We start from the raw sequence: 98,390 nt of genomic DNA, 5'->3' as shown, positions 1-98,390 counted from the left end.
GTCTACCTTGAGGTCATGGCGCCGATGGTGGCCGACCGGACCGACGCCAAGGCGTTCGCGGACGCGTGCCGCGAGGCCGGGCTGCAGGCGAAGTTCGGCGCGATGGTGGAGATTCCGTCCGCCGCGCTGCGCGCCCGGTCGATCCTGCAGGAGGTCGAGTTCCTCTCGCTGGGCACCAACGACCTGGCGCAGTACACCTTCGCCGCCGACCGTCAGGTCGGTGCGGTGTCGCGGCTGCAGGACCCGTGGCAGCCGGCGCTGCTCGACCTGGTGGCGCTGTCGGCCGAGTCGGCGAAGGCCGAGGGCAAGAGCTGCGGTGTCTGTGGTGAGGCGGCCTCCGATCCGCTGCTGGCGTGTGTGCTGACGGGTCTGGGCGTGACGAGCCTGTCCATGGGCGCGGCGTCGATCCCCTACGTGCGCGCGACGCTGGCGAAGCACACGCTGGCCCAGTGCGAGCGTGCCGCCTCCGCGGCGCGGGCCGCGGACACCGCCGAGGACGCGCGCGCCGCCGCGCAGGCGGTGCTCTCCGGGGAGTGATCCCCGGCGGGGCCCGGTCGGTCCGGGAGTGACCGGGCGGGCCTCGCCGATGAAGCAGTGCAACGCTGGTACGGACGGCCGTCCCGCCCTTGTGGCGGGGCGGCCGTCCGGCGTTTTCGGCCGGGCGGCCGTCCGGCGTTCGAGGCGGGCGGGGCGGGCGCGGCGGCCGCCGTGTCAGTGGTGACTGTGGTCGTGTCCGTCCGTCGGTGGTGGGTCGGGAAGGGCGAGGCCGGCGTGATAGTCGACGCCGGGCTCGGGCGGGACGGGTTCGCCGGTGTCGGCGTCCGTGCAGTAGGCCGTGAAGACCTCGGCGGCGCTGAGCGGGTGCAGCCAGGCGTCGCGCAGGACCCAGCCGCGGACCGTGTCGCGCCCGGCGGTCTCGGCCGTACGGGACACGATGCCGCCGGGGCTGCGCAGGGCGACGCCGGCGGCGAGGACCGTGCAGAAGACGAGCGTCGCGGCTTCGGACAGCTCCAGCCGGCCGTCGTCACGGGAGTCGGCGTGCAGCACGGCGAGGAGCGGGGTCCCGCTCGCGGGGACGCTGCACACCAGGTGGTGGGTGCCGTCGCCGAGGGCGTCCAGCAGACTGGTGACCGCGCGGGAGGCGCGGGCGAAGGCGGCCCGCGCCAAGTCCTCGCCGCAGTCCGCGCAGGCTCCCGTACGGGCGAGGAGGGCCGTGGCGCGGTCCCACATCGCCTGGCGTTCCGCTTCGTCGATGAGGACGGGCAGCAGCCGGGACAGGGATTCGCCGGTGTACGGCAGGGTGGCGCCGGTGCAGGCCACTTCGGCCGTGTAGCGGGAGCGGCTGTCGGGGCGGTCGGGGTCCAGGTCCGTGTCCGTGCAGAAGGTCTCGTACGCGACGGGGTCGAAGAGGGCGACGGTGGTGTGGATGCCCTGGGCGGTCAGTGAGCGCAGCAGGGCCTCCATCTGCTGGAGGTAGGCGGTGTGGTCGTCGAACGGGAAGGTGCGGTAGCGGCGCATGGCCGCGAAGTCCTGGGCGTCCGCCAGGACGGCGGCGGTGCTCGGGATCTCGCGGCGCAGCATGCGGCGGGCGGCGGGGCCGCTCGAAGCGGTAGGTGCGGTGCGTCGGGACGGTGTGGTCATGACTCCCCCTCGGTCGGTGTGTGCTGCTCGCTCGGCGAGCCTCACTTGTGACTGAGAGTAATCGGAGGGTCTGACAACGGCCGCCCGCGACGGCCCGCCCGCTACCGTCCGCGCTCGGTCACGCGCTCTCGGCCGCGGCTCGCTCGGCGGCGATCCGCTCGTAGAACCGCAGGAGTTCGAGGTTGTCGACCGAGCCCGGGTTGACGGCCTTCTCCAGCGGGGTGCCCTGGAGGAGGCGTTTGACGGGGACCTCGATCCGCTTGCCCGTGAGGGTGTGCGGTACGCCGGGGGCCTCGATGATCTCGTCGGGAACGTGGCGCGGGGAGCACTGCGCCCGGATGGTGCGCTTGATGCGGTCGCGCAGGGCGTCGTCGAGCGTGGCGCCGGGCGCGAGGTGGACGAAGAGCGGCATCCAGTAGCCGCCGTCGGGGAGTTCGAGGCCGATGACTAGGGATTCGCGGATCTCGGGGAGGCGTTCGACGGCCTCGTAGATGTCCGCCGAGCCCATCCGTACGCCCTGGCGGTTGAGGGTGGAGTCGGAGCGGCCGTGGATGACGACGGTGCCGCGCGCGGTGCGGGTGATCCAGTCGCCGTGCCGCCAGACGCCGGGGTAGGTGTCGAAGTAGCTCTCGTGGTACCGGGTGCCCTCGGGGTCGTTCCAGAAGTGGATGGGCATGGACGGCATCGGGTTGGTGACGACCAGCTCGCCGACCTCGTCGGTCAGCGGCTTGCCGTGCGGGTCCCAGGCCTGGAGGTCGGTGCCGAGGCAGGGGGCCTGGAGTTCGCCGATGTGGACGGGCAGGGTGGGCGCGGCGCCCGCGAAGCAGCTGCAGACGTCCGTGCCGCCGCTGACGGAGGCGATCCACAGGTCGGCGGCGACCTCGTCGTGCAGCCAGCGGAAGCCGTCGGGCGGCAGCGGGGAGCCGGTGGTGGCGACGCACTTGACGGTGGTCAGGTCGAAGTCGCGGCCGGGGTGCACGCCGGCCTTGCGGCAGGCCATCACGTAGGCGGCGGAGGTGCCGAAGAGGGTGGTGCCGGTGCGTTCGGCGATCCGCCACTGGGCGGCGGTGTCCGGGTGACCCGGGCTGCCGTCGTAAAGCACGATCGTGGAGCCCGCGAGGAGGCCGGCGACGAGGAAGTTCCACATCATCCAGCCGGTGGAGGTGTACCAGAAGAAGCGGTCGTCCGGCCCGAGGTCGCAGTGCAGGCCGGTCTGCTTGAGGTGTTCGAGGAGGATGCCGCCCTGGGACTGGACGATCGCCTTGGGCAGGCCGGTCGTACCGGAGGAGTACAGGACCCACAAAGGGTGGTCGAAGGGGACCTGCTCGAAGACCGGTTCGGTGGCGGCGGAGGTCAGGCCGGACCACTCCAGGGCGCCTTCGGGGGCGGGGGTTCCCAGAAGAGGGATGTGGACGACGGCGCGGAGGGTGGGCAGTTCGCGGCGGAGTTCGGCGACGGTCTCGCGGCGGTCGTGTTCCTTGCCGCCGTAGCGGTAGCCGTCGACCGTGAACAGCACGACGGGCTCGACCTGCTGGAAGCGGTCCAGGACGCTGCGGGCGCCGAAGTCGGGGGCGCAGGAGGTCCAGACGGCGCCGACGGCGGCGGTGGCCAGGAGGGCGACGACGGCCTGCGGGACGTTGGGGACGTAGCCGCTGGCCCGGTCGCCGGGGCGTACGCCGAGGCGGCGCAGCTCGGCGGCCAGGGAGCCGACCTGGGCGCGCAGCTCGGCCCAGGTGACGGGGGCGGGGTCGTGGGTCTCGTCCACGTGCAGCAGGGCGGGCGCGTCGGCGCGGGCCGGGTCCTCGGCGGCGCGCAGCGCGTGCTCCGCGTAGTTGAGGGTGGCGCCGGGGAACCAGCGGGCGCCGGGCATCGCGGGGTCGGCCAGGACGGTCTCGTACGGCGTGCTGAAGCGGACGTCGTACCAGGCGGCGACGGCCTGCCAGAAACGGGGCAGTTCGGTCACGGACCAGTGGTGCAGCGCGGCGTAGTCCGCCACCGGGTCCCCTGCGGTGCGGGCGGGGGCGCCGTGGTGGGCGGCCGCCCAGTCGTGGAACCGGGTGAGCTGGGCGCCGGCGATGCGGTCCGGGCCGGGCTGCCACAGGGGTTCCGGCTGCGGGTCGGACTGCGGTGCGGTGGTCATGATCGGCTCCCGGCTGTACGCGGCGTTGCGTGGACGCGGTGTGGGCGTGCGGTACGCGGTGTGCGTGGTCCCCGTACGGCCGAGGGGGTCGCCCCGGCGCAGCGCGGGGGCGCGTGCGTGTGACACGGCTGGGCAGGACGATGCCACGTGATCGACTTCTGCGCCAGGGTCGGCCGCACATTCGGGACGCGCGGGCGCGCCGGGAACGGCCGCGCGTACCGGGGCGGGGACGGCCTGGCACCCGTGGACGGAAGCGATCACGCACCCGTGGACGGGGACGGCCGGGTACCCGTGGCGCGCACCCGTCGAAAGGAGCGGTCTCCGGCGTGCTCCGGTGGCCGGAACCGGTGGCGTGCGCGCCACCGGTGTGCCGCGTGTGAGGTCCTGGTTGGTCCCAGGTGAACGGGGACTGAACAACGCCCCCGTCGCGGGCCGTCGATGGCAGGCTGAGCAGCATGGACGGGCGTGATCAAGAGCGGTCGGCGCGGTGGCCGCGGTGGGACGGGACGGCCGGTGCGGTCCGGGCCGTCAGGGCACTGGGATCGGTACGGGGGCTGCGGACATGGCGGTCGGCGTGGCGGCGGCGCCGTGCGGACGCGCTGGGGCTGCCGCGGGGCGGCCGGGAGCGGGCGCGGGTGCCGGGGACGGCGGTGGGTGCGGAGCCGCAGCCGGGCGGCGGAGTGGTGCATTTCGCGCGTTCCTCGCTGCGGGTGCGGGTGGCGGCGGGCGGCGCGGTCTTCTGCGGCTGGGACGACGCGGCGCCGGAGCCGTCGTACGCGCTGGCCGGGGCGTGCCCGGAGCCGGACGCGCGGGCGGTGCTGGAGCCCGGTACGGAGGGCGGCTGGCGGGTCGTGTCGGAGCGGGTGACGGTGACGGTGTCGCGGCACGGCGCGGTGGAGGTGCGGACGCCGGGCGGCGTGGTGTTGCGGCGGGAGCTGCCGCCGCGCTGGTGGGACCGGGTGCCCGGGGACGGGAGCGGAGGGGCCGGAAGTGAGGGGCCCGGAAACGGAGGGCTGGGGGCCGGGGCCCCCGGGGGCGGCAGCGGTACGCCCGGCGAGCGGCCCGGTGACTCCCGGTGGGTGCAGCGTTCCGAGGTGGCCGCGGACGCCCGGTTCTTCGGGCTGGGCGGCCGGTCGGCGGGGCCGCGGCTGCGGGCGGGCAGGTACCGGTTGTGGAACACCGACCCGGGCGGCGCGTTCGTACCGGGCGACGATCCGCTGTCCGTGACGATGCCCGTCCAGCTCGTGGTGGCGGACGCCGGCACGCACCTGGTCTTCCACGACAACTCGTGGGACGGCACGGTGACGCTGCGCGAAGGGGCGGAGGGGGCGGGCTCCGGGCACGACCGGCCGGGCTGCTCGGAACTGCGGATGGACGGCGGCCCGTTGCGGTACTGGGTCCTGGCCGGTACACCCGCCCGCGTCCTGCTCGGCTGGACGGCGCTGACCGGGGCGCCCGCGCTGCCGCCCCGCTGGGCGCTGGGTCCGCAGCACGCCCGGTGGGGTTTCGGCAGCCAGGCGGAGGTGCGGCGGGTCGTCACCGGTTACCGGGAGCGCGGGCTGCCGTTGTCCGCCGTGCATCTGGACATCGACCACTACGACGGCCATCGCGTCTTCACCGTCGACCGTACGGCCTTTCCCGATCTGCCCGGTCTCGCGCGGGAGTTGCGCGAGGAGGGGGTGCGGCTGGTGTCGATCGTCGATCCCGGGGTGAAGGCCGAGCCGGGCAACGCGGTGTACGAGGGCGGGGCCGCGGCGGACGCGTACGTACGGGACGCGCGGGGCCGGGAGGTGCGCGGCGTGGTGTGGCCGGGCGAGGCGGTGTTCCCGGACTTCACGGACGCGCGGGTGCGCAAGTGGTGGGGCGGGCTGTACGCGGAGCGGCTGGCCCAGGGCTTCTCCGGGGTGTGGCACGACATGAACGAGCCGGTGTCGTTCGCGGCGTTCGGCGATCCGTCGCTGCCGCGTTCGGCGCGGCACGCGCTGGAGGGCCGGGGCGGTGACCACCGGGAGGCGCACAACGTGTACGGGCTGGCGATGGCGCGCGCCGGGTACGACGGGCTGCTGGAGCTGCGTCCCGACGAGCGTCCCTTCCTGTTCTCGCGCTCGGGCTGGGCGGGGATGCAGCGGTACGGCGGCACCTGGTCGGGGGACGTGGCGACCGGGTGGCCGGGCCTGCGGGCCTCGTTGTCGCTGGTGCTGGGGATGGGGCTGTGCGGGGTGCCGTACAGCGGTCCGGATGTCGGCGGGTTCTCGGGGGTGCCGTCGCCGGAGCTGTATCTGCGGTGGTTCCAGACGGCCGCGTACCTGCCGCTGTTCCGTACCCACTCGGCGATGACCGCCGGGCGGCGGGAGCCGTGGGAGTACGGGCCCGAAGTACTGGAGCACGCGCGGGCGGCGCTGCTGGAGCGGATGCGGCTGCTGCCGTACTTCGTGACGCTCGCGCAGCTCGCGCGCCTCTCCGGAGCGCCGTACGTACGTCCCGTCTGGTGGAACACCCCCCACGACCGGAAGCTGCGCGACTGCGAGGACGCCTTCCTGCTGGGAGACGCGTTGCTGGTGGCGCCCGTGCTGGGGCCCGGGGTGACGCGGCGGGCGGTGCGGCTGCCGCGCGGGCGCTGGTACGACACGGCGGACGGGCAGGCGTACGACGGGCCCGGGCAAGTGCTGGTGGACGCGCCGCTGTCCCGGCTTCCGGTGCTGGCGCGGGCCGGTGCGGTGCTGCCGGTGGCGGGCGCGGACGGTACGACGGAGCTGGAGGTGTGGGCCCCGGAGGAGGGCCGCGAAGGGGGTGGCCTGGTCGTGCCGGACGCCGGTGACGGCTGGCAGCGGCCGGCGGTCGAGCGTTTCACCACGCGCTTGGAGGGCGGGGAGGTGGTCGTCGAGCGCCAGGGCGGTGGCGCGGTCGGGTACCGGGTGCGGGTGCGCGGGTCGGCGGGTGGCCACGGGTAGGCGGCGGGCGGCGGATTGCGTAGGTTGGTCCGTTCGTACAGCGGCAGTGACAGCGCCGGTGAGGCACCGGGCGGACACGACGCGCAGAGAGGACTCCGGAAGTGACGGACGCGAACGGGCGGGGAATCCGGGACATCGCGGACCTGGTGACACCGATGGCGGTACGGACCGTGGCGACGCTACGGGTGGCCGACCATCTCGCGGACGGAGTGCGGACCGCGCGGGAGCTGGCCGCGATCACGAAGGTCGACGCCGGCGTGCTGGACCGGGTGCTGCGGCACCTGGTGACGGTCGAGGTGTTCAGCCGTGACGAGGAGGGCCGCTACGGGCTGCTGCCGCGCGGCGAGGAATTGCGCGACGACCACCCGTCCGGCGCGCGGCGGATGCTGGACGTGGAGAGCGCCATCGGCCGGGCCGACCTGGCGTTCGTGGCACTCCCCCACTCCGTACGGACGGGCGAGGTGGCGTTTTCGCGGCAGTTCGGCCGTTCCTTCTGGGACGACCTGAAGACCGACCCGGAGCGGACCGCCGGTTACGACGCGCAGATGGGTGTCGACGTCACACGGTGGGCCGAGACCGTCGTACCCGCCTTCGACTGGGGTGCGCTGGGGCGGATCGTGGATGTCGGCGGCGGCAACGGCACGTTCCTCGCGGCGCTGCTCGCCGCGCATCCCGGGCTGCGGGGCACCGTGTTCGACCAGCCGGAGACCGTACGGGCGGCGCACGAGACGCTGGCGGCGGCCGGGCTGGACGGTCGCGCGGACGCGGTGGCGGGCGACTTCTTCGAGGCGCTGCCCGCGGGGGCGGGCGGCTATGTCCTCTCCGCGGTCCTGCACGACTGGGACGACGACGCGGCGCGGGCGATCCTGCGCCGGTGTGCCGAGGCTGCGGGGACGCGGGGGCGGGTCCTGGTCGTGGAACGGTTCGGCGTGGACGGCGAGTCGGTGCACACGGGTATGGATCTGCGGGTGTTCGTGTACTTCGGGGCGCGGGAGCGTGGGGTGACGGAGTTGACGGCGCTCGCGGAAGAGGCCGGGCTGCGGGTGGCCAGGGTGCATCCGGCGGGCGATCTGGCGGTGGTGGAGATGACGGCCGCCGGGGAGTGACAACTGCCGGGGAGTGACCCGCCACCGGAGTGTGACGGCGCACGGCGATGTCCCGGGGCCCGGCCCAGGGCACCCCGGACACCGCCGGTGGAAGAATGCGGCGTCCTTCTATTTCTGTTCTGTTGTCGCTCATTTTCCCGGTGCGTTACTTTTGCCGGAGAATCCCTCCGTCAAAACGGACGAGGGTCGACATGAGAAATCCGGCGACGCAGTGGGTGTTGTCCTTCGACGCCTCGTGCGAGCAGTGCAGGAAAGTCTCCGAAGCGGTCGAGCGCGCCTGGGGAGGGAAAGTCGAACCGTTGCGGGTCGAGGACCACCGCGACAGCATCCCGCAGGACTACGACGCGCTGACCGCCCACCCCCTGCCCTGCCGCCAGGCCGTCTGGGCGGCACTGCCGCCCGCGGCCCGCAGCCGGCTCTGGGGGGGAACAACTCGCGCGCTAGCGCCGGACGCATCCCGGCCTTTCCCGGAACAGAGCGACGTACTCGAAAAAGTGCACCACATCGCCGCGCAGGAGAACAGCTTCACTTTCGACCGGGTGGCCGGCCCGGGTCCGACCGGGTGGCCGGCCCGGGTCCGGCCGGGTGGCCGGCCCGGGTCCGGCCGAGCGGGCCCTCCGGGAGTCCGCCGACCGGCATTTCGGGTGCGCGGCGGCGAACCTGCTGTTTGCGACACTCGACCCCGCCGAGACCTCCCGGAAGCGCGCTGCAAGGCTCTGAACTGCAATTGCAGCGTCGAATCCAACTACTGTTCCACCAGCGCCTGCCACGACAACCAGTGCATGAAAAGCCGGTGCGGCTGCCGCGTCTACCAGCGGTCCTGCGGATATCTCTGGCGCTGTCCCTGCGACGGTTACTGCGCCTGCAACTCCTGCCGAGCCACTTTCCCGACAGGCGGTGCCGACTGTCTTCCGTGCGGCGCGGTGCCGGTGGTAGACGGGTGCCATGCCGAGACTCGCTGCCGCGCTGCGCGGCCTCGCCGTGGCCGCCACGGCCTTCGCTCTGACCTTTGCGGCTGTGCCAGGAGGGGCCGCCGCCGAGCCGCGGCCTTCGAGCGACACCGCACCCTCCACGGTTACGGCCGCGCCCAGCGCATTCGTCGCACTGCGCGACGTGGACCCGACGATCCGTCAGGAGATGCGGTACTTCACGCCGCACAACTTCATGGGCGTACCGGTCACCGGCTACCGGCAGCCCCTGTGCATCCTGACCCGGGACGCGGCGCGGGCGCTGCACCGGGCCCAGCGCTCCTTCCTGCGGCGGGGTTACACGCTCAAGGTGTACGACTGCTACCGGCCGCAGCGCGCCGTGAACCACTTCGTGGACTGGGCCGAGGACCTGGGCGACCAGCGGATGAAGGGCGAGTTCTATCCGCGGATCGACAAGTCGACCCTCTTCCGTGACGGCTACATCGCCGAGAAGTCGGGGCACAGCCGGGGCAGCACCGTCGACCTGACGCTGGTCCGGCTGCCCGGCCTGCCCACCCGGCCGTACATCCCCGGCGAGCCCCTGACGGAGTGCTACGCGCCCAAGAAGGCACGGTTTCCCGACAACTCGCTCGACATGGGGACCGGTTTCGACTGCTTCGACACGCTCGCGCACACCCTCGACCCTCGGGTGCGGGGACAGCAGCGCGCGAACCGGCTGCTGCTGAAGCAGGGGCTGGAGAGCGCCGGGTTCCGCAACTACGACAAGGAGTGGTGGCACTACACCTTCACGCCGGAGACGTTCCCGGACACGTATTTCGACTTCCCGGTCTCGCGGCGGTCGCTGAGCGGTCGTCACTGAGCAACCGCCGCCGAGCGGCCGTCAGTGAGCAGCCGTCGGTGATCGGTGTCGGTGACCGGCGGATCACCAGCCGCCGGTCAGCCGTAGCGGCTGGTCGGAGAGCGTGCCCCCGGTGTTGATCCAGAGGTTGAGGTCACCGGACGCGTCGTCCCTGGCGACGAGGTCGGCGATGCCGTCGCCGTTGAAGTCGCCGGCAGTGGTCTCCGTGCAGGTCCAGCCGCTCTTCAGGGCCGTGGACGGGCCGAAGGTGCCGTCCCCGTTCCCGGGCCGGAGAATCAGCCCGTTCGCGGCGTCCCTGGCCACGAGGTCCGTCTTCCCGTCCCCCGTGAAATCGCCCGCCACCGTCTGCGTGAAGTCCCAGCCGCCGATGGCCTTCACCGGGCGCGCGAACGTGCCGCCCTTCTCGCCGGCCCACAGCCGGAGTCCCCCGTCGGCGTCCCGGCCCATGAGGTCCCCGATGCCGTCACCGGTGACATCACCCGCGGTGGTCTGGGTGATCTTCCAGTCACCGGTGAGCCGCGCCGGACGGGCGAACGTGCCGTCGCCCCGCCCCGTCCAGAGCTTCAGAACGTTCCCGGCGTCCGCGGCGACGAGGTCCGCCTTCCCGTCCCCCGTGAAATCCCCCGCCACCGTCTGCGTGAAGTCCCAGTCACCGGTGAGCCGCACAGGACGCGCGAACGTGCCGTCTCCTCGCCCCGGCCGGTCGATGTCCTGGTTTCCGGTCCACAGCATGAGATCCCCGTCGGCGTTACGGGCGACGAGGTCCACGACGCCGTCGCCGGTGAAGTCGGCCGCGGCGGTCTGGGAGAAGTGCGGCGCGGGGCGGGCCGGCGGCGCGGCCAAGACGGTGTTGGCGAGGACGTGGCTGCCGTTGTCGTTGAAGTGCAGCCGGTCGTCACCGCGGTCGTAGTACCCGGCGAAGAGCCGGGTGCCGTCCCGCGGGTCCCGCGTCGCCCGGTCGAAGTCGACGTAGGAGTCCAGGTCCCGGCTGGTGCGGATGTAGCGGTTGACCTCTTGCCGGGTCTGTTCCTTGGCGGGGGTGTACGAGGGGTAGCCCGCGAAGGCCGGGATGGTGGCCGCGGTGAAGGTGAGGCCGGCGGTGTGGGCCCGGCCGGCGAGTTCCCGGATCGCGCTGATGAGGGAGGTGCTGTCGGCGCCGTCCAGCGCGATGTCGTTGATGCCTTCGTAGAGGATGACGGACCGGGCACCGGGCTGTTCGAGGACGTCTCGGGTGAAGCGGTTCAGGGCGCTCGGGCCGTAGGCGGCGCGTGTTCCGGTGGAGTCGGTGAGCAGCCGGTTGCCCGAGATTCCGGCGTTGACGACCCCTGTGTGCCGTCGCGACGCCTGGAGGGCGCGGCCGTAGTGGTCGGGCCAGCGGCGGTTGGTGTCCGGGGTGGTGTGCCCGCCGTCGGTCTGTGAGTCGCCGAGGGCGATGACGGTGCCGTCGCCGCCGGACACCGTGACGTCCACCCCGTTGAGGTAGGCCCAGTGCGTGAAGCGGGCCGGGAAGCGGCTGCCCGCCGTCTCGCCCGCCCGGTCGGTGCCGTCGCCCGGTGCCGAGGCGTAGGAGGTGGTGAGCGTGTAGTCGTGGTATGGCGCTTCCGCCACGGGCTCCGGCAGGTGGACGCTGACCAGCAGGTCTTCGTCGGCCTTGACGGGGAAGGCCGCCTGGTCGCTGCGTACCGTCTCCCCCGGCTCGACGACGGTGCTCCGGCTGCCGCCGAACGTCAGGTTCACCGGTGTGCCGGTGGCGCCGGCTCCGGCGGACCGCCGGGCGATGGTGGCGTGTCCGATGCGGACGGGTGCGGTGGCGAAGGTGTTGGCGAGCTGGATGCGGGCGGTGTCGCCACCGGTGCTGGTGTGGACGACCATGCGCAGCGTCTGGCGGCCGGTCACGCCGGACTTGGCCGCGGGGGCCGCCGTGGCCAGTGAGGTTCCCCAGGTCCGGGTCCAGCCCGGGGCTGCCCCGCTGCTCTGTCCGGCCCGGGGCACGGCCGGTGTCCCCGGGCCGTGGCCCTCGGCAGGCCGGGCCCAGGTGACGTGGGTCAGCGCGGCGACCGTCGCGCAGGTGGTGAGCGCCACAGTGGCCGTTCGCGTGACTCCGCGGAACAGCCGTGCCGTCCTCGTCATAGGGTTTCTTCCTCAACCGTCGTGTCGTGTGGGGGGACGAGTGGTGGTCGGGTGGAGTGCCGCCCGGCACTCCACCCGACCACCACTGATCAGTAGCTGCTGCTGACCGGGACGCGAGCGGCGAAGGTGCCGTTGCCGCGGCCGGCCCAGCGCAGAACGGTGCCGGTGTCGTCGTCACGGGCGATGAGGTCGGCCTTCCCGCTGCCGGTGAAGTCACCGGCAACGGTCTGGGTGTACTTCCAGCCGCCCGTCAACCAGACCTTCTCGGCGAAGGTGCCGCCCTTCTTGCCGGGGAACAGCCAGAGGTTCTTCTTGTCGTCACAGGCGACGAGGTCCGCGATGCCGTCGCCGTTGAAGTCGCCGGCGGTGGTCTGGCTGTAGGTCCAGGGCTTGGTGACCGGCACCGGCGCCGCGAACTTGCCGTCTCCGATGTCCAGCCTGGCAGCGAAGGCGTACGCACCGTCCGGGGCGGGGTCACCTGCGACGGCATGGGCCGGCAGAGCGACGGTCAGGGTGACGGTCGCGGCGGCGACGGCGACCAGGCCGGCCGACCAAGATGTGCGGGGGCGTCCGCTGGGCACGGTGTCGCTCTCCTGTTCCTCACAGCGCGGGCCAGGGAACGGAAGTTCCCCGGGGCTCCGGCCATCGGCCCGCACCGGCACGGCATCGCCGGGCCTTCCCGTGCGTGTGCAGTGCCGTTCTCATGCCCGACGCGCGTCCGGTGGTCCTCGGCCGTCGGAATATAGCAACGGAAGTGGTGCACGCCGGACGGTATGCGCCCAGGAGTTCCGGTAAGCGGAACATAGGGATATTCAGTGATGGGTGACCATGAAGCCGGTATTTCCTGGGGAACGTGCGTCGGCGGGCCGGCATGCGGAACCGGCGGCGGGCCGGCGGCGCCCGCCTGGGCAGGCGGCCTCGCCGTCAAGGCCGGGAGATATTGGCAAGTCGGCCGGGGCGCGGAACCACCCCCGTGGATCCCGCGCCCCGGCCCTGCCTTGGTGGACGCCGTGCGGGGTTATCCGGTTCAGCCGGTTTCCCGAAGAAGAGCATGATCCTTTCGTGCGCCGGGGGCGGTCGCGCGGCGGCGGGGTTCCGTCGGCCGCCGGTCGCGTGCCAGACTCCTGACGGACCGTCAGTTGGTCGAGAAGGGCGGACCGTTGCCGGTGTCGGGAGGTTCCGTGACGCGCGTACGCAGGCCGGTGGTACCGGGGTGGTTCACCGATACGGACACCGGTGCGGGCTTCCGCCTCCTGGGAACCCGGTGCGGTACCTGCGGTGCCGTGTTCTTCCCGCGCGAGGACTTCTTCTGCCGTGCTCCCGGCTGCGACGGGACCGGCCTGACCGAGGTTCCGCTGTCGCCGCGCGGCACGGTCTGGTCGTACACGGACGGCCGCTACCGGCCGCCGCCGCCCTACGTCTCGGACCCCGAGGTGCCGTGGCAGCCGCGTACCCTGATCGCGGTGGAGCTGGCGGCGGAGCGGATGGTGGTGCTGGGACAGGCCGCGCCGGGAGTGTCCGTGGCCGATCTGCGGGTCGGCATGGAGGTCGAGCTGATGCCCGGGGTGCTCGGCGAGGACGCGGAGACCGTGTGGACGACGTGGTGGTGGCGGCCGGTGAAGACGGACGGGACGGACGCGGCGGACGGAGTCGGCGGGGTGTACGGGGCGTACGGGGGTCTCGGGGCGGGAGACGGCCGTGTCCGGTGACATCGCCGTCCTCGGAGCGGGCCTGCACCCCTGGGGCAAGTGGGGCCGCGGCTTCGTCGAGTACGGGACGGTGGCGGCGCGGGCGGCGCTGGCCGACGCGGGGCTGGAGTGGGCCGATGTGCAGTCGGTGGTCGGTGCGGACACCGTGCGCGGCGGCTATCCGGGGTACGTGGCGGGCGCGACGTTCGCGCGGGCGCTGGGCTGGCAGGGCGCGCGGGTGACGAGTGTCTACGCGGCCTGTGCCTCCGGCGCGCAGGCGGTCGCCGCCGCGCGGGCGCAGCTTCTCGCGGGGCTGGCGGACGTGGTGCTGGTGGTGGGCGCGGACGCGGCCCCGAAAGGTTTCTTCGCCCCGGCGGGCGGCGACCGGCCCGACGATCCGGACTGGCTGCGCTTCCGGCTGCTGGGCGCGACGAATCCCGCCTACTTCGGGCTGTACGCCCGGCGCCGGATGGCCCTGTACGGGGACACGGCCGACGACTTCGCGCAGGTGAAGGTGAAGAACGCGGCGGCGGGCGCGCTCAACCCGTACGCGCGCTACCGCAAGCCGGTGACGGCGGCGGAGGTCGCCACGTCGCCCGTGGTCGCCGACCCGCTGCGGCTGCTGGACATCTGCGCCACGTCGGACGGCGCGGCGGCGCTGGTCCTGTGCGGCCTGGACTACGCACGGCGGCGGGGCGTGCCGGACCCCGTCCGTATCCGGGCCGTCGCCACGGCGACGCCTCGTTATCCCCGTACGGAGCTGGACCTGCCGGACATCGCGACCGACTCGGCGGCGTCCGTACCGGAAGCGCCGGCCGCTTTCCGGCCCTCCCTCGCCGAGGCGGCCTACGAGGAGGCGGGGCTCGGGCCGGACGACCTGTCGCTGGCGGAGGTGTACGACCTGTCCACCGCGCTGGAGCTCCAGTGGTACGAGGATCTCGGCCTGTGTGCCGAGGGCGGGGGCACGAAGCTGCTGCGCGACGGGACGACGGCGCTCGGCGGGCGGCTCCCGGTGAACCCCAGTGGCGGTCTGGCGTCGTTCGGGGAGGCGGTGCCCGCGCAGGCGATCGCGCAGGTCTGCGAGCTGACCTGGCAGCTGCGCGGGCGGGCAGGGGCGCGGCAGGTGCCGGGCGCGCGGGCCGGGATCACGGCGAATCAGGGGCTGTTCGGGCACGGTTCGGCGGTGGTCGTGGTGCGGTGAGGCGCCCGGGGCCGCACGGCCCCCGGGCGGCCACGCGGGCCCGGGAGACTCGCGAGCCCCCCGAGGACGCCCGTTCGAGTGCGCCGGAAGGGTGCGTGAACAGTGCGTGAATCACGCACCGTGCACGTCCCCGGTGGGCATTCTGCTGCCGTGCCTGCCTGGACGGACCAGCTCCGATTCGCCTTCCAGCCCGTCGTGAACCTGTCGACCGGTTCCATCGCCGCCCTGGAGATACTCGCCCGCCCCGAACGCGGCGACGTGCTGACGGCGGCGCGGCGCTCCGCCGATCTGGACGCCGAGCTGGCCGGACTCGCCGTACGGTCCGCCGCGCGGCAGGAGACCCTGTTGCCGCTGCACGTCAACGTGTTCGCGGCGACCCTCGCCGAGCTGCCGGGGCTGACCGCGCTGCGCAAGGCGGTGCACGACGTGGGCCGCCGGCCGTGGGAGATCACCATCGACGTCGGCGGGCCGTTCACGCACGTACCGCGGCGGGCGCTGCTGGAGGCGGTGGCGGGGCTGCGGCAGGACGGGTACCGCGTCGGCGCCGACGGGGTCGGCGACGGGGACCTGCCGCTGCGGCTGCTCGGCGATCTCGCCCCCGACCTGGTGAAGCTGGACGCCTCGCTCTGCGCGGAGCTGGACGGCGACCGGGGCGGGCGGGCCGCCGTGGCCGCCATGCGGCAACTGTGCGAGGTGCTGGGCAGTGTGCTGGCGGTGGAGGGGGTGGAGACGGAACGGCAGTACGCGGCGGTGCGCGCGGCGGGCGCGCAGCTCGCGCAGGGGTTCCTGTTCGCGCCGCCCGCCCGGCGTCCGGCGGCCGACGTGTATCTGCCGGAGCCGCGCGACGGGTACGGGCCGGTGGCGACCGGGTACGCCGGGGGCGCCGCGTCCGGCGTGGCCCAAGCGCCTGCCGGGCCGCCGGTGACGCAGTTCCTGCAGCCTGCCGCGCTGCTGCCGATGTCCGCCTCGGCAGGTGCGGTGCGCAGTCATCTGACGGGTTTCCCGGGAGTCTCGGGCGTGCTGCTGGTGGACCCCGACGGCGTACCCGTACGGGCCATCGACCGGGACCGCTTCCTGCTGTCGCTGTCCGGCCGCTACGGGCACGCGCTGTACGCCGACCGCCCGGCGCTGCGGCTGGCCGACCGGCCGCGGACGGTCGGCGCCGACGCCACCGCCTGGGAGGTGCTGGACGTGGCGGCGGACGGCGACCGCGAGCGGGCCGGTGACGACGTGGCGGTGGTGGACGACCAGGGCCGCTGCATGGGCGTGGTCCATCTGGCCGACATCCTGCGGGCGCTCGCGGAGAGCCGGGTGGAGGAGGCGGCGCGGCTCAATCCGCTGACCCGGCTGCCCGGCTCGGACGCGGTGAACGCGGAGGTGGACCGGCGGATCGCGGACGGCCGGGCGTTCGCCCTGAGCTGGCTGGACGTGGACCGGTTCAAGCAGGTCAACGACGGGGCCGGGTTCGCGGCGGGGGACGCGCTGATCCGGGCCGTGGGGCAGGTGCTGGCCCGTACGGCGGCGGAGCTGCCCTCGGCCCGGGTGGGGCACATCGGCGGGGACGACTTCCTGGTGCTGGCCGCGCCGGACGATCTGGAGCCGTTCGCGGCGGCCGTGCTGGACGTGCCGTGGTCGGCGGGCGGGCTGCCGGTGACGCTGTCGCTGGCGACGGTGGTGTGCGCGCCGGGCAGCGTGACGGGTCACGCGCAGTCCGCCGCCGCGCTGGCACCGCTGAAGAAGGCGGCGAAGTCCCTCTCGGGAGTCGGCAGTTGGGTGCTGGGGCGGCCCGGCGCACAGGGGCACGAGGTGCGCCGGGGCCGGCGGCGCGAGGACGGAACGCCGCCCCACCCGGTCCCTTGACGCCCCGTCACCTGCGGTGAACACTGCCGGGTGTCCGTCGGCACCGCCACAGCCGGGTGACCCGGCCGGGTGGCAGCGGTAGGCGCTGCCCGACTCCCCAGGGGCGGTTCCGGCGCACCGGCACGCTCGACGCGGACGCCGCGCGGGGCGCGGCGTCCGAGCGCCCGCCGCCCTCCCCGTGGCCCGGGAAGTACGCACCCTGCACGGAGGACCGGGGCCACGGCCCCGGGCCAGGGACAAGGAGCCGCCATGTATGCCAACGGGGACATTTTCGTCGGTGAGGTCATCGGTACCGCCCTTCTGATCCTCTTCGGTGCCGGCGTGTGCGCCGCCGTCACCCTGCACCGCTCCAAGGCGAAGGCCGCGGGCTGGGTCGCCATCGCGTTCGGCTGGGGTCTCGGCGTGCTCGCCGGGGCCTATACCGCCGCGCCGCTGTCCGGCGGGCACCTGAACCCGGCGGTGACGCTGGGGTCGGCGGTCGCGGGCGGTACGCCGTGGTCCAAGGTGCCGCTGTACATCGCCGCCCAGTTGGTGGGAGCGCTGCTCGGCGCCGTACTGGCCTGGGCGCTGTACTACGCGCAGTTCGCGGCCAACCGGGAGGCGGAGACGGCGCAGCCGACGCTGGGGATCTTCGCCACCGCCCCCGAGGTCCGCCATCCGGCCGCCAACCTCGTCACCGAGATCATCGCGACCGTGGCGCTGGTACTGCCGCTGCTGTTCTTCGGCAAGAACGAGGGCATCGGGATCGGGCAGGTGCCCGGCGCGGACGCCGGTGTCTACGGCTCCGGGATCAACGTCCTGCTCGTCGCCCTGCTGGTCGTCGGCATCGGCCTCTCCCTCGGCGGGCCCACCGGCTACGCCATCAACCCGGCCCGTGACCTGGGGCCGCGGATCGCCCACGCACTGCTCCCCATCCCCAACAAGGGCACCTCGGACTGGTCGTACGCCTGGATTCCGGTGGCCGGCCCGCTGATCGGCGCGGTGCTCTCCGGTCTGGTGTTCACCGCGGTCTTCTGACCGTCCGCGCACGGCGCCCGGCCCGACCCGCTACGAGCAATCAGGAGACGTCATGACGGACGGCATCACGGACAGGTACGTCGCCGCGATCGACCAGGGCACCACCTCCAGCCGCTGCATCATCTTCAACCAGGACGGCGCGACCGTCGCCGTGGACCAGCGCGAGCACCGGCAGATCTTCCCCAAGCCCGGCTGGGTGGAGCACGACGCCGAGGAGATCTGGGCCAAGGTGCAGGCGGTGGTGGCGGGCGCGCTCGCCAAGGCGGGGCTGCGCGCCGATCAGCTCGCCGCGCTGGGCATCACCAACCAGCGCGAGACCACGGTGCTGTGGGACCGCTCCACGGGCAAGCCGGTGCACAACGCGGTCGTGTGGCAGGACACCCGTACGGCACAGCTCTGTCACGAGCTGGGCGGCACGGACGGCCAGGACCGCTTCCGCGAGGCCACCGGGCTGCCGCTGGCCAGCTACTTCTCCGGGCCCAAGGTGGCCTGGCTGCTGGACAACGTGCCGGGACTGCGGGCGCGGGCCGAGGCCGGGGAGATCGCCTTCGGAACGGTCGACTCCTGGCTGATCTGGAAGCTGACGGGCGGTACGGACGGCGGGGTGCACGTCACGGACGTCACCAATGCCGGGCGCACGATGCTGATGAATCTGCACACGCTCCAGTGGGACACCGCGATCCTGTCCGCGATGCGGGTGCCGGAGGCGGTGCTGCCGGAGATCCGGCCGTCGGCGGAGGTGTACGGGACGGCGGTGGGCCAGTTGCGGGGCGTGCCGGTGGCGGCGGCCCTGGGCGACCAGCAGGCGGCGGTGTTCGGGCAGACCTGCTACCGGGTCGGCGAGGCCAAGAACACGTACGGCACGGGCTCGTTCCTGCTGCTGAACACCGGGCAGCGGCCGGTGCCGTCCAAGAGCGGGCTGCTGACGACGCTGGGGTACCAGCTCGGCGGGGAGGCACCGGTCTACTGCCTGGAGGGATCGATCGCGATCACCGGCGCGCTGGTGCAGTGGTTCCGGGACCAGCTGGGGATCATCGACTCGGCCGACGAGATCGAGGACCTGGCGGCGCGGGTGCCGGACAACGGCGGGGCGTACATCGTCCCGGCGTTCTCAGGGCTGTTCGCGCCGTACTGGCGGTCGGACGCGCGCGGTGTGATCACCGGGCTGACGGGTTACGTCACCAAGGCGCACCTGGCGCGTGCGGTGCTGGAGGCCACCAGCTGGCAGACGCGCGAGGTGGTGGACGCCATGTACCAGGACTCCGGCGTGCAGATCACCGCGCTGAAGGTGGACGGCGGCATGACCGTCAACAACCTGCTGATGCAGCACCAGGCGGACGTGCTGGGCGTGCCGGTGATCCGGCCGGTGGTCGCGGAGACGACGTGCCTGGGCGCGGCGTACGCGGCCGGGCTGGCGACGGGGGTGTGGGCGGACCTGGACGAGCTGGCGGCGCACTGGAAGCGGGACACCGAGTGGACGCCGCGGATGGACGGGCCGACGCGGGAGCGTGAGTACGGCAACTGGCGCCGGGCGGTGGAGCGGAGCTTCGGCTGGCACGAGGCGGGCGGCACGGACTCGTAGGTCCTGTCGTCCCGGCCGGCGTACGGCCCGCACCCCGGACGGCGGGGTGCGGGCCGTGCTTGCGGCGCCTTACGGGCGCGGGTCCGGCGCGCCTCAGGGGAGCGCGGGCTCGCGCCGCCGGGCGCTGATGTGCATCGCGTGTTCCACGACCGCGATCAGTACGTCCTTGGCGGAGTCCTTCTCGCGGGCGTCGCAGAGCATGACCGGTACCTCGGGGTCCAGGTCCAGTGCGTCGCGAACCGTTTCCGCGGGGTAGCGTTCCGCGCCGTCGAAGCAGTTGACGGCGACCATGAACGGGATGCCGCGGCGCTCGAAGTAGTCGATGGCGGCGAAGGAGTCCTCCAGGCGCCGGGTGTCGGCCAGCACGACCGAGCCGAGCGCGCCGCGGGCCAGCTCGTCCCACAGGAACCAGAAGCGGTCCTGGCCGGGCGTGCCGAAGAGGTAGAGCACCAGGTCCTCGCGGAGCGTGATGCGCCCGAAGTCCATGGCGACGGTGGTGGTCCGCTTGCCCTCCACCCCGGCGAGGTCGTCGACCGGCCGGCCCGCCTCGGTCAGCCGCTCCTCGGTGCGCAGCGGCTTGATCTCGCTGACCGCGCCCACCAGGGTCGTCTTGCCCACCCCGAAGCCGCCCGCCACCAGGATCTTGAGGGTGACGGGGTCGGGGGCGTCCTGCTTGCGGCGTCGTTCAGAGCGCCCGAAGACCATGGCCGTCTTCTCCCGGTTCGCCGCTGGTGCTGTTCTCTCGCATTCCTCGGTCCTCGCAGTTCGTGGGGGTGCGGCCCGGCGGGGGCGGGGTGCCGGCGGGGTGTCACCGCCGGGCGGCCCCGCGCGCGGTCACAGCGCCCGGAGCCCGTCGATCACCTCGCGGAGGATCTGCTCGTCGGGCAGTTCCGCCGGGGGCACGGGCCGGCTCACATGCACCAGCTCCGCGTCCAGCAGGTCACCGATCAGGACCCGTACGACGCCGAGCGGCAGGTCCAGTTCGGCGGCCAGTTCCGCGACGGACAGCGGCGCGTCGCGGCACAGGCCGACGATGTCCACGTGCTCCGGCGACAGGGTCTGGTCGTCGAACGGTTCGCCCTGCCGGTCCTCGGCGATCACCAGGGCGATCAGGTCGAGCCGCGGTTCGGCCTCGGTGCTGGTGCGGCCGCGGGTCATCGCGTAGGGGCGCACCACGGGGCCCGCCTCGTCGTCGTACCAACTGGCGTCCCCCTGCCCGGGCCTGGCCGTGCCGTCTGTGGTCATGGCGTCACCGTGCCGTCATCCTCCGGTCAGCCGCCGGCGGGCTGCCCGGCCCTGGGCGCGGTGCCCAGGTGGGCGCCCACCCGCTTGACGAGCAGCGTCATCTCGTACGCGACCAGTCCCACGTCGGAGTCGGCGTCGGCGAGGACGGCGAGACAACTGCCGTCGCCCGCGGCGCTGACGAAGAGGAAAGCTTCCTCCAGCTCGACCAGGGTCTGCCGGACCCGGCCCGCCTCGAAGTGCCGGCCGACGCCCTTGGCCAGGCTGTGGAAGCCGGAGGCGACCGCCGCGAGGTGCTCGCTGTCCTCCCGCGTGAGGCCGGCGGACGAGCCGATGGCGAGCCCGTCGCTGGAGAGGATGAGCGCCTTGCGGATGCTGCCCACCCGGTCGACCAGCTCGTCGAGGAGCCAGCTCAGCTCGCCCGACCCCTGCGGGCCCTTCGACTCGGCACTGGCCGCTGCTGCCTTCGGTGCGGTCATCGACCGTCCCCTCCCGATGTGGTTCCTGGTGCTGTGTCCGGGCTGCCGTCCCGCCCGTCGTCCTCGCCGTTGTCCCGGCGGCCGCGCTGCCAGCCGCGCTGGAGCGAGGCCATCCGGGCGCGGACCTCCTCGGCGTCGCGGTCGTCCGCCGCGCCGGCGGGCGCGCCGCCCGGCTCGTCCTGTGCGGCGGGTTCCGCCTTGAGCTGAGGGGCGAGGCTGGCCTGCCGTACGCGGCGGGGCAGCCCTCCTGCCGTCGTGGCGGGCCGGCCGGACGGGGCAGGGCCCGTGTCCGTCGTCGTACCGGTGTCCATGTCCGCATCCGTGTCGCCGTCGGTTTCCGCGTCGGAGCGTACGTCGGCGCGGGCCGCCGCGTCGACCGGCCGGCCGTGGTCGGAGACCAGGACGGGCGGCCGGTGGCGGCGCGGCAGCGGTGCGGAGCCGTCGCCGGCCGGTGCCTGGTCGCGGGTCTGCCGGTGCTGCTCGCCGGCGCCGGCGGGCGGTACGGGGGCGACCGGCGGGGTGCCGTCGCGGCGGGTCCGGGCGCGGTGCAGGGTGCCCGGCTCCCGCTCGGCGCCGCGTGCGGTGTCGCGGAGGGCGCGGTGGGCGGTCCGGCCGCGGAAGAGGCTTCCCTCGTCGTCCGTTTCCGCCCGTTGGGCGAGTTCCGCGCGGGTCAGCGGGGGTTCCAGTTCGACCGGCCCGTCGATGACGTCCGGAGTGCGGTCCGGCTGCTCGGGCAGCGGTACGGGGACCTGGGCCAGGGCGGCCAGTCTGCCGCCGGGCGCCGCCCGCTCCCCGGTCCGCGGGCCCTCGATCCGCCGGCTGCCGGTGTCGTCGTCGCGGCCGGTGTCCTCGGTGAGGAGCACGGCGGGCAGGAAGACGACGGCGGTGGTGCCGCCGTACGGCGACGGCTGGAGCGAGACCCGGACGCCTTGGCGCTGGGCGAGGCGGCTGACCACGAACAGGCCGAGCCGGTCGGTGTCGGACAGCTCGAACTCGGGAGTCTCGGCGAGCCGCAGGTTGGCGTCGAGCAGGACGTCGGGGGCCATGCCCAGGCCCCGGTCGTGGATCTCCAGGGTGAAGCCGTTGGAGACCCGCTCGCCGACCACCTGCACCGCGGTGTGCGGGGGCGAGAAGACGGTGGCGTTCTCCAGGAGTTCGGCGATCAGGTGGGTGAGGTCGGAGACCGCGGGGCCCTGGACGGCCAGCCGCGGCAGCCGGCGCACCTCGATGCGTTCGTAGTCCTCGACCTCGGCGACCGCGGCGCGCACCACGTCCATCAGCTGGATGGGCTTGCGCCACTGCCGGGAGGGGGCCGCGCCGGAGAGGATCACCAGGCCCTCGGCGTGCCGGCGCATGCGGGTGGTGAGGTGGTCCAGGCGGAAGAGGTCGGCGAGTTCGTCGGCGTTCTCGGTGCGCCGTTCCATCGCGTCCAGGAGGGTCAGCTGGCGGTGCAGCAGGACCTGGCTGCGGCGGGCGAGGTTGACGAAGACCTCGGAGACGCCGCGGCGCATGTCGGCCTGTTTGACGGCGGCTTCGACGGCGGCCCGCTGGAGGGTGTTCAGCGCCTGGCCGACCTGCTCGGTCTCGCTCTGGCCGAACTCCAGGCGGGGCGCCTCGGTCTCCACGTCGACCTGCTCGCCCGCGGCCAGCCGCCGCATGACGCTGGGCAGCCGGACGCCGGAGACCTCGTGGGCGTCCTTGCGCAGCCGGATCAGGTCGCGGACGTGCTTGCTGCCGATGCGGACGGAGACGATGACGGAGACCAGCAGGGCGACGAAGCCGAGGACGCCCGCGACGCCGGCCTTGAGGAGGACGGCCATGGCGACCGGCTCGACGCGTTCTTTGTAGCGGTCGCCGGCTTCCCGGCCCATCCGCTGGAGGTCGCCGAGGACCTTTCCGGCGGCGGCGTTCCAGCGTTCGGCGTTGACGGCGCGGGGGGCCGCCGTGGGGCCGCCGTCGATGACGCGGTCCTCGAAGGCGGTCAGTTCGCGGGCGGGTGCGGAACGCCAGTAGTCGGTGAAGACGGCGCGGTCGTCGCCCGGCAGTACGGGCAGGCTGGTGGCGTACAGGACGCGGCGCTCGGCGACGCGGTCGGCGAAGCCGCGCAGGTCGCGCTTGCTCATGGTGCCGGAGACGATCGCCGCGGACATCAGCGCGTCCTCGCGGGAGACGGCCTCGCGGGCGCGGGTGACGTTGACCAGGGCGCGGCCCTGCTTGTCCATCTCGACGTTCTCCAGCGCGTGCAGCGCCGCGAGGAACTCGTAGTTCGGGTCGACGAGGTCGTTGTACGCCTCGAAGGCCGCGTCGCGGGAGATGGTGTTGTCCTCGACCTGGGTGCGCAGCGAGGTCAGCCGGCCGAGGCCCTTGAGGACGTCGTCCATGCGCTCGCCGGCGACGCCGTTGAGGTCGTCGCGCACGGCGGGGTCGGCGGCGTTGTCGCGCAGCTTGTTGACGATCTTGTCGGTCTCGCGGGTGCGGTCGCGCAGCTCGCCCAGCGAGTCGGCGCCGCGCCGGTCGGCCAGGAAGAGCAGGCTCTGCCGCCGTTCCTGCTGGAGCGCCTGGACGGCGTCCTCGGCGGGGTAGCCGAGTTTGGCGACGACGTTGCCGACGCCGAGCAGCTGGTTGGCCTCGCGTCCGGTGATGTAGGTGGCGAACGCCCACATGGCCGTGAGGGACACCAGTGGCACCAGCAGCAGCGCTGCGATCTTCCGAGTGATCGTCTTCCCTCGAAAGCGCATGGCCTCCCCTACGTCGTCCCCGGCGCACGGGGATGGTGTTCCGTCAACAAACGGCGCGAGCCTACTACTGACGAGGGACTTGGCCGAAGCCCCGTCCGAACGCCTGACCCGCAGGTCAGGGGCGGATCGTCCGCAGTTGTCGGCTGATTGCCGGACAACCCGCCCACCCGTGTGGCCTCGAACACCCCTCCCGCGCCCGCCCGTGCGCCGGAACGGCTGGCCGGAAATCACAGCGGCCGGGAACCGGTCGGCGGTCCCGTTCGTGACCATGGTGGGCGGTGGTGTGTCCGGGCCGGGACATGCGACGGGGTGAAGCCGGGCAGGGACCCGGGTGGCGGGGCAGGCGGGTACGTGCGGGTACGGGGAGAGTGACGCCGGAGATGGTTCACGACGACGGTGGCATCGGTCTGAGCGGCGGCAGGCGCGCCTTGTGGCAGGAGGAGCCGGCGGCCAGGCGGCGGATGGCCGATCCGGTGCGGACGGCCGCGGTGCGCGCGGTCATCATCGCGGCGCTGACGCTCGTTCAGGCCATGGTGGCGTTCTTCTGCACGATGGCGGGCGCCTGGTTCGCCTTCCCCGCGGTGCTCAGTACGGTCGCGAGCACGGTGGTCGCGACGTGGGCGGTGCTGGACGTCTGGGTGACGCGCCAGGTGTGGGTGCAGCGCAACGGGGTCCGCTCGCAGCCGAGCAGTACGGCCAGGCGCCTGCGCCGGGAGCGGCGGCAGGCGCGGCGGGAGGCCCGCAAGGCGCGGCGGCGTCCGCCACGAGTCGGCGGCGCAGCCGCATGAACGGCCGGGGCCGGTCGACGGCGAGCGCCGCGGTGATCCGCCCGTCACGTTCGTAGACGGCCAGGAAGCTGCGGTCGCCGGGGTCGCCCTCGACGATGCGTACGGTGTCCTGCGGCCCGCGCCGGCCGGCCAGCTGGATACGCGTTCCGTACTGGTCCGACCAGAAGTAGGGCAGCGCGGTGTGCCGTGCGACGGTGGTGCCGGCGAGCAGGTTGCGCACGGCCGTGCCGGGCTGTTCGGTGGCGCTGGTCCAGTGCTCGGTGCGCACGCCCGCGCAGCGGGCCACGTCGCCCGCCGCGACGACCTGCGGCACGGACGTCACGCCGCCCGCGTCGCACGTCACCCCGTCGTCCAGGTGCAGCCCGGACCCGGTCAGCCAGCCGGTGGCGGGGCGCACCCCGATCCCGACGATCACGAGGTCCGCGTCCAGCAGCCGCCCGTCGGCGAGTTCCACCGCCCGTACCCGGCCCGTCCCGTCGTCGCGCAGCCCGTTCACGCCCGTGCCGCACAGCAGGCGCACCCCGTGATCCGCGTGCAGTTCCGCGCAGATCCGCGCCAGGTCCGGGCCGAGCTGGGGCATCAGCGGCAGCGGCGCGGCCTCCACGACCGTCACCTGAAGTCCGAGTGCGGCACAGGAGGAGGCGGCTTCGGCGCCGATGAAGCCGCCGCCGATGACGACCACGCGGGGTGTCCCGTCGTGGAGGGCGGCCCGCAGCGCGCGGGCGTCGTCGTAGGTGCGCAGGACGTGCACTCCGGCGAGCGGCGGGCCCGGCAGGGTGCGCGGTGCGGCTCCGGTGGCGATGACGAGGCCGTCGGTGCGCAGGCGGCGGGTCGTGCGGCCGTCGTCGAGGGTCACCGTGCGTCCTGCGGTGTCCAGCGCGGTGGCCCGGGTGCCGAGGTGCCACTCGGCGGCCAGCCCGTCCTCTTCTTCCCGGTCGGACAGCCGGAGGTCCGCCAACTCCATCGCACTCGGCGGGCGTTGGGTGAGGAACGTCTTCGACAGTGGCGGCCGGTCGTACGGACGACGGTATTCGGCGCCGACGATCACCAGCCGCCCGTCGAACCCTTCCGCGCGCAGGGCCCGCGCCGCGTACAGTCCTGCCAGTGAGGCACCGACGACGGTGACGGTCCTCATGCGTAGGCGTCTTCCCGTACGGTCGACTCCCTGGCGGCGGGCCGGACATGGATCATGCCGTCCGCCTCGGTGACCTCGTGCGTACGGACGGGACGGCGGGCCGGGAGGCAGCTGGGCACCCCGGTGCGCAGGTCGAACAGCGCGGCGTGCAGCGGGCATTCGACCTGGCAGTCCTCCACCCAGCCCTCGGAGAGCGAGGCGTCCTGGTGGCTGCACCGGTCGTCGAGGGCGTAGAGCGCGCCGTCGCTGCGGAAGACGGCGATGGCGGGTGTGGCGGCGTCGATCTCGATCCGTACGGCCCCGCCTTCGGGCAGGTCCTCGGTGCGGCAGACGGGAATCATCTGGCCCCCTCAGCGCTGATCGGTATCATGGCGTTCTGGATAACGCATCGCGTAGCGCATTGCGCAACAGAATCCAGTCCGGTGAGTGTGCCGTCAAGGGGCTGCCGACGCTTCTTCGCCGGGCCCCTTTCGACGTGCCCCGCCGGGGCCGACGGGTGGTGACGTCAGACCCCATGGCGAAGACGACCGATGCGGCCGGTGACCGGTCCGACGAGAAGCGCGGCGCGGCCGGTTCCGTCCAGTCCGTGGACCGCGCGGTGAGCGTGCTGGAGATCCTGGCCCGGCTGGGCGAGGCCGGGGTCACCGAGATCGCCGAGGAGCTGGGGGTGCACAAGTCCACCGCCTTCCGCATCCTGGGCGTCCTGGAGCACCGCGGCCTCGTGGAGCAGGAGCACGAACGCGGCAAGTACTACCTGGGCGCGGGGGTGCTGCGGCTGGCCGGGGCCGCCGCCATCCGGCTGGACATCTCCCAGGAGGGCCAGCCGGTGTGCCGGGCGCTGGCCGACGAGACCGGGGAGACCGCCAACATCGCCGTGCTGGACGGGGACGCGGCGGTCAACATCATGCAGGCGCGCGGGGCCGCGGCGGTCACCGCGTACAACTGGCTGGGCCGGCGCACGCCCCTGCACGCGACCGCGAGCGGCAAGGTGCTGCTCGCGCATCTGCCCCGGGAGCGGCGTGAGCGCCTGCTGGAACGCAAGCTCGCCCGGTTCACCGCCAACACCCTGACCACGCCCGGCGAGTTGCGGCGGCAGCTGACCGCCGCGGCCGCCGAGGGGTACGCCTGCTCCTGCGAGGAGCTGGAGATCGGGCTGAACGCGGTGGCGGCGCCGGTGCGGGCCCACGACGGTGCCGTGATCGGCGCGATCGGCGTCTCGGGACCGGCGTACCGGATGGCGGAGCCGCTGCTCGCGGAGCTGGCCGGGCAGGCGGCGAAGGCGGCCGCCGGCCTGTCCCGGCGGATGGGTTTCGCGGGCTGACGGACGGCCACCCGGTCACCCCTTGACGGATCGCTCACGGACTTCCAGCATGTCTCTCATGGCGCAACATTGCGCGTCATGGGCAACACAAGGGATTCCACCGGGCGTTGCTCCGTCTCCACGGTTCCCTGCGCCTTCTCCGGTTCCCCCGACACCCGTGCGGTCGCCCGCGTCCCGTGGACCCCGTACGCCCCAGCAACCCCCATAACGGCATCCGTGCCAGCTCCACGCACCCGCCCCTGCCCGCGCAGGCGCTGTTTAGGAGTGAGTCATGCCGCACGAAGCCCGCGCCGTCGTCGCCGTCAAGAAGGGCGCCCCCGTCGAGGTGCTGCCGATCCTCGTCCCCGATCCCGGGCCGGGCGAAGTCCTCGTCGGCGTGCAGGCGTGCGGGGTGTGCCACACCGATCTGCATTACCGCGAGGGCGCGGTCGGCGACGCCTTCCCCTACCTGCTCGGCCACGAGGCCGCCGGTGTCGTCGAGGCCACCGGCCCGGACGTGACCGGACTGGCGCCGGGCGACTACGTGGTGCTCGCCTGGCGCGCTCCCTGCGGGCGGTGCCGCTCCTGCCGCCGCGGCCGCCCCTGGTACTGCTTCGACTCCCGTAACGCCGGCCGGCCGATGACCCTGCTGGACGGCACCCCGCTGACCGCGGCCCTGGGCATCGGCGCCTTCGCCGAGAAGACGCTGGTCGCCGCCGGGCAGGCGGTACGCGCCGACCCGGCGGCCCGTCCCGAGGCCGCGGGGCTCATCGGCTGCGGGGTGATGGCCGGGTACGGGGCCGCGGTGCACACCGGGGGCGTGGGCAGCGGCGACACGGTGGCGGTGATCGGCTGCGGCGGAGTCGGCAACGCCGCCATCGCCGGGGCCTCCCGGGCCGGTGCGCGCCGGGTCATCGCCGTGGACATCGACGACGGCAAGCTGGACGCCGCCGAGCGCTTCGGCGCCACCGACACCGTCAACTCGCGCGGTACCGACCCCGTAGCGGCGGTGCGGGCCCTGACCGGCGGGTACGGCGCCGATGTCGTGATCGACGCGGTGGGCCGCCCCGAGACGTTCCGGCAGGGCTTCTACATGCGGGACCTGGCGGGCACGCTGGTGCAGGTCGGCGTCCCGGAGCCGGACATGCGCATCGAGCTGCCGCTGCTGGACGTGTTCGCGCGCGGCGGCTCCCTGAAGTCCTCCTGGTACGGCGACTGCCTGCCCAGCCGGGACTTCCCGGTCCTGATCGACCTGCATCTGAGCGGCAAGCTGGACCTGGAGGCGTTCGTCTCGGAGACGGTGGGCCTCGCGGACGTGGAGGCGGCCTTCGCGCGGATGCGGCGCGGTGAGGTGCTGCGTTCGGTGGTGGTCCTGTGAACGCCCGGCCCGGTACGGGCGGCGGTCCGGCACCGGCGCGCATCGTGATCATCGGCGCGGGCATCGTCGGCTGCTCGCTCGCCGACGAGCTGACCGCACGCGGCGCGCGCGACGTCACCGTGCTGGAGCAGGGCCCGCTGCACGCGCCCGGCGGCTCCACCTCGCACGCCCCGGGACTCGTCTTCCGTACCAACGTCTCCAAGACGCTGAGCGACTTCGCCAAGTACACCGTCGAGAAGTTCTCCGCCCTGGCCGAGGAGGGGCGGCCGTGCTTCGACGCCGTCGGCGGACTGGAGATCGCCACCACCGAGGAACAGTGGGCCGAACTGCACCGCAAGGCCGGGCTCGCGGCGGCCTGGGGCATCGAGGGCGAGATCGTCGACGCCCGGCGGTGCGCCCGGCTGTGGCCGATGCTGGACGCCGCCAAGGTGGTGGGCGGCTTCCACACGCCCGGCGACGGGCTGGCCAGGGCGCTGCCCGCCGCCCGCGCGCAGACCGCACGGGCGCGGGCCCGGGGTGCCCGCTTCCTGGACCGGCACACCGTCACGGGCATCGAGCGGGACGCGGGCCGGGTCACGGCCGTCGTCACCGACCGGGGCACCTTCCCCGCGGACGCCGTGGTGTCGGCGGCGGGCTTCTGGGGGCCGGTGATCGGGGCCATGGCGGGGGTGTCCGTACCGCTGCTGCCGCTGGCGCACCAGTACGTGAAGACATCGGCGTTCGCCGGGCCGGACGGCCGGCGGCCGGTCCTGCGCTACCAGGAACGGGACCTGTACTTCCGCGAGCACGTGGCGGACCGCGCCGACGGCACGGGCCGCATCGGCATCGGCTCGTACGCCCACCGCCCGATGCCCGTCGACCCGGCCGCCGTGCCCGCCTTCGACGACGCCCCCGTGATGCCCTCCTCGCTCCCCTTCACCGCCGAAGACTTCGCCCCCAGCTGGGACGACAGCCGCTGGCTGCTGCCCGCCCTGGACGACGCCCGGGTCGAGGAAGGCTTCAACGGCGTCTTCTCCTTCACCCCCGACGGCATGCCGCTGCTCGGCGAGACGCCCGGACTGCGCGGCTTCTGGCTGGCCGAGGCGGTGTGGGTGACCCACGCGGCGGGCGTCGCCAAGGCGGTCGCCGAACGGCTCACCGAGGGCCGCCCCGCCACCGACGTGCACGAGTGCGAGATCTCCCGCTTCGAGGAGGCCCAGCTCTCCCCCGCCTACGTGGCCGAGCGCGGCCGTCAGCAGTTCGCCGAGGTCTACGACGTCATCCACCCGCTCCAGCCGCCTCGCCGCCCGCGCCCGCTGCGCGTCAGCCCCTGGTACGAGCGGCAGCGGGAACTCGGCGCGTACTTCCTCGAAGGCACCGGCTGGGAGCGCCCGCACTGGTACGAGGCCAACGCCCCGCTGGCCGACGGCCTCCTGCTACCGGAGCGGGACGCCTGGTCCGCCCGCCACTGGTCGCCGGTCGCCGTGGCCGAGGCGCGCGCCACCCGGGAGCGGGTCGCGCTGTACGACATGACACCGCTCAGGCGCCTGGAGGTCAGCGGGCCGGACGCGCTGGACTTCCTCCAGTACCTGACCACCAACCAACTCGCGAAGAAGCCGGGCACGGTGACGTACACACTGCTGCTGGACGACGCGGGCGGCATCCGCAGCGACCTGACCGTGGCCCGCCTGGCGGCCGACCGCTTCCAGGTCGGCGTCAACAGCGGCATGGACCTCGACCATCTGACGCGGCAGGCCCCCGCCGGCGTGCAGGTCCGCGACATCACGTCCGGCACCTGCTGCGTCGGCGTCTGGGGCCCGCGCGCCCGGGACCTCGTACAGCCGCTGACCCGCACCGACTTCGGGCACCGCGCGTTCGGCTACTTCAAGGCGAAGCGGGCGTACCTCGGCGAGGTGCCGGTGACCGCGCTGCGGCTGTCGTACGTCGGCGAGCTGGGCTGGGAGCTGTACACCAGCGCCGACCTGGGGCTGCGCCTGTGGGACACGCTCTGGGCGGCCGGACAGCGGTACGGCGTGATCGCGGCCGGGCGCAGTGCGTTCACCAGCCTCCGCCTGGAGAAGGGGTACCGCGCCTGGGGGCAGGACATGACCACCGAGCACGACCCGTACGAGGCGGGTCTGGGCTGGGCGGTCCGGATGGACAAGGGCGACTTCGTGGGGCGCGCGGCACTGGAGGGGCGGTCGGCCGGCAGCGTGCGGCGCCAGCTGGTGTGCCTGACGCTCGACGATCCGGTGGCGGTCGTCCTGGGCAAGGAGCCGGTGTACGTGGACGGCGTGCCCGTGGGCCATGTGACCAGCGCGGCGTACGGCTGCTCCGTCGGGCGGACGGTCGCGTACGCGTGGCTGCCGTCGCGTGCCGCGGTGCCCGGGACCGCCGTGCACGTCGAGTACTTCGGGGAGAAGGCCGCGGCGACGGTCGCGGCCGAGCCGCTGTTCGATCCCGCGATGGAACGTATCCGCAGATAGTCCGCGCGGTCTGGGCCCGGCCCCAGACCTGGCAGCCCGCAGCCCGTCGGGTGTCCCCGCCGAACCGGGAGGTCCGCTTGTCCCCCACCCATGACGTGATCGTGATCGGCCTCGGCGGCATGGGCAGCGCCGCGGCCCACCACCTGGCAGCGCGCGGCGCCCGTGTGCTGGGACTGGAGAAGTTCGGCCCGGTGCACCGCCACGGCTCCAGCCACGGCGGATCGCGCGTCACCCGCCAGTCGTACTTCGAGGACCCGGCGTACGTGCCGCTGCTGCTGCGCGCCTACGAGCTGTACGCGGAGCTGGAACGTTCCACCGGGCGGCCGATCGCCACGTTGTGCGGCGGGGTGATGCTCGGCCGGCCGGAGAGCCGTACCGTCGCCGGGTCGCTGCGCTCGGCCCGTACCTGGGACCTGCCCCACGAGATGCTCGACGCGCGGGAGGTCCGCCGTCGCTTCCCGACGCTCGCCCCGGCTGCCGACGAGATCGCCCTGTACGAGGCCAGGGCCGGCTTCCTGCGCCCGGAGAACACCGTCGCCGCGCAGCTCCAGCTCGCCACCCAGGCCGGCGCCGGCCTCCACTTCCAGGAGCCGGTCACCCGCTGGGAAGCGCTGCCCGGCGGCCGAGGCGTGCGGGTACACACACCCGAGGACACCTACACCGCCGGGCAGCTGGTGATCTGCCCCGGCGCGTGGGCACCCGCGCTCCTGTCCGACCTAGGGGTGGCCTTCACCGTCGAGCGCCAGATCATGCACTGGTTCGAGCCCACCGGTGGCACCGGCCCGTACGTCCCGGAGCGGCACCCCGTCTACATCTGGGAGGACACCGGCGGCGTCCAGATCTACGGCTTCCCCGCCATCGACGGACCGGGCGGCGGCGCGAAGGTGGCGTTCTTCCGCCGGGGCACCGTGTGCACGCCGGAGAACGTCGACCGGACCGTGCACGAGGACGAGGTACGGGCCATGGCCGGGCAGGCGGCCCGGCTGCTGCCGTCCCTGCCCGGCCGCCATCTGACGTCCGTCACCTGCATGTACACCAACACCCCCGACGAGCACTTCGTCCTTGCGCGGCATCCGGCGCACCCCGACTCCGTGACCGTGGCCTGCGGGTTCTCCGGGCACGGCTTCAAGTTCGTCCCGGTGGTGGGCGAGATCCTCGCCGACCTGGCGCTGACCGGCCGGACCGCGCATCCCGTGGAGCTGTTCGCGCCCGGACGGCTGCGCACGGCCGCTGGCTCACTCGCCCCGTCCACCCCGTCCGCCCCAGGAGGCGTCCGATGACCCTCGTTCCCGAGACCGCCGGGACCACCACGGGCGCCAGCCTCACCAGCACCCTCCCGGGCTCCCGCTACACCGACCCCGCCGTCTTCCGCCAGGAACAGCGGTACATCTTCGAGTCCATGTGGTGCTGCGCGGTGCGCGCCGCCGACCTGCCGCGGCCGGGCGCCTTCCGTACGGTGCAGATCGGCCGGGAGAGCGTGCTGATCGTCCGCAACCGGCGCGGCGGCTTCGGCGCCTACCTCAACGTGTGCCGCCACCGGGGCGCCCGGCTGTGCACCGACGAGTCGGGCGAGGTGCGGCGCAACCTCCAGTGCCCGTACCACGCCTGGACGTACGACCTGGACGGACGGCTGGTGGCCGCGCCCAACCTCCAGCGGATGCCCGACGTGGACCGCTCCGAGCGCGGGCTGCTGCCGGTCCGGCTGCGCGAGTGGCTGGGCTACGTGTGGGTGTGCCTGGCCGACGAGCCGCCGTCGTTCGAGGAGACGGTGACCGGCACGGTCGCCGAACGGCTGGGCGGCACGGAGGCGATCGAACGGTACGGGATGGCCGGGCTGGACCTCGGGCGGCGCATCACCTACGACGTGCGCGCCAACTGGAAGCTGATCGTCGAGAACTTCATGGAGTGCTACCACTGCGCCACCATCCACCCCGAACTGACCGACGTGCTACCGGAGTTCGCGGAGGGATACGCCGCGCAGTACTACGTCGGGCACGGCGCGGAGTTCGCGGCGGAGGCCGAGGGGTTCACCGTGGACGGCAGCGGCGGCTTCGCGCGGATCGCGGGCATCGAGGAGAGCCAGGACCGCCGCTACTACGCCATCACCGTCCGCCCGCAGGTCTTCCTCAACCTCGTGCCCGACCATGTCATCGTGCACCGGATGTTCCCGCTGGCCGCGGACCGCACCGTGGTGGAGTGCGACTGGCTCTACGCCCCCGAGGTGGTGGCCTCGGGGGCGGACCTGTCACGGTCGGTGGAACTCTTCCACCGGGTCAACGCGCAGGACTTCGCCGCCTGCGAGCGGACCCAGCCCGCGATGGACTCGCGGGCCTACCGGGCCGGCGGGGTGCTCGTCCCCAGCGAGCACCACATCGGCGACTTCCACCGGTGGGTCACTCGGTCGCTGCCGGGGAGCCCTGGAACTCCTGGCCCTCAGGCTCACGAGCCCCAGGCTCCTGCGGCTGGGTCGCCTGAGGCTCCGGCCGCGGCTGCTCGTCCTCCGGACGGCGGTACATCCGCGTCGCCGTGATCTGCCCGTGCACCGGCTCCGACCCGGGGTCCTGCTGCGGCAGGCCGGGCCGCAGGTGCTCCTCGACGCTGATGTACTTCAGCCCGGCCCGCAGGTCCGCGTCGTTGCGCAGGCGGATGACCAGCGGGAACTCGGCCAGCGCCGTGGTGTCGAAGAGACCGGTGGTGTACAGGAGCTGCACGCCCAGCGCGTCGGCGACGGCGCGCTGGAGCTCCAGCAGGTACGTCGCGTTGGCGCGGCCGATGGGGTTGTCCAGGAACAGCGTGCCCGCGTGCCGCTGCTTGTCGCGGCCGCGGTCGTTGCTGCGCAGCGCGGCCATCGTGCAGTACAGGGCGATGGCCGCGGTGAGCAGCTGGCCGCCGGAGAACACGTCGCCCATCTGACCGACCGGGACGCGCTCGGCACGCAGCACCGCGTCCGGCTTGAGGATCTCCACGGCCACGCCGCGCGGCTGGAGCGCCGCGCTGACGCCGCGCAGCAGCAGGGACATGCCGTCCCGCCGCAGGTCGCTGTTCTTCTTGACCGCCGAGCGGGTCGCCTCGTCGATCACCTCGCCCAGCCGCTCGGTGAGCGTGGCCTGGTCCGGATCGTCGAAGCGGATGCGCAGGAACTCCTGGCCCGACCACTCGCCCAGCCCCTCCGGGAGCCGGGACAGCCGCTGGGCGGAGCGCAGCGTGGTCAGCGACGAGTCGACCAGGCCGCGCAGCCGGTCCACGATGCTGTCACGGTTGCGTTCCAGCTGGGCCAGTTCGTCGGTGAGCACCCGCAGCCGGGGCGCGAAGGCGTCGGCCCACTTGGCGGCGTGGTCGGGCAGCGCGGCCGCGGGCAGTTCCCGGATCTGCTGCCGGGCGGGGGTGCGGACCTGCTCGTACTTGGTGGAGTTGGCGTGCCGTACGAGCACGTCGCTGGCCTCGCGGACCGCGGACTCGGCCGCCGAGAGGTCGCTCGCGCAGCCGCGCAGCGAACGGCGGGACTCGGCGGCGGCCTGCCGTGCGTCCTCCAGCCGGCCCGCGTACGCCTCGGGGCGCTCGCCCTCGTCCTCCTGGGTGTCGCGCAGCAGGTCACGCAGCATGGCGGCGGTCTCGTCGAAGCCCGCGGCGGCGTCCTCGGCGGCGCGGTGGGCGCGCAGCAGCTCGGTGTGGGTGGCGCGGGCCGTCTCCAGCTCGTCGTCGGCGGTGGTCAGTTCGGCGTTGGCGGTGCGCAGCAGTTCCTTCGCGCGCTCCGCGTCGGCGGGGATCAGCTCCTCGGGCAGCTCGGTGTGCGCCTCACCGTCGGCCGGGGCGAGCCGTTCGGCCTCGCCGCGCAGCCGGCCGAGCTGCTCGCTGGCGGCGGAGGCGCGCGCCTCCAGCCGGGCGACCAGGGCCTCGGCGCGGGCGGACGCGGCCTGCCGGGACGGGCCGTCGGCGGCGTCGGGGCTGTCCAGGAGCTGTTCGGCGCGGGTGCGGACCTTGTTGGTGAGGCGGTTCAGCTCGGCGAGCGCGGCGCTCTCGTCGCCTTCGGCGCGGGCCTGCTCGGCGCGCAGGTCGGCGCCGACGCCCACCTTCTCGTAGAGCTGGGAGGCGGCGCGGTACGCCTCGCGCAGCGAGGGCAGCGAGCCGGGCGCGGGCTCGTCGCCGTCCTCGCCCATGTCGTCCGGCACGCCCGCGATCTCGGCGCGCTCGGCGCGCAGCGCGTGGGCGGTACGGCGGGCGTCGTCGGCGGCGCGCTGGGCGGTACGGCGGTCCTCGTCGGCGGCGCGCGCACGGTCCACGCACTCCTCGGCGCGGGCCTCCAACTCGGCGCCCTCGTCGGCCAGTTCACGCAGCCGGGCCTGCCAGGAGGCGCGCTCGCGCAGCCGGTGGGCGAGCCCGGCGAGGGCGTCGGCGACCCGGCGGGCGCGCTGCGCGGCCTCCTGCCGTTCGTCGCGCACCCGGGCGGTCTCGGCGGCCTCCTCGTCGGCCTCGGCCCGTACCGTGCGGACCTCGGCCAGTTCCGCGGCGGCGGTGTCGGCGGCCGTACGGGCTTCCTCGGCGGCGGTGGCCAGTTCGGCGAGGCGGCCGGACGGGCAGCCCGTACGCCAGGAGGAGAGGCGGGCGGCCAGCGCGCGGTCGCCGGCCAGCCGGGCCGCCAGCACGCGGATCTCGTCGTCCCGCTCTATGGCACGGGCCCGCAGCGCCTGGCGCTCCTCGTCGGCGGCGGACTCGTCGTGCATGGCCGGGTTCGGCGGGACGAGGAAGACGCCGCTGTCCTGGGCGTCCGGGGCGGGCGTGGGCGCGAGCAGCGCGGCGGCGGTGCCGACGGCGACGGTGGAGCGCGGCAGCAGCGCGGCCTGGGCGAGCACCTCGCGGGCGCGGGCGTGGGTCTCCGGGTCGGTGATGATGACACCGTCGACCAGCTCGGGGCGGGCGGCCAGCACCCGGGTGTGGTCGGCGGGATCGACGGACTGGGCGAGGTAGCGCCAGCCGGGCAGCGCGGGTACGCCGTGCTCGCCCAGGTACTCGACGGCGGCGAGCACGTCGGGGCCCGGCGGCAGCAGACCGCCGTCGCCCAGCGCGCCGAGGATGCGGGCGTCGTCGGCGGCGGCGGTGCGCAGGTCGAAGAGCTGGCGTTCGGCGGAGGCGACGCTCTCGTCGAGGAGTTCTCGGAGGTCGTCCGCGTTGCGGTCGAGTTCTTCGGCGGTCAGGGGGCCTTCGGAGGCGGGGCGCGGGACGCGGCGGGGGCCGTCGCCCTCGTCCGCTGCGTCCCCGGCGCGCTGCCCGGGGACGCCCGCCTTGGGCGCCGCCTGAGGGAGTCCGAGCAGGTCGGCGAGCCGCTGTTCGGCGCCGATCGACTCGGCGGCCTGCCGCTCGGCGTCGTACGCGCGCTCCGCCGCCTGGGCGGCGTCCTCGGCGCGGGCCGCGGCCAGTTCGGCGGCGGCCAGGCGGGTTGCGGCCTCGCGGGCCCGGTCGGCGGAGCGGGAGGCGGCCTCGCGAGCCGCGTCCCAGCCCTCGACGGTGGACTTCTCGGCGTCCGACGCGGCGAGCGCGGCACGGGCCGGGTCGGCGTCCGGCGCGGAGTCGTCGAGCCAGCCGGCCCGTACGGCCTCGGCGGTCTCCTGCTCGACCTCGGCCAGGCGCTGCTTGAGGTGTTCGGCCTCGCTGCGGGCGCGCTGGGCGTGGGTGGCGGCGGCGGTGGCGTCGCGGTGCGCGGTGTCGCTGGTGTCCTGGAGGGCGGCGGAGCGCTCCTCCTGCTCGTTGGCGATGCCCTCGCTGACGTCGGCGGCGCCCTGGAGGGCGCGCACCAGCTCGGTGGCGGCCTTCGTACGGGCGGCGAGCGCGGGTGCGGCGTCCCGTTCGGCCTCGCGGATCGCGGCGGCGACGCGGGTGGCGCGGTCGGCGGCGGCGCGGTGGCGCAGCACGGTCTCGGCGGCCTGCCAGGCGGAGTGCAGGGTACGGGCGTCGTTCAGCTCGCGGCGCTGGGCGGCGGCGCCCTTCTCGGCGGCGGCCAGCGCCAGGGACGCGTGCCGGTAGGAGATCTCGGCGGAGATCAGCGCGCGGCGCTCGCGGACCCGCTCGGCGTCGGTGACCGCGTGCGCGGCGGTGGCGACCTGCTCGGCGAACTCGGCGGCGCGGCCGCGCTCCTCGGTGCCGCGGGCGTGCAGCCGCCGGGCGAGGGTACGGGTGCGGCGTTCGGCGCCGGCGTGCACGTCACGGGCGGTCTCGCGCTGCTCGGCGGCGTCCGCGATGCGCGACAGGAGGTCCAGCGAACCGGCGGTGAAGTCGCGTTCGGCGGTCAGTTCGGCGCGGCGGCCGAGCTTGTGCGCGAAGCCGTGCACGAGGTCGGCGAGGCCGTCGGTGTCGCGGGTGTCGGTGACGGCGCGCAGCAGCAGGTCGGTGAAGTCGGAGTCGTTCTTCACCGCGAAGAGGCCGGCCGCCTCGCCCTCGTCGGCGTTCATCTCCCGCTGGTAGCGGAAGAGTTCGGGGTCCAGGCCCAGTTCGCCGAGGTGCTCGTTCCACCGCTCGTGGATCTCGACCCAGGAGACGTCCAGGTTGGGGTAGTTCTTGCCGGCCTCCACCAGGGCGTCGCGGAAGCCCTTCATCGTACGGCGGCGGCCCTTGGCCCCGGAGAAGCCCTCGGCCGCCTCGCCGCGCGGCCGGACCACGGTGGCCTCGGCGACCGGCAGCGAGTCCAGGCTCATGCCGGGCCCGGGGCGGAAGCTGTACCAGGCCTCGGCGAACTTGCGGGGGTCGTTGGAGACCTGCCGGCCGCGCCACTCGCTGACCTTGCCGACGACGATCGACTCGCCGGTGAGGGTGTGCTGCCACTCCAGGGCGACGTGGCCGCAGTCGTCGGCGAGCAGGAACTTGCGCAGCACGCCGGAGCTGGCGCCGCCCAGGGTGTTGCGGTGACCGGGCAGCATCACCGAGAAGATCAGCTTGAGCAGGACGGACTTGCCGCCGCCGTTCTCCAGGAAGAGAACGCCGGCGGGGGCGGGGCGGCGCGGCGGGCCGACCGGTTCGTCCTCGAAGAAGTCCGCCTGCGCCGGCGCCGGGTCGGGCACGGGCGCGCCGACTCCGCGCAGGTCCAGCACGGTGTCGGCGTAGCGCGCACCGGCGGGCCCGATGGAGTAGAGGCGGACCCGGGACAGCTCGTACATGGCGGCGGACTCTCGTTGTGTGGGCGGTCGGTGGTCGGTGGACCTGCGGTCGGTGGGTCCGGCGCCGGGTGGTGCCCGGCGCCGGACGTCAGGAGGAGTGGAAGGGCAGTCCCGCGTCGGAGACCAGGTCGAGGTCGTCGGTGTCCTCGGCGGGCAGCAGGCTGGCGCTGCCGTCGCCGACCGGGACGACGCCCAGCTCCAGCAGTTCGGCCATGGCGGCGCTGCCCGCCATGTCGCGCACCTGGAGCTGGTAACGGGCGGTGGTGCGGTAGGCGCCGCCGGAGTCGTCGCCGGTGCGCTGGAGGAAGCCGGAGTCGACGAGGAAGGCGACGGCCTTGGCGATGATGCCGGTGGTCGAACCGGCGAGCCGCCGCGCGTCCTTGGTGGCGCCGGTGGCGCTGCGCCGCGCGTAGGTCCGCCAGGCGGCTTCGAGGCCGGGGGCATCGGTGGCGGGGTCGGTGTTCTCGCCCTGCTCCTCGGCGCGCTCCTCCAGGCGGCGGCACGCCTGCCGGACGAACGCGTCGACGCCGTTGACGGTGATGCGGCCGATGTAGCCGTCGTCGGCGAGGTCCTCGGGGCGGGGGAAGGCCATGGCGGCGACGGCGAGGTGGGCGAGGCCGTGCAGGAAGCGGTCGGCGGAGTCGGCCGACGCGCGGCGGGCGTAGTCGCCCATCCGTACGGCGAAGACGGAGTCCTCGTCGGCGGTGACGGCCATGCCGGCGCGCGGCGAGACCTCCAGGACGACCAGGCCGAGGCCGGTGGCGACGGCGTCGGCCAGGCGCGCGAACGCGGGCTCGTCACGGTAGCGGCGGAGCAGTTCGCCGTACTCGGCGTCGCGGGCGGGCAGCAGCTTGGGCTGGAGCCCGAAGGAGACGAGGCGCGCGGCGTCCGCGGCGTCGGCGGGCGTCACGGGCGCGGGGCCCGACGGCGCGGCGGTGGGGCCGGACGCGGACCATCCCGAATGCTCCGTCGCGGCGGTCAGGTCTCCCTGCGCCGGGTCCTCGGCGCCGTCCTCGACGGCGGTTCCGTACTCACTCACGCCCGTACCTCCATGCGAACTTCCTTGTGCCGCCGTGCTGTCGGCGTCCTGCGCGCGCTCTGTCCGGCCGCCGGCATCACGCCACCTCCGAGCGGTCGGCCGCCATGCCCGCCGCGTCCAGCAGGGCCTTGCCGACGATGAGGTCGGCGCCGCCGAACTCCTCGTCCTCCAGCACGGTGCCGTCGTCGACGGCGAAGAGCAGCTGCTGCTCGCCCTGGCGGTAGGCCGTGCCGACCGGCGGGCTGGCCGCGTGCACCGCCAGCAGGGCGACGAGATACGGCAGGTCGGGGTCGCTGCGGCGGGCCTCGGCGAGCAGCCCGGACAGCCGGCGCGGCGCGTCGGCGGGCAGGTCGAGCAGCGACTGGGCGGCTTCCAGCTGCTCCTCGGAGAAGCGGCTGTCGTCCGGGGTGGCGATCAGGTCCGGCTCGGGCATCTCGGCGCCCAGGTGCTCACGCTCGACGGGCGGCTGGAACAGCAGACCGACCAGGTCGCCGAGCCGTACGGACGTGCCCGTACGGAAGCCCGTGCCGCGCGCGAAGAAGGCGTCGGTGACCCGGATCGCCTGCTCCACGGGCAGCGGCAGGACCGGGGCGACGAGCTGGCCGTACAGGTCGAGGCCGGAGCGCCCGGCGGGCGGCGCGAACGCCTGGCGGTCCTGCTCGGCACGGAAGAGGGGGCCCGCCTCCAGCAGCCGGGACTGGAGCTGGGTGTGGCGGCGGATGCAGTCCTTGACGATGTCGACCAGCTCGGCGGCGCGCCGCTTGTGCTCCTGGTCCTCGGTCTCGTCGCGGGCCTTGCGGATGTTGGTGAGGATCGCGTTCTCGTGGCGGTAGCGCTCGGCGACGTGGTCGAGGGCTTCGGCGATCATGTCGGGGACGGCGCGCAGCCAGTCCACCGCGCGGACGTTGCGGCGGGTGGCGTCCAGGGTGCGGCGCAGCGTCTCGGCGTACTGCACGGTGCGGTAGCGGGCCTGCTCGGCGGCGAGCTGGGCGTCCGCCAGCCGGCCGCGGCTGATGAGCACCTCCAGCTTGACCTCGGCGGCGATCTGGGCGCTCGTCACGTCCGTGTCGAGGGCGCCGACCAGGACGTTGACGGCTTCGTCGGTCGTGCGGAGGTAGATGCCGCCGCCCGGCCCCGGGACCTCCTCGATGAGCTTGAAGTCGTAGTCCCGGCGGACGTACTCGCCCTCGGGGCCGAAGGTGCCGTACACGGCGCGGAAGCCGCGGTCGACGCTGCCGACGTTGATCAGGTTCTCCAGCACCCAGCGGGCGACGCGCTCGTGCTCGGCGGCGGGGCGGCGCGGGGTCTGCGCGGCGATCCGCGGGAGCAGCCTGGCCACTATCTCCTCGTGGTCGGCACCGGTGTCGAAGTCCATGTGGAGGGTGACCAGGTCGATGGCGGCGAGCGCCACCTCCGCCATCGCGTACACCCCGTACTCACCGGCGAGGTTGGCCTTGCGCGCGTCCAGGTCGTGCAGCGGCGCGGTGCACGCGAGGGCGCGCAGCCGGCGGGCCAGGCCCTCGTCGGCGGCCGGGCCCGGCGCGGGCCGGGCCGGGCCTTCGGGCCGGGCCACGCCGTTGAGCTGGGACGTCGCGGTCCCCGGGGCAGGAAAAGTCACGTCGCACAGCGTAGGCGGTCGCACTGACAACGGACGAAACGGCACGGGCCCCGAGGTCAGTGCGTGGCGCCTCCGACGGCCTTGATGTCCGTATTTGTACGGGCGGCGGTGGCGGCGATCACACGCAGTCCCTCGGCGACGGCGCTCACCGCGAGTGAGGGCAGCGACCGGCCGGCGACCTGTCCGGGAGCGTACGGCACGTGCACGAAGCCGCCGCGCAGCGCGGGCCGCTCGGTCGCGATCAGGTGCATCAGGTCGTAGAAGACGTGGTTGCAGACGAAGGTGCCCGCGGTGTTGGAGACGGAGGCCGGCACCCCCGCCTCCCGTACGGCGGCCACGCACGCCTTGACGGGCAGCGCGGCGAAGTACGCGGCGGGGCCGCCGGGGACGATCGGCTCGTCGATGGGCTGGGCGCCGGAGACGTCGGGGATGCGGGCGTCGTCGATGTTGACGGCGACCCGCTCCACCGTCAGGTCGGGGCGGCCGCCCGCCTGGCCGACGCAGAGCACGATGTCGGGGTCGTGCGCCGCGACGGCCTCGCGGAGCGCGGTGCGCGAGCGCCCGTAGACGCAGGGCAGTTCCACGGCGGTGATCTCCAGCCCGGCGGGCGGCTCGGCGGCCGCGGCCCGCACCGCCTCCCAGGAGGGGTTGGAGTTCTCGCCGTCGAAGGGCTCGAATCCGGTGAGCAGGATGCGGGTCGTGCGCGTCATGGCGTTCCCTGTGGTTCGTGAGCCGCGCGGTGCCCCCCGGTCCGTTTGCGGTTCGTGTCGTGTCGTGGTGCGTGGCGTGCGGGCCGGGTGGCCGCGGTCAGAAGGCGAACAGGGCCATGACCACGATGTTGCAGCCGAGCAGCACGCCGGCCGTGGGCAGTTGGGCCTTGATCGGCCCGTACTGGTCCTTCAGTTCCAGCAGCGCCGACGGGACGATGTTGAAGTTGGCCGCCATCGGGGTCACCAGCGTCCCGCAGAACCCGGCGAGCATGCCGATGGCCAGGACGGCGGGCGCGTCGCCGTGGAAGTGTTCGATGAGCACCGGCCAGCCGACCGCCGCGGTCATCACGGGGAAGGCGGCGAACGCGTTGCCCATGATCACGGTGAACAGCGCCATGCCGACGCAGTAGACGACGACCGCGACGTACAGGGAGTCCTTCGGCAGGACCGAGGTGGCGAGCTTGCCGACCTGGGTGCCGACGCCGGAGAGCTGGAAGATGGTGCCCAGGGTGGCGAGCAGCTGCGGCAGCAGCATCGCCCAGCCCATCGACTCCAGCATGGAGCGCCCGGCCTGCACGGGGACCGATATCCGCTTCTCGCGCAGCATGATCATGCCGACGACGAGGGCGACGACGGCGCCGATGCCGAGCCCGAGGATGGTCTCGCTGCCCTCCTGGAGGATCGGTTCACCGCCGATCGAGAGCTTCTTGACGAGGACCGCGCACAGCAGCGCGACGACCGGGATGGCCAGCGCGGGCACGAACAGCTTGTTGCCCAGCTTCAGGGCGCTGGCCTCGCGCTGTTCGGGCGTGGTGGTGCGCGGCGTGCCGCGCCCGGTGAAGCCGAAGCCGGCCAGCAGGACCATGACCAGGACGGCCGCGCCCAGCGGTTCGGCCGGGGCCTTCTTCTCGACGACCCAGCTGCTGTAGATGAAGCCGACGCCGAGCAGGCCCCAGAAGGCGGTGGTGCCGAAGCGCTTGGGGTTGCTGCGGTCGGTGAGCATCTGGGAGGCCATCACCAGGAAGCTCAGGCCGACGAGCCAGTAGAACCACTCTGCTTTGATCACTTGGCTGCTCCCTCGGCGACGGGCTCGATGTTGGCGGCGACCAGTTCGCGTTCCAGGTACCGGTCCAGGCGCAGCAGCCGCCAGCCGTGCACGGCGAAGGCGCACAGCGCGGAGGGGATCGCCCACAGCGCCAGGTGCAGCGGCTCCAGGTGGGTGTTGTACGTGGTGTTGACGAAGCTGGTGATCAGCAGGATCGAGCCGACCGCGAGGAAGACGTCCTCACCGAAGAACAGCCCCACGTTGTCGGCGCTCGCGGAGAACGAGCGGACCTTCTCCCGGCTCTTCTCGGTCAGCCGCCCGTGCTTGCGCTCGGCGGCGCCCTCGGCCATCGGCACGGCCAGCGGGCGCACGGTCTGCGCGTGCCCGAAGACGTGCGTCAGCCCGACGGCCGCGCCGATCTGCCGCATGCCCAGGTAGAGAGCGAGGAAGCGGCCGGTGGTCAGTTTGGCGAAGCGGGCGATCAGCCGGCGGGCCTGCTCCTGGAGGCCGTAGCGCTCCAGCAGACCGATCACCGGGAGGGTGATCGCGAAGATCGTCACCGCCCGGCTGCTCGCGAAGCCGGTGCCGAAGGCCGCCAGGACCTCCTGCGGCGACAGGCCGCCGAGCAGGCCGGTGACGATGCCCGCAACGCCCACGACCAGCAGGGCATTGCGTTTGGTGGCGAAGCCGACCACGACCACGAGCACGCCGAGAAGCACGATCATGGGTCCGCCTTCCGCATACGGGACCCCACGCGGACCGTGAGGAGGATGCGAGGAGGTTAGGCGATTGTTCAACGATCCGACAAGGGGTTGACGGAAGCGAAACGTGCGTGCTCCTACACGCCCTCCTGCGCCGCTATGCGCTGGGCGTACGCCCCGGAAAGCTGCACCCTGGAATCCTCCAGATAGGCCTCCAGCAGCAGCTCCGCGGCGGCCCCGTTCCCGGCCTGGAGCTCCTCCAGGATCTGCCGGTTACGGGTCAGGTACGGCGCGTGGAACCGGCGCGGATCGTCCATCACGTGAAAGACCAGCCGCAGCTCCGCGAGCACCCCGCGCATCAGCTCGTCGGTGCGCGGACTGCCCGCCAGCCCCACCACCGCCTGGTGGAACCGGAGGTTCGCGGTGCCCAGGTCCCGCCAGGCACGCTCCTCGAAGGCGGTCTCGCCGGCCGTCACGGCCGCCTCCATCGCCCCCACCGGGTGCGGCGGCTCGCCCAGACTGCGTACCGCCGCGCACTCCACGAGCGTACGGACCCGGTAGATGTCGTCCAGGTCCGCCACCGTCACGATGCGCACGAAAACCCCGCGGTTGAGCTGGTGCACCAGCAGGCGCTCGTGCGTGAGCAGGCGGAACGCCTCCCGCAGGGTGTTGCGGGAGACCCCCAGGGCCCCGCCGATGCTCTCCTCGGACAGCCGCGCGCCCGGCGGGAAGTAGCCCTCGGTGATGCGGTCCCGGAGAATGTCGGCCACCCGCTCCGCGGTGCTGGAGCGCCCCAGCAGCACCCGGTCGCCCGCCAGCTCCGAGACCTCGGCGAGCCTGTGCCGGTCGCCCCGTGTCATCCCGCCCGCCATCGTCGTCCCCGCTCTCGCCCCGTACGTGCACCCCTTGTGCTGTGAGCGGCAGTCAATCTCAGATGGCAGAACGAGACAACACACCTCTTGTCGGATCGTTGAACGATCGCTTACGTTGGCCTGACCACCGGCCGGCCCGAGTGCCCTCAGGGGGAGAGCCACTACGGATACGGGCCGGCCGGTCCCCCGACCTCTGCGGCCTGTGCGCCCGCCCGCGTGGCGGCCACCTCCGGAACGGACTTGCGACTTCTATGAGCGACCCGGTGACCACCCCCCTCGTCGACCTCAACGCCGACCTCGGGGAAGGCTTCGGACGCTGGGAGCTCACCGACGACGAGGCCCTGCTCTCCGTCGTCACCAGCGCCAACGTGGCCTGCGGTTTCCATGCCGGGGACCCCAGCACCATGCGCCGGGTGTGCGAGCTGGCCGCCGAGCGCGGCGTGGTCGTCGGCGCCCAGGTCTCCTACCGCGACCTCGCGGGCTTCGGGCGCCGCGCCATGGACGTACCGCCGCGCGAGCTGGCCGACGAGATCGCGTACCAGATCGGCGCGTTGGAGGTCTTCGCCCGCGCCGCCGGCACCCGGGTCGGCTACGTCAAGCCGCACGGCGCGCTCTACAACCGCTGTGTCCACGACGAGGCCCAGTCCGCCGCCGTCCTGGAGGGCGTACGGACCGCCGGCACCCCGCTGCCCGTCCTCGGCCTGCCCGGCTCCCAGCTCCACGAGGCGGCCCGCCGCGTCGGCCTGCCCGTCGTCGGCGAGGCCTTCGCCGACCGCGCCTACACCCCCGAAGGCACCCTGGTCTCCCGCCGCGAGCCGGGCGCCGTCGTCCACGACCCGGACGAGGTCGTCAAGCGCGCGCTGGGCATGGCGACGGAAGGCACCGTCACCGCCGTCGACGGCAGCACCGTGAAGATCGAAGCGCGCTCGCTGTGCCTGCACGGCGACACCCCCGGCGCCGCGGACCTGGCACGGCGGGTACGCGACGAGCTGACCGCGGCCGGCGTGCGGATCGGCAGCTTCGCGTGAGCACCCGCGCCCCCGGCGGCCGCACCTCGGCCGGCCGGTCCCGGCTGCCCCTTCGCCCCCTGCCGGTCGGCGATCACGGGCTGCTCGTCGAGCTGGACGACGACACGGCCGTCGAGGCGTTCCACGCCGAGCTGCTGCGCCGCGCCGCCGCCGGCACCCTGCCCGCGGTCCGCGAGATCGTTCCGGCCGCCCGTACGGTCCTGCTCGACGGGCTGGCCGACCCGGGACGGCTGGCCGCCGAACTGCCCGGCTGGGACATTCCCCCGGCCACCGCCGGTGACCGGCCCGCCGTCGAGATCCCGGTGCGCTACGACGGCCCCGACCTCGCGGATGTGGCCGCCCTGTGGGACACCACGCCCGAGGACGTGGTCCGTATCCACTCCGGCACCGAGTTCCACGTCGCGTTCTGCGGCTTCGCACCCGGCTTCGGCTACCTGACGGGCCTCCCGGAACGCCACCACGTGCCGCGCCGCGCCACGCCCCGCACCAAGGTCCCGGTCGGCTCGGTCGCCCTGGCTGGCCCGTACACCGGCGTCTATCCACGCTCGTCGCCCGGCGGCTGGCAGCTCATCGGCACCAGCGACGTCGACCTGTGGGACCCGGACCGTGAGCCGGCGGCCCTGTTCTCCCCCGGCACCCGCGTCCGCTTCATCCCGGTTTCGACGGAATCCTAGGAGGCATGATGACCGACCGCGCCTTCTGTGTCGTCCGCGCCGGAGCCCTGACCACCGTCCAGGACCTCGGCCGCGCGGGCCACGCCCACCTCGGCGTGCCGCGCGCGGGCGCCCTGGACGAGCCCGCCCACCGGCTCGCCAACCGCCTCGTGGGCAATCCGGAGACGTCCGCCACCCTGGAGACGACCCTCACCGGCTGCGCCGTACAGGTCCGCACGGACACCGTGGCCGCGGTGACCGGCGCGCCCTGCCCGGTCATGGTGGACGGCCGCCCCGCACCCTGGGGAGCGCCGGTACGCGTCCCGGCGGGCGCGGTGCTGGACGCCGGACCGGCCACCGCCGGACTCCGCTCGTACCTCGCCTTCGCCGGCGGCGTCGACGCGGAGCCGGTGCTCGGCAGCCGCGCCGCCGACCTGCTCTCCGGCCTCGGGCCCGCGCCGCTGTCCGACGGCGGCGTGCTGCCGCTCGGCGCCCCGTACGGCCCGCCCGCCTCCGTGGACGCCGTCCCGCGCTCGGGGCTGCCGGTCGCGGAACTGGTGCTGCCCTGCGTACTGGGGCCGCGCGACGACTGGTTCACCGAAGCGGGCCTGCGCACGCTCGCCACCGGCCGCTTCCGCGTCTCCTCGGCGAGCAACCGCATCGGCCTGCGCACCGAAGGACCGGCCCTGGAACGCCGCAAGGACGGCGAACTGCCCAGCGAGGGCATGCCACTGGGAGCGCTCCAGGTGCCCCCGAACGGCCTGCCCGTGCTCTTCCTCAACGACCATCCGACGACGGGCGGTTATCCGGTCGTCGGTGTCGTCCCGGAGCGGTTCCTCGCCGCGGCGGCCCAGGCCGCACCGGGCACACCCGTCCGTTTCGTCCCCCGGCGCTCACGCGCCTCCGGCTGACCCGTCCGGTTTCCCGTAGCCGCCGCCCCCCGGCGTACGGATCACCAGCACGTCCCCCGCGCCGATCTCCGCCACGTCGCAGCCCGCCAGGACTTCCTCCGTGCCGTCCGCGCGGTGGACCAGGTTGGCGCCCGTCGCGCCGGGCCCTCCGCCCGCCATCCCGTAGGGCGGCACCCGGCGGTGTCCGGTGAGCAGCGCCACCGTCACCGGCTCCAGGAAGCGCAGGCGGCGTTCGGCGCCCCGGCCGCCCCGCCACCGGCCGTCGCCGCCGCTGTCCTCCCGTACGGAGAAGCTCTCCACCCGTACGGGATAGCGCCACTCCAGGACCTCGGGGTCGGTCAGCCGGGAGTTGGTCATGTGGGTCTGCACGGCGTCCGCGCCGTCGAAGCCGTCGCCCGCGCCCGAGCCGCCGGCGACCGTCTCGTAGTACTGCACCCGGTCGTTGCCGAAGGTGAGGTTGTTCATCGTGCCCGAGCCCTCGGCCTGCACACCGAGCGCCGCGTAGAGCGCACCGGTGACCGCCTGAGAGGTCTCCACGTTGCCCGCGACCGTGGCGGCGGGGAATTCCGGCGCGAGCATCGAGCCGGGCGGGATGCGCACCTCGACCGGCTTGAGGCAGCCGCTGTTGAGGGGGATGTCCTCGGCGACGAGCGTGCGGAAGACGTAGAGCACCGCCGCCATCACCACCGAGCTGGGCGCGTTGGCGTTGCCGGGCAGCTGCTCCGAGGTCCCGGCGAAGTCCAGTACGGCGCTGCGGGCCGCGCGGTCCACGGTCAGCGCGACCTGGATCACCGCGCCGCCGTCGGTCTCGTAGCGGTACGAGCCGTCCGCCAGGTCCGCGATGATCCGGCGTACCGATTCCTCGGCGTTGTCCTGCACGTGCCCCATGTAGGCGCGCACCACCTCCAGGCCGAACTGCTCGATCACCTTGCGCAGTTCGCGGATGCCCTTCTCGTTGGCGGCGATCTGGGCCCGCAGGTCCGCGATGTTGGCGTCCGGCGCCCGCGACGGGTACGGCCCGGCGGCGAGCAGGGCACGCGTCTCGTCCTCGCGCAGCCTGCCGTCCCGTACCAGCAGCCAGTTGTCGAAGAGGACACCCTCCTCCTGGATGGTGCGGCTGAAGGCGGGCATCGAGCCCGGGGTGATGCCGCCGATCTCGGCGTGGTGGCCGCGCGAGGCCACCAGGAACAGCAGTTCCTCGCCGGCGTCGTCGAAGACGGGGGTGACGACGGTGACGTCCGGCAGATGCGTACCCCCGTGGTATGGGTCGTTGACCGCGTACACATCGCCCGGCCGCAGCTCTCCGTCCGTGCAGCGCCGCCGCCGGAGCACCTCCTTGATGGACTCCCCCATCGACCCGAGATGCACGGGAATGTGCGGGGCGTTGGCGATGAGGTTGCCTTCGTGATCGAAGAGAGCACAGGAAAAGTCCAGCCGCTCCTTGATGTTGACCGAGTGGGCGGTGTTCTCCAGACGGACGCCCATCTGCTCGGCGATCGCCATGAAGAGGCTGTTGAACACCTCCAGCATCACCGGATCGGCGTCCGTGCCGACCGCGGGACCGCCCGCGCGGGGCCGCGCCCGGGTCAGCAGCAGATGGCCGCGCTCCCCCGCGCGGGCCTGCCAGCCCGGGTCCAGGACCGTCGTCGCGTCGTCCTCGGCGACGATCGCGGGACCGGTGAGGGTGTCGCCGGGGCGCAGGTCGGCGCGGGCGAACAGGTCCGTGTCCTGCCAGCGCCCCTGCGCGAACATCCGTACCGTCGCGACCGGCCGCAGTGTCCCCGCCCGCTCCCCCGTCGGCACCTCGTGCCCGGCAGAGCCGCCCGCCGCGCCCACCGCCTCCACCGACACGGCCTCGGCGATCAGGGGCTTTTCCATCGTGAACCCGTACCGCGCGCGGTGCGCCCGGACGAACGCGGCGGCCATCTCCCGCGGCGTGTCCAGCGCCACCCCGATCGCGGAGTCCGTCCCGGCGTAACGCAGCATCACGCGCGCCCGGGTGGTGACGCTCTCCTTCGGGACGCCGTCGTCGAGCAGTTCGCGGCGGGTACGGGCGGCCAGCCGGTCGCAGACACCGTGCACCCCGTCGAGGTCCGTCGCGTCCGACTCCGGGTCGATCTCCACCTCGACGGCCTGTTCCCGCATCGCCGTCGCGTCGGCGACCCCGATGCCGTAGGCGGACAGCACCCCGGCCAGCGGCGGTACGACGACCGTGCCGATGCCCAGCGCGTCGGCGACCGCGCAGGCGTGCTGGCCGCCCGCGCCGCCGAAGCTGGTGAGCGCGTAGCGCGTGACGTCGTAACCGCGCTGGACGGAGATCTTCTTGACCGCGTTGGCCATGTTCAGCACGGCGATGTCCAGGAACCCGGCGGCGACCTCCTCGGGGCCGCGCCGGTCGCCGGTGGCCTCGGCCGCCTCCTCGGCCAGCCGGACGAAACGCTCCCGTACCGTCGCGTCGTCCAGCGGCTGGTCGCCGTCGGGTCCGAAGACCGCCGGGAAGTGCGCCGGCTGGACGCGCCCGAGCATCACGTTGGCGTCCGTGACGGTCAGCGGGCCGCCGCGCCGGTAGCAGGCCGGGCCGGGGACGGCACCGGCCGAGTCGGGGCCGACGCGGTAGCGCCGCCCGTCGAAGTGCAGCACCGAGCCGCCGCCCGCCGCCACGGTGTGGATGTTCATCATGGGCGCCCGCATCCGTACGCCCGCGACCTCGTTGCCGAAGATCCGCTCGAAGGAGCCCGCGTAGTGCGACACGTCGGTGGAAGTGCCGCCCATGTCGAAGCCGATCACCCGGTCGTACCCGTCGCCCGCCTCGGCCGAGGAGCGGGCCGTCCCGACGACGCCGCCCGCCGGCCCGGAGAGCACCGCGTCCTTGCCGCGGAAGTGCGCGGCCTCCCGCAGCCCGCCGTTGGACTGCATGAACATCAGCCGTACGCCCGGCAGTTGCCGGGCCACCTCGGACACGTACCGGCCGAGGATCGGCGACAGGTAGGCGTCCACGACGGTGGTGTCGCCGCGCGGCACCAGCTTCATCAGCGGGCTGACCTCGTGCGAGCAGCTGACCTGGGTGAACCCGGCCTCCTGCGCCAGGGCGGCGACGGCCTTCTCGTGGTCCGCGTAGCGGTAGCCGTGCAGCAGCACCACCGCCGCGCTGCGCAGTCCGTCCGCGTACGCCCGCGCCAGCTCCGCCCGCACCGCGTCCGTCTCCAACGGACGCACGACCGTGCCGCGCGCGTCCACCCGCTCCGGAACCTCGATCACCCGCTCGTACAGCGCCTCGGGCAGCACGATCCGCCGGTCGAAGATCCGCGGCCGGTTCTGGTAGGCGATGCGCAGCGCGTCCCGGAAACCCTCGGTGGTGACCAGGACGGTCGGCTCGCCCGTGCGCTCCAGCAGGGCGTTGGTGGCCACGGTCGTGCCCATCTTGACGACGGCGATCCGCTCGGCGGGCACCGGTGCGCCGGGGGCGAGCCCCAGCATCGCCCGGATGCCGGCGACGGCGGCGTCCTCGGTGCTCCCGGGGCGGTGCGAGAGCAGCTTGCCGGTGACCAGCCGCCCGTCCGGCCGCCGTCCCACCACGTCCGTGAACGTGCCGCCCCGGTCGATCCAGAACTCCCAGCGTCCCGTCATGCCGCCATTGTGGCAGCGGGCCCGGCGGCACCGGTGTCTTCGGCCCCGGTCCGCCCGGACGGCCGCCGCGGGCCGCCTGGAAACGCCGGGGCGGACTCCGGCGCATTTCAGCTCATCGCCATTACGCCCCGCGATCCCCCCGCGGAAACGTCACTTCCGCGATATGACCATCAGCCCGTACTAATTCCCGAACATCCCCTGTGGCCTGCGGCGTTTCCTCATACGGGTGTTGCTTCCCGGAATCCTTTTACTAGCTCTTGGTTTCCTGGGACCGTCGGGTCAAGAACACCCCAAGGACCCGCGACCGGCGGGTCCGGGAGGCAGGAGAAACATGCAGTACGGCAGCGCCCTGCGCGAGGCGGTCCGGTCGCCCCGCACCACACCGCTCATCGGTATCTACGACATGTATTCGGCTTCCATCGCGGCCCAGCACTACGACGGCATGTTCGTCTCCGGATTCGGCTTCGCGGCATCCTATTACGGCCTGCCCGACATCGGCTTCATCGCCTGGCCGGACATGGTGCAGTTCACCGAACGGCTGCGGCTGGCCTTTCCGTCCCACCACCTGCTGGTGGACATCGACGACGGCTACGTGGACCCCGAGGTCGCCTGCCACGTCGTCCAGAGCCTGGAGCGCGCCGGGGCCTCCGGCGTGATCCTGGAGGACCAGAAGAGACCCCGCCGGTGCGGTCACGCGGACGGCAAGCTGATCCTCCCGCTGGAGGAGTACCTGGACAAGCTCAACCTGGTGCTCAGCAGCCGCAAGGACCTGGTCGTGGTGGCCCGTACGGACGCCACGGAGGAGGCGGAGATCGTCCGGCGGGCGGCGGCGCTCGCCGAGACTGACGCGGACGTCGTCCTCGTGGACGGGGTGCGCAGTGTGGAGTGGATCGAACGCATCCGGTCCGTCGTGGGCGGCAAGCCGCTGCTGTTCAACCAGATCGCGGGCGGCAAGTCGCCCCGCCTGTCACTGACCGAACTCACCGACCTCGGTGTGGACGTGGCGATCTACAGCACCCCCTGCCTGTTCGCCGCGCACGGCGCCATCGACGGAGCGCTGGCCGACCTGAAGAACGCCGACGGCCGGCTGCCCGTCACGGGCCAGACCGGCAGCGTCGAACTGCGGTGCGCCACCGAGCTGTTGGAGAAGAACATCAGCAGGCACCACGCGCACCGCGCACCGGCTCCCGTCTGAGAAGAGGCTGACCGTATGGCACCGAACCCCTTCCGGGGCGGCGCCGGGCGGCTCCGGGACCGCGGCACGCGGTCCCGGGCCGTGCGCCCGTCCACGCTGTCCCTCGCCGTCGCGACGGTGCTGGGCGTGCTGTGGGGCGGCGGCGCCGCCCAGGCCGCCGCACCGGGGCCGACGGTCCCGCCGCCGCCCCCGCCGTGCGACTCCCAGGACGACGAGGACGAGACCCCGCCGCAGCCCCGCGCGAAAACGGCCGTCGGCCTGCTGGTCGTCGACAACTCCTCGGCGGACTCCTGGCTGGAGGTCGACCGGACCCTCAACACCCTGCTCGCCGGCAAGGGGACGGCGGGCAGCGACCACGACGGAGGCGGCGGCGCCATCGACGTACGGACCCGGGACGCCAACGGCCCCGGCGCCGACCCGTCCCGCGTCGGCCACCCGCCCTGGCAGACCGGCGACGATGAGTGAGCCGGCACCGGCCGCGCGTACGGCGCGCCGCTTGGCACGGGCCGTCGACCCCTATGTGGCGGCGCTCCTCGGCACCGTCCTGTTCGCCACCGTGCTCCCCGCGACCGGAGCGGGTGCCGTGGCCGCGGACACCGCCGCCGACCTCGCCATCGGCCTGCTCTTCTTCCTCTACGGAGCGCGGCTGTCCACCCGCGAGGCACTGCACGGGCTACGGCAGTGGAAGCTCCACCTGCTGACCGGGGCCGGCACCTTCGTCCTGTTCCCGCTGCTCGGCCTGGCGGCCGGCGGCCTCGTCCCGTTCCTGCTCTCCGACCGGCTCTACACGGGGCTGCTGTTCCTGTGTGTCGTCCCCTCGACCGTCCAGTCCTCGATCGCCCTGACCTCCACGGCCCGCGGCAACGTCCCGGCCGCCATCTGCGCCGGCACGTACTCCAGCCTGTTCGGCATGGCCGCCACCCCGCTGCTCGCGGCCTGGCTGATCGGCTCCGCCCTCAGTTTCTCGGCGGCGGGCCTGCTCTCCATCGCCACCCATCTGCTGCTGCCCTTCCTCGCCGGGCAGGTGCTGCGCCGCTGGCTCGGCGGCCTCCTCACCCGGCACAGGAAACCCCTCGGCCTCCTGGACCGCTGCTCGATCCTCCTCGTCGTCTACACCGCCTTCAGCAAGGGCATGGAGCAGGGGATCTGGCACCAGATCACCCCCGTCCGGCTGCTCGCCCTGCTGCTCCTGGCCGCCGGCCTGCTGGCCACCGCCCTGGTCACGACCTCGCTGGCCGCCCGGCGGCTGGGCTTCTGCCGGGCGGACCGCATCACCATCGTGTTCTGCGGTTCGAACAAGAGCCTCGCCACCGGGCTGCCGATGGCGGCGGTGCTCTTCGGCGGCGCGGCCGGCCTGGTCATCCTGCCGCTGATGCTCTACCACCAGCTCCAGCTGATGGTCTGCGCGGTCGTCGCCGCCCGCTGGGCCCGTGAGCCGGAGGACATCCCGGCCACGCCGGAGCCGTCGCTGCGGGTGGGCCCCAGGACGGTCGAGGGGGAACCGTCGGCCTGACCCCCGTAGTACGGGCGGCACGGTGGCGTCACAGCGGCGGCACGGCAGCGTCGTGGGCCGCCAGGAAGGCCGCCACGGCGGTCTGCCAGCCGTAGCCCTCCGCGCGCTGCCGGGCCGCCGCACGGCGCTGCGCCTCGGGGCGCCCGAGGACCCGCAGGACCGCGTCCGCGAAGGAGGGACCGTCGTCGAGGGCGGTGTCACCGCCGGGGCCGACCAGACCGGCGAGGGCCGACGCCGCGCTCGCCACGACCGGCGTACCGCAGGCCAGTGCCTCCATGGCCGCCAGCCCGAACGTCTCCGCCGGGCCCGGCGCCAGGGCCACGTCCGCACCCGCCTGGAGGGCGGCCAGCTCGCCCGGGTCGGCGACATGCCCGAGGAACGCCACGGGCAGCCGCTCGGTACGGGCGCGAGCCGTCAGGCGGGCCCGCAGCGGCCCCTCCCCCGCGACCACCAGAGCCGCGTCGACGCCGCGCCACCGCAGCTCCGCCAGCGCGTCCAGCGCGCGCCCCGGCCGCTTCTCCACCGACAGCCGCGAGCACAGGAGCAGGAGCACGTCGGCGCCGCCCGCGCACCGGCGCCGCAGTACCGGGCTGTGCAGGGCGGGGTGCCGGCCCGTCAGGTCGACGCCCAGCGGCGCCCGGACGACGTTGCGCGCGCCGACCCGGGTGAACTCCGCCGCCGCCCATTCCGTCGTGCACACCACCCGGCTGTAGGCGTGCGCGGTCCGGGCGTTGATCCGGTCGGCGGTGGCGCGCGCCGGTCCGCGCGGCACTCCCCAGGCGCGGAGCACGCCGTCCACACTCTCGTGCGACACCGCCACCGCCGGGACGCGGGCCCGCCGCGCCCATTCGCCGGTCCACCGCAGGGTCGTCCGGTCGGAGACCTCCAGGCGGTCGGGGGCCAGCTCCTCCAGGACACGCCGGACCCGGTGCCGGTCGGCCAGTACCCGGTAGCCGCCCGTGCCGGGCAGGACCGGGCCGGGCAGAGTGATCACCCGTCCCTGGCCGGTGTCCTCGTCGCCGGCGGCCGGTCCGGGCACGATCAGGACCGGGTCGTGCCCGGCGGCGCGGTAGCCGGCGCCCAGGGCCTGCAGGACGGTACGCAGACCGCCCGACTCGGGCGTCACGAAGTTCGCGAGGCGTACGATGCGCAGCCCGGCTCCGAGGTACCGGGTCTCGTCGAGGACGAACCGCGCGGCCGTGCCCGTCCGCGCCGTCATGCGGCCACCGCCGTCCGGTCGGCGAGCACGTCCTCGTAATGGCCCAGCAGTGCGTCGCCGACCACCTCCCAGGTGCGGTGCTCGACCGCCGCGCGGCCCGCGGCGCCCAGCCGTGCGCGCGCGGCCGGGTCGCCGGCCAGGAGCCGGACCGCATCGCGCAGCGCTTCCCCGTCGCCCGGCGGCACCAGCAGTCCCGTACGGCCGTGCTCCACAAGGTCCAGCGGGCCGCCCGCGGCAGGCGCGACCACGGGTACGCCGCCCGCCATCGCTTCCTGGACGGTCTGGCAGAAGGTGTCGTAGCGGCCGGTGTGCACGAAGACGTCCATGGAGGCGACGAGCCGCGCCAGTTCGTCGCCCGTACGGCGGCCCAGGAAGCGCACCCCGGGCAGGGCGGCGCGCAGCCCGGAGGCGCTCGGCCCGTCCCCGATCACCACGGTCCGCACGCCGGGCAGCCGCGAGACCCGGGCCAGCAGCCGTACCTCCTTCTCGGGCGCGAGCCGCCCCACGTACCCGACCAGCAGGTCCCGGCCCGCGGCGAGCGAGCTGCGCAGTACGCCGTCGCGACGGGCGGGGTGGAACCGCGCGGAATCCACGCCGCGCGGCCACAGCCGCAGCCGGGGCACGCCGTGCGCGGCCAGGTCGTGCAGGGCGGAGGCGGACGGCGCGAGCGTCCGGTCGGCCGCCGCGTGCACCGTCCGCAGGCGCCGCCAGGCCGCGGCGCTCCCGGTGTGCAGGTAGGCACGGGCATAGCGGCCCAGGTCGGTCTGGTAGACGGCGACGGCGGGCACACCTCGCCGCGCGGCGACGGCCATCGCGCGGGCACCCAGGACGAAAGGGCCGGCCAGATGCACCACGTCCGGCTGGTGCCCGTCCAGCGCGGCGGCCAGCCGGCGGCCGGGCAGCGCCAGCCGGACCTGCGGGTAGCCCGGGAGCGGCACCGAGGGCACCCGGACGACGGGGCAGGGGGCGCCCGGTCCGCCGTCCGGTGTCCCGTCGGCGCCCGTCGGGGCGACGACGAGCACGTCGTGCCCGCGCCGGACCAGATGCCGGGCGGTTTCGAGGGCGCAGTGGGCGACGCCGTTGACGTCGGGCGGGAAGGACTCGGTGACGATGACAACACGCATACGGCTGTTGTCGGCCCACCGGGCGTGGCCCCGGCCACGTGGATCTTTCCAGCCGGGGAACGTCCCATGAGCGTTGACGCATGCGCCGGGACACGGGCGCCCGGCGCGGACGGCCCGCGCGCCCCGCGGCCCCGCGCTCCCCCGTGCTTCAGAGCGCCGGCGCGTCCGGCCCGAACCTGCTGCGTACCGCCGTCTGCACCTCGGCCTCCTCGGCCGGATCGGCGGCCAGCCTGCGCAGCTGCTCCACGACCCGGTCGTCACCGGTCGCCGCGTGCCGGGCGGCCAGCTCGCGGGTGCTCTCCTCGCAGTCCCACAGGCACTCGACGGCGAAGCCTGCCGGGAACCCTGGGTCGGTGACGGCCAGTGCACCCGCGGCGCGGCCTCTGAGATGGGAGGAGGAGGTCTCGCGGTAGATGTGGCGCAGCACCGGCGCCGCGCAGGCCACCCCCAGGCGGCCCGCCCCGTCGACCAGCTCCCACAGTCCGCCCGCGTCCGGCCCCTCGGTCCGCACCGTACGGCGCAGGGCCGCCAGCACCAGGTCGGCGTCGCCGCGGCTGCCCCGGCGGGCCAGCATCGTGGCGCCGGCCGCGCCGAGCGCGTCGGGGCGCGGGGCCCACCGGCGGGCCCGTTCGACGGCGGCCACGGCGCGCATCCGCTCGAAGGCGGCGAGCGCGGCCTCGGCGAGCGGACGGCTGGAGAAGGGGTCGGCGGCCGCGGCCTCGATGAGGTCGAGGGCCTCGGGGTCGCCGCGCTCGGCGAGGTGGCGCAGGGCGGCGGCGCGGGCGGCGTCCGGACCGGTGCGCGCGGCGCGCAGCAGTTCGGGGCGGTCCTCGGGGCCCGCGACAGCGGCCAGGCAGCGCGCGGCCGGGACCTGGCGCCACTCCTCGGGGTGCAGCTCCAGGCCCTGCTGGGCCCAGTCCAGTACTTCGGTGACGCTCCAGCCGGGGCGGGGGCCGCTGGGCCGCAGCTGGCGCTGCCAGCGGTCGAAACAGCCCTGTTCCTGGGCGGCGCGGATGCGTTCGCCGTAGCGGGGGTCCTCGGCCCACAGCCGCCACGGGCGGGGCTCGAAGGCGTCGCGGACGGCGGCGGCCAGCTCGGCGTCGCCCTCGGCGGTGTGCGGGAAGCGGGCGAGGGCCGCGGGGGCGAGGGTCGCCAGTCCCGCGTCGTCGTCCCGCAGCGCGAGCTCGTCCAGGGCCCAGCGCCAGTTCGTGCCGGCGGCGGCGTAGCTGCGCAGCAGGAGGAGGGCGGCGTCCCGGCCGTACGCGGCGAGGTGGCCGAGGACGGCGAGGGCGAGGCCGGTGCGCTCCTCGCCGGGGTCGGTGAGGTCGTCGGGGTGGAAAAGATGCCGTTCGATCTCTTCGAGTCCGCCGTCGAGCTGCATGTAGAGGCGCGCGTAGTACAGGGAGCGGTTCTCTACCTGCCAGTCGCGGCGGGGGTCGCGCAGCACGCTGTCGTTCAGTGCCGCGAGCGCCTCGGCCCGCGGCGCCGCGAGGGCGTGCAGGGTCCCGTCGCCGCGGCCTCGCTGCAGGAGGCCGAGCAGGGTGCCACTGGGCGCTATGTCTGGATCGAACATGAGGTCAGCATCCGGTGCGGGGGGCAGGCTGGCAACGGGATTTCCGCTGACCGGCATTCTTGCCGGTGACCACGGGTCGTATGCGTCGTTCCCACCATGGATCGGTGGGAGCGAGCGCGCTACGGCGGCCGAAGCCTAGCCTGGAACGCTCCGTTCCGCTGATTCGGCCGGAGGTCACCCCTGGGAGGCCAGGGGCATATGCCAAATGCACCACCGTATCGGGTAATGCCAAATCCCTTACGGGCGGTCGCAGCCTGTGCAACAGTCGTTACCGGCCCTTCCGTCAGACCAGGCCCTGGCGCCGCCTGATATCGGAGAACGTCATGCCGTCCCATCTGTTCGCGGACCGACCAGCCGCCCAGCCGCCCGAGCGCGACGTGGTCGAGGCCCTGATCACCCAGGCACGCCGGTTGCGGGGCGGCCTGGACGCCGTACGCCGGGAGACCTCGGCGGCCGGTGACGAGCCCGACGACCCCCGGTTGCGCTGGCAGCGGGCGCTGTGCGACCTCGCCGTCCACCACCTCGACGATCTCGGCGGACACCTGGACCAGCTTCGGGAGGGCCTGCCCGCCGACCCCGAGGCGGCCCCGGACACGGCGGACGCCGCGGACGACGACCGGCTGCCGGTGGCGCCGCCGGAGCCCGCTGGGCATCCGCGCGGCTCGCTGCTCAGCCGGGTCGGCAGCGCCGAGTGGAACCTCCTCACCGACGAGGTGAGCTGGTCCGAGGAACTGTTCGGAATCTTCGGCCGGGACCCGGCCGAAGGGCCCCTGACCCTGGACGAGCTGCCCTCCCTGGTCTTCTGCGAGGACCAGCAGCTGCTGACCACGATGGTCACCGACTGCCTGGTGGACGGCCGCCCGATCGACGACGAGTTCCGCATCGTACGCAGCGACCAGAGCGTCCGTACGGTGCACATGGTGGGCGAGCCGGTGCTCGAAGCCGACGGCAGTACGGCGTGCATGTGGGCCGTGCTGCGCGACGTCAGCGAGCTGCGTCGCAGCCAGCGGGCGGTGCGCGAGACCCGTGACTCGCTGCAGCGTCAACGGCACATGGCGCAGACCGAGCACCGGCTTGCGGTCGAGCTGCAGGAAGCCGTGCTGCCGCCGTGGCGCGGCTCCCTGCGGTTCCCGCAGGGCGGGCCCGTCGCACTCGACCTCGCCGCCCGCTACCTCCCTTCCGGCACCAGCGCCCTGATCGGCGGCGACTGGTACGACGCGTTGCAGCTCCCGGACGGCCGGACGCTGCTGAGCGTCGGCGACCTGACCGGCCACGGCGCCAGCGCCACCTCCGGCATGGCCATGGTGCTCGGCGCGCTGCGCGGCATGGCGGTGTCCGGTCAGGAACCGGGCCCGCTGATGGGCTATCTGAACCAGCTGCTCGACACCTCCGCGCAGCCCGCCCTCGGCAGCGCGGTCTGCTGCCGCTTCGATCCCGTCTCCCGTCAGCTCGTCTGGTCCCAGGCCGGCCACCCCGCCCCGCTGCTGTTCCGCGACGGCACGGGCAGCCCGCTGAGCCCCCCGGAGGGCGTCCTGCTCGGTGCCACCACCGGAGCCGCCTACACCCAGCGGTGCGAGCAGCTGGAGCCCGGCGACCTGCTGGTGCTGCACACGGACGGCCTGGTGCCGCGCCGGGCGCACGGCGCGCTCGCGCCCCACGAGGGGGCCGCGCGCCTCCTGTCGCTGGCACCGCGGTTCGCCGCGGCGCGCAACGCGCAGGACTGTGTCCGCGTCATCGCCGAGGAGTTCGGCAGTGCCGAGCGCGAGGACGACGCGTGTGTGCTGATCGCCAGGGTGAGCGGGTAGCGGAAACCCCTGCGCGGTGTCCGTACGACTGCGCGGTGCCCGTACGGCGCGGTGTCTGTACGGCCAGGACCGGGGTCACGGGTCTTGGCGCGCCTTGCTCCTGTCCGGTTCGGGTCCCGCCGGCAACCGTCGGCGTCAGACCCGCAGGTTGCTGCCCACCGGGCCGATCCCCGGCCCCAGCCCCTTGTTCTTGGCCTTCGGCATGACCCGCTGGATCTCCTCCCGCAGGTCCTGGATCGTGGCGTAGTTCGCGTACCGGCCGGTGAGCCGGTACATCTCCCGCAGCCGGTCCCAGGTGCGGTGGGAGGAGTTCTCCTTGATGGACACCAGGGCCAGCCGGGCGTAGCGGTCGGCCTGTTCGGGGTCGTTGCCGATGAAGCAGGCGGAGGCCAGCGAGAGGTAGTCGAAGATCTGCGACCGCTGCCGCCCGTTGTCGCGCAGCCGCAGCGCCTGCTTGGCGTGCGCCTGGGCGATCTTCGCCGCCCGCGGGTCGTGCTCGGCCAGCGTACGGAAGGCCAGCGCCTGCATACCGTGCAGGTCCGCCGCGTCGAACATCTGCATCCAGCTCGGCGGCGGCACGTCACCCCGGTCGGCGACGAACAGTTCCTCCGCCTCGCCCAGGGTGCGCCGCATGGCCTGGCCCTGTCCCTTGCTCGCCTGGGCCCACGCCTCGATGGTGCAGAGCATCGCGCGGGTCCGCGGCAGGGTCTCGGCGCCGGAGCCGGACTTGGCCAGTTTCATCAGGTCCAGGGCGTCGTCGGGACGGCCCAGGTGCACCATCTGGCGGGCCGCCCGGGAGAGCGCCTCGCCGGCGCGCGGCCGGTCGCCGCCCTCGCGCGCCGCGTGGGCGGCGATGACGAAGTACTTCTGGGCGGTGGGCTCCAGCCCCACGTCGTGGGACATCCAGCCCGCCAGGACGGCGAGGTTGGCCGCCACCCCCCACAGCCTGCGCTGCAGATGCTCGGGGTGGCGGTAGGCGAGCATCCCGCCCACCTCGTTGAGCTGGCCCACCACGGCCTTGCGCTGCAGCCCGCCGCCGCGGGCCGCGTCCCAGGCGCGGAAGACCTCGACCGAGCGCTCCAGGGCGTCGATCTCCTGCGACCCCACGGGGGCCGCCTCGTAACGGTCGTAGCCGATCTGGTCGATGGAGTTGTAGTCGAACGGGTCGTCGAATCGGGGGGCGTCGGCTGCCAGCGCCGGGTCGGTGTGCAGCCAGTCGTGCATGGCGCTGCTGAGTGCGGAGCCCGCGGCGAGCGCCGCGCCCGCGCCCACCAAGCCGCGTCGGTTGAGCATGAGGTCCATTCCCGTGAATTCCGTGAGGACCGCCGCCGTTCGCTCGGGCGGCCACGGGAGACCGTCCGTGGCCTGTTTCCTCCCCGCGCGCCCGGAACGACCGAACCCGAGGTCCTCGATGGTTACGACACGGCCGAGACGCTCGGTGAACAGGGCGGCGAGCACCTTCGGCACCGGGTCGCGCGGGGTCTCCCCCGTGTCGATCCAGCGCCGTACCCGCGAGGTGTCGGTCGCCAGCTGCGGATGCCCCATGGCGGCCGCCTGCCGGTTGACCAGTCTCGCCAGTTCGCCCTTGGACCAGCCGGCCAGGCCGAAAAGGTCCGCGAGACGGGTGTTCGGCTCCCTGTCCACGTCAAGCCCCCAGGTTCCTCGACTGACTTGACAGTAACGGCCCTCCGAGGACGCCCGCGAGCATTCGCCAGGGTTCGCCAGGGTCCGCCAGATGGTCTGCCACCCGCGCCCGCGTGTTCTGTAGAAGTGCAGCCCCCGGCCCGGTGTCGGTACCGCATTCCCCAGGGTGCGGACACCGGATCCGGGGCCTTCGGGCCCCGGGTCGCCGGGCCGGGAGCCGCACCGCAACTCGTCGGCGCACGAAGGGATCTGTCTCACCCATGTACGCAGCATCGTCCGCCGTGAGCGCCCCGAACCGGCCGTACCGTCCGCAGCCTCCGGGAAGCGGGCCGTATCTCGACCCCTCCCAGTCTCAGGGGGCGGTTTCCGGCCTCACCGGCGGCCGCAACCGGCGGGTGCAAGGGGGAGGCACCCAACCGCTCAGCGGGAGACTCGACTTGTCCGGCCCTCAGGGTGCTCAGCTGCGCGCCGCGGTCGCCTCCGTGCACCGCATCTGTCCCGAGTTCCACCCGGTCCAGGTGCTGCGCCGGAGCGGCAGGTCCGTCCTCCTGGTGGGCACCACCGGCCGTACGACCGCCGTCGCCAAGTGTTTACTGGACCACTCCCCCGCGTGGGCCGAGCGGTTCCGGCACGAAATAGCTGCATATCGGTCCTTCGTACGCCACCGCCCGCCGGTGCGCGTACCGAGGCTGGTCGCCGCGGATCCTGACAACTGCACCCTGGTCGTCGAGCGGATGCCCGGCCGGGTCGCCTCCCTCCAACGGCATCCGACCGAAGCACCGCCGCGCGCCGACGTACGGGCCGCGCTCGGCGCGATCTGCCGGGTCAACCTCTGGCGGCCGCCGGCCGGGATGTTCGACGCGCCGCTGGACTACGCGGGCCGCATCGGGCGCTTCCACGACCTAGGCCTGCTGACCGACCGGGACCTGGGCGACCTGCAGAAGCTGCTGCACGGTCTGTCCCACACCCAGGGCCAGTTCTGCCACGGCGACGCGCTGCTGAACAACGTCCTGCTCTCCCCCGCCGGTCCGGTGCTGCTCGACTGGGACCACGCCGGCTGGTACCTGCCGGGCTACGACCTCGCGACCCTGTGGTCGGTGCTCGGTGACGCCCCTGTGGCGCGCCGCCAGATCAGCCAGCTCGCGCAGGCCGCGGGACCGGCCGCGCGGGACGCCTTCCTGGTCAATCTGATGCTGGTGCTCACCCGCGAGATACGGCGTTACGAAATGGCCGTGCAGCGCACCATGCGCGAGCCCACGCCGACGGGCACGCCGGGGCCGGGACACCCCGGTGCGCTTGCGGCGGGCGAGGAGCAGCGGCTGCTGCTGCGCCGGCTGCACGACGACTGCCAGATGGCGCGCCGTGCGGTACGGGCGGCGGTCGGCACCCGCTGATCCGTCACGGGGGCAGGTGAGCGGCACGCCGTAGGGGCGTGCCGCTCACCCGTGTGTGCCGGAGGCCGCTGCCGCTCTCGTACGGGGTTCCGGAGTGCGTGCTGACATACGAAACCCTTGGGGCGCACGGTGATTGACGGAACGTCGGCCAGGCGATAGCTGTAAGAATCCCGTTCCGCGCACGGCCGTATGCACACCATCCGCCAGACGCCCCGGCTCGTCCCGGTCGGCCACAGGAGGCTGCATTGCGAGGATCCGACGAGAAGAGAACCCCCCGCTCCAGAGCGCGCAGGGCCGCCACCGCCGTCGCGGCGGCGGCCTTGCTGCTGCCGCTGGTCTCCGCCGCGCCGTCCGGCCCGGACGGGCAGCCCCGCGCCGTGGCGGCACAGCCCGCCGCGGGCTCCCTCCAGCAGGCGTTCGCGGACGCCGCCGCGCGCCACGGCGTCCCCCGGGACGTGCTGCTGGCCGTGGCGTACATGGAGTCGCGCTGGGACGGGCACGGCGGCGCGCCCAGCGTGTCCGGCGGCTACGGCCCGATGCACCTGACCGACGCCCGTACGGCGCTGGCCGAGCGGCCGCACCACAGCGACGGCGACGAGGACCCGCGCGGCGACGACTCCCGCGCCCGTAAGCGAGCCCCCGCGCGGCTTCCCGCCACCACGGAGCTGCCCGCCCGGCTGCGCACCCTGGAGCGGGCTGCGCGGCTGACCGGGCTGCCCGCCGAGCGGCTGCGCCGGGACCCGGCCGCCAACATCCGCGGCGGTGCGGCGCTGCTGGCCGAGGAGCAGCGCCGCCTGGGGCTGCGCTCCGCCGACCCGGCCCGCTGGTACGGGGCCGTCGCCCGGTATCCGGGCGCGGACGACGCCCGGACGGCGGCGGGCTTCGCCGACGACGTGTACGACGTCCTGCGCCAGGGCCAGTCCCGTACGACCGACTCCGGTCAGCGGGTGACGCTGCCCGCCGCGCCTGGGCTGACGCCGGACCGCGCACAGCTCGCGCGCCTGGGACTGCGGTCCGCCCCCGCGCCGTCGGACAGTTCCCGCCTCGAATGCCCGCGTACGGTCTCCTGTGTGTCCGTGCCCGCGCCGTACGAGGAGTTCGGCGACGGGGACTACGGCAACCACGACAAGGCCGACCGGCCCGAGGACCAGAGCGTCGACGCCATCGTCGTGCACGACACCGAGGGGTCGTGGGAGACGACGCTGAAGCTCATCAAGGACCCGACGTACGTGTCCTGGCACTACACGATCCGGTCGGCGGACGGGCTGATCGCCCAGCACGTGCCGACGAAGGACGTCGCCTGGCACGCGGGGAACTGGTACGTCAACGCGCACTCCGTGGGCATCGAGCACGAAGGTTTCCTCGCGGCTCCGGACGCCTGGTACACGGAGGCGATGTACCGGGCCTCGGCGCGGCTGGTGCGCTATCTGGCGCACAAGTACGACCTGCCGCTGGACCGCCAGCACATCATCGGCCACGACAACGTGCCGGGCACCACCCCCGCCACGATCAAGGGCATGCACACCGACCCCGGCCCGTACTGGGACTGGGCGCACTACTTCCGGCTGCTGGGCGCGCCGTTCGTGCGCACGGCGGGCCCCGGAGGCGGCCTGGTCACCATCCGCCCCGACTACGACCGGCACCGGCCCGTCTACACGGACTGCGTCAAGCCCGGCCAGCCGTGTGCGCCGCACGGCTCGGCCGCGGTACGCCTGCACACCGGGCCGAGCGCGAGCGCGCCGCTGGTCCAGGACATCGGGCTGCGGCCGGACGGCAGCCCCTCCACGACCGGCGTGAACGACACCGGCGCCCGCGCCACCACCGGCCAGCGGTACGCGGTCGCGGAGCGCCGGGGCGCGTGGACGGCCATCTGGTACCTGGGCCAGAAGGCGTGGTTCCACAACCCGCCGAAGCAGCCCACCGCGGTCGACGCGAGGGGCCTGGTGATCACGCCGAAGGCGGGCCGGGCGGACATCCCGGTCTACGGGCGGGCGTACCCGGAGGCGGCGGCCTACCCGGCGGGCGTACCGGTGCAGGCCGTCACCCCGCTCCCGTACAAGCTGCTGTCCGGCCAGCGCTACGCCGTCGGCAACCGGGTACACGGCGAGTACTTCTACGCCCCGACGTACGACCTGTCCCGCCACGCGGTCGTGCGCGGCGAGGACGTCTACTACGAGATCCAGGTGGGGCACCGGGTGGGCTACGTACGGGCGGCCGATGTGGACGTGCGGTCTTCGCAGCGGTAGCACACGGCACGCGGCCGGATGCCGCGCCGGGCTCGCGGCGGCCCGGCACGGCGTCCGGCCGCGTCCGTACTCAGGCGAGGGCGGCGTACCTCGCGAAGGCGTCCCGGCCGTCGGGGACGAAGTCCCATTGCCGCACGGCCTCCCGGAGAGCGGGCTCGGGCAGCCAGTCGTGCCAGGCGATCTCCGCCGGGCCCGTCGTCACCTCGTCCGCTATGACGGCTTCGTGCACGCCGAGCCAGTACGGGGCGATCGCCCCGCGGCACAGGAACGTGAAGGCGAGCCGGGCCGCGGCCCGTACGCCGAGTTCCTCCGACAGTTCGCGGACGGCGGCTTCCTCGTACGATTCCCCCGCGTTCACCGCGCCGCCGATCAGCCAGTTGTACTGGTTCGGGAACCGCGAGACGTCCGCCGGCCTCCGGTGGACCAGTATCCGGCCCGCCCTGTCGCGGCACACGACGGTCGCCACCCGGTGCAGCCACCCCTTGCGGATCGCCTCGGCACGGTCGGCCACGCCCACCACCCGGTCCTGCTCGTCCACCCGGTCCACCAGTTCGGTCATGGCGGCCACGATGCCAGGAAGCGGTACGGCCGTGCCGTGCCTTCCGGATCAGCCCTGCTGGAACATCTCCGCCGGCAGCGGCTTCAGGAGGGCGTACAGGTCGTCGGTGATCGGGCGGTCCCAGCTGGCGATGGTGACCAGGACGCCGTCGCTGCGGTCGAACTGGGCGCAGGAGATCCGGCCCTCGGAGCACTTGATGCGCTTGACGATCAGCAGGTTGTCGTCGTGCATGACCGGGGTGTCCTCGGTCTCGACGACGGTGACCGGCTCGTCGTTCTCCAGCGCCGCGAGCAGCTGCGCCACCTCGAACGGCACCTGGCCGTCCGCCAGGTCGCGCGCCGGGGAGCCCTCCGGGAGGTTGCCGATGATCATCGCGGGGCCGCGGCCGCCGAACAGGTCGTAGCGGAGGAAGACCCCCTGGCAGCTGCCGTCGGGGGCGGGCAGCAGCCCCGCTCCGAGATTGCCGGGCCAGTCCCCGGGGTCCATGGCGAGGACGTCGAAGTCAGGCCCGGCGGGCGTGGCTGCGCTGCGGCGGCGGAGGAAGGACATACCGCCATCGTACGTGGCCGCCGGCGGCCGGCGGGCCCGGCGTCAACGCAGCGGCGGCTGGACCGGCGCGACGCCGTGGGCGGCCGTCTCCAGCAGCCGCGGCAGACCGGCGTAGTCCGTGCCCATCTTGCGGCAGACGCTGGACAGCAGGCGGGTGACGACCGTCTCCGGGGTGGCCAGCTCCTCGGCGATGCGGCTGGTGGGCCAGCCCAGGGCGAGCCGTTCGGCGGCCGCCCGCTCCTGGGCGGTGAGGGTCTCGGTGCCGGTGCTGTGCAGCTGGAGCGGGCGCAGGCCGGCCGCGGACAGCTCGTCGCGGGCGCGCTCCGCCAGGCCGTCGGCTCCGCAGTGGACCGCGCCCTCCAGCCCGCGGTAGAGGCGCTCGGCCGCGTCCTGGGGCAGGCCGGCCCGGCGCAGCGCCGCTCCGTGGTCGACCAGGGCTTCGGCCAGCGCGTAGCCGGCGGGTGAGTGCTCCAGTTCCCGTACGGCCTCGGCGAGCAGTTTGAGGGCCCGGCCGCCGCCGACCACGGTGGCGGCGCAGTGCAGGGCCTCGCCGACGGCCGTCGCGGTGCCGAACCTGCGGGCCCGCCGTACGCCTTCCTCTGCCAGCTCGACGGCGCGCGGGCTGTCGGTGAGCGCCGTGGCGCGGGCGAGGTGCAGCTGCCAGGGGCACCAGGCGGGGTTGCGCATGCCGCGGGCCTCCAGCCGCCTGCCGACCGCCTTGAGCTGGTGTTCGGCGTGCCGGTGCAGGCCGCGGGCCAGCAGCAGTTCGCTGTAGACGGTGCGGGAGTCGGGGTAGACGACGGCGTTGGGCACGACGTCGCCGTAGCTGAAGCGGTCGGCGAGTTCCTGGGCGTCGTCGACGCGGCCCCGGGCGAGCAGGATCTCGATGAGGATGCCGATGGCGTACCACTGGGCCGGTACGGCGCCGCCGACCCGCTCGGCGATCCGCAGCCCTTCGCGTACCAGGGTCTCGGCCTCGGTCAGCGCGCCCCGGCGGTAGCGGATGTAGCCGAGCAGGGCGTGGCCGAAGGCCAGGTGGGCGCCGCGCCAGCCCTTGCGCTCGCACTCGGCCATGCCGCGGGTGAACAGTTCCTCGGCGCGGCCGGGCTGGTCGCAGTACATGAACGTCATGGCGACGGCGACCGGCACCTCGAAGCCGCGGTTGTCCTCGGTCCAGCTCAGTCCGCCGACCAGGGCCGCCTCGGCGTAGCGCAGGGCGGTGGTGGCGGGCTCGCCGTGCACCACGCAGTCCCAGGCGCGCAGGCCGAGGATGTAGCGCTCGGCGAGGCCGTTGCCGGTGAGGTGGTCGGCGAGCCGGGTCAGCCTGCGGGAGCGGGCCGCGGAGTCCGGTTCGTCGGCGCGGAAGGCACTCCAGACGAAGTTCTCGGCCTGCATCCGCAGCCGGGTGCCGGGAAGGCTGGTGCGGCGGGCCTCGTCGGCGGCGAGCGCCGCGGCCTCGGCGAGCTTGTCGGTGTGGGCGAGTGCCTGGGCGAGCCGGTAGGTGACGGCTTCGCGCAGCTCGGGGTCGACGTCCGGTTCCTCCAGGGCCTCGCGCAGGTAGTTGACGGTGACCTCGGGGGCGGAGAGGAAGGTGGCGGAGCCCAGTTCGAACAGGACGGCGGCGCGGTTCTCGGGCGAGGGCGGCTCGCGCAGGGCGCGGGCCAGGAAGCGGCGCGCGGCGTCGGGTGCGCCGGCCCGTACGTACTCCCGTGCGGCCTGGCGCAGCCGGTGGACGACCCAGTCGTCGCCCTGGCAGGGCACCTCCAGCAGGTGCCGGGCGGCGACCGTCGGCCCCAGCCCGGCTTCCACCACCGCTTCGGCGGCCACGTTGTGCATGCCGACGCGCAGCGCGTCGGGGATCGCCCGGTGGACGGCGGTGGCGATCAGCGGGTGGGCGAACTGCAGGACGCCGTCGGGGGCCTCGCCCTGGGCCAGGATGCGTGCCGCGCGCAGCTGGGCGACGGCCTCGACCGCCGACTCGGAGCCGAGCGCGGCGACGCCGGCGGTGATGTCGGGGGTGGCCGAGGTGCCCAGGACGGCGATCGCCCAGGCGAGGCGGACGGCGGCGCCGCCGAGCTTGTCCAGCCGGTCGATCAGGCCCTTGCCCTTGACGGCGGAGGCGATGTCGCGCAGGACGGGCAGGTCGTCCCGGCTGCCCTTGAGGCCGCGCTCGCGGAGCCCGGCGGCGAGTTCCACGACTTCGAAGGGGTTGCCGTCGGTGACCGCCCAGCATTCGGTGCAGAACTTGTCCTCGGCCGCCCCGCCGATCGCTTCGCGGACGATGCTGGCGACCGCGTCGCAGGTGAACGGGGTGAGGGTGAAGGGGCGGACGGCGTGGCGTTCGGCGAGCTTGCGGAAGGGGGCGGCGTCGCGCGGAAGTTCCTCGGGCCGGTAGGCGACCACCACGAGCATCGGGAGGTCCTCGGCCCGGGGTGCGAACGCGGTGAGCCAGCTCAGGGACTCCTGGTCGGCCCAGTGCGCGTCGTCCAGGACCAGCACGGTGGGCGCCTGCTGCACGGCGAGGCGGGTCACCAGCCAGTCCAGGCCGTCGCGTACACCGGTCGGGTCGGGCACGCTGCCGCCCGCGTCCGCCACCAGGCCGAGGGCCGGGGCGACGATGTCGTACCAGCCGCCCAGGACGGTGCGCGAGGCGGCCTCGTCGTATGCGGCCAGGACGGGCTGCACGAGCTGGCGTACGACGTGGAACGCCATGCCGTGTTCCTGCTCGCCGCCGCGTGCGGAGAGCACGGTGCAGCCGTGCGCGGCGGCGCGGGCGCGGACCTCGCCGAGCAGTGCGGTCTTGCCCATGCCGGCGGGTGCGGCGAAGGAGAGCAGACCGCCGCGCCGGGCGGTGGCGGGGCCGCCGCCAGGGCCGCAGAGCCGGTCCAGGGCCGTCTCCAGGGCTTCGATTTCGGCGTTCCGTTCGAGCAGGACACGCCGTGCGTTGCGCACCTGCTCCCATCCGTTGGCCATGACTGAATCCGTTCGCCGCGTGGGTGCTCCCGCCCGCCGCGAGTGCGGGCCCGTCCGGCCGCACTCTGCCTGCGATAGCGCAGAGCGTACGCCCATACGGACCCGCGGTAACCAGGATGAGTGACATGCTGCACGCCGGGGGCCGGACCGTGCTATAAGCGCCCGCGTCCAGCACGGTCCGGCCCGACCGATACCCCCATAAGCAGCCACTCTTACGGGTGAACCAGCTGTGCACCGGGGGCAGTTGGGCCGCCCGGCGCGCGGGTCAGCGGCGTTCCGGCGTGAGCGTCCCCTCGGTGCGCAGCCGGGCCACCAGGTTGCGGGCGGCCCGCTCGCCGGACGCCACGCTGCTGTTGGTGGTGGAGTGGCCCAGGATGTCACCACCGGCCAGCTGGACCCGGCCACGCGGGTCGAATCCGGCCGCGAAGCGGGCGATGGCGCGGTAGTCCCCCGGGCGCCGGCCGATCAGGCACGGCGAGACGCGCCAGATGTGCGTCATCGTGGTGTGGCGCTCCAGTTCGGGCAGGATGCCCATCCGCCGGACGCCCGCCAGGACGTGGTCCACCACCTTGTCGTCCCCCAGCTCCCAGTTGCGGTCCGACCACGCGCCGCGCAGGTGGGTCATGACCAGCCCCGTCCCTTCCGGAACGCGCTGCGGGGAGAAGTTGTGCTCCAGCACGAAGGCGCAGAGGTCCGGGTGTTCGACACGGGACGCCTGTACCAGCATGGCCCGTTCCGCCGTCGGGCGGTCCAGCCCGAAGGCGACGTGGATGCTGCGGGCGTACGGGGCGTCGTCCAGGAATTCGCGCTGCTCGGCCGTGAGTTGTCCGTACAGCTGCGGCACCTGCGGCGGCGGTACGGCCAGGACGCAGGCGGCAGCGGTCTCCAGGTGCTCCGCCTCACCCGGCCGGTGCCAGGAGACCGCCACCTCCTCGCCGCGCTCCTCGACCGAGGTGACCTGGGCGTGGTGTTCGACGGTGAGCTGCCGGGCCAGCCCCTTGGGCAGGAAGCCGACGCCTTCCTTGGAGGTGAAGAAGCCGCCGCCGAACAGGATGACGTCGAGGAAGACGAACGGCATCGCGGCCGACACCTCCTCCGGCTCGCCCAGGCACAGTCCGGAGACGAGCGGGTCGAGCAGGTACTCCAGGGTCTCGGGCCGCAGGCCGCGGCGGGTGGCGTACTGGTGGACGGACTCGAAGTCGGCCGCGGCCATCGGGGACATGTCGTGCGGCGTCAGCAGCGGGCGTACGCGGCGGTAGTCGCGCAGCAGCTTGGCGATGTCGCCGAGGGGGAAGCTGGTCAGCAGCCCGCCGGTGGCGAGCTGCCGGCGGGAGCCGAGGCGGACGCGGTCCACCCGGCCGCCGCGGACCAGGCCGAACAGGTCGTTTCCGGGGACGACCTCGCCGGCCAGGCCGGCCGCGGCGATGAGGCGGATCAGTTCGCGGTAACTGTGGATGAGGATGGTCGCCGCCCGGTTGACGGCGAATCCGCGGACGTCGACGGTGGCCATCCGGCCGCCGACCAGCTCCGGCGGTCCGCTCTCCAGGACGACGGTCTCACAGCCGGCCTGCTGGAGCCGGAAGGCCGCGGACAGGCCGGCGATGCCGCCGCCGACCACGACGACACGGGGCTTTGCACTCACAACGGTTCACCCTTCCTGCCGGTGCCCGGCCGCGCCCGCCGGGGGCGCCGGACCGGGTACCGGGACGTTGCGACAGGGGCGAAGGGTCCGAGGGGGCCGCCCGGAACGGGCCGGCCCCGTGGACCGCGGAGCCGGGGGACGGTGGCGTCCCCCGGGCTCACATCGCGGGACTCAGCTGGTCCCACCACCACGCGACCGGGCGCAGCGGCAGCGGTTCGAGACTCCCATCACTGGGCGAGTCCGCCCAGACACCGAACGCGGGCGCCGGATCGGGGGCGGCACCCGGGTCGGACCGGTAGCGCGGGGTCACGGCGCTGTAGTCCAGGTTGCCCCGGATGAAGTGGTCCAGTTGGCCGAGGTAGCAGCGCACCTCGGGAGTGGCCCGTACAGCGGTCTGGTCCCGCAAGGTGACGTACAGGCACATCAGGCGGTCGTGCAGCGCGGCCGCCCGGATCATGGCCTCCTGGGGCGGTACGCGCAGCGCGTGCTCCAGGACGCCGACGAGGTTGGACTCCAGGGACTGTTCCTTGACCTCGCGGTGGTACGAGTAGACGTCGTTGGCGAAGGTCACCAGCGCCGAGGCGATCTGGGTCAGTGCTCGTATTCGGGGTGTCTCGGCCGCCTCGTTGGGCAGTGAGGTGCCCTCCGCCATCTCGATGACGGCGATGGACGCCTTGGTGCCGCGGTCCCGGGGGCCGATGACGAGGTACTCCTCCAGGCTCGGTACGGTTCCCGAGGCCCGCTGGCCCATGCCGACGCACGCGGCGAGAAACCATTCGGCAACGCCGTCGACCCAGCGCCGTACGACCGTGCCGGTGGCGTGCCGCCGGTAGCGGTGCGAGACCTCGCCGAAGGCCGCGGTGTAGGGGTCGGCCGTCGGGCCGTCGGTGGTCTCGGGGTGGTCGGCTCCGTGGATGACCTGGACGGCCATCGGGAGGAAACGTTCCGGGTGCCGACTGAAGAGCCCGCCGTCCAGGTAGACGTCGTCCAGCAGCAGGCCCAGGCAGGACCAGTCGGCCCCGATCTGCAGCGGGTCGGTGGCGCCGTCGGGCGCGATCCGGCACGCCCACTCGGCGGTGCGGTTGGCCAGTACCTGTGCGTGGTGGAAGTCGTCGTCGCAGAACCCGAACCGGGCCATCCAGTCCACCACGCGCGCTTCGATGCCGGCGGTCTCGTGGTGCGGTGCCGCCGGAATGGGGCAGAAGAGCTGGGGGACGACGACGGCGGCGGGCAGCGCCGCCGCGTCCGGGTCGTGCTCCGGACCGGCTCCCGGTAACGGGACCGCGGCCGGACGTGCGGCGGAAATCTCGTGTTCCGGGGCGCCGTAGCCTGTTGCCTGCATGGTTCTCTCCATGTTCACGGTGCTTGAGACGGCACTGCCTGCGCTGCGCCGCCGTCCGGCCTGCCGCGGAGCTCGCAGACCATGGGCAGCGGGCCCGGGCTCAGCACGGCCGCCGGGACCGGTCGTACGGTCCTGGCGGCCGGCGGGCGCAGGCGCCAGCGCGCGGCGATGGCGGCAAGGGCGAGCACGGCTTCGGTCATCGCGAAGTGGTCGCCGATGCACTTGCGGTTGCCGGCGGCGAAGGGGAGCATCGCACCGCTCGGAACGCTCCCGGCGCGTTCCGGCAACCATCGGTCGGGATCGAAACGTTGGGGGTCAGGGAAGGCCACCGGGTCCTGGTGCAGCACGTACGCGCTGTACAGGACGGTGCTTCCCGGTGCCAGCCGGTGACCGGCCAGCGTGGTCTCGGTGGTGGTGACGCGGGTCAGTGCCCAGCCGGGCGGATACATGCGCAGGGCTTCGGTGACCACACGCCGGGCGTGGGCGAGCCGGGGCAGGTCCGCGGGGGCGGGCGGCCGGCCGGCGAGCACGGTGTCGACCTCGTCGTGCAGCCGGCGCTCCTCCTCGGGGTGGGCCGCCAGGAGGTGGAAGGTCCAGGCGAGCGCCAGCGCGGTGGTCTCGATCCCGGCCACCAGGAAGGTCATCAGCTGGTCGTGGGCCTCTTGGTCGGTGAGCGGTTCCTTGGCGTGGGGTGCCTCCCGGGTGGTGGGCGCGGTGGTGGGACGGCCGGCTGCCGGGCAGGTGTCCGGTGCGGAAGCGTCGTCAGGTGCGGAAGCGTGGTCAGGTGCGGAAGCGCCGTACGGTGCCGGGTCGTTGCCGGTGGCGGTGCCGCCGTCGTCCGTGGCTTCGAGAAGTGTCGCCAGCAGGTCGTCGTGCCGGGCGGGACCGGCGCGGCGTTCGGCGATGATCTGGTCGATGATGTGGTGCAGCCGGGCCAGGGCCCGGTCGAAGCGGCGGTTGCCGGGGGTCGGGAGCTTGTAGAGGGGCCCGAGCGGGACGACCGCGCGGAGCAGCACGCCGCGCATGGCGGTCGCCAGACAGGCGCGTACCTCGGCGGCGAGGCCCGGGTCGAGGGAGGTGGACATCAGCACACCGGTGGTCACCCGGGCGGAGAGGTCCATCATCGCGTCGGTGACGTCCAGTTCCCGGCCCGGCCGCCACTCCTCTACGGCGGCGCCGATCTCGGTGCTCATCACCTCGGCGTAGTCGGCGATCCGGGAGGGCCGGAAGCAGGGCTGGGCCAGCCGGCGCTGCCGGCGGTGCACGTTCTGCGGGCAGGTGACCAGGCCGTTGCCGAGCACCATGCGCATCGTGTCGTACAGCGGCCCGCCTTTGTCGTACGTGCGCGGATCCATGAGGATCTGCTGCACCAGGTCCGGGTCGCAGGCCAGCCAGACGCGCTGCGGGCCGAGGCGGATCGCGACCAGGTCGCCGTGGGCGGGCATCGAGGCGAGGAATTCGAGCGGGCGCCGCCACAGCCGGAGCGCGTGCCCGAGCAGCGGGACGCCGCCGGGCGCGGTCGAGACGACCCAGGTGCCGGGGACGGCGGCCGCGGGGCCGCGCGGTGCGCGGACGCCCGCCTCTCCACGTATTCCCATCGGGGACCACCTCGTTGTTCGGCCGGTGTCCCGGGCCGCCGTCGAACGGGCCCGGGAGCGGAAGGACAGGTAGATGTGACGCACCATTACCTACCCGGGGCACCCGGCCGGTCCCCTGGTCATACTTTCTCCGGGGGGCGCGTCGGAGTGGGGGTCAGCTCACCGGAGCGGCATACGCTGAAACGGTACGGCGCGCGCCGGAGCCGCTCCTACGTCGGCAAAAACGTTTTACTTCCGAGGTGGGCGCTCTTGGGCGCACAACCGTTCGCGCGGGCACGGCGGCGCGCCGGGGCCGTCCGCCCAAACACGCCGTTCCAGGCTGTGGTGACGCGCGGCGGGGGTCGGTGGTATAGGAGCCCGCGCCGGCGGCCGGTGACCGGTCTGCCGGGCCGCGCGCCGGCGGCGGTCCGGAAGCGAATCATCCGCCTTTCCGATCACCTCCTCTTCGCACCCTCCACGTCTGCTTGAGTTCACTTGGGCCGCTCCGGACCGGATACCCGTCCCTTTGTGTCGGCCCTTTTCGTTCCGCATGTATGCCTGACACTCCTGTGGATCAGCCGGCCCGGCGTCTCGGCCGGCGCTTCTTCAAGCCCGTTGGCATCTCCGACTCCCCCGCAACCGACCGGCCGCCGGCCGAAGCGGAATGCGAAAGGGAATACTTCCGGCCGGAACTCTCCGCCGATCTGCTGGACCGCCTCGGCGCGGAACTCGACCGGATCAAGGCGATGTGGTCGCAGCCTGCCGAAGCCGAGTACGGCGCCGGGCCCCGGCGGTGCTGAGGGCGGCTTGCGCCGCCTGACAGCCCGGGCCTCGACGCCGCCGCCCAGCCCGCAGGGAAGTTGCCGTGTACGATCCCCCCACCCTCCACCTGTTGATGCCGTCCACCGCCGACGGGTACCGGATCCCCGCCCAAGTCACCTCCGAGCCCGATCTGACGGCCGCCTTCGGTCTCGCCGACGGCCCTCTCTTCCGTGACCAGCCGGCCCACGAGAGCCTGGCCGACGCCTACGACGCGCACGTGTACGACGCGGAGCCGATGGTCGTCCCCGACGACCTCGACGCCGAACTGGCGCAGCTGCTGGACACCGCCGAGCAGCCGCCGGTCACGGCCGGCCCGCCGGCGTCCGAGCGGCACAGCCACCGCAAGCCGTCCTTCCTGCGCGCCGCCCGCGGCACCCGGGAGGGCGGCACGCTGTCGTGGCGGCGCGTCCTGAGCCTGGTCACCGTCACCCTGACGTCCGTGATCGTGATGGCGGTCGCCCTGCTCGCCGCGGTGGCGTCCTACCCGCCGCTGCGGGCCCTGGCGGGCGAGGCCACCACACCGCGCATCGCCCAGCTGTGGCCGCTGCTGGTCTACGGGCCGTGGGTGGCCGCCATCCTGTCCATCCTGCGGGCCCGCACCCACCGGCGCCGCACCGCGCACTCCTGGTGCGTCGTGATCTTCTTCGCGGCCGTGGCCACGGTGCTGTGCATCGCCAAGGCCCCCACCACCCCGGCGGGGATCACCGTGGCGGGGCTCCCGCCGGTGACCGTGCTGCTCTGCTTCCACCAGCTGATCCGTCAGCTCGACCCCGACGCCCCGGCGGCGTCCACCCGGCACGCGTATTCCAACCGCGGTGCCCACCGGCACCGTTCCGCACGCTGAGACCCGGCGGCCGCCCGCGTTCCGGTGCCCTCCGTGCGGAGGGTCGCCGGGGCGCGGGCGGCCGTCGTTTTCCGGTTTTTGTTTTTCCGGTCGTTCTTCCTTTCCGGGTGACGGCCTTTCCGTGCGGCCGCGTTTCCGGGCGGCGGCCGGAACACCGCCGGTCCGTTGCGCGGGGCCGGCCTCGTCCGGGTGCCCTGGAACAACTCCGGGTCCACGCCCCTTGTGCGCCCGGCTGTCCGGAGGAAACTCCGCAGCAGAAACGTTGTTTGACCCGGCCGAGCGTATCCGGGAATTCCGTTGTTCGTTGGTCGAGGCGTGAAGCCGTGCGCCAATGCCCGACGAAGGAGTGTGCAGCGATGGCAGTGAGTTGGGCGAAGAGAATCGCTGTCACGGAACCCGCCCCGAAGCCGGTCCGCTACGCCCGCTATCTGGCCCCGCACTGGCAGGGACTGCTCCGGGTGGACAGCGAGAACGGCATCGGCATCGTTCCGGCCGTCGCGTTCTTCGGCGTGCTCGCCTCGGTCCTCTTCGGCGCGGGCGGCGCGGGGGTGGCGCTGCTGGTCGACATGGCCGTGGACCGCGGCCACATGGCGCGCGCCTGGGTCACGTTCGACCTCGTGGTGGTCGTGGCGCTGTCCCTGTCGTACTGGCTCGTCGGCCGGTACGGCCTGCGGTTCTACGACACCGACCCGGCCACCAACGACCTGTGGCGGCTGATCACCGTCGCCAACACCGCCTGGCGTTCGCTGCCCCGGGCGCACCGTACGGCCCAGAAGCCGCGGCTGCGGGCCGTGAACACCGCCGCCCGCATCCTGCTGGCCGACCCCGAGGACACCCGTACGCACCAGATGCTGCACGCGCACGCGGACGTGCTGCGGCACCTGGCCACCACGGTCCTCGCGGACACCCAGCAGGCCCAGCCGCCGGAGCCGCCCACCGCGTACGCGTCCCGCGCGGCCGACCCGGCACCGCGCGCCGAGCCCGGCCCGGCCCCCGCCGCCGCGAACTCGCTGGAGCGGGCCCGTTCCATCCCCAACCAGCCCTGATCCGCGCCCCGCTGCCGGGCCGCGCGGACCGCGGTCCGCTTTCCCGCGTGTTCCTGCGTGCTGTTCCGGTCGTTGCTGGTGTGCCCGCCGGAGCGGCGGAGCGCGGCCGCCGGGAATCGGGCCTTGTGGGCGGTGCGTACCCGGCCGGGGGCCGGGACCTGACCTTGGCCGGGTCTGGTGGCCGTACCGTCGCGTCCCGGGGAGCGGGCTCCTAGGGTGGGACGCCGGAACCGGAACTCTTTCCGTCCGCTCCCAGGAGGTTCCCGTGAGCGTCAGCGCCAAGGGCACGTACCTGATCAAGAACGTGAGCAGCGGCCTGTACCTGACCGTCAAGGGCCACACCAAACAGTCCCCCGCGGACATCGTCCAGGAGCGGCTGTACGACTGGCCGCAGCGGGCCGCCCAGGCGTGGCGACTGGAGTCCGCGCCGGGCGGCGAGCGCACCTTCCGGCTGCAGAACCAGCACAGCGGCGGCTACCTCCAGGTCCGCAGGTGCGGCAAGGACAAGGGCACGCCCCTGGTCCAGGAGCACCTGGAGGAGAACACTCCGGCGTACCGCAGCCAGACGTGGCAGCTCGTCGAGGAGGACCCCTACCGGGTCGCCAACCTGCACAGCGGGCTGTGGATGAACGTGCGCGACAACGCGGCCGCGGTGGGCGCGGTCGTCGACCAGTCGACGGAGAACACCGGCGCCTACCGCACCGCCGAGCAGTGGACCTTCGAGCCGGTCGAGGCACGCGGCGGCGACCCGGTCTTCGACGCGCTGTCCGGGCTGCTGGTGGAGCCGGGCGGCGGCATCATCTCCACCGTCACCCATGTCTTCAAGGCGTCGCTGGAGGCCGCCGGGGGCGTCTTCGGGACCGTCGCCAAGTACGTGCCGGGCGACACCACGCCGTTCGTACGGTTCGACGGCTTCCGCGGTGACGAGGTCGTCCGGTTCTCCTCGCGCAACCGCGTCGAGGAGGAACCCCGGAAGATCAGTGCGCGGTTCCCGCACCTGCCCAAGGAGTTCCACGGCGGCTTCGACTTCGTCACCCGGGCCCCGCGGCGCAGCGGCCGGACCTACCTCGGGGTCAAGGGGGACCTGACGGTCGCCTTCTCCGACAAGGACAACGACGGCATCGACCGGACCGAGGAGTACTTCCCGTCCCGGGAGCTGGAGCCGTACGGCCGGGTCCTGGAGGCGACGCCCGCCCGGCCCGACGACTCGCAGTACCTGCTGTTCTGCGAGCAGCAGACGGTGCTGATCGACGGCCGGTTCCGCGCGCCGGACCTGCGCGAGGTGCAGCCGGTGCCGCTGGGCCAGCTGCCCAAGGGCTGGACGGCGCCGGACGCGGTGGCCTCCGCCACCGTGGGCGAGGAGGTGCACTTCTTCGCCACCAAGGGCACCGAGTACATCGTCTTCACCCTGCGCGACCTCGTCCAGGGGCCCGCGCCGGTCCTGCACGCGTATCCGTTCCTGCTGGGGCTGTGGGCGTAGCCGTCCGGCCGCGCGGCCGGATGACCGGCGGCGGTCTCCGTCCGGTCATCCGGTCCGCCGGCCCGCGGGACGCGTCAGGTGAGGTCGAACTCGCCGTCCCGGGCGCCGAGGACGAAGCCGCGCCACTCGGCCGGTGTGAAGACCAGCGCGGGTACGTCCGGAGTGCGCCGGTTGCGCATCGCGATCCAGCCTTCGACGAAGGCGACCTGCACATCGCCCATCCCCTGGCTGCTGGACTGCCAGGCGGCGCCGGTCAGGTCGAGTTCCGGCCTGGTCCCGTCCGCGAGCCGCTGTTCCATGATGCCCTCGGCCACGTCGCTGCTCCTCCCGGTTCGACGTCGCGGTCAGCCTAGTCACCACGCCCGGTGGGGGACAGGGCGCGCTTCAGGTGGCGGGCGGCTCGGCGCCCACCAGCCACATGGAGAAGAACTGCGAGCCGCCGCCGTAGGCGTGGCCCAGGGCCCGGCGCGCGCCGGGGACCTGGTGTTCCCCCGCCTGGCCGCGCACCTGGAGGGCCGCCTCGGCGAAGCGGATCATGCCGGAGGCGCCGATGGGGTTGGCGGAGAGCACCCCTCCGGAGGGGTTGACGGGCAGGTCCCCGTCGAGTTCCGTCACCCCGGACTCGGTGAGCTTCCAGCCCTCGCCCGGTGCGGCGAAGCCCAGGTTCTCCAGCCACATCGGCTCGTACCAGCTGAAGGGTACGTACATCTCCACCGCGTCGATCTCCCGGCGCGGGTCCGTGATCCCGGCCTGCCGGTACACGGCCGCGGCGCAGTCCCGACCCGCCTGCGGGGAGACGAAGTCCTTGCCCGCGAAGAGGGTCGGTTCGCTGCGCATCGCCCCGCCGTGCATCCAGGCGGCGGGCCGGGGCGCCCGCCGCGCGCCCGCGCGGTCGGTCAGGACCATCGCGCAGGCGCCGTCGGAGGACGGGCAGGTCTCGGAGTAGCGGACCGGGTCCCAGAGCATCGGGGACGCCTGGACCTTCGCCAGCGTGATGTCGTGCTCGTGGAGGTGGGCGTAGGGGTTCTTCAGCGCGTTGCGGCGGTCCTTGTACGCGACCAGGGAGCCGACTGTGGCAGGTGCGCCCGTACGCCGCATGTAGGCACGGACGTGCGGGGCGAAGAAGCCGCCCGCGCCGGCCAGCAGCGGCTGCTGGAAGGGGACCGGGAGCGACAGCCCCCACATGGCGTTGGACTCGGACTGCTTCTCGAAGGCCAGGGTCAGGACGGTGCGGTGCACGCGGGCGGCGACGAGGTCGGCCGCGACCAGGGCGGTGGAGCCGCCGACCGAGCCGGCGGTGTGCACCCGCAGCATCGGTTTGCCGACCGCGCCCAGTGCGTCGGCGAGGTACAGCTCGGGCATCATGACGCCCTCGAAGAAGTCGGGGGCCTTGCCGATGACCACGGCGTCGATGGCGTGCCAGGTCAGTTCGGCGTCGTCGAGCGCGCGCCGGGCCGCCTCGCGGACGAGCCCGGCCAGGGAGACGTCTCGGCGTGCGGCGACGTGCCGGGTCTGGCCGATGCCGACGACGGCGACGGGCTCCTTGGAGACGGCGGCCCTGGACGCTCCGGACTTGGGCCCTGCGCTCTTGGGTACTACGGGCTCGGGCGCTCCGGTCGTGCTCATCGCGGGTCCCCTTCCAGTACGGCGACCAGGTTCTGCTGGAGGCAGGGCCCCGACGTGGCGTGGGCCAGCGCCCGCCGGGACGCGCCGCGCCGGACGGCCTCGGCGGCCTCGCCGATCCGGATCAGTCCGGTGGCCATCATGGGGTTGGCGGCGAGCGCGCCGCCCGACGGGTTGATCCGTACCCGGTCGTCCAGCCGCAGCGCCTTGCGGAGGACGACCTCCTGCGCGGTGAAGGGGGCGTGCAGTTCGGCGGTGTCCACCGGCTGTTCGAAGGCTCCGGCGCGGTCGGCGGCCAGCCGGGTGGACGGCGAGTCGGTGAGGTCCCGTACGCCGAGTGCGTGGGCCTCGATGCGGTGGTCCATGCCGCGGATCCAGGCGGGCCGGTCGCACAGCCGCCGCGCGGTGTCCCCGGCCGCGAGGACGACGGCGGCGGCGCCGTCGGTGACGGGCGGGCAGTCGGCGGTGCGCAGGGGCTGCACGACATAGTCGCCGGGCGGCACCGGTCCGCTGTGCCGGGCGTGCGGGTTGGCCGCCGCGTCGGTGCGGGCGCGTGCCGCGATGCCGGCGAGTGCCGCCTCGTCCGTGTCGCCCGCGTCGATGAGGGCCTGCGCCTGGAGGGCGGCGAGGGAGACGGAGTCGGGCCACAGGGGTGCGAGGTAGTACGGGTCCAACTGGCGGGTGAGCACGTCGCGGACCGCGCCGGACGAGGACTTGCCGTACGCGTAGACGAGCGCGGTCTCGGCGGCCCCGGTCAGCAGCTTGACCCACGCCTCGTACAGCGCCCAGGCGCCGTCCGTCTCGACGTGCGACTCGGCGATGGGCGGCCAGGCGCCGACGCTGTCCAGTGCCATCGTGAAGGAGAAGGCCCGCCCGGCCAGGTAGTCCGAGGACCCCGAGCAGGTGAAGTCGACCTCCCCGGCCCGCAGGCCGGCCTGGCCGAGGGCGTCCTGGAGCACCGGCAGCAGCAGTTCGGCCTCGGAGACCTCGGCGGTGTCGCGGGCGTGGTCGCTCTGCGCGAAGGCGACGACCGCGACCTCGCGTCGCTCCGCGGCCGGGCCGGGCGGCGCGGACATCAGACCAGCTCCTTGTAGCTGTCGTAGGCGGCGTCGGGTTCGCCGGTGGGCCGGTAGTGGTCCGGGTAGCGGCCGTCACCGCGCCACACCGGCTCCACCCGCAGCCCCATGCGTACCTCGTCGTACGGGATGCCGCCGATACGGGCGTGCAGGGCCAGGTCGGCGCCGTCCAGGGCGATGTGCGCGTAGACGTACGGCACGTCGATGTCGAGGTTCTTGGCCTTGATGTTCACGATGCAGAAGGTGGTGACGGTGCCCTTGGGGCCGACCTCGACCTGGTCCCGGGTGGCCACGCCGCAGGTGGGGCAGGCGCCTCGGGGCGGTACGTACACCTTGCGGCAGGACGGGCAGCGCTCCCCGACGGTGCGGCGGCCGGCGAGGGCGGCGAGGTAGCGGGACTGGGCGCGGCCGGGCGAGTAGGTGTAGTCGAGGCGGGCGGGGGCGGTGATGCCGGTGACGGGGTCGGTGAACTCGCCGCTGTGCGGGGCGGCTTCCTGCGTCACACGGTCCTCGTACGATTCGTACAATTCGTACGGTTCGAAGCACGCGATGTCCGTGATGGCGCCGGTGCGTTCCGCCGCCCACCGCACGCGGACCCGCATCCCGGTGCGTACGGCGTCGGGGCCGGGTGCGTCCAGGGCGTGCAGCAGGTCCGTGCCGGCACCGTCGAGGCGGACCAGCACCCAGGCGAACGGCGTGTCCAGGGGCTGGTTGCGGCGCGGGGCCGAGTTCCAGGCCCAGGTGGTGACGGTCCCCGCGCTGCCGACCTCGACGAGGTCACGTATCTCCTCGGCGGTGACCGGGTCGTACTCGACGGGCGGTACCAGCACCCGCCCGTCCCCGGTCCGGACGCCCAGCACGACCCGTTCGCGCAGCCCGGTGAGGAAGGCGCTCTGCACGGGCCCGAGGGACCGGGTGAAGGGGAACTCGACGACGAGCGGGGCCGACAGCACGTCCGGGGCTTCGGCGGGGGTGTCAGGGACGTCGGCGGCGGGGGTGCGGGAGGTCGGTGGCATACGGGCTCCTCGCTTCCGTACGGAGGGCGGCGGCAGGCACGGCCGGGGGTCGGAGCGCCGGGTCAGGCGCGCCGGAAGACGGGCGGGCGCTTCTCGGCGAAGGCCCGGGCGCCCTCCTTCGCGTCGGCCGTGCCGAATATCGGCCAGCCGCGCGCGAGTTCGGCCCTCAGCCCGTCCTCCTCGGTCATCGCGGCGGTCTCGTAGACGGACGCCTTGACCGCCTCGACGGCGAGCGGGCCGCAGCCGTTGATCCGCGCGGCGATCTCCAGGGCCTCGCCGAGCGCTTCGCCGTCCGGCACGACATGGCCGATCAGCCCGATGCGCGCGGCTTCCTCAGCGGTGTAAGAACGCCCGGTGAGCAGCATCTCCAGAGCGTGGGTGCGCGGGATCTGGCGGGCGAGGCGGACGGTGGAACCGCCGATGGGGAACAGGCCGCGCCGTACCTCGAAGAGCCCGAACGTGGCGCTCCGCCCGGCCACCCTGATGTCGGTGCCCTGGAGGATCTCCGTGCCGCCGGCGACACAGGGCCCTTCGACGGCGGCGATGACCGGCTTGCGCGGGCGGTGGTGGCGCAGCATGGCCTTCCAATGCAGGTCGGGGTCGGCCTGCAAGCGCTCGCGGTACTGCTCGCCGTCCATGCCCCGGCCGGCCAGCGCCTTGAGGTCCATGCCGGCGCAGAAGGCGCCGCCCGCGCCGGTGACCACCACCGAGCGCACGGAGTCGTCCTCGTCGGCGGCGGTCCAGCCGTCGTACAGGCCCACCAGCATCGGCAGCGACAGCGCGTTCTTCGCCTCCGGCCGGTCGAGGGTGAGCACCAGGGTCGCGCCCTCGCGCGTCACCGTCAGATGTTCGGTCCCGCCCATGGGTCCTCCTGTCCGTGCGGCCGCGGGCCGTGCCCGCCGCCGAGAGCCGCCCGTCCGCCCCGGAACGTAGAACAGGTTGCAGGAGCCGGGGGCCGACTTCAAGAGTTTTCTGACAGACAGTCAGTTTCCGGCACCGGGCCCCTTCCCCCGTACGGCGTGCGGCGCTCTAATGACCGCGAGCCGACGCCGCCGCCCGTTCTGGAGGAGACGTGGAATACAACCTCGCCGATCTGTTCGAGTCGGTCGTCGACACGGTTCCGGGGCGAGAGGCGCTGGTGTTCCTCGACCACCCGGGCACCGGCGCGGAACGCCGCCTCACGTACGCGGAACTGGACCGCGCCGCCAACCGCCTCGCCCACCACCTGCGCGACCACGGCGTCACCCCCGGCTCGCACGTCGGCCTGCACCTCTACAACGGCGTCGAGTACCTCCAGACTCTCTACGCCTGTCTGAAGATCCGCGCCGTGCCGGTCAACGTCAACTACCGCTATGTCGAGGACGAGCTGGCCTACCTCTACCAGGACGCCGACCTCGTCGCCCTGGTCTTCGACGCCGAGTTCACCGGCCGGGTGGCGGCCGCCCTGCCGCGCGCTGACCGGCTGCGCCACCTCGTACGGGTGGGCACGCCGCCCGCCGATGTCCCTGAGCCCGCCATCGCGCCGGTGCCGTTCACGGACGCCGAGGCGTCCGGCTCGCCCGACCGCGACTTCGCCCCGCGCTCCGGCGGCGACCGGCTCGTCATCTACACCGGCGGCACCACCGGGATGCCCAAGGGCGTGCTGTGGCGGCACGAGGACATCTTCTTCTCCGGCATGGGCGGCGGCGCGCCGACCGGCGAACCGGTACGGCACCCCGAGGAGCTGGCCGAACGCGTCGCCGCGGGCGGGGAAGGGCTCGTCTTCTTCCCCGCTCCCCCGCTGATGCACGGCACCTCCACCCTCACCGCCTTCATCGCCTTCCACTTCGGCCAGAAGGTGGTCCTGCACCGCAAGTTCGTCCCGGAGGAGGTGCTGCGCACCGTCGAGCGGGAGAAGGTGACCAGCATCTCGCTGGTCGGTGACGCGATGCTGCGCCCGCTCGCGGACGCGCTGGCCGGTCCGCTGAAGGGCACGGACTGTTCCTCGCTGTTCAGCGTCAGCAGCTCCGGCGCGATCCTCTCCGAGACCGTACGGGAGCAGTTCGCCGCGCTGGTGCCGGGCGCCCTGCTGCTCAACAACTTCGGCTCCTCCGAGTCCGGCTTCAACGGCACCGCCACCGAGGACTCGGGCCCCGGCCGGGGCTTCCGGCTGCACGTCAACGCGCACACGGCGGTGGTCGACCCGGCCTCCCCCGCGCACGCCCGGGTGGCGGCCGGCGAGGTGGGGCGGCTCGCGCTGCGCGGACACGTACCGCTGGGCTACTACAACGACCCGCGCAAGACCGCCGAGACGTTCTTCGAGGCGGACGGCGAGCGGTGGGTCCTCCTCGGCGACATGGCGACCGTCGACGAGGCGGGCATCGTCACCGTCCTCGGCCGGGGCTCGCAGTGCATCAACTCCGGCGGCGAGAAGGTGTACCCGGAGGAGGTCGAGCAGGCGCTGAAGGCGCATCCGGACATCTACGACGCGCTGGTGGCGGGAGTACCGGACGAGCGGTGGGGCAGCCGGGTGGCCGCGGTCGTGCAGCTCCGCGACGGTGCGGCGCCGCTGGGCCTGGCCGCGGTGCAGGACCACTGCCGTACGCGGCTGGCCGGCTACAAGATTCCGCGGTCGGTGGTCCTCACCGACCGCATCCGGCGCTCCCCCAGCGGCAAGGCGGACTACCGGTGGGCGAAGGCGGTGGCTTCCGGGGCGGGTGCTCCGTAGGGCACGGCACCCGCGCGGCAGCAGAGCGGCCGCTCCGCGGGGCACGGTTCCCGCCCCCTGCCGGCCGGGCTCCGGCCGCCGCCCCGACGGCGGCCGGAGCCCCTGACCGGCTGGTTCAGGCGGTACGGCGGTGGTGGCGGCGCGGCCCACACGACCGGAAACCGGTGTGCGCCGCGCCGGGCCGGGGTATGACGGCGAGAATCTTCGACATGAGGGGGTTCTCCTGAGTGGGAAGAAGGGGACACCCGCACGGTTGCCCGCACCCCGCGCCGGGTCGACAACCGGTCCCCACCCTTCACCCGCTTGGCACACGCCGCGCCCCCGAATGCAGCAGCCCAGGACCCGCGAATGCAGCAAGCCCTGGCCCACGCCGAGGGTGGGAAGGGGCCCGCGGGCGGTTCTAACCTGAAGCATGGACTTCGACGGCGTGGCGCCCGGAGACGACCTCTCCGGCACGTACGGCATTCCGGTACGGCTCGACCCCGCTGAGCACGATCCCCGCTCCGGCACGGCCTCGCTGTGCGCGGCGGGGCCGGTAGTGCCCGTCCTGCTGCCCGGCGGTGTGTCCGCCTGGCTGGTGACCCACCATCAGGCCGGGCGGGCGGTGCTGGCCGACAGCCGCTTCGTCAAGGACATCGGCGCCTGGCGCGCCTGGCGCAGCGGCGAGGTGCCGCGCTCCTGGCCGCTGGCGCCGCTGCTGACCGTCGCCAACATGACCACCGCGACGGCGGGCGACCACACCCGGCTCCGCGCACCGCTGGCCCGCGCGTTCACCGTGCGCCGCGTGGAGCAGCTCAGGCCGCGCGTCGAGGAACTGGCCGCAGAGCTGCTGGACGGCCTCGCCGACGGCCGGCCCGGGGAACCGGTCGAGCTGCGGGCCCACTACGCCCACCCGCTGCCGATACGGGTCATCTGCGAACTGTTCGGCGTACCCGGCGACCGCCGTGACCGGATCCGGTCACTGTGCGGAGCGCTGTTCGACGCCCGCTCTGACCCGTCCGGAGCACCGGCGGTCCACCGCGAGCTGCGCACCGCGCTCGCCGGTCTCCTGGACGAGAAGCGAGCGCGCCCCGGGGACGACCTGACGAGTGCGCTGGTGGCTCCCGGCCCCCACCCGCTCAGTGGCGCCGAACTCGTCGACACGCTGCTGCTGATGATCGTGGCCGGGCATGAAACCACCGTGAACCTGCTGGTCAACGCCGTACACGCGCTGCTGACCCACCCCGGACAGCTCGCCCTCGCGTGCAGCGGGCAGGTGCCCTGGAGCGCCGTGGCCGAGGAGACGCTGCGCTGGGACCCGCCGGTCGCCCACTTCCCGTTCCGCTACGCGCTGTGCGACGTGGACGTGGCCGGCCGGACCGTCCGCGCGGGCGATCCGGTGATGCTCTCGTACACCGCGTTCGGCCGCGACCCACGGCAGCACGGGCCCGGGGCCGGGCGGTTCGACATCACCCGGGCCCCCACCCCTCATCTCACCTTCGGGCACGGCATCCACCACTGCCTCGGCGCGCCGCTCGCCCGGCTGGAAGCGGCCGTCGCCCTGCCCGCGCTCTTCGCCCGCTTCCCTGACCTGCGTCTGCACGACCCGGGACAGCCGCCCGCCCGTCGTTCGTCACTGGTCTTCAACGGGTTCGGGGAGCTGCCGGTGCTCCTGGCGCCCCGGGGCGGCCGGCTCGGACCGGCGTGGCCGCGGCAGCAGCAGGACGACGCGTGACGGCCCCGCCGTCAGAACGCCTGAGCGGGCCATGACACCGGCGCCCGGCCCTCCCCACCGCACACGGACCGTACGGAACGGACCAGCGCCGCCGTGTGCAGGATGTCCAGACGCTGCTCACGGCGTACGTCCACGGCAGCGCCCGCCAACGAGGGAACACAGCGCGGCGACGTGCGCGCCTCGCCGGACGCGGCGATCGCCCGTACCAGCGCGTCGTTGACGCGGTTGATCTCCTTGCGCACCTCACCGAGGTCCGGCCGATCGCCCGGCACCCGCGCGGGGTCGGCGGCCCACCGTCGGTGCAGGCCGCGCTGCACGGTCTTGTTCGCCTCGATCTGGTCCCGGAAGATCCGCGCGGTCCACCGAGGATCGGCCCCGAGTTCCGCCGCCCGCCGCGCCACCGCGTCCAGCACCTGCTGCTCACGCACCGGGTCGTCGACAGGGCTGCCGGTGCCCCACTTGGCCGCGGCCACCAGATCGGCGGTGGCGAGGCGCCGGGCGGACAGGGCCACGACGGGGCGCAGCGCGACCGCTTCCCGGACGGTCGCGGCGGGCGTGGTGGGCGGCGACGCGGGCAGGACGACGGCCGATCCGGGCGCGGCGCTCGCCGACGCCGGAGCCGGTACGGCGCTGAGGAGGGCGGTCGCGGCGGCGCCCGCGACCAGCAGGCGACGCAGGGACGTTCGCGCGTCGGACACCACCGTCGGCCCTCCGGACATGAGCTATAGGCATGAACATGTCCTGACGATCCTAACGACGGTGGCACGGGAGCGAGGAGAAACTTTCGCTCCCGCCGTTCGCCGCTCCGCCCCGTTTCGCCCCGCTCAGCGCCGCGCGTGCAGAACGCGGTGCTCGAAGCCGGCGAAGGCGGCCTCCTGGCGCCATTCGAGGGCCGCCTTCAGGTTCTTGGCGAGGAACCGGGTACAGGCCGCGCGGGGCCGGTGACCGTCCGGGCGTTCCATGCGGCACGGGCGCGCCAGTTCGTACGCGCGCTTCCCGTGGCCCTGGTCGCCCCACAGACTGCGGCCTGGGAGGAAGGCGTGCTCCATGGACGCGCGCGCCAAGTCCTTCAGTTCGCGGTACCGCAGGCCGTAAGTGCCGGACGCGTACCGGTACTCGGCGCTGATGTCGCTGCGCGAGATCCCGGGGTCGTCGGTGGCCAGCACGACCGGCACGCCGTAGCGCCGGTACAGCGGGAACGGATGCTCGGCACCGGAGACTCCGAGGATCTGCCGACTGCTCGTGAACGGCACTTCCACCGCGATGCCGCGCCGCGCCATGGTGCGCAGGAGGGCGGGCGCGCCGTCCTCGTGCGCCACGTCGACGCCGTGGCCGATGCGCTCCGCGTGCCCGGTGCGGACCGCCTTGTTGATGTGGAAGCGCAGCTCTTCGGGCTTGACCAGGCCGGGGACGAGTTCACCGGCGTGCAGGGTGATGTGGGCGCGCGGGTAGACGCCGTGCAGGTAGTCCAGCATCCGCATGTGGAGCCGGTAGTTGCGCAGCGCGTTCCGCTCGTCCTCCGGCTGTACGAGGTTCACCGCGACGTACCGGTGGTCGCGTTCGGCGAGGCGCATGGCGAGCGCCATCTGGGTGAAGACCCGCTCGGACGAACTTCCGCGCGACACCTGCGAGATGAAGCGGACGGTCATCCGGCAGCCGAGGGCCGGGCGGGCGGTGTCGCAGCGCGCTGCCTTGCGGAAGTCCGCGGTGCCCTTGTCGGCCTCCCGGCCCGCGTCGCGTACGAGCTTGTCCAGCTTGCCGCCCGCCGTCAGCAGTTGGTGCATCAGCCGCAGGTCCGCGTGGTAGCCGACCTGTTCGGCCAGCTTCTTGCTGCCGCCGGAGGCGGGCGTCAGCATCGTCTCCAGGTAGAACTGGTTCTGCCGGGCCGCGGTGTTGGCTACGTCGGCCAGCAGTTCGCCGCCGTGGCGCCGGCTGACCTCGCCGAACTTCCCGAAGGCCGGGAAGAAGTGGTCGTGCCCGGACTCGCCGGATGCCGACGAGAAGTCCTGCATCGACCAGGCCCGCAGGATCTGCCGGTGGAAGGAACGGTCCTTCCGGGCCTGCGCCGCCGGACGCGTACCCGGACCGCACGGGGCCGGTCTGGCGGTCATCGTCTTCGTCCCGATGCACAGGCCGTCGTTCCCGGCCAGCTTGATCAGCAGCTCGGTCGAGGCCGCGCCGGACAGGTGGTTGTGCAGGTCGCCGCCCTTGGGCAGGTCGCGGAAGAAGGCGCGCAGCGCCGCGGGCCGCTTCCGGAGCCCGTCGAGGTGGGCGGAGACCCGGCGTTCGGCGCCGGTGGGCGCGGCGGCCGTGCGCGGGAGCGCCGCGTCCGCGGCGGGCGCGCCCGGGGCCGCCGGACCGGGGGCGGCGGCCGCCTCCGGGGCCGGCGGTGCGGCGAGCGCGGAGGACGGCAGCAACGACAGCACGGCCAGGGCGCCCGCATCCAGTACGAGCGGGGCGGACCGGCGGGGCCGTCCGCGATGGCGAGGGAAAGTGATCACGCGCTCATACGGACGAGTTCGGCGCGCCGGGCCGCGAAGGCAGGCCGGCGTGCGTCCCCTTGGGTGAACAAGATCCCACCACCAGGTGCGGAACGGACGTGCGACCTGCGGCACGGCGTGGCTCGGGGCGGGGTCTCAGACGTAGCCGGCCGGGGGCGGGGCCGGGCGGAGGCAGCGCGGGAACCGGGGACGGGGCCGGGGCGGAGGCAGCGCGGGAACCGGGGACGGGGCCGGGGCGGAGGTCAGCACGGGAACCGAGACCGGGGCCGGGGCCGGGGAGAGGCCGAGTCCCCCCCGGGCCCGGCAGCTGGTCAGCCGATCCGGGTCATCGTGGACTCGTACCCCCCGCCGCCCGGATAGACCCAAGCGCCCGCGAGGACGTCGCCGTCCGCGGCGAAGGTGCCCCGGAAGTACGCGGGCGAGCCCTTCTCGCCGCCCCAGATGGTCAGGGTGTCCCCCGCCGTCTCGTACACGTAGTCGAAGGTGTGCCCTTCGTTGTCGTAGAAGCGCGACACGATGTCCTCCCCCGGCGCCTTTGCACCGAAAGGCTTTTCCCTGCCGATCACTTCGATGCCGGTGATCCGCCGGCCGTCCTGCTCCAGCTCCACCTCCTGCACCAGGAAGAACCCTCCGTCGAGGCGGCGGTAGGTGACCGTACCGGTCGCCCCGCCCTCGACCCGCCAACGGCCCAGGAGCCGCTCCAGTTCCCCGGTTCCCTCGTGCGTCCCCACCGCTTCGCCGCTTCCGGCCTGTCGCTCCGTCACAACGCTTCCCTCTCTTGGCGTCACTGCTCTGTACTCGTACGACCGGGGGACCCCCAAAAAGGAATCGGCGAACCAAAGTGACCTGCGTCACAACCGGTTCGCGTCGTCCGCCACGTCGGCGGGCGTCAGGACGGAGGCGAGGCCGAGGGCGGGCAGCAGGTCCGGCGCGAAGGTGGTGATCTCGGCGATCAGGCCGTCCGCCACGCGCAGTACGTCGATGTTGACCGCGGTGTACGTCGGAGCCCCGGGGCGCCGTACGTAGTTCGCGACGGCCGGCTGCCGGTTCACGGCGAGCGGCACGGCGAACCAGTCGCCCCAGGCCTGGTCCCCCTCCAGGGCCGCGCGCCACATGCCGATGACGGCCGCACGCCCGTCGAACACCAGGTGGGCGGGCGGCATGGTCTGCCGGACGTCCGCACGCAGCAGGGCGGCCAGCGCCGTGACATCGGCGGCCCGTGAGGCGTCGACGAACCGCCGGAGGAGTGCGCGCTCGGCCTCGGTGGGGCCGGTGGCGCCCCGCCCCCAGTCGGTGCGCCGCTCGGGCAACTGCTCGCGCAGCGTGGCGCGGGCGTGTTGCAGCGCGCTCTTGACCGCGGCGACGCTCACTTCGAGCATGCCGGCCGTCTCGGCGGCGGGCAGCCCCACGACGTCGCGCAGGATCAGTACGGCCCGCTGCTGCGGGGGCAGGTGCTGGATCGCCGCCAGAAAGGCCAGTTCGATGGTTTCCCTGGCGATCGCCACGGCTTCCGGGCCGCTGCCGGCCGGCGCGGCCAGGTCCAGCAGGGCGTCGGGGCAGGGCTGGAGCCAGGTCACCTCGGCTGGCGCGGAACGTTTCGGCACGCCCGCGCTGTCGACCGCCACCGCGATCTCCCTGTTGCGGGCCGGGCCGGCCAGCTCGTCCAGACAGGCGCGCGTCGCGATGCGGTACAGCCAGGCCCGGAACGTCCCCCGCCCCTCGAAGCCCGCCCTGCTGCGCCAGGCCCGCAGCAGGGTTTCCTGTACGAGATCCTCCGCGTCGGCGAACGACCCGAGCATCCGGTAGCAGTGCACGCGCAGTTCGTGCCGGTACCGCCCGGCGAGATGCCCGAACGCCGCCTCGTCCCCCGCCAGGACCGCGGCCGCCGCCCGCTCGTCCGCCGCCCGCTCGTCCTCCCCGCACTCTCCCCGGCCCGCACGCCCTTCCGCGCCCATGTCCGCCCCCTCCGCGTACCGGAGCACCGTCTGCGCCCGCCCGGGCGATCATCGTACGGCCGGGCGGCCGGGCGGACGGCGGAGCCGGCGCGGAGACCGGCCGGGTCGGGTCTGACCGGACCCGTCCATACCCGACCGCTCCCGGTCAGGCCCGACCGATTCCAGTCAGGCCCAGTCAGGCCCGGTCAGGACCGGTCAGTCACGGTCCGACACGCTGGTGACGCCTACGTTGGCGTTCTGGGTGAGGCCGTCGACCGGGAACAGGAACCCGCTCTTCGACGGTGACCCGGAATCTCCGTGGCTGCCGGAGGCGGGGAGGGTGGTGCCCGTCCCGTCGTCCGAGTCGGCGTGCGCCGCGGCGGGCAGCACCGCGCCGGACAGGGCCACGGCGGCCAGCAGGCCGACCGCCGCACGGATGGTCATACGGAGTGATGTACGCATGATGTTCCTTTCGGGGGTTGCGCGGTCAGCGCACCACGGGAGAGGGACACCGTTGCGGCATTGGGCCGTCCGTGGGCGCGCCCACGGACGCCGTACGGCAGCCCGGCGGCGCGTACGACGGTCCGCGGCCGGGGATCCTCAGAGACTGGGCACGAGAAACGTCCGGACCGCGTCGAGGTATTCCAACGGGCGCTCCTCGTGCACGAGATGGCCCGCCCCCTCGACCGTCACCAGACGGCAGTCCGGGATGCGTTCGGCCATGTCCCGGAGCTGCTGCTGCGGGATGTGGCTGGTGGGGCCGCCGGCGATCACCAGGGTGGGCGCGGTGATCTTCGCCAGGCCGTCCCACCACGCCGGGTCCGGCGCGTTGCGCTGAGCCACCACGGCCACCTTGGCCTGCCAGTCGAACGCCGGCGGGCCCGGTGGCGGGTCCGGGATCTCCTGCGGCGGCGACGCCGGAAGGGGCGGGGCGGCCTCCTCCAGCACCAGCCGCTCCACCAGCTCCGGGCGGTCGGTGGCCAGCAGCAACGCGACGACCGCGCCTACGGAGTGACCGATGAGCGCCACGGGTCCGAGCCGCAGTTCCCGGAGGAAACCGGCCACGTCGTCGCGCCACCGCTCGAAGCCGTACTCCCCCGGCCAGTCACTGTGCCCGTGCCCCCGGAGGTCCAGCGCGTACACCCGGTGGGTGGCCGCGAGCTGGCCGACCACGCCGCGCCAGTCCTCACCGTCCTCGCCGAGGCAGTGCAGCAGCACCGCAGGGGGCGCGTCCGCGTCACCCCAGCACCGGTACGCCAGACGGACGTCACCGACCTGCACTTTCTGAACGTCACTCATGCGCTCGAAGCTACCCGCGCAGGAGTTCGTCACGCCCCTTGACGGGCTCCGCCGTCCGCTGATTACTTGGAGCGCACTCAGCCACCGACTGATCGGTCGGGACACGGAACGGTGACACAGATGCCGGATGCGCGAAGATCGAGTAGGGCATGAGGGGCGGCACGGGCGCGTTCGGCCCGTACTCGGACGCGGGCGCGGTCGACGCCGTACGGCGGCTGTCCGCCGACGAGCTGGCGGCCCGCCAACTGGAACGGCTGCGGGCCTCATTGCGGCACGCGTACGAGAACGTCCCCTTCTACCGGCAGTCCTTCGACCGGGCCGGAGTTCACCCCGAGGACTGCCGGTCGCTCGCGGACCTCTCCCGTTTCCCCTTCACCGTCAAGGACGACCTGCGGGCCAACTACCCCTTCGGCATGTTCGCCGTGCCGCAGGACGAGATCCGCCGTATCCACGCCTCCAGCGGGACGACGGGCCGTCCGACGGTCGTCGGCTACACCGGGCAGGACCTGGCCGTCTGGGCCGACGTCGTGGCCCGCTCGCTCCATGCGGCGGGCGGCCGGCCCGGCCACACGGTGCACATCGCGTACGGGTACGGCCTGTTCACCGGCGGTCTCGGCGCGCACTACGGCGCCGAGCGGCTCGGCTGTACGGTCGTCCCGGCCTCCGGAGGCATGACCGCCCGGCAGGTGCAGATCATCCAGGACTTCCGTCCCGAGATCATCATGGTGACGCCGTCCTACCTGCTCACGCTCCTCGACGAGTTCGAACGGCAGGGCATCGACCCGAAGTCCACCTCCCTGAGGACGGGACTGTTCGGCGCGGAGCCGTGGACGGAGGAGATGCGCCGCGAGATCGAGGAGCGCTTCGCGATCGACGCGGTCGACATCTACGGCCTCTCGGAGGTGATGGGCCCCGGCGTCGCGCAGGAGTCCGTGGAGACCAAGGACGGGCTGCACATCTGGGAGGACCACTTCTATCCGGAGGTGGTGGATCCGGTCACCGGCGACCCGCTGCCGGACGGCGAGCACGGCGAGCTGGTGTTCACCTCGCTGACCAAGGAGGCCCTGCCGGTGGTCCGCTACCGCACCCGGGACCTGACCCGGCTGCTGCCCGGCACCGCCTGGCCCGCCTTCCGCCGGATGGAGCGGATCACCGGCCGCTGCGACGACATGATCATCCTGCGCGGTGTGAACCTCTTCCCCGCCCAGATCGAGGAGATCGTGCTGCGCACACCGGGCATCGCGCCGCACTTCCAGCTGCGGCTGACCCGGGAAGGCCGGCTGGACCACCTGACCGTACGGGCGGAAGCACGGCCGGACGCGACCCCGGAGGAGCGCACGGCCACCGTCGGCCGGATCGTCCGCGGCGTCAAGGACGGCATCGGCATCTCGGTCGCCGTGGACATCGTCGATCCGGAAACCCTGGAACGCTCCGTCGGCAAACTGAAACGCATCGTGGACGCGCGCGACTGAGAGCAAAAGGGCGGCCCGCTCCATCCGCTGCCCGGAGGCCGGGAGCTACTGCTGCACTCCAGGCTGCCCGCACCGCCTGCACCGCGGAGCCCAGCCCAGCAACCGTGGCCAGGGCTGCCGAGTGTCAGACCCGTGCGTCATGCTCACTGCCATGAACGAAGACACCTTCTGGCAGCTCATCGACGCCTGCACACCCACAGGACCGGACCCTGACTCCGAGCGGCTGGCAGCCGCACTGACCGAGCACCTCGCCCGGTCCCCGGTGTATGTGGTCACCGGCTTCGCCGAGCAGCTGTCCTGGGCCCTCTACCGCCTGGACCGCAGGGAACTCGGCCAGGGCCTCTCCGGTGACTCCTTCCTCTACACGCGCTGCGCGGTCGTCGCCGCCGGCCGCGAGGTGTTCGAAGGCGTACTCCGGGACCCGAGCGCCTTCGCCCCGTTCGCCACCGACCTCATCTGGGCGGAGAGCCTGCTCTACGCACCGGACCACGCCTACGAACGCATCACCGGCGAAGAATGGCACCGCGCCACTCGCTATTCCTACGAGTCGTACGCGAACACCAAGGGCTGGGCTGCCTGACGCACCCGGTACGGGGCCGTCCCGATGACCGACGGTGCCACTGAGCGACACCTGCACGGGCGAGGGCCCGAGGGGCGGGCCCTCGCCCGGCCGTCCTGTCCGTCTCCCTCCGGCCTCCCTACCTCGGGCTCGGCGTGAGCAGCGCGTACGGAGCGCCGAACGGATCCAGCAGCAGGGCCAGCCTGCCTATGCCTTCGGCGTCCTCCGCCGGGACGACGACCGTCGCGCCGCGCTGCGTGGACGCGGCGACCGTCGCGTCGCAGTCCTCCACCGCGAAGTACGGGTGCCACTCCGACGTGGAGCCTGCCGCGAGGCTCTCGGCAGGCAGCTGCATGATGCCGGCGTGGCCCGCGTCGCCGTTCGGGTCGGTGCCGGTGGGCGAGGCGACCGTGTAGACCAGGTGCTCGCCCATCACGTTGTCGACCGTCTCCCACCCGAAGACCGTGCGGTAGAAGTCCTTCGCGGCGGCCGCGTCGGTCGTGTGGAGCTCGGTCCAGCAGACCGCGCTGGAGGCGCCGACCAGCTCCATCCCCTGGACGTCGACGGGCTGCCAGACCGCGAACTCGGCGCCGGCCGGGTCGGTGAACCCGGCCAGCCGGCCGGCGGTGAAGACGTCGCACGGGCCGAAGCGGACCGTACCGCCGGCCTGCTCCACGGTCTTGGCCAGGGCGTCCACGTCGGAGCTGTGGAAGTGGACGGTCCAGGCCGGGCTCGCGCCCTCCTCGGTCAGCGGTCCGGCCCCGGCGACGGTCTTCCCGTCGAGCTGGAAGAAGCCGTACCCGCCGGCGTCGGGGCCGGCCGACTGGAAGGTCCAGCCGAAGACGCCGCCGTAGAACGCGACGGCCGCGTCGATGTCGGGAGCCCCGAGGTCGAGCCAGTTCGGCGCACCTGGGACGTACTGGGTCGTGAGCATGTTGATCTCCTCCGGCGTCCGGTCGTCACGACGCGCGACGCGGGCGGCCGCCGAGCGAACACGAACGCCCTCGTCACCGGGGAACACGCGGTGTCGGTCGTGCCTTTCCCCCGGCACTTCTCAGCATGGCAGGGGGGTCTGACAATCGCCCTCGGCGCCCGGCCCGGGACCGGCCGCTCACGCCCCGCCGGAGCGGAACCGGTCCCGGAGCTCCCGCTTGAGGATCTTGCCGCTGGCGTTGCGCGGCAGCGCCTCGACGAACAGCACCCGCTTGGGCACCTGGAACCCGGCCAACCGCTCCCGCGCGACCGCGATCAGCTCCGCCTCCCGCGGCGCCCCGGCCTCCGCCCGCGGTACGACCACGGCGGTCACCGCCTCGATCCAGCGCTCGTCCGGCAGCCCGATCACCGCCACCTCGGCGACCGCGGGATGCGCGTACAGCGCGTCCTCGACCTGCCGCGAGGCGACCAGGACACCGCCCGAGTTGATGACGTCCTTGACCCGGTCGACGACGGTGAAGCAGCCCGCCGCGTCGCGCGTCGCCAGGTCCCCCGAGCGGAACCAGCCGTCCCGGAACGCCGCCGCGGTCTCCTGCGGCTTGTCCCAGTAGCCCGAGCACAGCTGGGGCGAGCGGTAGACGATCTCCCCGGGGGTGCCGTCCGGCACTTCGGTGCCGTGCTCGTCCACCACCCGGGCCTCCACGAACAGCACCGGACGGCCGCACGAGTCCATCCGGCCCGCGTGCTCGTCCGGCCCCAGGACGGTGGCCAGCGGGCCGATCTCGCTCTGTCCGAAGCAGTTGTAGAAGGCGAGTCCGGGCAGCCGGGCGCGCAGCCGTTCCAGCACGGGCACCGGCATGACCGAGGCGCCGTAGTACGCCTTGCGCAGGCCGCTGAGGTCCCGCGTGCCGAACCCGGGGTGCTGGGAGAGGCCGATCCAGACGGTGGGCGGCGCGAAGAGGCTGTCGGCCCGGCCCGCCTCCACCAGGTCGAAGATCCGCTGCGGGTCCGGGGCGTCGAGAATGACGTTCTCAGCGCCCACGGCCAGGTACGGCATGAGGAAGACGTGCAGTTGCGCCGAATGGTAGAGCGGCAGGCAGTGCACGGGCCGGTCGGCGGCCTTGAGGTCCAAGGCGGTGATGGCGGACGCGTACGCATGCACCAGCGCGCCGTGCGTCATCATCGCGCCCTTGGGCAGCCCGGTCGTGCCGGAGGTGTAGAGGAGCTGGGCCAGGTCGTCGGAGCTTGAGTCGTACGGACCACGCGCACCGTAGGGACCCTGCGAACCATACGGACCGTACGGCCCCTGCGAACCACCCGGAACGGGCGGCCCGTACGGCAGCGCCTCCCGCGCGCGCTCCAGCAGCGACCCGGCGGCGTCGCGCAGCGGCATGGTGCGCACTCCGGACGGCAGCCGGTGCTCCAGCGCGGGGTCGGTGAGGACGAGGGCGCTGCCCGACTGTTCGATGATGTAGCGCAGTTCGTCGCCGGTGAGGTGGTGGTTGACGGGTACGTGCACCAGGCCCGCGCGGGCGCAGGCCAGGAAACCGATCACGTACGCGTCGGAGTTGTGCCCGTACGCGGCGACCCGGTCGCCGGGCCGGAGCCCGGTGTCCAGCAGGGCGTACGCGGCGGCCGTCACCGCGTCGTCCAGCTCGCGGTAGGTCCAGGACCGGTCGCCGTGGCGCACCGCCGTGCGCTCGGGCGTCCGGCGCGCGCTGCGCCGCAGGACTCCGTCGACCGTGTTCGTCCGTACTCCCGTCATGGCGCGATCCTGTGCCCCGGCCCGCGAAGGGTCAAGGTCGCCCCGCAACGGGGCGAGGACACAGGGATCACGGCCATCGCTGCTCCCGGCTACACGGCGCGCTCCCGCCCCGCCCAATACGGATCGCGGAGCCGCCGCTTGTACAGCTTGCCGTTCGGGTCGCGGGGCAGGGCCGCGACGAAATCGACCGACCTGGGGCACTTGTAGCCCGCCAGACGCTCCGCGCAGTGGGCCAGGATCTCGTCGGCGAGCGCGGGCTCCGGCGCGTACCCGTCGGCGGGCTCGACGACTGCCTTGACCTGCTCGCCCCAGTCGTCGTGCGGGATGCCGAAGGCGGCCGCGTCGGCGACGGCGGGATGGGCGAGCAGGGCGGCCTCGATCTCCGCGGGGTAGATGTTGACGCCGCCTGAGATGATCATGTCGATCTTGCGGTCCCGGAGGAAGAGGCAGCCGTCCTCGTCCAGGTACCCGAGGTCGCCGACGGTGAAGAAGTCGCCGATGCGGTTCTCGCGGGTCTTGCCCGCGTCCTTGTGGTAGCTGAAGCCGCCGGTGGTCATCTTCATGTAGACGGTGCCCAGTTCGCCGGGCGGCAGGCGCTCGCCGTCGTCGTCGAAGACCGCCAGTTCGCTGATGGGCCAGGCCCTGCCGACCGTACCGGGCTTCTTGAGCCAGTCCTCGGCCGTGGCGAAGGCGCCGCCGCCCTCGCTCGCCGCGTAGTACTCCTCGACGCAGCTCCCCCACCAGTCGATCATCGCCCGTTTGACGTGGTCGGGGCAGGGCGCGGCGCCGTGGACCGCGTGCCGCATCGAGGTCACGTCGTAGCGCGCCCGTACCTCCTCCGGGAGGGCGAGCAGGCGGTGGAACTGGGTCGGCACCATGTGCGTGTGGGTGCAGCGGTACGTGTCGATCAGGCGCAGCATCTCCTCGGGCGTCCACTTGTCCATCAGGACGACCTGGTGCCCGATGTGCAGGGAGGCGCCCGCGAATTGGAGTACGGCCGTGTGGTAGAGCGGTGAGCACACCAGGTGCACGTTGCCGCCGAAGGGGCGGATGCCGAAGATGCCGAGGAAGCCCCCGAGCGGGGACTCCTCGGGCAGCCTCCCGGAGAGCGGGCGGCGGATGCCGCGGGGGCGGCCGGTGGTGCCGGAGGTGTAGTTCATGACCCAGCCGAGGGTGCGGTCCTCGGGCGGGGTCTCCGGCTGCCCGTCGAGGAGCGCGGCGTACGGGCGGAACCCGGGCACCTCGCCCACGGAGTAGCGGTGCCGCGGCGGCAGTCCGGCCTCGTCGGCGGCGGCGCGGGCGGCGTCGGCGAACCGTTCGTGCGCGATCAGCGCCTTGGCTTCCGCGTCACCGGCGATCCAGGCGATCTCCGGGCCGACCGCGTGGTGGTTGACCGGTACGAGATAGAAGCCCGCCTGGGTGGCGGCGAGATAGGCGGTGAACAGCTCCACACCGTTCGGCAGCACTACCGCGAACGCGTCACCCCGCTCCAGGCCCGCGGCGCGCAGGCCGTGCACCAGGCGGTTGCAGGCGGCGTGCAACCGGGCGGCGGTCCACTCCTCGCCGTCCGGGGCGATCAGCACCGTACGCCCCGGGTCGGCGGCGGCCTGCGCCCAGAAGCCGTTCGGGGTGGGTGACGCCATGGATGCCGGCATACGTGTCCTCCTCGGCTCGGTGCCGGTGTCTAGAGCCCGGCCGTGCGCCCGTCGGTGGGCTCGTCCGCGCGCCCGGCCCTACGCCCGTCGATGCGCTCGTCCGCGCGCCCGGCCGTGCGTTCCTCCGTGCGTCCGGCCGTGCGTTCCTCCGTGCGTCCGGCCGTGCGTTCCTCCGTGCGTCCGGCCGTGCGTCCGGCGATGCGGTCGATGCGGTCGACGGCCCGCTCGAAGCCGCGGGTCAGCTCGTCGAAGACCGCCCGCACACTGCGTTCGGAGTTCATCTGCCCGACGATCTGGCCGACCGGCGTGCCGAGCAGCGGCTCGACCTCGTACTTCTGGATACGGGAGACGGCCTCGGCGACCAGCAGTCCTTGCAGGGGCATGGGCAGCGGTGCGGGGCTGGACGGGTCGTCCCAGGCGTCCGTCCACGCCGTACGGAGCTGACGGGCGGGCTTGCCGGTCAGCGCGCGCGAGCGGACGGTGTCGCCGGAGCCCGCCGCGAGCAGTTTCTCGGTGAGCCGCCGGGAGTGCAGCCCGGCCTCCTCGGTGGTCAGCCAGACGGAACCGAGCCAGACACCCTGGGCACCCAGGGCCAGCCCGGCGGCGACCTGTTCGCCCGTACCGATGCCGCCGGCCGCGAGCACGGGCAGCGGGTCGACGGCGCGGACGACTTCGGGGGTGAGCACCATGGTGGCGATCTCGCCGGTGTGGCCGCCGGCCTCGTAGCCCTGGGCGACGACGATGTCGATACCGGCGTCCCGGTGGTGCCGCGCGTGCCGGGGGCTGCCCGCGAGGGCGGCGACGAGGACGCCGTGCGCGTGGGCGCGTCCGACGACGTCGGCGGGCGGTGAGCCGAGCGCGTTGGCCAGCAGTTTGACCGGGTACTCGAAGGCCACGTCGAGCTGTGAGCGGGCCACCTGCTCCAGCCAGCCGGTGATGCGCCAGCCGGACGCCTCGCCCGGGGGCAGTTCGGGCACCTGGTGGGCGGCCAGAGTCCGCGCGACGAAGCGGCGGTGCTCGGGCGGGATCATCGCCTCGATGTCCGCCTCCGTGACGCCCTCGACCTTCTTCGCGGGCATCACGACGTCGAGGCCGTACGGTTTGCCGTCGGTGTGCCGCTCGATCCAGTCCAGGTCGCGGGCCAGTTCGTCGGCGGCCGCGTAGCGGACCGCGCCGAGCACGCCGAAGCCTCCGGCACGGGTGATCGCGGCGGCCACCGCCGGGAACGGGGTGAACCCGAAGACGGCGTGCTCGACTCCCAGCCGGTTGCTCAGCTCCGTCTGCATGGCCGCAGGATGCCGCAGGGACGCGTCCGAGGGAAGAGGGTTTCTGATGCTGCGTCAGTAACGAGCGGACGCGCGCCCGGTGAAGGCGGGGCGGCTCCCGTAGGGACGGCACGGACCCCGTAGGGACGGCACGGGCCCCACAGCCCCGTAGGGACGGCACGCCCCCCGTAAGGCCGGCCCGCCCCCATGTCACATCCGCCGAGGCCCAGACCGTCCGTAGGGGCGAACCTGCACAGCACCCCAGGAGGCACATCATGCGGACGGACATCACCGTCATCGGCGGCGGCACGGCGGGCCTGGTGGCCGCCATCGCCTGCGCAGAAGC

Annotated in this window: 73 protein-coding genes and 3 pseudogenes (2 of these 76 only partly in view); 33 read left to right on the top strand and 43 right to left on the bottom strand. The window is 73.6% G+C overall.

Going from position 1 to position 98,390, the window contains the following annotated elements; genetic code table 11:
- Positions 1-537, top strand: the end of a protein-coding gene (gene ptsP, locus OEIGOIKO_RS36345; protein ID WP_125057604.1) for a phosphoenolpyruvate--protein phosphotransferase. 1,134 nt of this gene lie to the left of the window's left edge; the window shows 537 of its 1,671 coding nt (coding positions 1,135-1,671); the start codon falls outside the window, past its left edge; its stop codon occupies positions 535-537.
- A gap of 174 nt (positions 538-711) precedes the next feature.
- Here the strand turns inward: ptsP and OEIGOIKO_RS36340 are convergent, their stop codons facing one another.
- Both OEIGOIKO_RS36340 and OEIGOIKO_RS36335 read right to left on the bottom strand, forming a co-directional pair.
- Entirely contained in the window at positions 712-1,641 is a 930-nt protein-coding gene (locus OEIGOIKO_RS36340; RefSeq protein WP_125057603.1) for a hypothetical protein, read from the bottom strand.
- A 118-nt stretch (positions 1,642-1,759) separates the two neighbouring features.
- The gene (locus OEIGOIKO_RS36335) at positions 1,760-3,781 is read right to left on the bottom strand and encodes an acetoacetate--CoA ligase (RefSeq protein WP_125059422.1); all 2,022 of its coding nucleotides are present in this window, start codon (positions 3,779-3,781) and stop codon (positions 1,760-1,762) included.
- A gap of 455 nt (positions 3,782-4,236) precedes the next feature.
- On the opposite strand from OEIGOIKO_RS36335, the gene OEIGOIKO_RS36330 reads away from it, so the two are divergent.
- The 3 genes from OEIGOIKO_RS36330 (at position 4,237) to OEIGOIKO_RS36320 (ending at position 9,626) form a co-directional block, all read left to right on the top strand.
- Entirely contained in the window at positions 4,237-6,732 is a 2,496-nt protein-coding gene (locus OEIGOIKO_RS36330; RefSeq protein ID WP_125057602.1) for a glycoside hydrolase family 31 protein, read from the top strand.
- A 101-nt stretch (positions 6,733-6,833) separates the two neighbouring features.
- Positions 6,834-7,838 carry a methyltransferase gene (locus OEIGOIKO_RS36325; RefSeq protein ID WP_307721254.1) on the top strand — a complete coding sequence of 335 codons (1,005 nt, stop codon included), beginning with the start codon at positions 6,834-6,836 and terminating at the stop codon, positions 7,836-7,838.
- 945 nt (positions 7,839-8,783) lie between these two features.
- A complete protein-coding gene (locus tag OEIGOIKO_RS36320; protein ID WP_125057601.1) occupies positions 8,784-9,626 on the top strand; it encodes a M15 family metallopeptidase in 843 nt (280 codons plus the stop codon).
- Between the two features lie 63 nt (positions 9,627-9,689).
- Here the strand turns inward: OEIGOIKO_RS36320 and OEIGOIKO_RS36315 are convergent, their stop codons facing one another.
- Entirely contained in the window at positions 9,690-11,756 is a 2,067-nt protein-coding gene (locus tag OEIGOIKO_RS36315) for an FG-GAP-like repeat-containing protein (protein ID WP_125057600.1), read from the bottom strand.
- A gap of 89 nt (positions 11,757-11,845) precedes the next feature.
- A complete protein-coding gene (locus OEIGOIKO_RS36310; RefSeq protein ID WP_170251959.1) occupies positions 11,846-12,337 on the bottom strand; it encodes an FG-GAP repeat domain-containing protein in 492 nt (163 codons plus the stop codon).
- Positions 12,338-12,937: 600 nt separating this feature from the next.
- On the opposite strand from OEIGOIKO_RS36310, the pseudogene OEIGOIKO_RS36305 reads away from it, so the two are divergent.
- The 5 genes and pseudogenes from OEIGOIKO_RS36305 to glpK all read left to right on the top strand — a co-directional run.
- Positions 12,938-13,375: pseudogene (locus tag OEIGOIKO_RS36305) on the top strand (Zn-ribbon domain-containing OB-fold protein); the annotation flags it as partial.
- 79 nt (positions 13,376-13,454) lie between these two features.
- Positions 13,455-14,645: a lipid-transfer protein gene (locus tag OEIGOIKO_RS36300; protein ID WP_125057597.1), complete on the top strand. Its 1,191-nt coding sequence runs from the start codon at positions 13,455-13,457 to the stop codon at positions 14,643-14,645.
- Between the two features lie 150 nt (positions 14,646-14,795).
- Positions 14,796-16,505 carry a GGDEF domain-containing protein gene (locus OEIGOIKO_RS36295; RefSeq protein ID WP_125057596.1) on the top strand — a complete coding sequence of 570 codons (1,710 nt, stop codon included), beginning with the start codon at positions 14,796-14,798 and terminating at the stop codon, positions 16,503-16,505.
- Between the two features lie 249 nt (positions 16,506-16,754).
- The gene (locus OEIGOIKO_RS36290; protein WP_125057595.1) at positions 16,755-17,522 is read left to right on the top strand and encodes an MIP/aquaporin family protein; all 768 of its coding nucleotides are present in this window, start codon (positions 16,755-16,757) and stop codon (positions 17,520-17,522) included.
- A 52-nt stretch (positions 17,523-17,574) separates the two neighbouring features.
- Positions 17,575-19,104, top strand: coding sequence for a glycerol kinase GlpK (glpK, locus tag OEIGOIKO_RS36285; protein ID WP_174857268.1), 1,530 nt, complete (start codon positions 17,575-17,577; stop codon positions 19,102-19,104).
- 93 nt (positions 19,105-19,197) lie between these two features.
- Here the strand turns inward: glpK and OEIGOIKO_RS36280 are convergent, their stop codons facing one another.
- The 4 genes from OEIGOIKO_RS36280 to OEIGOIKO_RS36265 all read right to left on the bottom strand — a co-directional run bounded on the left by OEIGOIKO_RS36280 (position 19,198) and on the right by OEIGOIKO_RS36265 (position 23,563).
- Positions 19,198-19,809 (bottom strand): GTP-binding protein, encoded by a 612-nt coding sequence (locus tag OEIGOIKO_RS36280; protein ID WP_031002215.1) that lies wholly within the window; start codon positions 19,807-19,809, stop codon positions 19,198-19,200.
- 129 nt (positions 19,810-19,938) lie between these two features.
- Entirely contained in the window at positions 19,939-20,349 is a 411-nt protein-coding gene (locus tag OEIGOIKO_RS36275) for a DUF742 domain-containing protein (protein ID WP_125057594.1), read from the bottom strand.
- Between the two features lie 26 nt (positions 20,350-20,375).
- A complete protein-coding gene (locus tag OEIGOIKO_RS36270; RefSeq protein WP_031002211.1) occupies positions 20,376-20,825 on the bottom strand; it encodes a roadblock/LC7 domain-containing protein in 450 nt (149 codons plus the stop codon).
- Positions 20,822-23,563, bottom strand: a complete 2,742-nt coding sequence (locus OEIGOIKO_RS36265; RefSeq protein WP_125057593.1) for a sensor histidine kinase — start codon at positions 23,561-23,563, stop codon at positions 20,822-20,824. Before OEIGOIKO_RS36265 ends, OEIGOIKO_RS36270 begins: the two co-directional genes overlap by 4 nt.
- 299 nt (positions 23,564-23,862) lie before the next feature.
- On the opposite strand from OEIGOIKO_RS36265, the gene OEIGOIKO_RS44015 reads away from it, so the two are divergent.
- Positions 23,863-24,351 (top strand): hypothetical protein, encoded by a 489-nt coding sequence (locus OEIGOIKO_RS44015; RefSeq protein WP_371859000.1) that lies wholly within the window; start codon positions 23,863-23,865, stop codon positions 24,349-24,351.
- Here the strand turns inward: OEIGOIKO_RS44015 and OEIGOIKO_RS36260 are convergent.
- Both OEIGOIKO_RS36260 and OEIGOIKO_RS36255 read right to left on the bottom strand, forming a co-directional pair.
- A pseudogene (locus OEIGOIKO_RS36260) lies at positions 24,308-25,486 on the bottom strand (NAD(P)/FAD-dependent oxidoreductase); the annotation flags it as partial. The gene OEIGOIKO_RS44015 and the pseudogene OEIGOIKO_RS36260 overlap by 44 nt on opposite strands.
- Complete coding sequence (locus tag OEIGOIKO_RS36255) at positions 25,483-25,827, bottom strand: bifunctional 3-phenylpropionate/cinnamic acid dioxygenase ferredoxin subunit (protein ID WP_125057591.1); 345 nt, start codon at positions 25,825-25,827, stop codon at positions 25,483-25,485. The pseudogene OEIGOIKO_RS36260 and the gene OEIGOIKO_RS36255, both read right to left, overlap by 4 nt.
- Positions 25,828-26,000: 173 nt before the next feature.
- Between OEIGOIKO_RS36255 and OEIGOIKO_RS36250 the strand changes: the two genes are divergently transcribed.
- The 5 genes and pseudogenes from OEIGOIKO_RS36250 to OEIGOIKO_RS36230 form a co-directional block, all read left to right on the top strand.
- Positions 26,001-26,807 (top strand): IclR family transcriptional regulator, encoded by an 807-nt coding sequence (locus OEIGOIKO_RS36250; protein ID WP_125057590.1) that lies wholly within the window; start codon positions 26,001-26,003, stop codon positions 26,805-26,807.
- 271 nt (positions 26,808-27,078) lie between these two features.
- Positions 27,079-28,164 (top strand): S-(hydroxymethyl)mycothiol dehydrogenase, encoded by a 1,086-nt coding sequence (locus tag OEIGOIKO_RS36245; protein WP_125057589.1) that lies wholly within the window; start codon positions 27,079-27,081, stop codon positions 28,162-28,164.
- Positions 28,161-30,629 (top strand): GcvT family protein, encoded by a 2,469-nt coding sequence (locus OEIGOIKO_RS36240; RefSeq protein ID WP_125057588.1) that lies wholly within the window; start codon positions 28,161-28,163, stop codon positions 30,627-30,629. The genes OEIGOIKO_RS36245 and OEIGOIKO_RS36240 overlap by 4 nt, the downstream gene beginning before the upstream one ends.
- A 77-nt stretch (positions 30,630-30,706) precedes the next feature.
- Positions 30,707-31,909, top strand: a complete 1,203-nt coding sequence (gene solA, locus OEIGOIKO_RS36235; protein ID WP_125057587.1) for an N-methyl-L-tryptophan oxidase — start codon at positions 30,707-30,709, stop codon at positions 31,907-31,909.
- Positions 31,906-33,039 (top strand): annotated as a pseudogene (locus tag OEIGOIKO_RS36230) (aromatic ring-hydroxylating oxygenase subunit alpha); the annotation flags it as partial. The gene solA and the pseudogene OEIGOIKO_RS36230, both read left to right, overlap by 4 nt.
- On the opposite strand, the gene OEIGOIKO_RS36225 reads toward OEIGOIKO_RS36230, so the two are convergent.
- From OEIGOIKO_RS36225 to OEIGOIKO_RS36195, 7 genes are all read right to left on the bottom strand, one after another.
- Complete coding sequence (locus OEIGOIKO_RS36225) at positions 33,023-37,774, bottom strand: coiled-coil domain-containing protein (RefSeq protein WP_246177770.1); 4,752 nt, start codon at positions 37,772-37,774, stop codon at positions 33,023-33,025. The pseudogene OEIGOIKO_RS36230 and the gene OEIGOIKO_RS36225 overlap by 17 nt on opposite strands.
- A gap of 88 nt (positions 37,775-37,862) precedes the next feature.
- Positions 37,863-38,756 (bottom strand): hypothetical protein, encoded by an 894-nt coding sequence (locus OEIGOIKO_RS36220; protein ID WP_125059416.1) that lies wholly within the window; start codon positions 38,754-38,756, stop codon positions 37,863-37,865.
- Between the two features lie 133 nt (positions 38,757-38,889).
- Complete coding sequence (locus OEIGOIKO_RS36215) at positions 38,890-40,431, bottom strand: hypothetical protein (RefSeq protein ID WP_125057585.1); 1,542 nt, start codon at positions 40,429-40,431, stop codon at positions 38,890-38,892.
- Positions 40,432-40,487: 56 nt separating this feature from the next.
- The gene (gene pcp, locus OEIGOIKO_RS36210; protein ID WP_125057584.1) at positions 40,488-41,141 is read right to left on the bottom strand and encodes a pyroglutamyl-peptidase I; all 654 of its coding nucleotides are present in this window, start codon (positions 41,139-41,141) and stop codon (positions 40,488-40,490) included.
- 97 nt (positions 41,142-41,238) lie between these two features.
- Entirely contained in the window at positions 41,239-42,207 is a 969-nt protein-coding gene (locus OEIGOIKO_RS36205) for a DUF979 domain-containing protein (RefSeq protein ID WP_125057583.1), read from the bottom strand.
- Positions 42,204-42,911, bottom strand: coding sequence for a DUF969 domain-containing protein (locus OEIGOIKO_RS36200; RefSeq protein ID WP_125057582.1), 708 nt, complete (start codon positions 42,909-42,911; stop codon positions 42,204-42,206). The genes OEIGOIKO_RS36205 and OEIGOIKO_RS36200 overlap by 4 nt, the downstream gene beginning before the upstream one ends.
- Before the next feature lie 113 nt (positions 42,912-43,024).
- Positions 43,025-43,759: a GntR family transcriptional regulator gene (locus OEIGOIKO_RS36195; protein ID WP_125057581.1), complete on the bottom strand. Its 735-nt coding sequence runs from the start codon at positions 43,757-43,759 to the stop codon at positions 43,025-43,027.
- 251 nt (positions 43,760-44,010) lie between these two features.
- Between OEIGOIKO_RS36195 and OEIGOIKO_RS36190 the strand changes: the two genes are divergently transcribed.
- From OEIGOIKO_RS36190 to OEIGOIKO_RS36180, 3 genes are read left to right on the top strand one after another with little or no spacing between them, the layout of a single operon-like run.
- Positions 44,011-44,787, top strand: coding sequence for a LamB/YcsF family protein (locus tag OEIGOIKO_RS36190; RefSeq protein ID WP_031002178.1), 777 nt, complete (start codon positions 44,011-44,013; stop codon positions 44,785-44,787).
- On the top strand, positions 44,784-45,461 hold the full coding sequence (gene pxpB, locus OEIGOIKO_RS36185; protein ID WP_371858999.1) for a 5-oxoprolinase subunit PxpB: 678 nt from the start codon (positions 44,784-44,786) through the stop codon (positions 45,459-45,461). Before OEIGOIKO_RS36190 ends, pxpB begins: the two co-directional genes overlap by 4 nt.
- An 8-nt stretch (positions 45,462-45,469) precedes the next feature.
- Positions 45,470-46,351, top strand: a complete 882-nt coding sequence (locus OEIGOIKO_RS36180; protein ID WP_125059412.1) for a 5-oxoprolinase subunit C family protein — start codon at positions 45,470-45,472, stop codon at positions 46,349-46,351.
- Here the strand turns inward: OEIGOIKO_RS36180 and OEIGOIKO_RS36175 are convergent.
- A complete protein-coding gene (locus OEIGOIKO_RS36175; protein ID WP_125057580.1) occupies positions 46,334-49,978 on the bottom strand; it encodes a hydantoinase B/oxoprolinase family protein in 3,645 nt (1,214 codons plus the stop codon). The genes OEIGOIKO_RS36180 and OEIGOIKO_RS36175 overlap by 18 nt on opposite strands.
- Positions 49,979-50,309: 331 nt before the next feature.
- On the opposite strand from OEIGOIKO_RS36175, the gene OEIGOIKO_RS36170 reads away from it, so the two are divergent.
- From OEIGOIKO_RS36170 to OEIGOIKO_RS36160, 3 genes are read left to right on the top strand one after another with little or no spacing between them, the layout of a single operon-like run.
- Entirely contained in the window at positions 50,310-51,173 is an 864-nt protein-coding gene (locus OEIGOIKO_RS36170; protein WP_125057579.1) for an isocitrate lyase/PEP mutase family protein, read from the top strand.
- 15 nt (positions 51,174-51,188) lie between these two features.
- Positions 51,189-51,638 (top strand): hypothetical protein, encoded by a 450-nt coding sequence (locus OEIGOIKO_RS36165; RefSeq protein WP_125057578.1) that lies wholly within the window; start codon positions 51,189-51,191, stop codon positions 51,636-51,638.
- The gene (locus OEIGOIKO_RS36160) at positions 51,631-52,686 is read left to right on the top strand and encodes a bile acid:sodium symporter family protein (RefSeq protein WP_125057577.1); all 1,056 of its coding nucleotides are present in this window, start codon (positions 51,631-51,633) and stop codon (positions 52,684-52,686) included. The genes OEIGOIKO_RS36165 and OEIGOIKO_RS36160 overlap by 8 nt, the downstream gene beginning before the upstream one ends.
- A gap of 28 nt (positions 52,687-52,714) precedes the next feature.
- Here the strand turns inward: OEIGOIKO_RS36160 and OEIGOIKO_RS36155 are convergent, their stop codons facing one another.
- The 3 genes from OEIGOIKO_RS36155 to OEIGOIKO_RS36145 all read right to left on the bottom strand — a co-directional run bounded on the left by OEIGOIKO_RS36155 (position 52,715) and on the right by OEIGOIKO_RS36145 (position 56,602).
- Positions 52,715-53,905: a glycosyltransferase gene (locus tag OEIGOIKO_RS36155; RefSeq protein ID WP_125057576.1), complete on the bottom strand. Its 1,191-nt coding sequence runs from the start codon at positions 53,903-53,905 to the stop codon at positions 52,715-52,717.
- A complete protein-coding gene (locus tag OEIGOIKO_RS36150; RefSeq protein ID WP_125057575.1) occupies positions 53,902-55,029 on the bottom strand; it encodes a glycosyltransferase family 4 protein in 1,128 nt (375 codons plus the stop codon). Before OEIGOIKO_RS36150 ends, OEIGOIKO_RS36155 begins: the two co-directional genes overlap by 4 nt.
- 148 nt (positions 55,030-55,177) lie before the next feature.
- Positions 55,178-56,602 (bottom strand): HEAT repeat domain-containing protein, encoded by a 1,425-nt coding sequence (locus tag OEIGOIKO_RS36145; protein ID WP_125057574.1) that lies wholly within the window; start codon positions 56,600-56,602, stop codon positions 55,178-55,180.
- 323 nt (positions 56,603-56,925) lie between these two features.
- On the opposite strand from OEIGOIKO_RS36145, the gene OEIGOIKO_RS36140 reads away from it, so the two are divergent.
- Positions 56,926-58,407, top strand: a complete 1,482-nt coding sequence (locus OEIGOIKO_RS36140) for a PP2C family protein-serine/threonine phosphatase (protein WP_125057573.1) — start codon at positions 56,926-56,928, stop codon at positions 58,405-58,407.
- A 135-nt stretch (positions 58,408-58,542) separates the two neighbouring features.
- On the opposite strand, the gene OEIGOIKO_RS36135 is transcribed toward OEIGOIKO_RS36140, so the two are convergent.
- Positions 58,543-60,051: a DNA-binding protein NsdB gene (locus tag OEIGOIKO_RS36135; protein ID WP_125057572.1), complete on the bottom strand. Its 1,509-nt coding sequence runs from the start codon at positions 60,049-60,051 to the stop codon at positions 58,543-58,545.
- Between the two features lie 260 nt (positions 60,052-60,311).
- Between OEIGOIKO_RS36135 and OEIGOIKO_RS36130 the strand changes: the two genes are divergently transcribed.
- Together OEIGOIKO_RS36130 and OEIGOIKO_RS36125 are read left to right on the top strand one after the other, a co-directional pair.
- On the top strand, positions 60,312-61,445 hold the full coding sequence (locus OEIGOIKO_RS36130; RefSeq protein ID WP_125057571.1) for an aminoglycoside phosphotransferase family protein: 1,134 nt from the start codon (positions 60,312-60,314) through the stop codon (positions 61,443-61,445).
- Between the two features lie 245 nt (positions 61,446-61,690).
- Positions 61,691-63,691 (top strand): peptidoglycan recognition protein family protein, encoded by a 2,001-nt coding sequence (locus OEIGOIKO_RS36125; RefSeq protein WP_125057570.1) that lies wholly within the window; start codon positions 61,691-61,693, stop codon positions 63,689-63,691.
- 70 nt (positions 63,692-63,761) lie between these two features.
- On the opposite strand, the gene OEIGOIKO_RS36120 is transcribed toward OEIGOIKO_RS36125, so the two are convergent.
- From OEIGOIKO_RS36120 to OEIGOIKO_RS36095, 6 genes are all read right to left on the bottom strand, one after another.
- Positions 63,762-64,250: an NUDIX hydrolase gene (locus OEIGOIKO_RS36120; protein WP_125057569.1), complete on the bottom strand. Its 489-nt coding sequence runs from the start codon at positions 64,248-64,250 to the stop codon at positions 63,762-63,764.
- A 48-nt stretch (positions 64,251-64,298) separates the two neighbouring features.
- Entirely contained in the window at positions 64,299-64,799 is a 501-nt protein-coding gene (locus OEIGOIKO_RS36115) for a hypothetical protein (protein ID WP_031002150.1), read from the bottom strand.
- Positions 64,800-64,841: 42 nt separating this feature from the next.
- On the bottom strand, positions 64,842-67,772 hold the full coding sequence (locus OEIGOIKO_RS36110) for an ATP-binding protein (protein WP_125057568.1): 2,931 nt from the start codon (positions 67,770-67,772) through the stop codon (positions 64,842-64,844).
- A 265-nt stretch (positions 67,773-68,037) separates the two neighbouring features.
- Positions 68,038-69,414 carry a protoporphyrinogen/coproporphyrinogen oxidase gene (locus tag OEIGOIKO_RS36105; protein ID WP_125057567.1) on the bottom strand — a complete coding sequence of 459 codons (1,377 nt, stop codon included), beginning with the start codon at positions 69,412-69,414 and terminating at the stop codon, positions 68,038-68,040.
- A gap of 157 nt (positions 69,415-69,571) precedes the next feature.
- Positions 69,572-70,756 carry a terpene synthase family protein gene (locus tag OEIGOIKO_RS36100; protein ID WP_125057566.1) on the bottom strand — a complete coding sequence of 395 codons (1,185 nt, stop codon included), beginning with the start codon at positions 70,754-70,756 and terminating at the stop codon, positions 69,572-69,574.
- Between the two features lie 14 nt (positions 70,757-70,770).
- A complete protein-coding gene (locus OEIGOIKO_RS36095) occupies positions 70,771-72,354 on the bottom strand; it encodes a cytochrome P450 (protein ID WP_125057565.1) in 1,584 nt (527 codons plus the stop codon).
- 533 nt (positions 72,355-72,887) lie between these two features.
- Between OEIGOIKO_RS36095 and OEIGOIKO_RS36090 the strand changes: the two genes are divergently transcribed.
- The 4 genes from OEIGOIKO_RS36090 to OEIGOIKO_RS36075 all read left to right on the top strand — a co-directional run bounded on the left by OEIGOIKO_RS36090 (position 72,888) and on the right by OEIGOIKO_RS36075 (position 76,525).
- The gene (locus tag OEIGOIKO_RS36090) at positions 72,888-73,133 is read left to right on the top strand and encodes a hypothetical protein (RefSeq protein ID WP_125048337.1); all 246 of its coding nucleotides are present in this window, start codon (positions 72,888-72,890) and stop codon (positions 73,131-73,133) included.
- 65 nt (positions 73,134-73,198) lie between these two features.
- The gene (locus OEIGOIKO_RS36085; protein ID WP_125057564.1) at positions 73,199-73,999 is read left to right on the top strand and encodes a DUF2637 domain-containing protein; all 801 of its coding nucleotides are present in this window, start codon (positions 73,199-73,201) and stop codon (positions 73,997-73,999) included.
- A gap of 356 nt (positions 74,000-74,355) precedes the next feature.
- On the top strand, positions 74,356-75,045 hold the full coding sequence (locus OEIGOIKO_RS36080; protein ID WP_125057563.1) for a hypothetical protein: 690 nt from the start codon (positions 74,356-74,358) through the stop codon (positions 75,043-75,045).
- A gap of 265 nt (positions 75,046-75,310) precedes the next feature.
- Positions 75,311-76,525: an RICIN domain-containing protein gene (locus tag OEIGOIKO_RS36075; protein WP_125057562.1), complete on the top strand. Its 1,215-nt coding sequence runs from the start codon at positions 75,311-75,313 to the stop codon at positions 76,523-76,525.
- A 74-nt stretch (positions 76,526-76,599) separates the two neighbouring features.
- On the opposite strand, the gene OEIGOIKO_RS36070 is transcribed toward OEIGOIKO_RS36075, so the two are convergent.
- The 5 genes from OEIGOIKO_RS36070 to OEIGOIKO_RS36050 all read right to left on the bottom strand — a co-directional run bounded on the left by OEIGOIKO_RS36070 (position 76,600) and on the right by OEIGOIKO_RS36050 (position 81,103).
- Complete coding sequence (locus OEIGOIKO_RS36070; RefSeq protein WP_032926544.1) at positions 76,600-76,824, bottom strand: DUF397 domain-containing protein; 225 nt, start codon at positions 76,822-76,824, stop codon at positions 76,600-76,602.
- A gap of 85 nt (positions 76,825-76,909) precedes the next feature.
- Positions 76,910-78,151, bottom strand: a complete 1,242-nt coding sequence (locus tag OEIGOIKO_RS36065; protein ID WP_246177768.1) for a thiolase domain-containing protein — start codon at positions 78,149-78,151, stop codon at positions 76,910-76,912.
- Complete coding sequence (locus OEIGOIKO_RS36060) at positions 78,148-79,224, bottom strand: thiolase domain-containing protein (protein WP_125057561.1); 1,077 nt, start codon at positions 79,222-79,224, stop codon at positions 78,148-78,150. The genes OEIGOIKO_RS36065 and OEIGOIKO_RS36060 overlap by 4 nt, the downstream gene beginning before the upstream one ends.
- Complete coding sequence (locus OEIGOIKO_RS36055; RefSeq protein ID WP_125057560.1) at positions 79,224-80,240, bottom strand: Zn-ribbon domain-containing OB-fold protein; 1,017 nt, start codon at positions 80,238-80,240, stop codon at positions 79,224-79,226. Before OEIGOIKO_RS36055 ends, OEIGOIKO_RS36060 begins: the two co-directional genes overlap by 1 nt.
- A 62-nt stretch (positions 80,241-80,302) precedes the next feature.
- The gene (locus tag OEIGOIKO_RS36050) at positions 80,303-81,103 is read right to left on the bottom strand and encodes a crotonase/enoyl-CoA hydratase family protein (RefSeq protein ID WP_125057559.1); all 801 of its coding nucleotides are present in this window, start codon (positions 81,101-81,103) and stop codon (positions 80,303-80,305) included.
- Between the two features lie 209 nt (positions 81,104-81,312).
- Between OEIGOIKO_RS36050 and OEIGOIKO_RS36045 the strand changes: the two genes are divergently transcribed.
- Entirely contained in the window at positions 81,313-82,947 is a 1,635-nt protein-coding gene (locus tag OEIGOIKO_RS36045) for an acyl-CoA synthetase (RefSeq protein WP_125057558.1), read from the top strand.
- 412 nt (positions 82,948-83,359) lie between these two features.
- Complete coding sequence (locus OEIGOIKO_RS36040; protein WP_125057557.1) at positions 83,360-84,661, top strand: cytochrome P450 family protein; 1,302 nt, start codon at positions 83,360-83,362, stop codon at positions 84,659-84,661.
- Between the two features lie 11 nt (positions 84,662-84,672).
- On the opposite strand, the gene OEIGOIKO_RS36035 is transcribed toward OEIGOIKO_RS36040, so the two are convergent.
- The 6 genes from OEIGOIKO_RS36035 to OEIGOIKO_RS36010 form a co-directional block, all read right to left on the bottom strand.
- Positions 84,673-85,362 (bottom strand): chorismate mutase, encoded by a 690-nt coding sequence (locus OEIGOIKO_RS36035; protein ID WP_371859036.1) that lies wholly within the window; start codon positions 85,360-85,362, stop codon positions 84,673-84,675.
- A 123-nt stretch (positions 85,363-85,485) separates the two neighbouring features.
- Positions 85,486-87,162, bottom strand: coding sequence for an adenosine deaminase family protein (locus OEIGOIKO_RS36030; protein WP_246177765.1), 1,677 nt, complete (start codon positions 87,160-87,162; stop codon positions 85,486-85,488).
- A gap of 311 nt (positions 87,163-87,473) precedes the next feature.
- Positions 87,474-87,926, bottom strand: a complete 453-nt coding sequence (locus OEIGOIKO_RS36025; protein WP_246177762.1) for a DUF1579 domain-containing protein — start codon at positions 87,924-87,926, stop codon at positions 87,474-87,476.
- 87 nt (positions 87,927-88,013) lie between these two features.
- Positions 88,014-89,117 (bottom strand): RNA polymerase subunit sigma-70, encoded by a 1,104-nt coding sequence (locus OEIGOIKO_RS36020; protein WP_125057555.1) that lies wholly within the window; start codon positions 89,115-89,117, stop codon positions 88,014-88,016.
- Between the two features lie 195 nt (positions 89,118-89,312).
- Entirely contained in the window at positions 89,313-89,558 is a 246-nt protein-coding gene (locus OEIGOIKO_RS36015; RefSeq protein WP_125057554.1) for a hypothetical protein, read from the bottom strand.
- Between the two features lie 138 nt (positions 89,559-89,696).
- The gene (locus OEIGOIKO_RS36010) at positions 89,697-90,395 is read right to left on the bottom strand and encodes an alpha/beta fold hydrolase (protein WP_125057553.1); all 699 of its coding nucleotides are present in this window, start codon (positions 90,393-90,395) and stop codon (positions 89,697-89,699) included.
- Positions 90,396-90,544: 149 nt separating this feature from the next.
- Between OEIGOIKO_RS36010 and paaK the strand changes: the two genes are divergently transcribed.
- Together paaK and OEIGOIKO_RS36000 are read left to right on the top strand one after the other, a co-directional pair.
- Positions 90,545-91,867: a phenylacetate--CoA ligase PaaK gene (paaK, locus tag OEIGOIKO_RS36005; RefSeq protein ID WP_125057552.1), complete on the top strand. Its 1,323-nt coding sequence runs from the start codon at positions 90,545-90,547 to the stop codon at positions 91,865-91,867.
- Positions 91,868-92,018: 151 nt separating this feature from the next.
- Positions 92,019-92,447: a DUF4240 domain-containing protein gene (locus OEIGOIKO_RS36000; protein WP_125057551.1), complete on the top strand. Its 429-nt coding sequence runs from the start codon at positions 92,019-92,021 to the stop codon at positions 92,445-92,447.
- A gap of 118 nt (positions 92,448-92,565) precedes the next feature.
- On the opposite strand, the gene OEIGOIKO_RS35995 is transcribed toward OEIGOIKO_RS36000, so the two are convergent.
- The 4 genes from OEIGOIKO_RS35995 to OEIGOIKO_RS35980 all read right to left on the bottom strand — a co-directional run bounded on the left by OEIGOIKO_RS35995 (position 92,566) and on the right by OEIGOIKO_RS35980 (position 98,065).
- Positions 92,566-93,360 carry a VOC family protein gene (locus tag OEIGOIKO_RS35995; protein WP_125057550.1) on the bottom strand — a complete coding sequence of 265 codons (795 nt, stop codon included), beginning with the start codon at positions 93,358-93,360 and terminating at the stop codon, positions 92,566-92,568.
- Positions 93,361-93,537: 177 nt separating this feature from the next.
- Positions 93,538-95,124, bottom strand: a complete 1,587-nt coding sequence (locus OEIGOIKO_RS35990) for an acyl-CoA synthetase (RefSeq protein WP_125057549.1) — start codon at positions 95,122-95,124, stop codon at positions 93,538-93,540.
- Positions 95,125-95,213: 89 nt separating this feature from the next.
- On the bottom strand, positions 95,214-96,767 hold the full coding sequence (locus OEIGOIKO_RS35985) for an acyl-CoA synthetase (protein WP_125059404.1): 1,554 nt from the start codon (positions 96,765-96,767) through the stop codon (positions 95,214-95,216).
- A gap of 41 nt (positions 96,768-96,808) precedes the next feature.
- Positions 96,809-98,065: an NAD(P)H-dependent flavin oxidoreductase gene (locus OEIGOIKO_RS35980; protein WP_246177761.1), complete on the bottom strand. Its 1,257-nt coding sequence runs from the start codon at positions 98,063-98,065 to the stop codon at positions 96,809-96,811.
- A 254-nt stretch (positions 98,066-98,319) separates the two neighbouring features.
- Here OEIGOIKO_RS35980 and OEIGOIKO_RS35975 point away from each other — a divergent pair, with 254 nt between their 5' ends.
- Positions 98,320-98,390 carry the 5' portion of an FAD-dependent oxidoreductase gene (locus OEIGOIKO_RS35975; protein WP_125057548.1) on the top strand. The gene runs 1,108 nt beyond the window's last position, so only the first 71 of its 1,179 coding nucleotides appear in the window; it begins with the start codon at positions 98,320-98,322; its stop codon lies beyond the right edge, outside the window.

Origin of the sequence: Streptomyces paromomycinus (genome assembly GCF_003865155.1) — a bacterium.
Lineage (GTDB): Bacteria > Actinomycetota > Actinomycetes > Streptomycetales > Streptomycetaceae > Streptomyces > Streptomyces chrestomyceticus.
The sequence above is the reverse complement of the archived record's forward strand: the minus strand, read 5'-3'. Positions and strand labels throughout refer to the sequence as shown.

Coding starts and splice junctions, on each gene's coding strand:
- OEIGOIKO_RS36060 (WP_125057561.1), bottom strand. CDS start 79,224: ATGTCCGCGCCGCCCGGCCCGGCCGCGGAGCGACGCGAGGTCGCGGTC.
- OEIGOIKO_RS36255 (WP_125057591.1), bottom strand. CDS start 25,827: ATGATTCCCGTCTGCCGCACCGAGGACCTGCCCGAAGGCGGGGCCGTA.
- OEIGOIKO_RS35980 (WP_246177761.1), bottom strand. CDS start 98,065: ATGCAGACGGAGCTGAGCAACCGGCTGGGAGTCGAGCACGCCGTCTTC.
- OEIGOIKO_RS36110 (WP_125057568.1), bottom strand. CDS start 67,772: ATGGCCAACGGATGGGAGCAGGTGCGCAACGCACGGCGTGTCCTGCTC.
- OEIGOIKO_RS36020 (WP_125057555.1), bottom strand. CDS start 89,117: ATGGGCGCGGAAGGGCGTGCGGGCCGGGGAGAGTGCGGGGAGGACGAG.
- OEIGOIKO_RS36335 (WP_125059422.1), bottom strand. CDS start 3,781: ATGACCACCGCACCGCAGTCCGACCCGCAGCCGGAACCCCTGTGGCAG.
- pcp (WP_125057584.1), bottom strand. CDS start 41,141: ATGACGCGCACGACCCGCATCCTGCTCACCGGATTCGAGCCCTTCGAC.
- OEIGOIKO_RS36290 (WP_125057595.1), top strand. CDS start 16,755: ATGTATGCCAACGGGGACATTTTCGTCGGTGAGGTCATCGGTACCGCC.
- OEIGOIKO_RS36225 (WP_246177770.1), bottom strand. CDS start 37,774: ATGTACGAGCTGTCCCGGGTCCGCCTCTACTCCATCGGGCCCGCCGGT.
- OEIGOIKO_RS36130 (WP_125057571.1), top strand. CDS start 60,312: ATGTACGCAGCATCGTCCGCCGTGAGCGCCCCGAACCGGCCGTACCGT.
- OEIGOIKO_RS36330 (WP_125057602.1), top strand. CDS start 4,237: ATGGACGGGCGTGATCAAGAGCGGTCGGCGCGGTGGCCGCGGTGGGAC.
- OEIGOIKO_RS36065 (WP_246177768.1), bottom strand. CDS start 78,151: ATGAGCACGACCGGAGCGCCCGAGCCCGTAGTACCCAAGAGCGCAGGG.
- OEIGOIKO_RS36170 (WP_125057579.1), top strand. CDS start 50,310: ATGCAGTACGGCAGCGCCCTGCGCGAGGCGGTCCGGTCGCCCCGCACC.
- OEIGOIKO_RS36095 (WP_125057565.1), bottom strand. CDS start 72,354: ATGGGAATACGTGGAGAGGCGGGCGTCCGCGCACCGCGCGGCCCCGCG.
- OEIGOIKO_RS36175 (WP_125057580.1), bottom strand. CDS start 49,978: ATGACGGGACGCTGGGAGTTCTGGATCGACCGGGGCGGCACGTTCACG.
- OEIGOIKO_RS36340 (WP_125057603.1), bottom strand. CDS start 1,641: ATGACCACACCGTCCCGACGCACCGCACCTACCGCTTCGAGCGGCCCC.
- OEIGOIKO_RS36070 (WP_032926544.1), bottom strand. CDS start 76,824: ATGGAACAGCGGCTCGCGGACGGGACCAGGCCGGAACTCGACCTGACC.
- OEIGOIKO_RS36015 (WP_125057554.1), bottom strand. CDS start 89,558: ATGCGTACATCACTCCGTATGACCATCCGTGCGGCGGTCGGCCTGCTG.
- paaK (WP_125057552.1), top strand. CDS start 90,545: ATGAGGGGCGGCACGGGCGCGTTCGGCCCGTACTCGGACGCGGGCGCG.
- OEIGOIKO_RS36000 (WP_125057551.1), top strand. CDS start 92,019: ATGAACGAAGACACCTTCTGGCAGCTCATCGACGCCTGCACACCCACA.
- OEIGOIKO_RS36195 (WP_125057581.1), bottom strand. CDS start 43,759: ATGGCGGGCGGGATGACACGGGGCGACCGGCACAGGCTCGCCGAGGTC.
- OEIGOIKO_RS36090 (WP_125048337.1), top strand. CDS start 72,888: ATGCCTGACACTCCTGTGGATCAGCCGGCCCGGCGTCTCGGCCGGCGC.
- OEIGOIKO_RS36245 (WP_125057589.1), top strand. CDS start 27,079: ATGCCGCACGAAGCCCGCGCCGTCGTCGCCGTCAAGAAGGGCGCCCCC.
- OEIGOIKO_RS36275 (WP_125057594.1), bottom strand. CDS start 20,349: ATGACCACAGACGGCACGGCCAGGCCCGGGCAGGGGGACGCCAGTTGG.
- OEIGOIKO_RS36010 (WP_125057553.1), bottom strand. CDS start 90,395: ATGAGTGACGTTCAGAAAGTGCAGGTCGGTGACGTCCGTCTGGCGTAC.
- OEIGOIKO_RS36145 (WP_125057574.1), bottom strand. CDS start 56,602: ATGTTCGATCCAGACATAGCGCCCAGTGGCACCCTGCTCGGCCTCCTG.
- OEIGOIKO_RS36160 (WP_125057577.1), top strand. CDS start 51,631: ATGAGTGAGCCGGCACCGGCCGCGCGTACGGCGCGCCGCTTGGCACGG.
- OEIGOIKO_RS36055 (WP_125057560.1), bottom strand. CDS start 80,240: ATGCCACCGACCTCCCGCACCCCCGCCGCCGACGTCCCTGACACCCCC.
- OEIGOIKO_RS36265 (WP_125057593.1), bottom strand. CDS start 23,563: ATGCGCTTTCGAGGGAAGACGATCACTCGGAAGATCGCAGCGCTGCTG.
- glpK (WP_174857268.1), top strand. CDS start 17,575: ATGACGGACGGCATCACGGACAGGTACGTCGCCGCGATCGACCAGGGC.
- OEIGOIKO_RS35990 (WP_125057549.1), bottom strand. CDS start 95,124: ATGACGGGAGTACGGACGAACACGGTCGACGGAGTCCTGCGGCGCAGC.
- OEIGOIKO_RS36155 (WP_125057576.1), bottom strand. CDS start 53,905: ATGACGGCGCGGACGGGCACGGCCGCGCGGTTCGTCCTCGACGAGACC.
- OEIGOIKO_RS36180 (WP_125059412.1), top strand. CDS start 45,470: ATGACCGACCGCGCCTTCTGTGTCGTCCGCGCCGGAGCCCTGACCACC.
- OEIGOIKO_RS44015 (WP_371859000.1), top strand. CDS start 23,863: ATGCGACGGGGTGAAGCCGGGCAGGGACCCGGGTGGCGGGGCAGGCGG.
- OEIGOIKO_RS36050 (WP_125057559.1), bottom strand. CDS start 81,103: ATGGGCGGGACCGAACATCTGACGGTGACGCGCGAGGGCGCGACCCTG.
- OEIGOIKO_RS36120 (WP_125057569.1), bottom strand. CDS start 64,250: ATGACCGAACTGGTGGACCGGGTGGACGAGCAGGACCGGGTGGTGGGC.
- OEIGOIKO_RS36320 (WP_125057601.1), top strand. CDS start 8,784: ATGCCGAGACTCGCTGCCGCGCTGCGCGGCCTCGCCGTGGCCGCCACG.
- OEIGOIKO_RS36200 (WP_125057582.1), bottom strand. CDS start 42,911: ATGATCGTGCTTCTCGGCGTGCTCGTGGTCGTGGTCGGCTTCGCCACC.
- OEIGOIKO_RS36080 (WP_125057563.1), top strand. CDS start 74,356: ATGGCAGTGAGTTGGGCGAAGAGAATCGCTGTCACGGAACCCGCCCCG.
- OEIGOIKO_RS36100 (WP_125057566.1), bottom strand. CDS start 70,756: ATGCAGGCAACAGGCTACGGCGCCCCGGAACACGAGATTTCCGCCGCA.
- OEIGOIKO_RS36165 (WP_125057578.1), top strand. CDS start 51,189: ATGGCACCGAACCCCTTCCGGGGCGGCGCCGGGCGGCTCCGGGACCGC.
- OEIGOIKO_RS36270 (WP_031002211.1), bottom strand. CDS start 20,825: ATGACCGCACCGAAGGCAGCAGCGGCCAGTGCCGAGTCGAAGGGCCCG.
- OEIGOIKO_RS36040 (WP_125057557.1), top strand. CDS start 83,360: ATGGACTTCGACGGCGTGGCGCCCGGAGACGACCTCTCCGGCACGTAC.
- OEIGOIKO_RS36250 (WP_125057590.1), top strand. CDS start 26,001: ATGGCGAAGACGACCGATGCGGCCGGTGACCGGTCCGACGAGAAGCGC.
- OEIGOIKO_RS36280 (WP_031002215.1), bottom strand. CDS start 19,809: ATGGTCTTCGGGCGCTCTGAACGACGCCGCAAGCAGGACGCCCCCGAC.
- OEIGOIKO_RS36315 (WP_125057600.1), bottom strand. CDS start 11,756: ATGACGAGGACGGCACGGCTGTTCCGCGGAGTCACGCGAACGGCCACT.
- OEIGOIKO_RS35995 (WP_125057550.1), bottom strand. CDS start 93,360: ATGCTCACGACCCAGTACGTCCCAGGTGCGCCGAACTGGCTCGACCTC.
- OEIGOIKO_RS36140 (WP_125057573.1), top strand. CDS start 56,926: ATGCCGTCCCATCTGTTCGCGGACCGACCAGCCGCCCAGCCGCCCGAG.
- OEIGOIKO_RS36190 (WP_031002178.1), top strand. CDS start 44,011: ATGAGCGACCCGGTGACCACCCCCCTCGTCGACCTCAACGCCGACCTC.
- OEIGOIKO_RS36115 (WP_031002150.1), bottom strand. CDS start 64,799: ATGTCCTTCCTCCGCCGCCGCAGCGCAGCCACGCCCGCCGGGCCTGAC.
- OEIGOIKO_RS36150 (WP_125057575.1), bottom strand. CDS start 55,029: ATGCGTGTTGTCATCGTCACCGAGTCCTTCCCGCCCGACGTCAACGGC.
- OEIGOIKO_RS35985 (WP_125059404.1), bottom strand. CDS start 96,767: ATGGCGTCACCCACCCCGAACGGCTTCTGGGCGCAGGCCGCCGCCGAC.